This window comes from Sphingobium sp. B2D3A (assembly GCF_025961795.1).
Classification (GTDB): Bacteria; Pseudomonadota; Alphaproteobacteria; order Sphingomonadales; family Sphingomonadaceae; genus Sphingobium.
On the sequence record NZ_JAOQOI010000001.1, the window covers coordinates 3,245,414 to 3,359,313 of the forward strand.

Here is a 113,900-nt window from a genome sequence, read left to right on the forward strand (position 1 = left end):
GCCGGAATTGCAGGTCCAACCCTGGTACCAGCTGTCATTGGCGTCCTTCACCGCGCCGATGTAGTTCACCGCCGTGAAGAAGGAGCCGAGGGTCGTCACGTCGAAGGCGCTGACGCCATTCTCGGTGGTGCCGTTGACGAACACGCTCACCAGCGACGGGGTATAGGCTGCGCTATTGTTTGTGCCGGCCTGGAAGATGGCCTGCACGTCAGCCGCCGTCACGCTGTTCTTCCCGAAGAAGGCACCGCTGGACGGGCACTGCATCTGCACCGAGCGGAAAACGGGCGCGCCGGCTTCGTCGGTTGCGGCATCGACCGTGGCAGAAGCCGTCGCGGCCTGGCTGATGCCGAGGCAGGGGAAGTTCGGGCTGATGACGATGCTGTTGACCAGCGTGTAGTCGGCCGCACCACGGATGTAGACTAGCGCGCCGTTGCTGTTGGCCGTCGAACGACCGATGAACGTGGCGTTGGACACCTTGGTGTTCTGGCGCGGCGTGTTGGTGGTGAAGGCATTGTCGCTGTCCGCCTCGATGAACGAGTCGCCGGCGCCGCCGCCAGCGCGGTGGATGCCGAGGACGAACTGGATGTTCGCCTTCACGCCCGTGTCAGTGTCGAGGATGTCGTCCTCAGCGCCCGTCGACACGAAGTGCTTCATATTCACCACGCCACCGAAAGCTTCGACCGCATCGTCCGAGCTGTTGTGGCTCTGGATGTGATCGAGGGTCGTGGCCGAGCCGACACCGCCCAGCGTGAGCGACTGGAGCTCCGAGTTCGCGCCCAGCACATAACCAGAGTAGCGGATCTGGACGTAACGCATCGTACCGCTGTTATCCGCCACGATCTGACCGCCGAAATAGGCCGGGTCAGCCGCGCCCTCGGTCTGACGATAGCAATCATTGGAGCCCGGGGTCGCGCCGCCGATGGCGCAATCGGTGGTCGGCGCACGGCCGAGCAGCACAACGCCGCCCCACTGACCCGACTTGGAGTCGTCATTCAGACCAAGCACATTGTCGCGGCTGGTGAAAATGATCGGCTTTGCGACGGTGCCGACAGCGTTGATCTTGTTGCCGCGATTGACCGCCAGCCAGGACACACCGGTGCCGCCATAGACGATCACGCCAGGCTCGATCGTCAGCGTGACAGCGGGGATCGTGCAGCCAGAGGGGACCAGCGCATCCGAAGGACCGCGATCGCAACCGACATCGACTCGACCGGGGAGTTGATACAGCAGGCCGGAGACCTTGGGCAAAGTCACGTTCGCGCGAATTTGTGCCGGAAGGCTGCAGACGCGCCAGGTGCCGGTGGAGCCCGTGATCGTGCCTGCGTCGGTCAGTCCCTGCGGGTCCGCAATCGTGGGGCACCCGGCAGCCGGCGTTACGCTCGTAGTCGGCGTAGGTGTCGGCGTCGGCGACGGGGTGGGTGTCGGGTTGACGATGACATTGCCGCCCGTACCCGGCGACGCGATATCCTGCGCACCGCAACCGGCGAGCAGCGGCAGGGCCACGCCTGCCAGCATGAAGTTGATAGTCCGATTGATCAGTTTCATCGTCGTCTCCGCTGCCGGATGTTCCGGATTTCGATTGCAGGACGGCCAACGGGAGTAGCGACTCTGTGAAGTCCCCCTTGCGCCCTCGGCGCGGCAGCTAGGCGATGAGTGTGACAGCGGGATGCAATCCCCGCGTCATCCGCGTGACGGATTCATGTCAGTTTTATTGCAGGCGCTTGGGGCAGCGGCCGACCACATGGACAAGGCCGCGAACATCCGCCCAGCTTTCGGAAGCGAGAAGATGTACGGCATTGGAGCTGCCGGTGGCGGGCTCGCCGTACCCCTCAATAGAAAAAGGTGCGCAAGACCTGCGTCCGCGCACCTTCTCGTGATGATGTCCGGCCGGGAGCCGGATCGGCTTCAGTGCTGATCGAGGCGCGCCAGCAGAGTGCGGGCGACGGCGTGGCTCGAATAGCTGGCGCCATCGGCCAGATCGAGCTGCTCGGCGGGCAGCGACTGAACGCGCATCAGCGCCTCGCGCGCCTCGGCCTTGCGCTGCGTACGCGCATAGACCGTCGCGATATTGATGAGCCGCGCGGGATCGGCAGCATCGGTCATGCTGGCCGGTTGCAACAGCCGCTCGGCTTCATCCAGATTTCCGGCAGAAATGGCGGTGGCGGCGTAGCTGCCCGTGGCGCCGCCGGTCTGGGCGATCGCGCCTGTGCAGCCCAGTGCCGCGAGCGCGGCGCCTCCTGCAACCAAAATCTTGAAATTCATGACAATTCCTCTCGTATCTTTTGAAATCTGACCGAGAGTATTTCAGTTTTATGACTCGCTATCAATATTCGAACAAAAATTTTTAAATTCACAAAATCATAAGGATAGTCATCATATTTGGTATGTACGTACGAGAGGAGCATTTTGTCATAATTCTGTAATATTCATGATTCTGTGCTTCGCAGCATCGCTCGGGGCCCACAATCTCCAGAGCCGCGCGAAGCAGCGCCCCACAGAAGTCGGGTCTTCAAAAGCTGTGCGAGAAGGGCTGAGGTGGGGAGCTTCTGTTGCCCGGCGCTCCCCGTGCCGCTGGAATCCGATTCTGTTGCCCGGTTCGGTCCAACCGCGTTCTGTTAGGGTAATGTCAGGCCGTGAGGCCCTCAATTACGCTGCAAGAGCAAGTGCTTCGTTATCGTTGGCACTTATGGGTTTTGAGCCTTGAACGGGTTACTCAGCCCGGGCAAAAACAGCGTTTTTCAACACACGTCGATCCTAGTTCGGCCCCGTCAGGAACAGTTCTTCCTGAAAGGAAGAGCCACTTCTGGTGGAGCCGCCGGGTACCGCCCCCGGGTCCGCTGCGCCTATTACACGCCGCAGTTTATCGCCATAGCCGGACAAGCCGGCAGATCCTCATATAGGGATCAATTCGCGGTTGAGAAGCCCGCAGACGCAAACAGCCCGGCATAATCCCTGTGGACTATGCCGGGCCGGTCGAACCAAACGCTCAGCGAGCGTTCAGATCAATTGGCAATTCACTTGGCCGCGTCGATCGCGTCAGCCTTCTCGTCGCCCATGTTCCGCACGGCATCCGCACGATTTTCAAGACGATCCACGGCGTTTTCCGCGCGGTCTTCAGCAGCGCCGTTCATGTGGTCGCTCGCCTGCTCAAGCTGGTCAGCCTGGTTGTCAATCGCGTCCGCCCGGTTGTCATAGGCATCTTCGACGTTCTGCGCTTCCTTGGAATCGCATGCGGCCAGCGTCAGGGCTACGCCTGCAGCGGCAAGGATCATCATGGGTTTCACGCGTCTGTCTCCTGTTAGGTCCCGCCATCTGTCACGAGACTGCAAACAAAACCCCCGCAGCGACAAAGGTTCCCGGCTCGGCAACCTTTCGTTCACCCCAATGCGACGGACCGATCAGGGCTTCGCCTTCAGAACGTCGCGGATTTCCTTGAGAAGATCGACCTCGGAGGGGCCAGCAGGCGCTGCGACTTCCTCTGCTTTTTTCTTAACGAAGAAGCGGTTGGCCTGCCGCACGATCAGGAAAATGACGAACGCCAAGATGAAGAACTTGATCACCGCCGTGATGAACGAGCCATAAGCGAACACCGGCACCGCCGCGGCCTTCATGGCCTCCAGCGTGGGCTCCGTCCCGGCGGGGACGGCGGCCAGCGGAACGAAGTAGTTGGAGAAGTCCAGGCCGCCGAGCAGCGCGCCAATGACCGGCATGATGAGATCGTCCGTCACCGAACTGACGATGGCGCCGAAGGCCGCGCCGATGATGACGCCCACGGCGAGATCGAGGACATTGCCCCGTGCGATGAAGGCTTTGAATTCGGTCAGCATCGTGTTTCTCCCCTGCCGTCTGCGGGCTGCTGATGATGATGGATTTGGATGATGCGGGGCAGCTAAGCCCGTTGCGGGCGGGCAATCAACACCCTATTTAGCGTATCACTCAAGCGATACACCGCCTTATGAGGGGACAGACCGCCATGGCCACGCTTTCATCGCCATTCAAAGCACTGCGCATGTTTCTGCTGCTTGCCTTGCCGCTGGCGCTGGCGGCCTGCGGCATCAATTCGGTGCCCACCGCCGAGGAAAATGCCAAGGCCAAATGGGCTGACGTGCAGGCGGCTTATCAGCGCCGGGCCGATCTTATTCCCAATCTCGTCGCCGTCGCGCGCAATTCCGCGCAGATCGAGCGGGAGACGCTGGAAGGCGTGATCAGTGCCCGCGCCTCCGCGACGCAGGTGCAGGTCACTGCGGATCAGCTGAGCGACCCGGCCAAGGTCCAGGCGTTTCAGGCCGCGCAGAACAATGTGAGCGGCGCCCTCTCCCGCCTGCTCGTCACCGTCGAGCGCTATCCCGACCTCAAGAGCCAGGAGCGCTTTGCAGACCTGATGACCCAGCTCGAGGGCACGGAAAACCGCATCAACATCTCAATCCGCGACTATAATCTCGCGGTGCAGGACTATAACACGCGCATCCGCACCTTCCCGGAGATGATCGGCGCCAAGCTGATCCATGGCGCCAAGCCGCTGACGCCCTTCGAGGCCAAGGCCGGTGCTGACACCACGCCGGATGTCGGCGCGATGTTCAACGGCAATTGACCCGGTCCCACCGCCCTGTCGCGCCGGCCATCGTGCCGGCGCTGATGCGCTTTATGCTGCTTCTGGTCGCGCTGCTCATGCTGCGGCCGGATGCGGCGCTTGCCCAGAGCTTTCCCGCGCTGACCGGGCGAGTGGTGGACGGCGCCGACATTCTCGACCCCGCCACAGAGGCAGCCCTTACCCAGCAATCCGAAACGCTGGAAAAGACCACCGGCCGCCAGTTGGTCGTGGCGACCGTGCCTGACCTCAATGGATATGAGATCAGCGATTACGGCTATCGGCTTGGCCGCGCGTGGGGCATCGGCGAGAAGGACACCAACAGCGGGGTACTGCTGCTGGTCGCGCCGAACGAGCGCCGGCTGACCATTCAGGTCGGCTATGGTCTGGAGCCGATCCTGACGGACGCACTGTCTGGCCGCATCATCCGCGATGTCATCACGCCCCGCTTCCGCGATGGGGATTTTCCGGGCGGCATCAGCGCGGGCGTCGCCGAGATCGTGCGCATTCTCGAACTGCCGCCTGAAGAACAGCGCAAGCTCGCCTCGGCCGCGGCCGAGCAGGACAAGCGCCAGGCGGGCAAGGGCTTCGGGCCGGCGATCTTCCTCGCGATCTTCATTCTCTTCTTCGTCGTGCTGCCCATTTTCGGGCGGTTGAGCGGCGGCCGGCGCTATCGCGGCGGCATCCACCCCATCATCATCTGGGGAGCAGAAGCGGCCATTCGCAGCGCGCTCAACAGTCGCGACAATGATGGCGGCGGCTGGGGTGGCGGCGGTGGTTGGGGCGGCGGTGGCGGCTTTTCCGGCGGTGGTGGCAGCTTCGGCGGCGGCGGCGCGAGCGGAGGCTGGTGATGGGCAGGCGAATTTCCATGAGCGAAGCCGATCATCGCATCGTTACCGATGCCGTGGCGAAGGCCGAACTGAAGACCGACGCGGAAATCGTGGCCATCGTCGCGCGCCGATCGGATGCCTATCATGATGTCGGGCTGCACTGGTCCTTGCTGTTCATGCTGCTGGTGCCGCTGATCGCTGCCGCCTTCCCCGCAGCCTATGAGCGTGCCTTGATCGGCCTGACCGGCGGCTGGCATCATGAGTTGCCGCGACACCTGCTCTACCTGCTGATGTTCGGGCAGATGTGCCTGCATTTCCTCATCATGCGCTATCTGCTGGCTATCCCGGCGCTGCGGATGCTGGTGACGCCCGGCGCGACCAAATCGCGGCGCGTGCGGCGGCGCGCTCTGCTGCTGTTCCGTACTTCGGCCGAGGCGCGAACCCGCCGCCTCACCGGCATGTTGCTCTACCTCTCGCTGGATGAGCATCGCGCGGAAATCGTCGCCGACGAAGCCATCGCCTCGCGCGTGTCGCCGGAAGTCTGGGGCGAAGCAATGGCCGCGATGATCGACGAAGTGCGCGCCGGGCGCATCGCGCAAGGCATGGCGCTCGCCATCGAGAAGGCCGGCCTGATCCTTGCCGAGCACTGCCCCAAGAGCGCTGACAATCCCAATGAGTTGCCGGATCGGCTGATCGAACTGTGAGCGACGCCACCCCTGAAGACGAGTTCCGCTTCCCCGAGGAAACCATGTGGGAGGGCAGGTTCATCACCGCCAAGCGGCGCGGCCGCTGGGAATATGTGTCGCGCGCACGCGGCATCCGGGCCGCCGTCATCATTGCCATCGATGAAGGCACGGACGGGCGCCATATTCTGCTGGTGGACCAGTTTCGCGTTCCCCTCGGGCGGCGCTGCATCGAACTGCCCGCCGGGCTGGTGGGCGACGAATCGGCTGATGAAGAGCCCGGCCTCGCGGCCGCGCGCGAGCTGGAGGAAGAAACCGGCTATCGCGCAGGCCGCGTGGAGGATCTGGGCGAATATTGGAGCTCGCCGGGCATGGTCTCCGAAAGCTTCACCCTGTTCCGCGCCTTCGACCTTGAGAAAGTGGGCACAGGCGGCGGCGTGCCCGGCGAGGACATTCGCGTCCACCGCGTCCCGCTCGCTGGCTTCGCCGACTGGATCACAGCTCGCCGCGAGGAAGGCTATGCAGTGGACGTAAAGCTGCTCACGCTGCTCGGCGGCGCGTTTCTTATGGCGGGAGAGTGATAGCGATGGGCGATCGGAAGATGGCGCCGGGCGGGGACAATCCAGAGGCCCGCAACATTGCGCTGCTGATCGATGCAGACAATTCTCGCCCTGACGACCTCGATGCCGTGCTGACCATCCTAGGCGACCTTGGAACGGTCAATGTTCGCCGCGCCTATGGAAACTGGTCCAAGCCCGCGCTCAAAGGCTGGGCGGGGCTCGTGCTTCAGCAGGCCATCGAGCCGCAACAGCAATTCGATCTCACCAAGGGCAAGAATGCCACGGACATGAAGATGACGATCGACGCCATGGACCTGCTCTATGGCGGTCGCGTCGATGGCTTCGGCATCATGTCCAGCGACAGCGATTTCATGCCCATCGCTGTCCGAATCCGCCAGAACGGATTGCCGGTTTATGGCTTTGGCAACGCCAAGGCTCCCGTCGGCTTTCAGAGGGCCTGCACCCGGTTTATCGACCTCGGCGCGCTCGCCGCCAGTGAAGCCGACGAAGTGCCGGTCGAGGCCAAGCCACCCATTGACGAGGAACTGGTAAAGCTGCTCGGAGATGCGTGGAAAGCATCCAAGCGCGATGAGCGCGGCTTTGCCCGCCTTTCCGAGCTTGGGCAGCGGGCTGCCAATCGGTCGTCCTTCGATGCGCGCAGCTACGGCTTTTCCCGCCTTTCCGAGCTGATCGCCTCCTTGCCCAATTTCGTCACCGAGCAGCGCGAGGATGGCGCTGTTTTCGTGCGGCGCGTGCGCTGAATTTCCAACAGGCCAGAAGCTCGCTACACCCCGCCGCCATGTCACGAGTCGCCATCAAGATTTGCGGGGTCAAGACCGCCGAGGCTATCGATGCGGCCGTGCGTGGCGGCGCGAGCCATGTCGGCCTTAATTATTTCCCGCCCAGTCCGCGTTATCTCGCGCCCGATCGGGTGAGCCTCATCGCCGCGCGGGTGCCGGCCCATGTGAAGCGGGTGGGTGTTCTCGTCGATCCGAGCGATGATCTGATCGATACACTGGTCGCTGCCGGCGGCATGGAGATCGCCCAGTTGCATGGCCGCGAGACGCCGGAACGGGCTGCGGCCATCCGCCAGCGCACCGGGCTGCAGGTCTGGAAAGTCATCTCCGTGAAGACCGCCGCCGATCTCGCCACTGGTGCGGCTTATGCGGGCGCGGCCGATTTCCTGCTCTACGATGCCAAGACGCCGGACGGTGCGGCTCTGCCCGGCGGCATGGGCCTGCGTTTTGATTGGCGCCTCCTCGCCGGCCATCGCCCGCCGCTGCGCTGGGGCCTCTCTGGCGGCCTGGATGCGGAGAATGTCGCCGATGCCATTCGCCTGACTGGCGCGCCGCTGGTGGATGTCTCTTCCGGCATCGAGAGCGCGCCGGGCGTCAAGGATGTGGCCAAGATCGCCAACTTTTGCCGTGCGGCGCAGGCTAGCTGATTGGGGCGCCCTGGCGGTTCGCGGACGCTGTGCGGGATCGAATGCACGTGATTGCGGTTGAGCTTTCATGCCGATGACGACCAACCCCGAATGGCTTCACCTTGCGCTCTACGCGGGCGGTGCGGCGCTGATCCTCATTCTGATCTTCAAAATCCCCTATGTGGGACGGGCTCTGCGCGCCCTGTTTTCGTTCGCCTTGCTGGCGTTTGCCTTGTTCGTGCTGTTTCAGCAGGCGCCATTCGACCCGTCCCTGTCCCGCTTCAGCAGCCTGCTGGGCGTCGACTCTCAGCAAGTCGTGGGCGACGAGGTGCGCATCCGGATGTCGCCCGACGGCCATTTCTGGGCGACGGCGCACATCAATGGCGTCGACCGGCGGATGCTCATCGATAGCGGCGCCACCGTCACAGCGCTGTCCACGGGGACGGCAGACCTGGCAGGCGTGCCCCGGGGAGCCAGCCTGCTGCCGGTCGTGCTCCAGACAGCGAACGGGACGGTGCAGGCGGAAACCGGCACCGTCGAGCGCCTCGCGATCGGCCCGCTGACGGCCCAAAACCTCAAGGTCGTGATCTCGCCCGCGCTGGGCGACATGGACGTGCTGGGGATGAACTTTCTCTCCCAACTGGCCTCCTGGCGCGTGGAGGAGCGAACCCTGATCCTCGTGCCCGCCCCGCCGACCTGATGGATCAGGACCGAGGGCAAAGCGGGCGCCGCTCGCCAGACTGCCCCAAAGGCCAGCCGCCGAATGCGTCAATGCGGTGGACAAGGCCGCGACCTTCTGCAAAGCGTTGGGAATGATGACACTGCCTGCCATAGCCAGATGCATCGGGACACGATGGCGCTGATCGCTCGACCCTTTCGACGCGACCCGACCCCAGTGACCAAGAGAGACGCACAGTGACTGCTGCAACCACCCTCCCCGATTCCCGCCCCAATTCCTTGCGCGCCCTGCCCGACGAGCGCGGCCATTTCGGCCAGTTCGGCGGCCGTTATGTGGCCGAGACGCTGATGCCGCTTATCCTTGACCTGGAGCGCGAGTATCGCGCCGCCAAGGAAGACCCGGCTTTCGAAGCCGAGTTCAATGGCCTGATGACGCATTATGTCGGCCGCCCCTCGCCGCTCTACTTCGCGGAACGGCTGACCGCTTATTATCGCGAGCGCGCCAAGCCCGGTTTCGGCGCCAAGATCTATTTCAAGCGCGAAGAGCTCAATCACACTGGCGCGCACAAGATCAACAATTGCATCGGCCAGATCCTGCTCGCCATCCGCATGGGCAAGACGCGGATCATTGCCGAGACCGGCGCCGGCCAGCATGGCGTGGCGACGGCGACCGTTTGTGCCCGCTTTGGCCTGCCGTGCACCATCTTCATGGGCGCTAAGGACATCGAGCGGCAGCAGCCCAACGTCTTCCGCATGAAGCTGCTCGGCGCCGAAGTGCGCCCCGTCACCAGCGGATCGCAAAGCCTCAAGGATGCGATGAACGAAGCGCTGCGTGACTGGGTCGCGACGGTCGAGAACACCTTTTACATTATCGGCACTGCCGCAGGTCCGCATCCCTATCCCGAGCTGGTGCGCGACTTCCAGAGCGTGATCGGCAAGGAAACCCGCGAGCAGATGCTGGCTGCCGAAGGGCGCCTGCCCGACCTGCTGATCGCGGCCGTCGGTGGCGGTTCCAATGCAATCGGGATGTTCCACCCGTTCCTGGACGATCCCGATGTGGCGATGGTCGGCACCGAGGCAGCGGGCCACGGCATCGATACGGACAAGCACGCCGCCAGTCTCACCGGCGGCAAGCCCGGTATCCTCCATGGCAACAAGACCTATCTGCTGCAGGACGAGGACGGCCAGATCACCGAGGCGCACTCGATTTCGGCGGGCCTCGATTATCCCGGCATCGGCCCCGAGCATAGCTGGCTGCACGAGAGCGGCCGCGTGCGCTATGTGCCGGTGACCGATGTGCAGGCTTTGGATGCGTTCCAGCTCTGCTCACAGCAGGAAGGCATCATCCCCGCCCTCGAAAGCGCTCACGCCCTCGCCGCGCTGGAGGCGGAGGCTACGGCGATGCCGCAGGACAAGCTGATCGTCGTCAACGTCTCCGGCCGCGGCGACAAGGACATCTTCACCGTCGCCCAGGCGCTGGGAGCGAAGATATGAACCGCCTCACCTCCACCTTCGCCCGCACCCGCTCAGAAGGGCGCGCCGCACTCGTCACCTTCGTCACCGGCGGCGATCCGACGCCTGCTGACACGGCCTCTGTGCTCGATGCATTGGTCGCGGGCGGCGCGGATGTGATCGAGCTGGGGATGCCGTTCACTGATCCCATGGCGGACGGGCAGGCCATTCAGTCCGCCAATCTGCGCGCGCTGGGGGCGGGGATCAGCACGGCGAAGATCTTCGAGATCGCCGCCGCCTTCCGCGCCCGCCATCCGGAGACGCCGCTGGTGCTGATGGGCTATGCCAACCCGATGACCGTACGCGGCGCCGACTGGTTCGCCGCCGAATGTGCCAAGGCGGGTGTCGATGGCGTGATTTGCGTCGACATTCCGCCCGAGGAAGATGCCGAGCTTGGCCCGGCGCTGCGCGGCGCTGGCGTCTCGCTGATCCGCCTTGCGACGCCGACCACGGACGCCGCGCGTCTGCCGGCTGTGCTGGAGGGGGCCTCGGGCTTCCTTTATTACGTGTCCGTCGCCGGGATCACGGGTCTTCAACAGGCCGCGCAGACCAGCATCGAATCCGCTGTGGCCAAACTCAAGGCCGCAACCGATCTGCCCGTCGCCGTTGGCTTCGGCGTGCGCACGCCCGAGCAGGCCGCCGCCATCGGCGCGGTGGCTGAAGGGGTCGTCGTCGGCTCGGCCATCGTCGAGCTGGTCGGCAAGCATGGCGCCCAGGCTGCTGGCCCGGTCCGCGACTTCGTGGCGACCCTGCGCGCCGCGCTCAATCAGAAGGAGAAAGCCGCATGAGCTGGCTGAACCGCGTTCGCAATGCCCTGCCCTTCATCGCCAAGAAGGCCGAGACACCGGACAATCTCTGGCACAAATGCACGAGCTGCGGCCAGATGATCTTCCAGAAGGAATGGGACGAGAATCTCTCGGTGTGCCCGCGTTGCGACCATCATGGCCGGATCGGCCCGCACACCCGCTTCGCGCACATCTTCGATGAGGGCACGATTCACATCCTGCCCGCACCGGTGGTCAAGGAAGACCCGCTCAAGTTCCGCGATTCCAAGCGCTACACTGATCGCCTGAAGGCCGCCCGCGCGCAGACCGGCGACCAGGATGCGCTGATCAATGCCTCCGGCCGGATCGAGGGCCAGCCGGCTGTTGTCGGCGTGCAGAACTTCGCCTTCATGGGCGGCTCGATGGGCACGGCGGTCGGCGCCGCCTTCGTCGCCGGCGTGCAGGAAGCCGTGCGCCAGTCCTGCCCTTATGTGATCTTCACCGCCGCTGGTGGCGCGCGGATGCAGGAGGGCATCCTCTCGCTGATGCAGATGCCCCGTGCCACCGTCGCCGTGCAGCAACTGCGCGCGGCAGGCCTGCCCTACATCGTGGTGCTGACCGACCCGACCACCGGGGGCGTCACCGCCAGCTATGCGATGCTGGGTGACGTGCAGATTGCCGAGCCCAATGCTCTGATCGCCTTTGCCGGTGCCCGCGTGATCGAGAACACCATTCGCGAGAAGCTGCCCGAGGGCTTCCAGCGCGCCGAATATCTGCTCGCGCACGGCATGATTGACATGGTGACGCATCGCAAGGAAATGAAGGCGACGCTGGCCAAGACGATCGGCTATCTGACGACGAAGCAAGCGGCATAAAACCACCGATTTCTGTCCCGTCCGCGCCTGTCTGAGGACTCGCCGACCTGCGTAGCAGGCGAGTCTCCGGGCAAGCAGGCCGGAGGGCACCTGATCCAGAGGCCTTGCGATGGCTGACCACGCCGTTTCCGATCATCCTGCCGTGCAGGCGCAACTCGATCGCCTGATGGCGCTTTCTCCCGGCCGCGACGTGCTGGGGCTGGAGCGCATCAGCGAACTCGTCCGCCGGCTGGGCAACCCGCATCTGGAGATGCCGCCGGTCTTCCATGTCGCCGGCACCAACGGCAAGGGATCGACCTGCGCCTATTTGCGCGCGGCGCTGGAAGCCGACGGCAAGAGCGTCCATGTCTTCACTTCTCCCCATCTGGTGCGGTTCAACGAGCGCATTCGCCTTGCCGGCACGTTGATCGACGATGACACGCTGGCCCGCGCGCTGGCGCAGGTTCTCGACATCGGCGGCGATCTCAATGCCAGCTTCTTCGAGATCACCACCGCCGCAGCTTTCATGCTGTTCGCCACCGTGCCGGCGGATGCCTGCGTGATCGAGGTGGGCCTGGGCGGACGGCTGGACGCAACGAACGTCATTCAGGCGCCGGTCGCCTGCGGCATCGCCTCGCTGGCGATCGACCATGAGAGCTTCCTCCTCGCGCCGGACCATGACGTGCCGGAAGACCCGCTGAGCCGCATCGCCTTTGAGAAGGCCGGCATTGCCAAGGCCGGGGCGCCATTGGTCACCCAGCATTATCGCCCGGCGATGAACGCCACGATCGCGCGCGTGGCCGACAAGGCCGGTGCCGCGCATCTGCCGCGCGGGCGGAGCTGGGACATCGCCGAATATCAGGGCCAGTTGCACTATCGCGACGAAGCCGGGCGGATCGAATTGCCGATGCCCCGCCTCCACGGCGCCCACCAGATTTCCAATATGGGCCTCGCCATTGCGATGCTCCGTCACCAGCAGGCGGTGCCCCTGCCCGAGGCCGCGCTGCGCGCCGCACCGCTCTGGGCGCACTGGCCCGCGCGCATGCAGCGTCTGGAAGGCGGTCCGCTCAACGCGATGCTGCCCGGGCGGACGTTGATGCTCGATGGCGGGCATAACCCCGATGCCGGCAAGGCGCTGGCCGATGCGCTGACGGAAAGCCATCTGGCCGATGAGGGCATCGACCTGATCATCGGCATGCTCTCGAACAAGGACGTCGCCGGCTTCCTCAAGCCGCTCCGTCCCTTGATCCGCTCGATCCGCTCGCTGCCGGTGCCCGGCCATGAGCATCACGGGCCGGAGGTCTTCGCGCAAGTTGCCCGTGCATGGGAGGTGCCGCACCGCAGCTTCACCACGATCCAGGAGGCGCTGACGGATGTCGCCGCCGGGCCGCGACGCACGGTCCTGATGGCGGGTACGCTCTATCTGGCCGGGCAGGTGCTGGTCGCCAACAACCAGCCGCCGGTCTGAGGCGCGTCGCTAATCGTCCTGCGTGCTGGGCTGTCGCACGGACTCCACCACGAAGCCTTTCGTCCACATGATCCAGAGCAGGATCATGCCGGGGATCGCAGCCACGACGGTGAACGCCCAGAAACCGACCCAGCCCAGCCCCTCGGCGAGATAGCCCGAAGGCGTCGATAGCCATGTTCGGCCGACTGCGGCGAAGGATGACAGCAGGGCAAATTGGGTGGCGGTATAGGCGAGGCTCGACAGGCCGGAGAGATAGGTCACAAACACCGTCAGGCCGATGCCGCTGGTGAAATTCTCCGTTCCCACCGCCAGCGCGAGCATCGGCGTCGAATGTCCGGCTACGGCGAGCGCGCAGAACAGCAGGTTGGAGAGCATCATCATCGCACCGGAGACGAACAAAGCACGCCCCATGCCCAGCCGGGCGATGAACGGTGCGCCCAGCGCCGACCCGGCAATCAGCGCGGCAAAGCCGACGAACTTGTTGACGGTGACATATTCGGTGTCGGTAAAGCCCAGCTCGACGATCATCGGCGCCAGCATCACCTGCCCCATGGCATCGCCGATCTTGTAGATCAGCACGAAGCCCAGGACGAGGAAGGCGCCGTGACGGGAGAGAAACTCGCGGAATGGATTGACGATGGTCTCCTTGAGCCAGTCGCCCATTGCCAGCCCCTCGCGCACCGCGCGGTGCTCCACATAGCGCCCCGGCCCCGCCAGCAGCGCGCCAATCGCTGCCGGGAGCACGCAAAAGGCAGTGATGCCATAGGCGACGGCCCAACCCAGCCCGGCGCCTTCAGTGGAGGCGAGGAAGATCGTCCCAGCGCCGGCCAGCAGATTACCGGTGCGATAGCCGAACTGGTTCATCGCCGTACCGTGCGGCAGTTCCTGCTCGCTCAGGATTTCGATGCGGTAGGCATCGATCACGATATCCTGCGTGGCGGAGAGGAAGGCGACGGCTATGGCCCAGAGCGCAAAGCGCGCCAGATCGGTTGCCGGATCGCTGGCGCCCAGTTGCCAGATCGCGCCAAACAGCAGCGCCTGGATGAAGAACAGCCATGCACGCCGCTGCCCGAACAGGCGGGTGAGCACAGGCAGTGGCACCTTGTCGACCAGCGGCGCCCACAGGAATTTGAGCGTGTAGGGCGTCGTCAGGCCAATGGCGAAGCCGATCGTGGACTTGTCGATGCCAACCTTGGAGAGCCAGAAGGTCATTGTCGCCAGCAGCAGCGTCAGCGGAAAGCCGCTCGATATGCCGAGCAGGAACGCGACGAACGGCATGGGCCGCAAATAAGGACGGAAGCTTGGAACGAAGAAGCCGCTCGCCACGACTGCACCGACAATCACGGCGAATATGAGGGTCTGCGACATGCACACTCCGACTGCTTGGGCCTGAACCCGCAGTCTTAGAGCGCTATGCCGGAATTCAAAGCATCGTTTTTACCCGCGCGCCTCAGCGCAGCCCTCAGTTGCGCTTGAAGAGTTTCAGCCCCGCCGGCAGCCGGCCGGGCGAGCGCCCGCCAATCACCCTCTCGCACACGCCAATGGCACGGATGAGGTCGCGCGGCAGAAATGGCTTGGAGAGGCACCCGAGCGCAATGTCCTGATCGCGCGCTTCCTCAGGGCAGGTGGCCGTCGCGAACAGCACGGCAATGCCGAGTTCGCGGGCATGGCGGGCCAGCTCGACGCCCGAGCGAACACCGGCAAGCCGCACGTCGGTGACAACCAGATCGACCGCGCCCTGTTCGAGGATGATCGCCGTCGCTTCCCGGAAGCGATCGACTGTCGCGACCACCTCATAGCCGGCCGTCTGGAGGGTGTGTTCTTCATCGAACGCGAGCAGCGGCTCATCCTCGACAATCAGGATGCGGCGTATTCGCTGCGTCTCCTTCGAGAAAAACATTGCCGCCTCATTCCCGTTGCGCCAAACCGCAGACCGAAAACGGATCGATCCCGGCGCACAAAAACGCTAGGTCGCGCGGCTGCGATTCGCCAGTGCAGCGATGACACAGCCGCCCCAAAAACGGACACAGATTTTGTCGAACACTCGTGGACCTTCCGGACCTCGCCGTCCCCAGCGCCCTGTAGCCGGTGCTACCGATCGTCGAGCCCAGCCGCCCAGAGCGCGCCGGGGCGCAGGCCGCGTCGCGCCGCAGGTGCGCCAGGCCGCCGATGATGGCACCGCGCGAGAGGGCGAGCGCATCGCCAAGCTGATGGCCCGCGCGGGCGTCGCCTCCCGCCGGGATGTCGAGCGGATGATCGCCGAAGGGCGCGTGGCGCTGAACGGCACGCTGGTGGAAACGCCCGCGACGCTGCTCAAGTCGCTGCGCGGCGTGACGGTGGATGGTGTGGCGGTGAAGGAGCCCGCACCGGCCCGCATGTTCCTGTTCCACAAGCCGGCCGGCCTGCTCACCACCGCCAAAGACCCCGCCGGGCGTCCGACCATTTATGATCGCCTGCCCGCCGACCTGCCGCGCGTGATGCCGGTCGGCCGGCTCGATCTCAACACGGAAGGCCTGCTGCTGCTCACCACCGATGGCGAGCTGAAGCGGCAGCTGGAACTGCCTTCCACCGGTGTCGAGCGCACCTATCGCGCGCGCGCGTTCGGGGAGATCAGCCAGGCGCAACTTGAAGAGCTGATCGAGGGCGTCGAGATCGAGGGGATGCGCTATGGTCGCATCGACGCCAATCTGGAGCGGCGGACCGGGCGCAATCAGTGGATCGAAATGACGCTGACCGAAGGCAAGAACCGCGAAGTACGACGCGTACTCGAACATCTTGGCCTTAAGGTCAGCCGGCTGATCCGGACCCGCTACGGCCCCTTCGTGCTGGGCGATTCCGCGCCGGGTGAAGTGGCCGAGGTGCGCCAAGTCGATCTCATCAAGTTCCGCAAGACGCTCAAATGAGGATCATCTCAGGACAATGGCGGGGCCGCCCGCTGGTGGCGCCAGTCGGCGAGGAAACGCGCCCGACAGCGGATCGCACACGCGAGACGCTGTTTTCGATGCTCACCAGCCGTTTGGGCTCATTCGAAGGGCTTGCCGTGGGCGATTTCTTTGCCGGCTCCGGCGCGCTTGGCTTTGAGGCGCTCTCTCGCGGGGCAGCGACATGCCTCTTCGTCGAGCGCGACCGGGCTGCGATCGCCGCCCTGCGTAAAAATGCCGAAAAGCTGGGACTCGCGCGGCCCGACATCCGCCAGAACGATGTTCTTGCGCTTGGCGCCACGTCGGCGCCGCTGGATGTGATTTTCATGGACCCGCCTTATGGCACCGGCGCGGGTGCCGTCGCTCTGGACAAGCTTGCTCGGCTCGGCTGGGTCGGCCCCAGCACCTGGGTGAGCATTGAGACGGAAAAGCGGGAAGAGATCGCGGTCAAAGGCTTCGATTGCGATGCCGAACGCGTGGTCGGCAAGGCCAAATTGGTCCTGCTGAGGCCGGCAACCTAGACGGACGCCGACCTCAGCAGAAGCTCGGTTAGTTACTGCCCGCCGGGGTTCTTGCACCCGTCCTTCACGGTGCGCGAGCAGACCGGATATTCTGCCGGGGGCTGCGGAGCGGTCTGCTCCACGGGCCGCTGCGGCATCATCTCAACCTGGCCACCACCCGGGGGCGGAGGCGGCGGTGGCGTCATCGTGCCGCCGGGTGCAGGGGGCGGCGGCGGCGGGTTCATGCCATCACCGGGCATGGGGTTACCAGTCGGCGGGGGCATGGTGTCCGTCCCGCCCGGCATCGGCCCGGGTGTGTCGCCCGGCATCGGCGCGGTCGCGGACGGCGGGCCGGCTGGCGCTCCACCCGGAGGCGGCATGTCTTGTGCGTGGGCAGCGAAGGCCAGTGCCGAAGCGGCACCGCAGGCGAGAATGGTTGAGAAGCGCATGATCGCATCCTCCTATGAGTGATCGTTCTTGTGGGATGGAAATCCCGCAGCGGGACAGCCGTTCCGGTCGAACCATCCGCCGCAGACCGCCGGGGGCGTAATCGGGATGAAGCGGTCTGAACGCACGCCAAGGCCCTTGCCCCAGCCCCACCCGTTCCCTAGTTGTTCGCCTGTGACCGATCCTTTGCCAGCCCCCTCTCCTGCCGACCCGCCTTATATCCAGGGCCTCAATGCGCCGCAGCGCGAGGCTGTGCTGACCACGGAAGGGCCGGTTCTGGTTCTGGCGGGCGCGGGCACGGGCAAGACGGCAGCGCTGACAGCGCGCCTCGCGCATCTGGTGGCGACCCGCCGCGCATGGCCATCAGAGATCCTGTGCGTCACCTTCACCAACAAGGCCGCCCGCGAGATGCGCGAGCGCGTGGGGCGGATGATCGGCGAGGCGGTCGAGGGCATGCCCTGGCTCGGCACCTTCCACTCCGTCTGCGCCAAGATGCTGCGCCGCCATGCCGAACTGGTCGGGCTGCAGAGCAACTTCACCATTCTCGATACCGACGACCAGTTGCGCCTGATGAAGCAGATCATCGTCGCCGAGGGGATCGATGAGAAGCGCTTCACCGCCCGCGCGCTGGCCGGGCTGATCGACAAGTGGAAGAACAAGGGCCTCACCCCCGGCGAAATCGACGCGGGCGAGAGCGAGGCCTTCGCCAATGGCAAGGGCGCGGCGATCTATGCGCTGTATCAGGCCCGCCTGCGCGCGCTCAACGCGTGCGATTTCGGCGATCTGCTGCTGCACATGCTGACGATCTTCAAGACCGATCGTGAGGTGCTGGAGCAATATCAGCAGCGCTTCCGCTACATCATGGTGGACGAGTATCAGGACACCAATACCAGCCAGTATCTCTGGCTGCGGCTGCTCGCCCAGCAGCGCAAGAACATATGCTGCGTGGGCGACGACGACCAGAGCATCTATAGCTGGCGCGGCGCGGAAGTGGCGAACATCCTGCGCTTCGAGCGCGATTTTCCTGGCGCCGCGATCATCCGGCTGGAGCAGAATTATCGCTCGACGCCGCATATCCTGGCCGCGGCCTCCGGCGTCATCGCGCAGAATGGCGGGCGGCTCGGCAAAACCTTGTGGACGCAGGAGGCCGATGGCGAGAAGCTGCGCGTCATCGGCGTGTGGGACGGGCCGGAAGAGGCCCGCCGTGTCGGCGAGGAGATCGAGTCGCTGGAGCGGCAGGGCGTCGGCGCCGAGAAGATCGCCATTCTCGTGCGCGCCTCCTTCCAGACCCGCGAGTTCGAAGACCGCTTCATCCAGATCGGCCTGCCCTATCGCATCGTCGGCGGCTTCCGCTTCTATGAGCGGGCCGAAATCCGCGATGCGCTGGCTTATCTGCGCCTCGTCAACCAGCCGGCGGATGATCTTGCCTTTGAGCGGATCGTCAACGTGCCCAAGCGCGGCCTTGGCGACAAGGCGGTCGAGAAGGTTCACCGCCTCGCCCGTGCCTTGGCCGAGCCGCTCACCAGCGCCGCCGCCCGCATTCTCGACACGGACGAGCTGACCCCGCAGGCGCGGCGCTCGCTGGGGCGGTTCATCGGCGATCTCGCCCGCTGGCGCGATCTCGCCAATGCGATGAACCACGCCGATCTCGCGCGCCAGATTCTCGACGAGAGCGGTTACACCGCTGCGCTGCAGGCCGAGCGTACGACGGAGGCCAGCGGGCGGCTGGAGAACCTGCAGGAACTCACCCGCGCCATGGAGGAATATGAGACGCTCGGGGCCTTCCTCGAGCATGTCAGCCTGGTCATGGACAATGAGGCGCAGGCCGATGAAGCCAAGGTCACGCTGATGACCATCCACGCCGCCAAGGGGCTGGAGTTCGACACCGTGTTCCTGGCGGGCTGGGAGGATGGCCTATTCCCCTCGCAACGCGCGCTCGATGAAGGCGGCCTTGCCAGCCTGGAGGAAGAGCGCCGGCTGGCTTATGTGGCGATCACCCGCGCGCGCCAGCGCTGCCTGATCCTGCACGCCGCCAACCGACGGGTCTATGGCCAATGGACCAGTTCCATCCCCTCCCGCTTCATTGGCGAATTGCCCAAGGAGACGGTGGAGGAGGAAAACACCATGTCCGGCGGCGCCAGCCTATGGCGCGCCAACTGGTCCGAGCGGGACGACCCCTTTGCCAATGTCGCTCGGGGCTCGGGGCGCGGACCGGGCTGGCAACGGGCGCAAAGTCAGTTCTCGCGTGAGCCGACGCGCCTCGTCGAGGCACGGCAGAGCGCGGTGAGCCTCGGAAACAAGGGCCGCAGCGACGTCAGCCTCGGCACCCGCGTCTTCCACCAGAAGTTCGGCTATGGGACGGTGACGGGCATCGAGGGCAACAAGCTGGAGATCGATTTCGAGCAGGCCGGCGCCAAGCGGGTTCTGGACAGCTTCATCAGCCTCGCCTGAGGTGCGGTACCTCAGGCGGCGCAATTGTGTTCATGACGCCGCAGGTGCGCCAGGAAAAATGACAAGCCGCTTTATTTCCTGATGACTCATTAACCCTGTTTTCTTAGGGCGGAGCTGCGACCCGAAGGGCGCTGGCAGCCCCAGTGCTCAAACTCGGCCCGGCGGAGCGTGGGTTCCTGCCGGGCCTTTTTCGTTCCGCCTAAGCGAAGGCGCGCGGCAATCGAAAATCTTTGCCCTGCGCGCGTTTTGGTCCGTTGCGCCGTCGCCAGCCTTGCGCCAAGGAACATGCATGGTCAGCCCATCTTCTCGCGAGCCTGACGGCACCGCCGGGCGCAAGCCACCGACCCATCCCTTTCAGATCGGCGCCTTCCGCGCCTATCTGATGGTCCGCCTGTCGACGATCCTCGCATCGAACGGCATGGCGCTCATCATCGCGTGGGAAGCCTACAACATCGCGCGCCAGACCATGTCGCCCGGGCAGTCCGCGGCGCAGCTGGGGCTCATCGGCCTCATCCAATTCGTCATGGTCTTTGTGCTGACCCCCTTTGCGGGACTTGTCGCGGACAATTATTCGCGGACCCGCATCGCCATGGGCACGCTCTCGCTGCTGCTCTTCTCGGCAGGGATTTTGGCACTTTCCAGCTACGAAGGATGGATCAGCCTGCCGTTGATCTTCGCCCTCGCCGCGCTGATCGGCTTTGCCCGCGCTTTCCAAGGGCCAGCGCTCGGCTCTTTGGGCCCGAACATCGTCCCCAAGGACCTGCTGCCCCGCGCCATCGCGTTCAGCAGCATGTTCTGGCAGGCCGGCAGCATCGTCGGGCCGGCCGTCGCCGGCTACGCCTATGCCTTCAAGCCCTATTTTGCCTATATGTTCAGCAGCGCGCTGTTCGGCATGGCGGTCATCGGCATGATCTTCGTCGGCAAAGTCCCGCAAGCGGCCCGCCAGCGCGACCGTCATCCGATCGGCCAGATCATCGACGGCCTCACCTACGTGCGCACCAACCGGCTGGTGTTCGGCGCCATCACGCTGGATCTGTTTGCAGTGCTGCTCGCCGGCACCACAGCGCTTCTGCCGGTCTATGCGCGCGACGTGCTCGATATCGGCTCGCAGGGCTTGGGGCATCTTGCCGCAGCGCCGGGCATCGGCGCGGGGCTGACGGCGCTGTTCTTCTCGTTCCGGCCGCTGCGCCACAATGTCGGGCTGAAGATGATGCTCTCGGTCGGCATCTTCGGGTTGGCGACGATCGTCTTCGGGCTCACCGCCTTCATGCCGCAGCAGACCGCGATCATCGTCGCCCTGTTCGCCATGGCGACGTGGGGCAGTGCGGACATGTTCTCGGTGTTCGTGCGCCAGTCGCTGATCCAGCTCCACACGCCCGATGACATGCGCGGGCGCGTGACCAGCGTTTCAATGATGACGATTTCCGCCTCGAATGAGCTGGGCGATGCCGAGTCGGGCTTTCTCGCCGCGCTCATCGGGCCGATCGCCGCTGTGATTGCCGGCGGCGTGGGTGCAATCGCCATTACCTTGTGGTGGTCGCGCCTTTTCCCTGAATTGCGGAACGCCCGGACGTTCGATCCGCCCGACGTTCATTTCCGGCCTTCCCACGCGGGCGCTGCTCCCGCAAAAGAAGGATAGAGTCCGCCCCTTGCAAATCTCTATCAATTAAGTTTTAATTGATCGATCGCCTTATGGAGGATTGCCCATGAAAGTCTCGTCCATTCTCGAAACGATCGGCGGCACGCCGCACATCCGCTTCAACCGCCTGTTTGGCGATGCGAATGTCTGGATCAAGTCCGAGCGCTCGAACCCCGGCGGATCGATCAAGGACCGCATCGCGCTGGCCATGATCGAGGCTGCGGAAAAGGACGGCAGCCTCAAGCCCGGCGGCGTCATCGTCGAGCCAACCTCAGGCAACACCGGCATTGGTCTTGCCATGGTCGCCGCCGTGAAGGGCTATAAGCTCGTCCTCGTCATGCCCGAGAGCATGAGCCTTGAGCGCCGCCGCCTGATGCTGGCCTATGGTGCCAGCTTCGACCTGACCCCGCGTGAAAAGGGCATGAAGGGCGCCATCGAGCGCGCGCTGGAAATCGTGGCCGCCACACCCGGTGCGTGGATGCCGCAGCAATTCGAGAATCCGGCCAATATCGATGTCCACGTCCGCACGACGGCGCAGGAAATCTTCAACGACTTCGCCGATGAGCCGCTGGATGCACTAATCACTGGTGTCGGCACCGGCGGCCACATCACCGGCTGCGCGCAGGTACTCAAGGCGATGTGGCCGGGCCTCAAGGTCTTTGCCGTGGAGCCGACGCTCTCCCCGGTCATCAGCGGCGGCGCGCCCGGCCCGCACCCCATCCAGGGCATCGGCGCCGGTTTCATCCCGGCCAATCTGCACACCGATCTGCTGGACGGCGTGATCCAGGTCGATCCCGCCAATGCCAAGGATTATGCCCGCCGCGCTGCCAGCGAGGAAGGCGTGCTGGTCGGCATCTCCTCCGGCGCCACGCTGGCCGCCATCGCTCAGAAGCTGCCGGAACTGCCCGCCGGCGCCAAGGTGCTGGGCTTCAATTACGACACTGGTGAGCGCTATCTTTCTGTGCCGGACTTCCTGCCCGAAGCCGGCTGATCCGGGTCGACCATCCTGTGCCGGCGAGCCGTTAAGACTTGCCGGCCGGATTTTCCCGTTATGGCACGGCGGTCCCTGCGACCGGGCGGCTGGCCGTGCCGCTCTTGCCTAACGCTGCCTAAAGGCACACATACCGCCCCTCTCTGGCCGCGCATGGCGGCTTTGGCGGAAGGACGTATGGCAAGCAACGGTCTGATTGCGCGAAAATCGGCATTCCCGGCGCTCTCTTCGCGCCAGGGCCGACTCGTGCTGGCCGGCCTTCTAGGGCTGATCCTCACCAGCGCTCTGGCGCTGCTCGCCATCGGCAATCGCTCCAGCGTTACCGCCCTGCCCGGCAGCGAGACCGTGAGCACAGCCCTGCCCAAGGCACCGGATAACAGCCCCGTGCCCGTCGTCGAGCCGCTGGTGCTCGACGCCTCCCACCCCGATCAGGCGCGACAGCTGAACGCGCAGATCCCCTTCTCGACCGCGCCCAATCCTGCCCCCCGCCCCTTCACGTTCAAGGGCGATGCGGTGGCACTGGGCCGCGCAACCGACTGCCTTGCCGCCGCAATGATCTATGAGGCCGGCGACGACGCCAAGGGCCAGCGCGCCGTGGGACAGGTCGTGCTCAACCGCCTGCGCCACCCCGCCTTCCCCAAGACGGTGTGCGGCGTGGTGTTTCAGGGGCAGGAGCGGGCCACCGGCTGCCAGTTCACCTTCACTTGCGATGGCGCCATGGCGCGCCGCCCGTCCACGGCAGCCTGGGATCGCGCCCGGGGCAATGCCGCGCGGATGCTCGCAGGCGATGTCTATGCGCCCGTGGGCTACAGCACCCATTATCACACCGACTGGGTGATGCCCTATTGGAGCAAGTCGCTCGACAAGGTCGCGGCGGTCGATACGCACCTGTTCTTCCGCTGGGAGGGCTGGTGGGGCACGCCGCCGGCCTTTGCGCGGAGCCTCAGCATCGCTGCCGAGCCTGCCATCGCCAAGCTCGCCGCCTTGTCGCCCCTTCACGCCGATGATAGCGCGTTGGCCGGCACCCTGCCCGGTTCGCTGATCGACGATGCCACCGCTCCCGCGGCGCTTGGTGCTGCGGATATCGGCAAGCGCATCGGCCCCGGTCGGCTGGCTGCCATCGAACCCGGCGGCACAGGGTTTGTGATGACACTCGATCCGGGCGGCGACCCGGCCCGCTATGCCGACGCCGCCGCGCGCCTGTGCGCCGGGCGCGCGCAGTGTCGCCTGCTGGCCTGGACGAGCGATAAGGCGACGCCGCGCAGCTTCCCGGTCGCGGAAACCAGCCTCGCCTCCATGTCATTTTCCTATATCCGCATGAAGGACAGCGGCATCGAGCGCACGCTCTACAATTGCGACGAGTTCCGCGACGTGCCGCGCGTCAACTGCATGGTCCGCCGCACGCCGAGCGCACCCGCGCCCAAGCTGCTGGCCGACGAACGCGGGGAAGCCTCGCAGATCAAGCTGCCTGCCGGCGCACGTCCGGTCGCCGACATGCAGCGTGGCGAGCTGGTGCCGCTCAAGCCCGGCGATGCCGCGCTATTCAAGGCACCGCTGCGGGCTGATGCGCCGGCATCTGCAAAGCCCTGAACCTCAGCCATCGACGTGAAAACGGCTCCCTCTCCGGAGAGAGGAAGCCGCTTCTTGGTCCCGCAGGATAAGCCCGATCAGGCTGCCGTCAGGAACGCCTCGGGCGGCAGTTCCATCAGCACCTCGGCGCCGCCCTCGATCTTGCGACGCAGCGCGCCGGCTTCCGGCATGATGCGCTCGGCGAAGTAGCGGGCCGTCACCAGCTTGGCCTTCATGTAATCGGGGTTGCCCGTACCCGCATTGAGCTGCGCCTGCGCGGCCATCGCCATGCGCAGCCACATCATGCCCGTCGCGACGATGCCGGTGATGTGCATATAGGCATAAGCCGCAGCCCCGGCATTGTTCGGGTTCTGCATGGCGTTCTGCATCAGCCACATCGTCGCGGCCTGCAGTTGCTGATTGGCCTTCTCCAGCGCCTCAGCAATAGCAGCCGTCTCCGGCACGGCCTTGCCGGCGGCGACATCCTCGGCGACCATCTTGAACAGCGCCTGCACCGCGCGACCGCCATTGGCGGGCAGCTTACGGCCGACCAGATCCATGGCCTGAACGCCATTGGTGCCCTCATAGATCATGGTGATGCGCGCATCGCGCACCGCCTGCTCCACGCCCCATTCGCGGATGTAGCCATGGCCGCCAAACACCTGCTGTGCCAGCACCGCGACATCGAAGCCCTTGTCCGTGCCATAGCCCTTGATGACCGGAGTGAGCAGCGAGATGATGTCGTCCGCCGCCTGACGCTCTTCCTCGGTCGGCGCATATTTGATGAGATCGACCTGCAGGGCGCCCCACAAGACGAGCGCGCGCAGGCCTTCGGTGAGCGCCTTGCACTCCATCAGCATCCGGCGAACATCGGGGTGCACGAACAGCGTATCGGCGGGCTTGTCAGGCTCGGCAGCGCCGGTCAGCGCGCGGCCCTGCCGCCGGTCCATCGCATAATGGACTGCCTGCTGATAGGCCAGTTCACCTTGCGCAAGGCCCTGAAGGCCCACGCCCAGTCGCGCCTGGTTCATCATGATGAACATCGCGGCGAGGCCCTTATTCTCCTCGCCGATCATCCAGCCGGTCGCATCGTCATAGTTCATGACGCAGGTCGCGTTGCCGTGAATGCCCATCTTGTGCTCGATGGAGCCGCAGGTGACGGCGTTGTGCGCGCCCAGCGAGCCATCGTCATTGACCATCATCTTGGGGACGAGGAAGAGCGAGATGCCCTTGCTGCCTGCGGGCGCACCCGGCGTCTTGGCCAGCACGAGGTGGATGATGTTCTCGGCCATGCTGTGCTCGCCGGCCGAGATGAAGATCTTGGTGCCGGTGATCTTGTAGCTGCCATCATCCTGCGGCTGCGCGCGCGTCTTGATGAGGCCGAGGTCGGTGCCGCAGTGCGGCTCGGTCAGGTTCATAGTGCCGCACCACTGGCCGGAGACCATGTTGGGCACATATTTCTGCTTTAGCGTATCGTCGCCCTTGGCGAGGATCGCGCTGACCGCGGCGCCGGTCAGGCCGTGATACATGTTGAAGCCGTGGTTCGACGCCGTGAAATATTCCTCGGCGGCGATCGCCAGCACGATAGGCAGACCCTGCCCGCCATATTCCTCCGGCGCATGCAGCGTGGTCCAGCCACCCGCGACGAACTGGTCGAAGGCTTCCTGAAAGCCCGGCGGCGTCGTCACCGTGCCATCGTCATTGCGCTTGCAGCCAATCTGGTCGCCTACGGCATTGAGCGGGCTAAGCACCTCGCTGGCAAACTTGCCGCCCTCTTCGAGAATGGCCTGAACGATATCGCTGGTCGCCGAAGCAAAGCCGGGATTGTTCGTCAGACGCTCCAGCCCGACGATCTCGTTGAGGATGAACATGGTGTCGGCGACGGGCGCCTTGTAGCTGGGCATGGGCCTCTCCGTGGTAGAAAGTCTTAGTTGAGTTCGCCTGACAGGCGCTGATTTTCCTCGACGAGCGCGACGAAATTCTTCAGCTCTTCAATGGCTTCGTCGATATCCTGCCGCTGCCGCTGGAGCAATCCGATCCGCTCCTCGCATTTGGCGACGGTAAATTCGCGCTGGGTGCGCCGACCGTCGCCGGCATCGTACAGGTCGATCATGTCGCGGATTTCGGCCAGGCTGAATCCCACCCGCTTGCCGCGCAAGATCCAGGCGAGCCGCGCGCGATCGCGATGGCTGTAGACCCGCGTCAGGCCCTGCCGGCGCGGCGAGATGAGTTCCTCATCCTCGTAGAAGCGCAGAGCGCGCGGGGTAACTTCGAATTCGTCGCACAGGTCGGAGATCGAAAACTCTTCCCGCCCGTCCCGTTCCGGCTGGGGAATGCCGGCAATCATCTGGAGCTTCGTCATTGCATCCATCCTTCCATGAAGGTCAGACGCGCAGTTTACGTTTACGTCAACGGAAAATCAACCCCTCCGCGCCGTTGCTCCGGCGAGACCGAGCGACAGGTCCGTTACCGCTCAATGGGCGTGCGGCTCGCGATCGATCCATTCAAGCCCGTCATCCGTGACGCGGCGATAGAAGCAACTGACACGGCCGGTGTGGCAGGCCGGCCCCACGGGTTTGACCAGCAGCCAGATCGCGTCCTGATCGCAATCCATCCGCATGTCGACGATGTGGAGTTCGTTGCCGGACTCCTCGCCCTTGCGCCAGAGCTTGTCCCGGCTGCGCGACCAGAAATGGGCAACGCGCGTTTCGATCGTCGCGGCCAGGGCCTGCGCGTTCATATGCGCCAGCATCAGCAATTCGCCGGTATCGACATTGCTCGCCACGGCTGTGATCAATCCGTCGCGGTCATAGCGAGGACTGAGCCGCAGCCCTTCCTCCCGATCATCGTCTGCTTTTGCCATGCTGCGCCTATAGGCGGCGCGCGACGGGCTGTCAGCCCCGCGCACGCAGCGCGGCGGCCAGTCATCCAAATCTCGGAAAAGAAAATGGGGCGATCGACGGGATCCGAACCCGCGACCTCTGGTACCACAAACCAGCGCTCTAACCAACTGAGCTACGATCGCCACAGCGTCCATCGACGCTATCGAGAGGCGGCCCATAATGCCCCGGGAGGACCGCCGTCAAGCACAGAGCGCGCCCCTTTCGGGATTAGCACGCTTTTCCCGGCAGACCGGGCATCGTCAGCCTTCCCCCGGCTGAAAATCAAAAAGGCCAGGCAGAGCCCGGCCTTTGCCGACATGGGACGTCGCGTTCCCTGTCGGCGATCCAATCAAGCGGTGCCCCGGCCGGAAAGCGCGGGGCAACGATCGATCGAGTTGATTAGTTGACGGCGTCCTTGAGACCCTTGCCGGCCTTGAACTTCGGCTGGCTGGAAGCCTTGATCGCCATGGTTTCGCCGGTGCGCGGGTTGCGACCGGTCGAGGCCTTGCGCTGCGAAACGGAGAACGTGCCGAAGCCAACGAGGCGAACTTCATCGCCCTTCTTGAGAGCGGCGGTGATCGCGTCGAACACTGCCTCAACAGCCTTGTTCGCATCGGCCTTGGTGAGGCCGCTCTGATCCGCGACCGAACTGATGAGATCCTGCTTGTTCATGCCTTGGGAACCCCCTTCTTGAGAAAACTTGTGGTGGGAATCATGCGACGAAGGCGCGCATAAAGGCTTGCTTCGTCGCAAGTGTCAAAGAGATTTGCGCCTCAAACCCGTTAAAAACCCTGATTTACGCTGTTTTTCACGATGATCGGTCCGGTCCGGACGACGGACCGGCCCATTTATGACGATCCTTAACCGCCCTTAACTTCAAATCGGGCTGTTTTGGGCATCGGCGTCATGACGATCATCGCGAGACTCAGTGCCGCATCCGCTGCTCATGCTCGGCTGCCGAGCCGATCGGAGGCTGGGCGGCGAGATCATCTTCCTCGGACCAGTCGATCGGTGTCAACGCCCCGGTGAGCGCCCGGGCAAGCACCTCGTCCACATGGCTCACCGGCACGATTTCAAGGCCTTCCTTGATGTTCGCCGGAATCTCCACCAGGTCCTTCTCATTCTCCTGCGGAATGAGCACGGTCTTGATTCCGCCGCGCAGCGCCGCGAGCAGCTTTTCCTTCAGCCCGCCAATGGGCAGAACTCGGCCGCGCAGCGTCACTTCGCCGGTCATCGCGACATCCTTGTGGACGGGGATGCCGGTCAGCGTCGAGACGATGGACGTCACCATGCCGATACCAGCGCTCGGCCCATCCTTGGGTACCGCGCCTTCGGGAAGGTGGATGTGAATATCCTTGCGGTTGAAGATGCTCGGCTTGATCCCATAAGCCGGGGCGCGCGCCTTCACATAGGAGAAGGCCGCCTGCACCGACTCGGTCATCACGTCACCGAGCTTGCCAGTCGTCTTGATCTGGCCCTTGCCGGGGACCGTCACCGATTCGATGGTGAGCAGCTCGCCGCCCACTTCCGTCCAGGCAAGGCCGGTGACGGCACCGATCTGGTGCTCTTCCTCGGAAATGCCGTGACGGAACTTCCGTACGCCCGCATAATCGCCGAGATTCTCCGGCGTGATGGTGACGCTGGTTTCCTTACCCTCAAGAATCCGGCGGAGCGCCTTGCGCGCCAGCCGCGCAATCTCCCGCTCCAGCGTCCGCACGCCCGCTTCCCGCGTATAATAGCGAATGAGGTCGCGCAGCGCGGCCTCCTCGATGGCGAATTCGCCTTCTTTCAGCCCATGGGCCTCAATCTGCTTTTCGATCAGATGCCGCTGCGCGATCTCCAGCTTTTCATCCTCGGTGTAGCCCTCCAGCCGGATGATCTCCATGCGGTCGAGCAGCGCCTGCGGAAGATTGAGGCTGTTGGCAGTCGTGACGAACATCACGTCCGACAGATCGAGGTCGATCTCCAGATAATGGTCCTGGAACTTGCTGTTCTGCTCCGGGTCCAGCACCTCGAGCAGCGCGGAAGCCGGATCACCGCGGAAATCCTGGCCGAGCTTGTCGATCTCGTCGAGCAGCACCAGCGGGTTCATCGCCCCGGCCTTTTTGAGGTTGGACGCGATCTTGCCCGGCATGGAGCCGATATAGGTGCGGCGATGGCCCCGAATCTCGGCCTCGTCCCGCACGCCGCCGAGCGACTGGCGCACGAACTCACGGCCCGTCGCCTTGGCGATGGAACGACCGAGCGAGGTCTTGCCGACACCCGGCGGGCCGACGAGGCACAGGATCGGGCCTTTCAGCTTGTCGGAGCGCGCCTGCACGGCGAGATACTCGATGATCCGGTCCTTGACCTTGTCGAGCGCGAAGTGATCGGCATCCAGCACGTCCTGCGCCTTCACCAGATCCTTCTTGAGCTTGCTCTTCTTGCCCCAGGGCACGCCGAGCAGCGCATCGAGATAATTGCGGACCACCGTCGCTTCGGCCGACATGGGCTGCATGGAGCGCAGCTTCTTCAGCTCGGCTTCAGCCTTGCTGCGCGCTTCCTTGCTCAGGCGGGTCTTCTTGATCTTCTCGGTCAGTTCGGAAAGCTCATCGCCCTCCTCACCTTCGCCGCCGCCCAGCTCGCGCTGGATCGCCTTGAGCTGCTCGTTGAGATAATATTCGCGCTGGGTCTTCTCCATCTGGCGCTTCACGCGGCCACGGATTTTCTTCTCGACCTGCAACACGCCGAGTTCGCCTTCCATGAAGGCAAACACCATTTCCAGGCGCTTGAGCGGATCGCCCTCGACCAGCAGGGACTGCTTGTCGGCAACCTTCACGGCAAGGTTGGCCGCGATGAAATCGGACAGGCGGCCAGCCTCCGTGATCTCGCGCAATTGCGCGGCAGCTTCGGCCGGCAACTTCTTGTTGAGCTTGGCGTAATTCTCGAACTGGTCGGTGACCGAGCGCATCATCGCCTCGACCTCGGCGCCGCCCACGACGATATCGTCCAGCGGCGCCACGGTGGCGACGATATGATCCTCAGCATCCGTCAACGCGGTCAGGGAGGCGCGCTGCTTGCCTTCCACCAGAACGCGGACATTGCCATCGGGCAGCTTGAGCATCTGCACGATGCTGGCAATGACGCCCATGTCGTAAAGCGCTTCCCGGTCCGGATCGTCCTCGCTCGGGTCTAGCTGCGCGACGAGGAAGATGTCCTTGTCGCCCGCCATCGCCTTCTCAAGCGCCGTCACGCTCTTGTCGCGTCCCACGAACAGGGGCACGATCATCTGCGGGAAAACGACGATATCCCGCAGCGGCAAGAGAGGCAGATCAAGATCCATTGTCACTCCAATCCAGCCAGGGGGCCTTACCCCTGAGCCTGCGAACCGCCTTCGTGCAGAAGGGGCCGCTTCACAACCCGGTCGCTTTTCCCGCGCATCGCGAAAAACGATCAATGCATCATATCGTTCAGCCGCGCGCGCATTTCAACGGCGCGAAAAGCTACTGACTGCCGAACTGGTTAAGCGCGGGTAAAAACTATCGCCTTTTTACGCCGATCAGAAGGGCATCTTGAAGCCCGGCGGCAGAGGCAGACCAGCCGTCATCTTGCTCATCTGCTCGTTGGCCGCTTCATCCGCCTTGGCGCGCGCATCGTTGAAGGCGGCGACAATCAGGTCTTCCAGCATCGTTTTGTCGGCCGGCACGATCAGGCTCTCATCGACCGAAAGGCCGAGGATACGGCCCTTGGCGCTCGCCCGCACCTTGACCAGTCCGCCGCCGGAAGCACCCTCGACCTCGATGTTATCGAGTTCAGCCTGCGCCTTCTGCATTTCCTCCTGCACCCGGCTGGCCATGCCGAGAATGTCGTTGAGGTCCTTCATCAGCCTTCACTCCTATATTGCTCATCATCCGGGTCCACGAGCCGTGCTCCGGGGAATGCGTCCAGCGCGGCAGCCACGATAGGCGCAGCGCTGATCTGGGCAAGCCGCGCTTCTTTGGCGGCCTGTTCCTGCTCGCGCAGGCTTGGCTGGCCGTGGGCGTCCGTCGAGCGGACATCCCAGACCTCGCCCGTCACCTCACGCAACGCCGCCGCTACTTGCCGGGGGAAATCGGCATCGAGCGGCTGGAGGATGCGGAAGGCCAGCTCCGGCGGAGCATAATGCGCAAGGCTCACATAATCATGCAGTTCCGCGCTGAGCCGGGCATGGCGTGCCTTGAGCGCCTCGACCATCGCAGCAAAATCCTTCGGCAGCGCTGGCGTTGCCGCTTCCGGCTCAGACGCGGCTGGCGGCGCGGGCGGCGGCGGAGCGCTTGGGACCGCCTGGGCCGCTTCGCTCAACGTCCCACTGGGCGCAGGGGCCGGCATCGTCGGGCTCGCCTGCCCGCCACCGGCACCTTCGCGGATGAGCCGCGCCAGTTCGGCCGGGTCCGGCATGGCCGAGGCGTGGATCAGCCGCAGCAGCGCCATTTCGCAGGCCGCGTGGGGCCGCGCTGCAGCAGCAACCTCGGCATGGCCCTTGAGCAGCAATTGCCACAAGCGATGGAGCACCGGGAAAGACAATTGCTCAGCCCAGCCGGCAATCGCGCCGCGCTCGGCCTCCGGCATGCGGTCGAGCCCGGCGCCGCGCCCGGCCTTGGCAGTCGTCGCCGCATGGATGAGATCGAGCAAGGCATTCACCGTGGCGAGCGGCTCGACGCCGAGCGCTTCCTGCTCGCCCAATGTCGCCAGCACCGCCGGTGCATCGCCATCGAGAATCTGGTCGAACAGCCGCCGCGTCGCGCCGCGATCCGACAGGCCGAGCATTTCGCGAACCTGATCGGCCTGCACGAAGGGCCGGCCATCCTCGCCGACCCCGGCATGCGCAATCGCCTGATCGAGGATCGACTGGCCATCGCGCGCCGAGCCTTCCGCCGCGGTGGCGATGAGGCGCAGGGCATCGTCCTCGGCGACGACGCCTTCCTTGCCGCAAATCATGCGGAAATTATCGACCAGCAGCTCCACCGGGATGCGCCGCAGGTCGAAGCGCTGGCAGCGGGAGAGCACCGTGATCGGCACCTTGTTCACCTCGGTGGTGGCGAACAGGAACTTCACATGCTCAGGCGGCTCTTCAAGAGTCTTGAGCAAGGCATTGAAGGCATTGCGCGAGAGCATATGCACTTCGTCGATAATGTAGATCTTGAACCGCGCCGAGACGGCCGCATAGCGCACCGCCTCGATGATCTCGCGCACATCGTCGACACCGGTATGGCTGGCCGCATCCATCTCGATTACATCGATATGGCGCCCCTCGGCAATCGCCTTGCAAGGTTCGCAGACGCCGCACGGATCGATCGTCGGCCCGCCCTGCCCGTCCGGCCCGATGCAATTGAGCGCCTTGGCGATCAGCCGCGCGGTGGAGGTCTTGCCCACCCCGCGCACGCCGGTCATCAGGAAGGCGTGGGGCAGACGCTCGCGCTTGATCGCGTTAGCGAGCGTGCGCACCATCGCCTCCTGACCGATCAGCTCGGCAAAGGTCTGCGGGCGATAGGCGCGGGCCAGCACGCGATAGGCGGGCGCGTCAGGCGAAGTGATGGGCGCCACAGCCGCTTGCGGCCGGGGCGGTTCGCCAAGGTCGAAGCCCGGATCGTCTGAGGAATCGGTCATTGCGTTCGTTCTAGCTGCACTTGCGCCGGAAGTTAATGCGCCATCGGGGCGCGGACGGGTCGCCGCAGGAAGGGCAGTGCGATGCCGATGAAGATCAGGCCCATGCCGGCAAGATGATAGCCGTGCAGCGGCTCGTTCAGCAGCAGCGCCGCCAGCAGCGCGCCGAACACGGGCTGCAGGTTGATCACCTGCCCGGCATCACCCGCCCCGATCTGCTCTACCGCCAAATTGAACAGGAAGTAGGCGACCAGCGAGGGCAGCAGGATGACATAGGCCACGCCCGCCGCAACACCGGGCGTCATGATCACCCGCGCATGCGTCAGCTCATAAGCGGATAGCGGCGCCATGCACAGCACGCCGATAAAGGCGGTGATCGCCAGAAAGCTGAGGCCATGAATCTTCGGCCGCAGGCGCAGAAACACCGTGTAGAGCGACCACAGCGTCACAGCACAAAGCACCAGCAGATCGCCCCGGTTGAACACCATCGCGAACAGGGCCGAAGGATTGCCTTGCAGGATGATCGTGAACACGCCAGCAGCCGCCATGATCACGCCCGCCACCTGCACGGCGCGGGGCCGGTTGCGGAAGAACAGGAAATCGAACAGCAGCACCAGCGCCGGAATGGCCGCCTGAATGAGCAGGCTGTTCGCTGCCGTCGTATATTGCAGGCCGGAATACATGAAGGCGTTGAAGCAGCCGACGCCGATCACGCCGAGGAACAGGATGATCTTCCAATTGGCTTTGGCCACAGGCCAGTCCTGCCGCAAATAGCGCCACGCCACCGGCAGCGCGATCAGGGTCGCGCCGCTCCAGCGCCAGAAGGCCAGCGTGAAAGGCGGCATTTCCGTGTGGATCGCCCGCGCCACCACGGAGTTGCCGGACCAAAGTAGCATCACCAGCACCAGCATGAGATAGACGATGGTTCGGGATCTGCCGGCCATGAACTCAGTCCTTTCGCGCGCGCCGCTCAGCCACGAAAGCGCGGCCTGCCTATGACGCCATGCCCATGACGCCCTATCCTGCCCCCGGCAAGTCCGCGCGCGTGCCCGCAAGCAGAAGGACGCTGCAGAACAAGGACGTTGTGATGGGAGGTAGGTGGAAGCCGGAACGACCCGCAGCGAATTCGTTGTGGCTGCTTCCGTCAGGACCTGACCAGGTTGGCGAAGACTACGTCCGCCCGACTTCCGCGGCGCATATGGCGGCGTGAGGCGGGAAATGCAAGCGGATGGAGACGTCATTCTGCCTTGCAGCTATTCAAATGGCCGTGCTGCATGGCCTCCTGCACTAATCGATCGAAGCCACCCCACCCGTCATTCCCGCGAACGCGGGAATCCAGGGGCGTAACGCAGTTCGGTTGGGGCTTAGATTCCCGCGTTCGCGGGAATGACGGGAACTGGAGGTCACGGGCTGGAGCTTGCAGTCCTCAAGCCCCCTGCATGTTCCGACTCTCGGCGGGAATGTGCACGGTCAGCGTCTCCAGCGCGTCCACTCAGCACGATTTGGCAGGAGAGCCGGCTGGTCCGGGTGGTGGAGGCCGCCAGATCGAGCATGTCCTCCTCATCCTCGCTGGCGCGGGGGAGCTTGCCGAAGTCCTCGGCGTCCACAATCACATGGCAGGTGGAGCACGCCATCTGCCCCTCGCAGGTGCCTTCCAGCGGCTGGCCGGCGGCCTGTGCCACGTCGAGCAAAATGTCGCCCGCGCTGGCCTCCACTTCCTGCACATGTTCGCCATTGGCGCTGATGAAGCGGACTAAGGTCATGCGGGCACTCCCTGTGCGTCGGCGGCCTGATTGAGCAGACTCGCGGCTTCTTCCAGACGGCCAGCTGGTGTAGCGCCCCATGCCGATCCGCACCGAACTGCGCGCCTCTGCATCGCTCAGACCCATGGCCTTGAGCACATGGCTCGGCCGGCCGACCCGCTCGCGCAAGCAGACCCGAGCGAGACGGCGACGGTCCGTACATCCGAGATCAGCCGCGCCGCGTCCAGCCCAGGCCGGCGGAGATTGAGATTGCCATGATAGCGCGCCTCCCCGGTGCCATTGAGGTGCCAATCCGCAAAACAGCTCCAGCGCGCGCGTCCAGAGCGCTTCGACATGGGCGAGGTCGGCATAGCGGCGCTGCGCCGCCAGTTGCGCGGCCACACCGAAGCCCGCGCACAGCATGGGGCGAGAGCGTCCCCGGCCCTTACCCCCTGCTCCTGCCCGCCACCATGCATGAGCGGCGGCAGGTCGAGGCCTTCGCGCAGCCACAGCGCGCCCACGCCCTTCGGGCCGTGGATCTTGTGAGCGCTGATCGCGATCAGGTCCGCCTGAGGGGTCGCACGTCGGCCAAAACCCTGCACGGCGTCGCACAATGTCGGCACGCCAGCCGCGCGCGCGATCACGAACAGCCGGTCGAGTGGCTGCACCACGCCGATCTCGTTGTTCACCTGCATTACCGCAAGCAGGGCGGCTCGCTCGTCGATCGCCGCCTCGGCAATCTCCAGATCGACCAGCCCGTCGGCATTCACCGGCACGATCACCGGTTCGAAACCCTCGCGACGCAAAGCCATCACCGTATCGAGCACGGCGGCATGTTCGGTCGCCACCGTCACCACCCGTCGCCGGCTCTGCGGAGCAGCCCGCGCGGCGCCGATAATGGCCATGTTCAGCGCCTCGGTCGCGCCGCTGGTGAAGATCAGGCGGCCATCCGCGCGGCCCAGCGCATCGAGGATGCGACCCCGCGCCAGTTCGACATCCGCCGCCGCGATGCGACCGATGCGATGCGCGCTGTTCGGATTGCCATAATGATCCATCGCGGCCACCATGGCATCCGCACCTCCGGCGCCAGCGGCGTGGTGGCCTGGTAATCGAGGTAGATCATCGTCTTGCGTTCCCGTGCGCGATGGCCTGCACTCAGTGAGAAAATCGTCAATGTCGGCCGCGCCACGTGTCATGCCCCATAGTGACACGGATCACCTCGGCGGCCTCAGCCTGCGGCCAACCCATGGCCGCCAACACATGGCTGGTGCGCAAGCTGCCCGACGAGCAGGCACTGCCCGCCGACACCGCCATCCCGGCCATGTCGAAGCGGATGAGCTGCGCTTGCGCGGACACGCCGGGCATTCGGTAGCTGGCGATAGTCGGCAAGCGCGGGGAGGCGTCCCGCCACGATCTCACCGCCGGCTGCGAGAATAGCCGCGTCCACCCGCTCGCGCCAACCGGCGACGTCAGCCAACCAGTCCGCGCGGAGCTTCCAGCGCCGCCGCAAAGCCTAGCGCCAGCGCATGGCCTCGGTGCCGGCGCGATAGCCTTGCTCCTGCCCGCCGCTTGGGCCTGAGCAGCCGTCAGATCGCGCACGATAAGCGCACAATGCCGATCGGTCCGCCCAGCTTGTGCGCGCTCAGGACGATCAGGTCCGCGCCTTGCGGCAGCGCCATCTTCCGGCCGATTGGCTGCAATCGGCCAGCAGCAGGCCGTTTTGCGCGTGGATGCGCTCGGCGAACGCCTCCAGCGGCTGGATCCACGCCGGTCTCGCTATTGACCTGCTGGATCGCGATCAGCGTACCCGGCGCAATGGCATCGGGCAGGCACACGATCCCGTCATGATCGACCGGCAGCCGGCGATCCTCCGGGATGTGGGCAGCACAGCATCATGTTCGCTCGCCCCCTGCCAGCAAGGGAGACGCCTTTGCGCGCGTCAACGCGATGGCCAGCGCCTCGCTCGCGCCAGCGGTGAACAACACATGCCCATCCCAATCGAGCGCCTGCGCCACGCGGCGGCGGGCATCCTCCAGCAAGGCGCGCGCCTGACGGCCGACGGCATGCGGCGATGAGGGATTGGCCCAGGCATCGAACCCTGCCAGCATCGCCGCGCGAGCCTGTGGCAGCAGCGGCGTGGTCGCGGCATGATCGAGATAGATGCGTCGGCTCATCGCCCTTCCCTACAGGCCCGTCGCGCCACGGCAATGGATTTGCCCTCTGGTGCAATCAGCCATGTTGCGGCGCAGCACAGACCTGATATGCGAAGACATGGATCCCGCTTTCGACATCATCCTCATCCTCATGGGCGTGGCGTTTCTCGCCGCGACCATCGACGCCATGGCGGGTGGCGGCGGCCTCGTCACCATTCCCGCGCTGCTGGCGGCGGGCATCCCGCCCGTGACCGCTCTGGCGACCAACAAGCTCCAGAGCAGCTTTGGCACTTGTGGCGCCGTCATCGCCTTCGCCCGGCGCGGACATATTGATTTCCGCCGCTTCGCCTTACCGGCGCTGGCGTCATTTATCGGCTCTGCGGGCGGCGCGTTTCTGGTGACGCGGATCGATTCCGGCTTTCTCTCCGCGCTGCTGCCCATGCTGCTGGTCGCGATGGTGCTCTATTTCCTCTTCTCGCCCCGGATGAGCGATGAGGACAGGCACAGCCGCTTCGGCCCGCTCGCGCTCATCGTCACAGCGGCGATCATCGGCGGCTATGACGGCTTTTTCGGGCCCGGCACCGGCTCCTTCTTCACCACCGCGCTGGTCGGCCTGTTCGGCTTGGGCCTCATCCGCGCCGTAGCCCATACCAAGCTGCTCAATTTCGCCAGCAATTTCTCCAGCGTGATCGTCTTCATCATCGGCGGGCATGTCCTCTGGATCACCGGCCTTGCCATGGCGGTTGGCAGCATCGCAGGCGGGCAATTCGGCGCCTATCTCGCGATCCGCTTCGGCGCCGGAATCGCGCGGCCTCTGCTGATCGTCATGTCCCTCGCGCTCACCACTAAGCTGCTGCTGGACCCAGCGAACCCCCTCACCGCCGCTGCTCTGGGCTGGTTCGGGGGCTGAAGCGGGCGCCCTCCACCAGAAACATTGCGAAAATCGCGCTTCCGCCTATATAAGCGCCCGTCCCGCGTCGTCGGCCAGTCTCGGTCGCCCGCTCCCATTTCAAGTCTCAGGTGCCATGCCCGACGTCATTTTTCCCGGTCCCGAAGGCCGTCTCGAAGGCCGTTTCAGCCCTCCGCCCCGCCCGCGTGCGCCTGTTGCGCTGATCCTGCACCCGCACCCGCAGGGCGGCGGCACGATGAACGATCGCATCACGCAGGCGCTCTACAAGACCTTCGTGAAGCGCGGTTTTGCGACGCTGCGGTTCAATTTCCGGGGTGTCGGTCGCTCGCAGGGCGTGTTCGACAATGGCATCGGCGAGCTCTCCGATGCCGCCGCCGCACTCGACTGGATCCAGAGCTTCCACCAGGAAGCGCAGACGACATGGATCGCCGGTTTCTCGTTTGGCGCGTGGATCTCCATGCAGCTGCTGATGCGCCGCCCAGAAGTGCGCGGCTTTATCTCGGTGGCCCCGCCGGCCAACATGTACGACTTCTCGTTCCTCGCGCCCTGCCCCGCCTCCGGCATCATCGTGCAGGGTGTTAACGATGAGGTCGTCTCGGCCGCCTCCGTGCAGAAGCTGGTCGACAAGCTGCGCACGCAGAAGGGCATCACCATCCATCATGACGAGATCCGCAACGCCAATCACTTCTTCGAGCATGAGCTCGACCAGCTGATGATGCGGTCGACAATTATCTCGACATGCGCCTCGCCCCGGATTCGCCGATCCGCTGATGCTGATCCTCGCCGGGACCGTTCGCTTGCCGCCGGAGAACCTGCCGGCGGCGCGTCCGGTTATTGCGCGGATGGTCGCAGCCAGCCGCGCGGAGCCGGGTTGCATCGCCTACAGCTTCGCCGAGGATCTCGCGGAACCCGGTCTTCTGCGCATCTTCGAGGTGTTTCGCGACCGCGAGGCCCAGCAGGCCCATGCCGCGAGCCAGCACATGAAGGACTGGCGCGCCACATGGGATAACCTCGGCATCGGCGACAAGCAGATCACCCATTATGAGGTTTCGGCCACCGCGGAGGGCTGACCCCTCCGGTGCGCTCACACTGTTGCGGGCGGAGTCCGGCGGCGGCGCTTCAGCACGATCAACATGCCGGCGCTCCCGATCGTCAGCATCCCGACAATCGCCACCGGATCCGGCACATGCCGGAACACGATCCAGCCCAGCACTGTCGCCCACAGCACCTGCAGATACGTGATCGGCGCCAGCGTCGAAGCCGGGCATGGCGAAAGGCCGCCGTGAACAGATAATGCCCCACCCCGCCCCACAGGCCCAGCGACGCCAGTAGCGCGCCTTCCAGCAGCGTCGGCATCCGCCCCGCCCAGTAGAAGGGCGCCACCGCGCCGAAGACGAGGCTGCCCACGGCAGCACTGTAGAAGAGCAAAGCGAAGGTCTTCTCGGTCGCCGCGAGCGTGCGGGACATGAGCTGATAGGTGCCATTGAGAATGGCGGCGCCCAGAGCGAGCATGACGCCCACCACATCCAGCCCGCCACCCGGCCGCGCGATCAGCACGACGCCGGTGAGCCCGAGCAGCACGGCGCACCAGATTTCCAATATGGGCCTCGCCATTGCGATGCTCCGTCACCGCAGGCGGTGCCCCTGCCCGAGGCCGCGCTGCGCGCCGCACCGCTCTGGGCGCACTGGCCCGCGCGCATGCAGCGTCTGGAAGGCGGTCCGCTCAACGCGATGCTGCCCGGGCGGACGTTGATGCTCGATGGCGGGCATAACCCCGATGCCGGCAAGGCGCTGGCCGATGCGCTGACGGAAAGCCATCTGGCCGATGAGGGCATCGACCTGATCATCGGCATGCTCTCGAACAAGGACGTCGCCGGCTTCCTCAAGCCGCTCCGTCCCTTGATCCGCTCGATCCGCTCGCTGCCGGTGCCCGGCCATGAGCATCACGGGCCGGAGGTCTTCGCGCAAGTTGCCCGTGCATGGGAGGTGCCGCACCGCAGCTTCACCACGATCCAGGAGGCGCTGACGGATGTCGCCGGGGCCGCGACGCACGGTCCTGATGGCGGGTACGCTCTATCTGGCCGGGCAGGTGCTGGTCGCCAACAACCAGCCGCCGGTCTGAGGCGCGTCGCTAATCGTCCTGCGTGCTGGGCTGTCGCACGGACTCCACCACGAAGCCTTTCGTCCACATGATCCAGAGCAGGATCATGCCGGGGATCGCAGCCACGACGGTGAACGCCCAGAAACCGACCCAGCCCAGCCCCTCGGCGAGATAGCCCGAAGGCGTCGATAGCCATGTTCGGCCGACTGCGGCGAAGGATGACAGCAGGGCAAATTGGGTGGCGGTATAGGCGAGGCTCGACAGGCCGGAGAGATAGGTCACAAACACCGTCAGGCCGATGCCGCTGGTGAAATTCTCCGTTCCCACCGCCAGCGCGAGCATCGGCGTCGAATGTCCGGCTACGGCGAGCGCGCAGAACAGCAGGTTGGAGAGCATCATCATCGCACCGGAGACGAACAAAGCACGCCCCATGCCCAGCCGGGCGATGAACGGTGCGCCCAGCGCCGACCCGGCAATCAGCGCGGCAAAGCCGACGAACTTGTTGACGGTGACATATTCGGTGTCGGTAAAGCCCAGCTCGACGATCATCGGCGCCAGCATCACCTGCCCCATGGCATCGCCGATCTTGTAGATCAGCACGAAGCCCAGGACGAGGAAGGCGCCGTGACGGGAGAGAAACTCGCGGAATGGATTGACGATGGTCTCCTTGAGCCAGTCGCCCATTGCCAGCCCCTCGCGCACCGCGCGGTGCTCCACATAGCGCCCCGGCCCCGCCAGCAGCGCGCCAATCGCTGCCGGGAGCACGCAAAAGGCAGTGATGCCATAGGCGACGGCCCAACCCAGCCCGGCGCCTTCAGTGGAGGCGAGGAAGATCGTCCCAGCGCCGGCCAGCAGATTACCGGTGCGATAGCCGAACTGGTTCATCGCCGTACCGTGCGGCAGTTCCTGCTCGCTCAGGATTTCGATGCGGTAGGCATCGATCACGATATCCTGCGTGGCGGAGAGGAAGGCGACGGCTATGGCCCAGAGCGCAAAGCGCGCCAGATCGGTTGCCGGATCGCTGGCGCCCAGTTGCCAGATCGCGCCAAACAGCAGCGCCTGGATGAAGAACAGCCATGCACGCCGCTGCCCGAACAGGCGGGTGAGCACAGGCAGTGGCACCTTGTCGACCAGCGGCGCCCACAGGAATTTGAGCGTGTAGGGCGTCGTCAGGCCAATGGCGAAGCCGATCGTGGACTTGTCGATGCCAACCTTGGAGAGCCAGAAGGTCATTGTCGCCAGCAGCAGCGTCAGCGGAAAGCCGCTCGATATGCCGAGCAGGAACGCGACGAACGGCATGGGCCGCAAATAAGGACGGAAGCTTGGAACGAAGAAGCCGCTCGCCACGACTGCACCGACAATCACGGCGAATATGAGGGTCTGCGACATGCACACTCCGACTGCTTGGGCCTGAACCCGCAGTCTTAGAGCGCTATGCCGGAATTCAAAGCATCGTTTTTACCCGCGCGCCTCAGCGCAGCCCTCAGTTGCGCTTGAAGAGTTTCAGCCCCGCCGGCAGCCGGCCGGGCGAGCGCCCGCCAATCACCCTCTCGCACACGCCAATGGCACGGATGAGGTCGCGCGGCAGAAATGGCTTGGAGAGGCACCCGAGCGCAATGTCCTGATCGCGCGCTTCCTCAGGGCAGGTGGCCGTCGCGAACAGCACGGCAATGCCGAGTTCGCGGGCATGGCGGGCCAGCTCGACGCCCGAGCGAACACCGGCAAGCCGCACGTCGGTGACAACCAGATCGACCGCGCCCTGTTCGAGGATGATCGCCGTCGCTTCCCGGAAGCGATCGACTGTCGCGACCACCTCATAGCCGGCCGTCTGGAGGGTGTGTTCTTCATCGAACGCGAGCAGCGGCTCATCCTCGACAATCAGGATGCGGCGTATTCGCTGCGTCTCCTTCGAGAAAAACATTGCCGCCTCATTCCCGTTGCGCCAAACCGCAGACCGAAAACGGATCGATCCCGGCGCACAAAAACGCTAGGTCGCGCGGCTGCGATTCGCCAGTGCAGCGATGACACAGCCGCCCCAAAAACGGACACAGATTTTGTCGAACACTCGTGGACCTTCCGGACCTCGCCGTCCCCAGCGCCCTGTAGCCGGTGCTACCGATCGTCGAGCCCAGCCGCCCAGAGCGCGCCGGGGCGCAGGCCGCGTCGCGCCGCAGGTGCGCCAGGCCGCCGATGATGGCACCGCGCGAGAGGGCGAGCGCATCGCCAAGCTGATGGCCCGCGCGGGCGTCGCCTCCCGCCGGGATGTCGAGCGGATGATCGCCGAAGGGCGCGTGGCGCTGAACGGCACGCTGGTGGAAACGCCCGCGACGCTGCTCAAGTCGCTGCGCGGCGTGACGGTGGATGGTGTGGCGGTGAAGGAGCCCGCACCGGCCCGCATGTTCCTGTTCCACAAGCCGGCCGGCCTGCTCACCACCGCCAAAGACCCCGCCGGGCGTCCGACCATTTATGATCGCCTGCCCGCCGACCTGCCGCGCGTGATGCCGGTCGGCCGGCTCGATCTCAACACGGAAGGCCTGCTGCTGCTCACCACCGATGGCGAGCTGAAGCGGCAGCTGGAACTGCCTTCCACCGGTGTCGAGCGCACCTATCGCGCGCGCGCGTTCGGGGAGATCAGCCAGGCGCAACTTGAAGAGCTGATCGAGGGCGTCGAGATCGAGGGGATGCGCTATGGTCGCATCGACGCCAATCTGGAGCGGCGGACCGGGCGCAATCAGTGGATCGAAATGACGCTGACCGAAGGCAAGAACCGCGAAGTACGACGCGTACTCGAACATCTTGGCCTTAAGGTCAGCCGGCTGATCCGGACCCGCTACGGCCCCTTCGTGCTGGGCGATTCCGCGCCGGGTGAAGTGGCCGAGGTGCGCCAAGTCGATCTCATCAAGTTCCGCAAGACGCTCAAATGAGGATCATCTCAGGACAATGGCGGGGCCGCCCGCTGGTGGCGCCAGTCGGCGAGGAAACGCGCCCGACAGCGGATCGCACACGCGAGACGCTGTTTTCGATGCTCACCAGCCGTTTGGGCTCATTCGAAGGGCTTGCCGTGGGCGATTTCTTTGCCGGCTCCGGCGCGCTTGGCTTTGAGGCGCTCTCTCGCGGGGCAGCGACATGCCTCTTCGTCGAGCGCGACCGGGCTGCGATCGCCGCCCTGCGTAAAAATGCCGAAAAGCTGGGACTCGCGCGGCCCGACATCCGCCAGAACGATGTTCTTGCGCTTGGCGCCACGTCGGCGCCGCTGGATGTGATTTTCATGGACCCGCCTTATGGCACCGGCGCGGGTGCCGTCGCTCTGGACAAGCTTGCTCGGCTCGGCTGGGTCGGCCCCAGCACCTGGGTGAGCATTGAGACGGAAAAGCGGGAAGAGATCGCGGTCAAAGGCTTCGATTGCGATGCCGAACGCGTGGTCGGCAAGGCCAAATTGGTCCTGCTGAGGCCGGCAACCTAGACGGACGCCGACCTCAGCAGAAGCTCGGTTAGTTACTGCCCGCCGGGGTTCTTGCACCCGTCCTTCACGGTGCGCGAGCAGACCGGATATTCTGCCGGGGGCTGCGGAGCGGTCTGCTCCACGGGCCGCTGCGGCATCATCTCAACCTGGCCACCACCCGGGGGCGGAGGCGGCGGTGGCGTCATCGTGCCGCCGGGTGCAGGGGGCGGCGGCGGCGGGTTCATGCCATCACCGGGCATGGGGTTACCAGTCGGCGGGGGCATGGTGTCCGTCCCGCCCGGCATCGGCCCGGGTGTGTCGCCCGGCATCGGCGCGGTCGCGGACGGCGGGCCGGCTGGCGCTCCACCCGGAGGCGGCATGTCTTGTGCGTGGGCAGCGAAGGCCAGTGCCGAAGCGGCACCGCAGGCGAGAATGGTTGAGAAGCGCATGATCGCATCCTCCTATGAGTGATCGTTCTTGTGGGATGGAAATCCCGCAGCGGGACAGCCGTTCCGGTCGAACCATCCGCCGCAGACCGCCGGGGGCGTAATCGGGATGAAGCGGTCTGAACGCACGCCAAGGCCCTTGCCCCAGCCCCACCCGTTCCCTAGTTGTTCGCCTGTGACCGATCCTTTGCCAGCCCCCTCTCCTGCCGACCCGCCTTATATCCAGGGCCTCAATGCGCCGCAGCGCGAGGCTGTGCTGACCACGGAAGGGCCGGTTCTGGTTCTGGCGGGCGCGGGCACGGGCAAGACGGCAGCGCTGACAGCGCGCCTCGCGCATCTGGTGGCGACCCGCCGCGCATGGCCATCAGAGATCCTGTGCGTCACCTTCACCAACAAGGCCGCCCGCGAGATGCGCGAGCGCGTGGGGCGGATGATCGGCGAGGCGGTCGAGGGCATGCCCTGGCTCGGCACCTTCCACTCCGTCTGCGCCAAGATGCTGCGCCGCCATGCCGAACTGGTCGGGCTGCAGAGCAACTTCACCATTCTCGATACCGACGACCAGTTGCGCCTGATGAAGCAGATCATCGTCGCCGAGGGGATCGATGAGAAGCGCTTCACCGCCCGCGCGCTGGCCGGGCTGATCGACAAGTGGAAGAACAAGGGCCTCACCCCCGGCGAAATCGACGCGGGCGAGAGCGAGGCCTTCGCCAATGGCAAGGGCGCGGCGATCTATGCGCTGTATCAGGCCCGCCTGCGCGCGCTCAACGCGTGCGATTTCGGCGATCTGCTGCTGCACATGCTGACGATCTTCAAGACCGATCGTGAGGTGCTGGAGCAATATCAGCAGCGCTTCCGCTACATCATGGTGGACGAGTATCAGGACACCAATACCAGCCAGTATCTCTGGCTGCGGCTGCTCGCCCAGCAGCGCAAGAACATATGCTGCGTGGGCGACGACGACCAGAGCATCTATAGCTGGCGCGGCGCGGAAGTGGCGAACATCCTGCGCTTCGAGCGCGATTTTCCTGGCGCCGCGATCATCCGGCTGGAGCAGAATTATCGCTCGACGCCGCATATCCTGGCCGCGGCCTCCGGCGTCATCGCGCAGAATGGCGGGCGGCTCGGCAAAACCTTGTGGACGCAGGAGGCCGATGGCGAGAAGCTGCGCGTCATCGGCGTGTGGGACGGGCCGGAAGAGGCCCGCCGTGTCGGCGAGGAGATCGAGTCGCTGGAGCGGCAGGGCGTCGGCGCCGAGAAGATCGCCATTCTCGTGCGCGCCTCCTTCCAGACCCGCGAGTTCGAAGACCGCTTCATCCAGATCGGCCTGCCCTATCGCATCGTCGGCGGCTTCCGCTTCTATGAGCGGGCCGAAATCCGCGATGCGCTGGCTTATCTTGCGCCTCGTCAACAGCCGGCGGATGATCTTGCCTTTGAGCGGATCGTCAACGTGCCCAAGCGCGGCCTTGCGACAAGGCGGTCGAGGAAGGTTCACCGCCTCGCCGTGCCTTGGCCGAGCCGCTCACCAGCGCCGCCGCCCGCATTCTCGACACGGACGAGCTGACCCCCGCAGGCGCGGCGCTCGCTGGGGCGGTTCATCGGCGATCTCGCCCGCTGGCGCGATCTCGCCAATGCGATGACCACGCCGATCTCGCGCGCCAGATTCTCGACGAGAGCGGTTACACCGCTGCGCTGCAGGCCGAGCGTACGACGGAGGCCAGCGGGCGGCTGGAGAACCTGCAGGAACTCACCCGCGCCATGGAGGAATATGAGACGCTCGGGGCCTTCCTCGAGCATGTCAGCCTGGTCATGGACAATGAGGCGCAGGCCGATGAAGCCAAGGTCACGCTGATGACCATCCACGCCGCCAAGGGGCTGGAGTTCGACACCGTGTTCCTGGCGGGCTGGGAGGATGGCCTATTCCCCTCGCAACGCGCGCTCGATGAAGGCGGCCTTGCCAGCCTGGAGGAAGAGCGCCGGCTGGCTTATGTGGCGATCACCCGCGCGCGCCAGCGCTGCCTGATCCTGCACGCCGCCAACCGACGGGTCTATGGCCAATGGACCAGTTCCATCCCCTCCCGCTTCATTGGCGAATTGCCCAAGGAGACGGTGGAGGAGGAAACACCATGTCCGGCGGCGCCAGCCTATGGCGCGCCAACTGGTCCGAGCGGGACGACCCCTTTGCCAATGTCGCTCGGGGCTCGGGGCGCGGACCGGGCTGGCAACGGGCGCAAAGTCAGTTCTCGCGTGAGCCGACGCGCCTCGTCGAGGCACGGCAGAGCGCGGTGAGCCTCGGAAACAAGGGCCGCAGCGACGTCAGCCTCGGCACCCGCGTCTTCCACCAGAAGTTCGGCTATGGGACGGTGACGGGCATCGAGGGCAACAAGCTGGAGATCGATTTCGAGCAGGCCGGCGCCAAGCGGGTTCTGGACAGCTTCATCAGCCTCGCCTGAGGTGCGGTACCTCAGGCGGCGCAATTGTGTTCATGACGCCGCAGGTGCGCCAGGAAAAATGACAAGCCGCTTTATTTCCTGATGACTCATTACCCTGTTTTCTTAGGGCGGAGCTGCGACCCGAAGGGCGCTGGCAGCCCCAGTGCTCAAACTCGGCCCGGCGGAGCGTGGGTTCCTGCCGGGCCTTTTTCGTTCCGCCTAAGCGAAGGCGCGCGGCAATCGAAAATCTTTGCCCTGCGCGCGTTTTGGTCCGTTGCGCCGTCGCCAGCCTTGCGCCAAGGAACATGCATGGTCAGCCCATCTTCTCGCGAGCCTGACGGCACCGCCGGGCGCAAGCCACCGACCCATCCCTTTCAGATCGGCGCCTTCCGCGCCTATCTGATGGTCCGCCTGTCGACGATCCTCGCATCGAACGGCATGGCGCTCATCATCGCGTGGGAAGCCTACAACATCGCGCGCCAGACCATGTCGCCCGGCAGTCCGCGGCGCAGCTGGGGCTCATCGGCCTCATCCAATTCGTCATGGTCTTTGTGCTGACCCCCTTTGCGGGACTTGTCGCGGACAATTATTCGCGGACCCGCATCGCCATGGGCACGCTCTCGCTGCTGCTCTTCTCGGCAGGGATTTTGGCACTTTCCAGCTACGAAGGATGGATCAGCCTGCCGTTGATCTTCGCCCTCGCCGCGCTGATCGGCTTTGCCCGCGCTTTCCAAGGGCCAGCGCTCGGCTCTTTGGGCCCGAACATCGTCCCCAAGGACCTGCTGCCCCGCGCCATCGCGTTCAGCAGCATGTTCTGGCAGGCCGGCAGCATCGTCGGGCCGGCCGTCGCCGGCTACGCCTATGCCTTCAAGCCCTATTTTGCCTATATGTTCAGCAGCGCGCTGTTCGGCATGGGCGGTCATCGGCATGATCTTCGTCGGCAAAGTCCCGCAAGCGGCCCGCCAGCGCGACCGTCATCCGATCGGCCAGATCATCGACGGCCTCACCTACGTGCGCACCAACCGGCTGGTGTTCGGCGCCATCACGCTGGATCTGTTTGCAGTGCTGCTCGCCGGCACCACAGCGCTTCTGCCGGTCTATGCGCGCGACGTGCTCGATATCGGCTCGCAGGGCTTGGGGCATCTTGCCGCAGCGCCGGGCATCGGCGCGGGGCTGACGGCGCTGTTCTTCTCGTTCCGGCCGCTGCGCCACAATGTCGGGCTGAAGATGATGCTCTCGGTCGGCATCTTCGGGTTGGCGACGATCGTCTTCGGGCTCACCGCCTTCATGCCGCAGCAGACCGCGATCATCGTCGCCCTGTTCGCCATGGCGACGTGGGGCAGTGCGGACATGTTCTCGGTGTTCGTGCGCCAGTCGCTGATCCAGCTCCACACGCCCGATGACATGCGCGGGCGCGTGACCAGCGTTTCAATGATGACGATTTCCGCCTCGAATGAGCTGGGCGATGCCGAGTCGGGCTTTCTCGCCGCGCTCATCGGGCCGATCGCCGCTGTGATTGCCGGCGGCGTGGGTGCAATCGCCATTACCTTGTGGTGGTCGCGCCTTTTCCCTGAATTGCGGAACGCCCGGACGTTCGATCCGCCCGACGTTCATTTCCGGCCTTCCCACGCGGGCGCTGCTCCCGCAAAAGAAGGATAGAGTCCGCCCCTTGCAAATCTCTATCAATTAAGTTTTAATTGATCGATCGCCTTATGGAGGATTGCCCATGAAAGTCTCGTCCATTCTCGAAACGATCGGCGGCACGCCGCACATCCGCTTCAACCGCCTGTTTGGCGATGCGAATGTCTGGATCAAGTCCGAGCGCTCGAACCCCGGCGGATCGATCAAGGACCGCATCGCGCTGGCCATGATCGAGGCTGCGGAAAAGGACGGCAGCCTCAAGCCCGGCGGCGTCATCGTCGAGCCAACCTCAGGCAACACCGGCATTGGTCTTGCCATGGTCGCCGCCGTGAAGGGCTATAAGCTCGTCCTCGTCATGCCCGAGAGCATGAGCCTTGAGCGCCGCCGCCTGATGCTGGCCTATGGTGCCAGCTTCGACCTGACCCCGCGTGAAAAGGGCATGAAGGGCGCCATCGAGCGCGCGCTGGAAATCGTGGCCGCCACACCCGGTGCGTGGATGCCGCAGCAATTCGAGAATCCGGCCAATATCGATGTCCACGTCCGCACGACGGCGCAGGAAATCTTCAACGACTTCGCCGATGAGCCGCTGGATGCACTAATCACTGGTGTCGGCACCGGCGGCCACATCACCGGCTGCGCGCAGGTACTCAAGGCGATGTGGCCGGGCCTCAAGGTCTTTGCCGTGGAGCCGACGCTCTCCCCGGTCATCAGCGGCGGCGCGCCCGGCCCGCACCCCATCCAGGGCATCGGCGCCGGTTTCATCCCGGCCAATCTGCACACCGATCTGCTGGACGGCGTGATCCAGGTCGATCCCGCCAATGCCAAGGATTATGCCCGCCGCGCTGCCAGCGAGGAAGGCGTGCTGGTCGGCATCTCCTCCGGCGCCACGCTGGCCGCCATCGCTCAGAAGCTGCCGGAACTGCCCGCCGGCGCCAAGGTGCTGGGCTTCAATTACGACACTGGTGAGCGCTATCTTTCTGTGCCGGACTTCCTGCCCGAAGCCGGCTGATCCGGGTCGACCATCCTGTGCCGGCGAGCCGTTAAGACTTGCCGGCCGGATTTTCCCGTTATGGCACGGCGGTCCCTGCGACCGGGCGGCTGGCCGTGCCGCTCTTGCCTAACGCTGCCTAAAGGCACACATACCGCCCCTCTCTGGCCGCGCATGGCGGCTTTGGCGGAAGGACGTATGGCAAGCAACGGTCTGATTGCGCGAAAATCGGCATTCCCGGCGCTCTCTTCGCGCCAGGGCCGACTCGTGCTGGCCGGCCTTCTAGGGCTGATCCTCACCAGCGCTCTGGCGCTGCTCGCCATCGGCAATCGCTCCAGCGTTACCGCCCTGCCCGGCAGCGAGACCGTGAGCACAGCCCTGCCCAAGGCACCGGATAACAGCCCCGTGCCCGTCGTCGAGCCGCTGGTGCTCGACGCCTCCCACCCCGATCAGGCGCGACAGCTGAACGCGCAGATCCCCTTCTCGACCGCGCCCAATCCTGCCCCCCGCCCCTTCACGTTCAAGGGCGATGCGGTGGCACTGGGCCGCGCAACCGACTGCCTTGCCGCCGCAATGATCTATGAGGCCGGCGACGACGCCAAGGGCCAGCGCGCCGTGGGACAGGTCGTGCTCAACCGCCTGCGCCACCCCGCCTTCCCCAAGACGGTGTGCGGCGTGGTGTTTCAGGGGCAGGAGCGGGCCACCGGCTGCCAGTTCACCTTCACTTGCGATGGCGCCATGGCGCGCCGCCCGTCCACGGCAGCCTGGATCGCGCCCGGGGCAATGCCGCGCGGATGCTCGCAGGCGATGTCTATGCGCCCGTGGGCTACAGCACCCATTATCACACCGACTGGGTGATGCCCTATTGGAGCAAGTCGCTCGACAAGGTCGCGGCGGTCGATACGCACCTGTTCTTCCGCTGGGAGGGCTGGTGGGGCACGCCGCCGGCCTTTGCGCGGAGCCTCAGCATCGCTGCCGAGCCTGCCATCGCCAAGCTCGCCGCCTTGTCGCCCCTTCACGCCGATGATAGCGCGTTGGCCGGCACCCTGCCCGGTTCGCTGATCGACGATGCCACCGCTCCCGCGGCGCTTGGTGCTGCGGATATCGGCAAGCGCATCGGCCCCGGTCGGCTGGCTGCCATCGAACCCGGCGGCACAGGGTTTGTGATGACACTCGATCCGGGCGGCGACCCGGCCCGCTATGCCGACGCCGCCGCGCGCCTGTGCGCCGGGCGCGCGCAGTGTCGCCTGCTGGCCTGGACGAGCGATAAGGCGACGCCGCGCAGCTTCCCGGTCGCGGAAACCAGCCTCGCCTCCATGTCATTTTCCTATATCCGCATGAAGGACAGCGGCATCGAGCGCACGCTCTACAATTGCGACGAGTTCCGCGACGTGCCGCGCGTCAACTGCATGGTCCGCCGCACGCCGAGCGCACCCGCGCCCAAGCTGCTGGCCGACGAACGCGGGGAAGCCTCGCAGATCAAGCTGCCTGCCGGCGCACGTCCGGTCGCCGACATGCAGCGTGGCGAGCTGGTGCCGCTCAAGCCCGGCGATGCCGCGCTATTCAAGGCACCGCTGCGGGCTGATGCGCCGGCATCTGCAAAGCCCTGAACCTCAGCCATCGACGTGAAAACGGCTCCCTCTCCGGAGAGAGGAAGCCGCTTCTTGGTCCCGCAGGATAAGCCCGATCAGGCTGCCGTCAGGAACGCCTCGGGCGGCAGTTCCATCAGCACCTCGGCGCCGCCCTCGATCTTGCGACGCAGCGCGCCGGCTTCCGGCATGATGCGCTCGGCGAAGTAGCGGGCCGTCACCAGCTTGGCCTTCATGTAATCGGGGTTGCCCGTACCCGCATTGAGCTGCGCCTGCGCGGCCATCGCCATGCGCAGCCACATCATGCCCGTCGCGACGATGCCGGTGATGTGCATATAGGCATAAGCCGCAGCCCCGGCATTGTTCGGGTTCTGCATGGCGTTCTGCATCAGCCACATCGTCGCGGCCTGCAGTTGCTGATTGGCCTTCTCCAGCGCCTCAGCAATAGCAGCCGTCTCCGGCACGGCCTTGCCGGCGGCGACATCCTCGGCGACCATCTTGAACAGCGCCTGCACCGCGCGACCGCCATTGGCGGGCAGCTTACGGCCGACCAGATCCATGGCCTGAACGCCATTGGTGCCCTCATAGATCATGGTGATGCGCGCATCGCGCACCGCCTGCTCCACGCCCCATTCGCGGATGTAGCCATGGCCGCCAAACACCTGCTGTGCCAGCACCGCGACATCGAAGCCCTTGTCCGTGCCATAGCCCTTGATGACCGGAGTGAGCAGCGAGATGATGTCGTCCGCCGCCTGACGCTCTTCCTCGGTCGGCGCATATTTGATGAGATCGACCTGCAGGGCGCCCCACAAGACGAGCGCGCGCAGGCCTTCGGTGAGCGCCTTGCACTCCATCAGCATCCGGCGAACATCGGGGTGCACGAACAGCGTATCGGCGGGCTTGTCAGGCTCGGCAGCGCCGGTCAGCGCGCGGCCCTGCCGCCGGTCCATCGCATAATGGACTGCCTGCTGATAGGCCAGTTCACCTTGCGCAAGGCCCTGAAGGCCCACGCCCAGTCGCGCCTGGTTCATCATGATGAACATCGCGGCGAGGCCCTTATTCTCCTCGCCGATCATCCAGCCGGTCGCATCGTCATAGTTCATGACGCAGGTCGCGTTGCCGTGAATGCCCATCTTGTGCTCGATGGAGCCGCAGGTGACGGCGTTGTGCGCGCCCAGCGAGCCATCGTCATTGACCATCATCTTGGGGACGAGGAAGAGCGAGATGCCCTTGCTGCCTGCGGGCGCACCCGGCGTCTTGGCCAGCACGAGGTGGATGATGTTCTCGGCCATGCTGTGCTCGCCGGCCGAGATGAAGATCTTGGTGCCGGTGATCTTGTAGCTGCCATCATCCTGCGGCTGCGCGCGCGTCTTGATGAGGCCGAGGTCGGTGCCGCAGTGCGGCTCGGTCAGGTTCATAGTGCCGCACCACTGGCCGGAGACCATGTTGGGCACATATTTCTGCTTTAGCGTATCGTCGCCCTTGGCGAGGATCGCGCTGACCGCGGCGCCGGTCAGGCCGTGATACATGTTGAAGCCGTGGTTCGACGCCGTGAAATATTCCTCGGCGGCGATCGCCAGCACGATAGGCAGACCCTGCCCGCCATATTCCTCCGGCGCATGCAGCGTGGTCCAGCCACCCGCGACGAACTGGTCGAAGGCTTCCTGAAAGCCCGGCGGCGTCGTCACCGTGCCATCGTCATTGCGCTTGCAGCCAATCTGGTCGCCTACGGCATTGAGCGGGCTAAGCACCTCGCTGGCAAACTTGCCGCCCTCTTCGAGAATGGCCTGAACGATATCGCTGGTCGCCGAAGCAAAGCCGGGATTGTTCGTCAGACGCTCCAGCCCGACGATCTCGTTGAGGATGAACATGGTGTCGGCGACGGGCGCCTTGTAGCTGGGCATGGGCCTCTCCGTGGTAGAAAGTCTTAGTTGAGTTCGCCTGACAGGCGCTGATTTTCCTCGACGAGCGCGACGAAATTCTTCAGCTCTTCAATGGCTTCGTCGATATCCTGCCGCTGCCGCTGGAGCAATCCGATCCGCTCCTCGCATTTGGCGACGGTAAATTCGCGCTGGGTGCGCCGACCGTCGCCGGCATCGTACAGGTCGATCATGTCGCGGATTTCGGCCAGGCTGAATCCCACCCGCTTGCCGCGCAAGATCCAGGCGAGCCGCGCGCGATCGCGATGGCTGTAGACCCGCGTCAGGCCCTGCCGGCGCGGCGAGATGAGTTCCTCATCCTCGTAGAAGCGCAGAGCGCGCGGGGTAACTTCGAATTCGTCGCACAGGTCGGAGATCGAAAACTCTTCCCGCCCGTCCCGTTCCGGCTGGGGAATGCCGGCAATCATCTGGAGCTTCGTCATTGCATCCATCCTTCCATGAAGGTCAGACGCGCAGTTTACGTTTACGTCAACGGAAAATCAACCCCTCCGCGCCGTTGCTCCGGCGAGACCGAGCGACAGGTCCGTTACCGCTCAATGGGCGTGCGGCTCGCGATCGATCCATTCAAGCCCGTCATCCGTGACGCGGCGATAGAAGCAACTGACACGGCCGGTGTGGCAGGCCGGCCCCACGGGTTTGACCAGCAGCCAGATCGCGTCCTGATCGCAATCCATCCGCATGTCGACGATGTGGAGTTCGTTGCCGGACTCCTCGCCCTTGCGCCAGAGCTTGTCCCGGCTGCGCGACCAGAAATGGGCAACGCGCGTTTCGATCGTCGCGGCCAGGGCCTGCGCGTTCATATGCGCCAGCATCAGCAATTCGCCGGTATCGACATTGCTCGCCACGGCTGTGATCAATCCGTCGCGGTCATAGCGAGGACTGAGCCGCAGCCCTTCCTCCCGATCATCGTCTGCTTTTGCCATGCTGCGCCTATAGGCGGCGCGCGACGGGCTGTCAGCCCCGCGCACGCAGCGCGGCGGCCAGTCATCCAAATCTCGGAAAAGAAAATGGGGCGATCGACGGGATCCGAACCCGCGACCTCTGGTACCACAAACCAGCGCTCTAACCAACTGAGCTACGATCGCCACAGCGTCCATCGACGCTATCGAGAGGCGGCCCATAATGCCCCGGGAGGACCGCCGTCAAGCACAGAGCGCGCCCCTTTCGGGATTAGCACGCTTTTCCCGGCAGACCGGGCATCGTCAGCCTTCCCCCGGCTGAAAATCAAAAAGGCCAGGCAGAGCCCGGCCTTTGCCGACATGGGACGTCGCGTTCCCTGTCGGCGATCCAATCAAGCGGTGCCCCGGCCGGAAAGCGCGGGGCAACGATCGATCGAGTTGATTAGTTGACGGCGTCCTTGAGACCCTTGCCGGCCTTGAACTTCGGCTGGCTGGAAGCCTTGATCGCCATGGTTTCGCCGGTGCGCGGGTTGCGACCGGTCGAGGCCTTGCGCTGCGAAACGGAGAACGTGCCGAAGCCAACGAGGCGAACTTCATCGCCCTTCTTGAGAGCGGCGGTGATCGCGTCGAACACTGCCTCAACAGCCTTGTTCGCATCGGCCTTGGTGAGGCCGCTCTGATCCGCGACCGAACTGATGAGATCCTGCTTGTTCATGCCTTGGGAACCCCCTTCTTGAGAAAACTTGTGGTGGGAATCATGCGACGAAGGCGCGCATAAAGGCTTGCTTCGTCGCAAGTGTCAAAGAGATTTGCGCCTCAAACCCGTTAAAAACCCTGATTTACGCTGTTTTTCACGATGATCGGTCCGGTCCGGACGACGGACCGGCCCATTTATGACGATCCTTAACCGCCCTTAACTTCAAATCGGGCTGTTTTGGGCATCGGCGTCATGACGATCATCGCGAGACTCAGTGCCGCATCCGCTGCTCATGCTCGGCTGCCGAGCCGATCGGAGGCTGGGCGGCGAGATCATCTTCCTCGGACCAGTCGATCGGTGTCAACGCCCCGGTGAGCGCCCGGGCAAGCACCTCGTCCACATGGCTCACCGGCACGATTTCAAGGCCTTCCTTGATGTTCGCCGGAATCTCCACCAGGTCCTTCTCATTCTCCTGCGGAATGAGCACGGTCTTGATTCCGCCGCGCAGCGCCGCGAGCAGCTTTTCCTTCAGCCCGCCAATGGGCAGAACTCGGCCGCGCAGCGTCACTTCGCCGGTCATCGCGACATCCTTGTGGACGGGGATGCCGGTCAGCGTCGAGACGATGGACGTCACCATGCCGATACCAGCGCTCGGCCCATCCTTGGGTACCGCGCCTTCGGGAAGGTGGATGTGAATATCCTTGCGGTTGAAGATGCTCGGCTTGATCCCATAAGCCGGGGCGCGCGCCTTCACATAGGAGAAGGCCGCCTGCACCGACTCGGTCATCACGTCACCGAGCTTGCCAGTCGTCTTGATCTGGCCCTTGCCGGGGACCGTCACCGATTCGATGGTGAGCAGCTCGCCGCCCACTTCCGTCCAGGCAAGGCCGGTGACGGCACCGATCTGGTGCTCTTCCTCGGAAATGCCGTGACGGAACTTCCGTACGCCCGCATAATCGCCGAGATTCTCCGGCGTGATGGTGACGCTGGTTTCCTTACCCTCAAGAATCCGGCGGAGCGCCTTGCGCGCCAGCCGCGCAATCTCCCGCTCCAGCGTCCGCACGCCCGCTTCCCGCGTATAATAGCGAATGAGGTCGCGCAGCGCGGCCTCCTCGATGGCGAATTCGCCTTCTTTCAGCCCATGGGCCTCAATCTGCTTTTCGATCAGATGCCGCTGCGCGATCTCCAGCTTTTCATCCTCGGTGTAGCCCTCCAGCCGGATGATCTCCATGCGGTCGAGCAGCGCCTGCGGAAGATTGAGGCTGTTGGCAGTCGTGACGAACATCACGTCCGACAGATCGAGGTCGATCTCCAGATAATGGTCCTGGAACTTGCTGTTCTGCTCCGGGTCCAGCACCTCGAGCAGCGCGGAAGCCGGATCACCGCGGAAATCCTGGCCGAGCTTGTCGATCTCGTCGAGCAGCACCAGCGGGTTCATCGCCCCGGCCTTTTTGAGGTTGGACGCGATCTTGCCCGGCATGGAGCCGATATAGGTGCGGCGATGGCCCCGAATCTCGGCCTCGTCCCGCACGCCGCCGAGCGACTGGCGCACGAACTCACGGCCCGTCGCCTTGGCGATGGAACGACCGAGCGAGGTCTTGCCGACACCCGGCGGGCCGACGAGGCACAGGATCGGGCCTTTCAGCTTGTCGGAGCGCGCCTGCACGGCGAGATACTCGATGATCCGGTCCTTGACCTTGTCGAGCGCGAAGTGATCGGCATCCAGCACGTCCTGCGCCTTCACCAGATCCTTCTTGAGCTTGCTCTTCTTGCCCCAGGGCACGCCGAGCAGCGCATCGAGATAATTGCGGACCACCGTCGCTTCGGCCGACATGGGCTGCATGGAGCGCAGCTTCTTCAGCTCGGCTTCAGCCTTGCTGCGCGCTTCCTTGCTCAGGCGGGTCTTCTTGATCTTCTCGGTCAGTTCGGAAAGCTCATCGCCCTCCTCACCTTCGCCGCCGCCCAGCTCGCGCTGGATCGCCTTGAGCTGCTCGTTGAGATAATATTCGCGCTGGGTCTTCTCCATCTGGCGCTTCACGCGGCCACGGATTTTCTTCTCGACCTGCAACACGCCGAGTTCGCCTTCCATGAAGGCAAACACCATTTCCAGGCGCTTGAGCGGATCGCCCTCGACCAGCAGGGACTGCTTGTCGGCAACCTTCACGGCAAGGTTGGCCGCGATGAAATCGGACAGGCGGCCAGCCTCCGTGATCTCGCGCAATTGCGCGGCAGCTTCGGCCGGCAACTTCTTGTTGAGCTTGGCGTAATTCTCGAACTGGTCGGTGACCGAGCGCATCATCGCCTCGACCTCGGCGCCGCCCACGACGATATCGTCCAGCGGCGCCACGGTGGCGACGATATGATCCTCAGCATCCGTCAACGCGGTCAGGGAGGCGCGCTGCTTGCCTTCCACCAGAACGCGGACATTGCCATCGGGCAGCTTGAGCATCTGCACGATGCTGGCAATGACGCCCATGTCGTAAAGCGCTTCCCGGTCCGGATCGTCCTCGCTCGGGTCTAGCTGCGCGACGAGGAAGATGTCCTTGTCGCCCGCCATCGCCTTCTCAAGCGCCGTCACGCTCTTGTCGCGTCCCACGAACAGGGGCACGATCATCTGCGGGAAAACGACGATATCCCGCAGCGGCAAGAGAGGCAGATCAAGATCCATTGTCACTCCAATCCAGCCAGGGGGCCTTACCCCTGAGCCTGCGAACCGCCTTCGTGCAGAAGGGGCCGCTTCACAACCCGGTCGCTTTTCCCGCGCATCGCGAAAAACGATCAATGCATCATATCGTTCAGCCGCGCGCGCATTTCAACGGCGCGAAAAGCTACTGACTGCCGAACTGGTTAAGCGCGGGTAAAAACTATCGCCTTTTTACGCCGATCAGAAGGGCATCTTGAAGCCCGGCGGCAGAGGCAGACCAGCCGTCATCTTGCTCATCTGCTCGTTGGCCGCTTCATCCGCCTTGGCGCGCGCATCGTTGAAGGCGGCGACAATCAGGTCTTCCAGCATCGTTTTGTCGGCCGGCACGATCAGGCTCTCATCGACCGAAAGGCCGAGGATACGGCCCTTGGCGCTCGCCCGCACCTTGACCAGTCCGCCGCCGGAAGCACCCTCGACCTCGATGTTATCGAGTTCAGCCTGCGCCTTCTGCATTTCCTCCTGCACCCGGCTGGCCATGCCGAGAATGTCGTTGAGGTCCTTCATCAGCCTTCACTCCTATATTGCTCATCATCCGGGTCCACGAGCCGTGCTCCGGGGAATGCGTCCAGCGCGGCAGCCACGATAGGCGCAGCGCTGATCTGGGCAAGCCGCGCTTCTTTGGCGGCCTGTTCCTGCTCGCGCAGGCTTGGCTGGCCGTGGGCGTCCGTCGAGCGGACATCCCAGACCTCGCCCGTCACCTCACGCAACGCCGCCGCTACTTGCCGGGGGAAATCGGCATCGAGCGGCTGGAGGATGCGGAAGGCCAGCTCCGGCGGAGCATAATGCGCAAGGCTCACATAATCATGCAGTTCCGCGCTGAGCCGGGCATGGCGTGCCTTGAGCGCCTCGACCATCGCAGCAAAATCCTTCGGCAGCGCTGGCGTTGCCGCTTCCGGCTCAGACGCGGCTGGCGGCGCGGGCGGCGGCGGAGCGCTTGGGACCGCCTGGGCCGCTTCGCTCAACGTCCCACTGGGCGCAGGGGCCGGCATCGTCGGGCTCGCCTGCCCGCCACCGGCACCTTCGCGGATGAGCCGCGCCAGTTCGGCCGGGTCCGGCATGGCCGAGGCGTGGATCAGCCGCAGCAGCGCCATTTCGCAGGCCGCGTGGGGCCGCGCTGCAGCAGCAACCTCGGCATGGCCCTTGAGCAGCAATTGCCACAAGCGATGGAGCACCGGGAAAGACAATTGCTCAGCCCAGCCGGCAATCGCGCCGCGCTCGGCCTCCGGCATGCGGTCGAGCCCGGCGCCGCGCCCGGCCTTGGCAGTCGTCGCCGCATGGATGAGATCGAGCAAGGCATTCACCGTGGCGAGCGGCTCGACGCCGAGCGCTTCCTGCTCGCCCAATGTCGCCAGCACCGCCGGTGCATCGCCATCGAGAATCTGGTCGAACAGCCGCCGCGTCGCGCCGCGATCCGACAGGCCGAGCATTTCGCGAACCTGATCGGCCTGCACGAAGGGCCGGCCATCCTCGCCGACCCCGGCATGCGCAATCGCCTGATCGAGGATCGACTGGCCATCGCGCGCCGAGCCTTCCGCCGCGGTGGCGATGAGGCGCAGGGCATCGTCCTCGGCGACGACGCCTTCCTTGCCGCAAATCATGCGGAAATTATCGACCAGCAGCTCCACCGGGATGCGCCGCAGGTCGAAGCGCTGGCAGCGGGAGAGCACCGTGATCGGCACCTTGTTCACCTCGGTGGTGGCGAACAGGAACTTCACATGCTCAGGCGGCTCTTCAAGAGTCTTGAGCAAGGCATTGAAGGCATTGCGCGAGAGCATATGCACTTCGTCGATAATGTAGATCTTGAACCGCGCCGAGACGGCCGCATAGCGCACCGCCTCGATGATCTCGCGCACATCGTCGACACCGGTATGGCTGGCCGCATCCATCTCGATTACATCGATATGGCGCCCCTCGGCAATCGCCTTGCAAGGTTCGCAGACGCCGCACGGATCGATCGTCGGCCCGCCCTGCCCGTCCGGCCCGATGCAATTGAGCGCCTTGGCGATCAGCCGCGCGGTGGAGGTCTTGCCCACCCCGCGCACGCCGGTCATCAGGAAGGCGTGGGGCAGACGCTCGCGCTTGATCGCGTTAGCGAGCGTGCGCACCATCGCCTCCTGACCGATCAGCTCGGCAAAGGTCTGCGGGCGATAGGCGCGGGCCAGCACGCGATAGGCGGGCGCGTCAGGCGAAGTGATGGGCGCCACAGCCGCTTGCGGCCGGGGCGGTTCGCCAAGGTCGAAGCCCGGATCGTCTGAGGAATCGGTCATTGCGTTCGTTCTAGCTGCACTTGCGCCGGAAGTTAATGCGCCATCGGGGCGCGGACGGGTCGCCGCAGGAAGGGCAGTGCGATGCCGATGAAGATCAGGCCCATGCCGGCAAGATGATAGCCGTGCAGCGGCTCGTTCAGCAGCAGCGCCGCCAGCAGCGCGCCGAACACGGGCTGCAGGTTGATCACCTGCCCGGCATCACCCGCCCCGATCTGCTCTACCGCCAAATTGAACAGGAAGTAGGCGACCAGCGAGGGCAGCAGGATGACATAGGCCACGCCCGCCGCAACACCGGGCGTCATGATCACCCGCGCATGCGTCAGCTCATAAGCGGATAGCGGCGCCATGCACAGCACGCCGATAAAGGCGGTGATCGCCAGAAAGCTGAGGCCATGAATCTTCGGCCGCAGGCGCAGAAACACCGTGTAGAGCGACCACAGCGTCACAGCACAAAGCACCAGCAGATCGCCCCGGTTGAACACCATCGCGAACAGGGCCGAAGGATTGCCTTGCAGGATGATCGTGAACACGCCAGCAGCCGCCATGATCACGCCCGCCACCTGCACGGCGCGGGGCCGGTTGCGGAAGAACAGGAAATCGAACAGCAGCACCAGCGCCGGAATGGCCGCCTGAATGAGCAGGCTGTTCGCTGCCGTCGTATATTGCAGGCCGGAATACATGAAGGCGTTGAAGCAGCCGACGCCGATCACGCCGAGGAACAGGATGATCTTCCAATTGGCTTTGGCCACAGGCCAGTCCTGCCGCAAATAGCGCCACGCCACCGGCAGCGCGATCAGGGTCGCGCCGCTCCAGCGCCAGAAGGCCAGCGTGAAAGGCGGCATTTCCGTGTGGATCGCCCGCGCCACCACGGAGTTGCCGGACCAAAGTAGCATCACCAGCACCAGCATGAGATAGACGATGGTTCGGGATCTGCCGGCCATGAACTCAGTCCTTTCGCGCGCGCCGCTCAGCCACGAAAGCGCGGCCTGCCTATGACGCCATGCCCATGACGCCCTATCCTGCCCCCGGCAAGTCCGCGCGCGTGCCCGCAAGCAGAAGGACGCTGCAGAACAAGGACGTTGTGATGGGAGGTAGGTGGAAGCCGGAACGACCCGCAGCGAATTCGTTGTGGCTGCTTCCGTCAGGACCTGACCAGGTTGGCGAAGACTACGTCCGCCCGACTTCCGCGGCGCATATGGCGGCGTGAGGCGGGAAATGCAAGCGGATGGAGACGTCATTCTGCCTTGCAGCTATTCAAATGGCCGTGCTGCATGGCCTCCTGCACTAATCGATCGAAGCCACCCCACCCCGTCATTCCCGCGAACGCGGGAATCCAGGGGCGTAACGCAGTTCGGTTGGGGCTTAGATTCCCGCGTTCGCGGGAATGACGGGAACTGGAGGTCACGGGCTGGAGCTTGCAGTCCTCAAGCCCCCTGCATGTTCCGACTCTCGGCGGGAATGTGCACGGTCAGCGTCTCCAGCGCGTCACTCAGCACGATTTGGCAGGAGAGCCGGCTGGTCCGGGTGGTGGAGGCCGCCAGATCGAGCATGTCCTCCTCATCCTCGCTGGCGCGGGGGAGCTTGCCGAAGTCCTCGGCGTCCACAATCACATGGCAGGTGGAGCACGCCATCTGCCCCTCGCAGGTGCCTTCCAGCGGCTGGCCGGCGGCCTGTGCCACGTCGAGCAAAATGTCGCCCGCGCTGGCCTCCACTTCCTGCACATGTTCGCCATTGGCGCTGATGAAGCGGACTAAGGTCATGCGGGCACTCCCTGTGCGTCGGCGGCCTGATTGAGCAGACTCGCGGCTTCTTCCAGATCGGCCATGCTGGTGTAGCGCCCCATGCCGATCCGCACCGAACTGCGCGCCTCTGCATCGCTCAGACCCATGGCCTTGAGCACATGGCTCGGCCGGCCGGACCCGCTCGCGCAAGCAGACCCGAGCGAGACGGCGACGGTCCGTACATCCGAGATCAGCCGCGCCGCGTCCAGCCCAGGCCGGCGGAGATTGAGATTGCCATGATAGCGCGCCTCCCCGGTGCCATTGAGGTGCCAATCCGCAAACAGCTCCAGCGCGCGCGTCCAGAGCGCTTCGACATGGGCGAGGTCGGCATAGCGGCGCTGCGCCGCCAGTTGCGCGGCCACACCGAAGCCCGCGCACAGCATGGGCGAGAGCGTCCCCGGCCTTACCCCCTGCTCCTGCCCGCCACCATGCATGAGCGGCGGCAGGTCGAGGCCTTCGCGCAGCCACAGCGCGCCCACGCCCTTCGGGCCGTGGATCTTGTGAGCGCTGATCGCGATCAGGTCCGCCTGAGGGGTCGCAAGTCGGCCAAAACCCTGCACGGCGTCGCACAATGTCGGCACGCCAGCCGCGCGCGCGATCACGAACAGCCGGTCGAGTGGCTGCACCACGCCGATCTCGTTGTTCACCTGCATTACCGCAAGCAGGGCGGCTCGCTCGTCGATCGCCGCCTCGGCAATCTCCAGATCGACCAGCCCGTCGGCATTCACCGGCACGATCACCGGTTCGAAACCCTCGCGACGCAAAGCCATCACCGTATCGAGCACGGCGGCATGTTCGGTCGCCACCGTCACCACCCGTCGCCGGCTCTGCGGAGCAGCCCGCGCGGCGCCGATAATGGCCATGTTCAGCGCCTCGGTCGCGCCGCTGGTGAAGATCAGGCGGCCATCCGCGCGGCCCAGCGCATCGAGGATGCGACCCCGCGCCAGTTCGACATCCGCCGCCGCGATGCGACCGATGCGATGCGCGCTGTTCGGATTGCCATAATGATCCATCGCGGCCACCATGGCATCCGCAACCTCCGGCGCCAGCGGCGTGGTGGCCTGGTAATCGAGGTAGATCATCGTCTTGCGTTCCCGTGCGCGATGGCCTGCCACTCAGTGAGAAAATCGTCAATGTCGGCCGCGCACGTGTCATGCCCCATAGTGACACGGATCACCTCGGCGGCCTCAGCCTGCGGCCAACCCATGGCCGCCAACACATGGCTGGTGCGCAAGCTGCCCGACGAGCAGGCACTGCCCGCCGACACCGCCATCCCGGCCATGTCGAAGCGGATGAGCTGCGCTTGCGCGGACACGCCGGGCATTCGGTAGCTGGCGATAGTCGGCAAGCGCGGGGAGGCGTCCGCCACGATCTCACCGCCGGCTGCGAGAATAGCCGCGTCCACCCGCTCGCGCCAACCGGCGACGTCAGCCAACCAGTCGCGCGGAGCTTCCAGCGCCGCCGCAAAGCCTAGCGCCAGCGGCATGGCCTCGGTGCCGGCGCGATAGCCTTGCTCCTGCCCGCCGCTTGGGCTGAGCAGCGTCAGATCGCGCACGATAAGCGCACCAATGCCGATCGGTCCGCCCAGCTTGTGCGCGCTCAGGACGATCAGGTCCGCGCCTTGCGGCAGCGCCATCTTCCCGGCCGATTGGCTGCAATCGGCCAGCAGCAGGCCGTTTTGCGCGTGGATGCGCTCGGCGAACGCCTCCAGCGGCTGGATCACGCCGGTCTCGCTATTGACCTGCTGGATCGCGATCAGCGTACCCGGCGCAATGGCATCGGGCAGGCACACGATCCCGTCATGATCGACCGGCAGCCGGCGATCCTCCGGGATGTGGCGCAGCACAGCATCATGTTCGCTCGCCCCTGCCAGCAAGGGAGACGCCTTTGCGCGCGTCAACGCGATGGCCAGCGCCTCGCTCGCGCCAGCGGTGAACAACACATGCCCATCCCAATCGAGCGCCTGCGCCACGCGGCGGCGGGCATCCTCCAGCAAGGCGCGCGCCTGACGGCCGACGGCATGCGGCGATGAGGGATTGGCCCAGGCATCGAACCCTGCCAGCATCGCCGCGCGAGCCTGTGGCAGCAGCGGCGTGGTCGCGGCATGATCGAGATAGATGCGTCGGCTCATCGCCCTTCCCTACAGGCCCGTCGCGCCACGGCAAATGGATTTGCCCTCTGGTGCAATCAGCCATGTTGCGGCGCAGCACAGACCTGATATGCGAAGACATGGATCCCGCTTTCGACATCATCCTCATCCTCATGGGCGTGGCGTTTCTCGCCGCGACCATCGACGCCATGGCGGGTGGCGGCGGCCTCGTCACCATTCCCGCGCTGCTGGCGGCGGGCATCCCGCCCGTGACCGCTCTGGCGACCAACAAGCTCCAGAGCAGCTTTGGCACTTGTGGCGCCGTCATCGCCTTCGCCCGGCGCGGACATATTGATTTCCGCCGCTTCGCCTTACCGGCGCTGGCGTCATTTATCGGCTCTGCGGGCGGCGCGTTTCTGGTGACGCGGATCGATTCCGGCTTTCTCTCCGCGCTGCTGCCCATGCTGCTGGTCGCGATGGTGCTCTATTTCCTCTTCTCGCCCCGGATGAGCGATGAGGACAGGCACAGCCGCTTCGGCCCGCTCGCGCTCATCGTCACAGCGGCGATCATCGGCGGCTATGACGGCTTTTTCGGGCCCGGCACCGGCTCCTTCTTCACCACCGCGCTGGTCGGCCTGTTCGGCTTGGGCCTCATCCGCGCCGTAGCCCATACCAAGCTGCTCAATTTCGCCAGCAATTTCTCCAGCGTGATCGTCTTCATCATCGGCGGGCATGTCCTCTGGATCACCGGCCTTGCCATGGCGGTTGGCAGCATCGCAGGCGGGCAATTCGGCGCCTATCTCGCGATCCGCTTCGGCGCCGGAATCGCGCGGCCTCTGCTGATCGTCATGTCCCTCGCGCTCACCACTAAGCTGCTGCTGGACCCAGCGAACCCCCTCACCGCCGCTGCTCTGGGCTGGTTCGGGGGCTGAAGCGGGCGCCCTCCACCAGAAACATTGCGAAAATCGCGCTTCCGCCTATATAAGCGCCCGTCCCGCGTCGTCGGCCAGTCTCGGTCGCCCGCTCCCATTTCAAGTCTCAGGTGCCATGCCCGACGTCATTTTTCCCGGTCCCGAAGGCCGTCTCGAAGGCCGTTTCAGCCCTCCGCCCCGCCCGCGTGCGCCTGTTGCGCTGATCCTGCACCCGCACCCGCAGGGCGGCGGCACGATGAACGATCGCATCACGCAGGCGCTCTACAAGACCTTCGTGAAGCGCGGTTTTGCGACGCTGCGGTTCAATTTCCGGGGTGTCGGTCGCTCGCAGGGCGTGTTCGACAATGGCATCGGCGAGCTCTCCGATGCCGCCGCCGCACTCGACTGGATCCAGAGCTTCCACCAGGAAGCGCAGACGACATGGATCGCCGGTTTCTCGTTTGGCGCGTGGATCTCCATGCAGCTGCTGATGCGCCGCCCAGAAGTGCGCGGCTTTATCTCGGTGGCCCCGCCGGCCAACATGTACGACTTCTCGTTCCTCGCGCCCTGCCCCGCCTCCGGCATCATCGTGCAGGGTGTTAACGATGAGGTCGTCTCGGCCGCCTCCGTGCAGAAGCTGGTCGACAAGCTGCGCACGCAGAAGGGCATCACCATCCATCATGACGAGATCCGCAACGCCAATCACTTCTTCGAGCATGAGCTCGACCAGCTGATGATGAGCGTCGACAATTATCTCGACATGCGCCTCGCCCCGGATTCGCCGATCCGCTGATGCTGATCCTCGCCGGGACCGTTCGCTTGCCGCCGGAGAACCTGCCGGCGGCGCGTCCGGTTATTGCGCGGATGGTCGCAGCCAGCCGCGCGGAGCCGGGTTGCATCGCCTACAGCTTCGCCGAGGATCTCGCGGAACCCGGTCTTCTGCGCATCTTCGAGGTGTTTCGCGACCGCGAGGCCCAGCAGGCCCATGCCGCGAGCCAGCACATGAAGGACTGGCGCGCCACATGGGATAACCTCGGCATCGGCGACAAGCAGATCACCCATTATGAGGTTTCGGCCACCGCGGAGGGCTGACCCCTCCGGTGCGCTCACACTGTTGCGGGCGGAGTCCGGCGGCGGCGCTTCAGCACGATCAACATGCCGGCGCTCCCGATCGTCAGCATCCCGACAATCGCCACCGGATCCGGCACATGCCGGAACACGATCCAGCCCAGCACTGTCGCCCACAGCACCTGCAGATACGTGATCGGCGCCAGCGTCGAAGCCGGGGCATGGCGAAAGGCCGCCGTGAACAGATAATGCCCCACCCCGCCCCACAGGCCCAGCGACGCCAGTAGCGCGCCTTCCAGCAGCGTCGGCATCCGCCCCGCCCAGTAGAAGGGCGCCACCGCGCCGAAGACGAGGCTGCCCACGGCAGCACTGTAGAAGAGCAAAGCGAAGGTCTTCTCGGTCGCCGCGAGCGTGCGGGACATGAGCTGATAGGTGCCATTGAGAATGGCGGCGCCCAGAGCGAGCATGACGCCCACCACATCCAGCCCGCCACCCGGCCGCGCGATCAGCACGACGCCGGTGAGCCCGAGCAGCACGGCGCCCCAGCCCCGCAGCCCGACCTCCTCGCCGAGCAGCAGCCCTCCACCCAGCGCGACCAGCGTCGGCGCGAGGAACATGATCGCCGTCGCTTCGCCGACCGGCATGCGGGTGAGCGCCAGCGCCATCAGCACGGAGGCGCAGGCGAGGCAGCAGCCACGCAACCAGACGAGCGCGGTGCGCGTCGTGCGCACCATCTCCCGCCCGCCGCGCGGCGCCATGACGACGAGCATCAACAAGAGGTTGCCGATGAAACGCGCCGCCACGATCACCGGCGCCTCGAAATGCGCGGTGAGCACTTTCGTGGTCGTATCCAGCGCCGCGAACAGCAGCAGAGCGGCGGCGCAGAGCAGAATTCCACGAATCGGTTGAGTGCTGGTCATCTGAATGCTCGTCGGCGACAACGTCCCCGCCGACCATGGCTGGGCACGTCGAAAATCTTGATCGGGGCGATCTGGTCAAAGACAGCCGAACGCCACGCAACCCTTGCCGGGCTCAACCCTGCAGGGCCTCGACCTGCTCGGCCAACTCCAGCCAGCGCTCCTCGGCCGCATCCTTTTGCGCGCGCGCCTTTTCGATCGTCGCGCTCAACTCGGCGAAGCGCTTGGGATTCTTGGCATAGAGATCGGGGTCGGCGAGCGCGGCTTCATCGCGGGCAATCGCCGCCTCGAGCGCCTCGATCTGACCCGGCAACAGATCATAATCCCGCTGGTCCTTGTAGCTGAGCTTCGCCGCCTTGGGGGGCGGAGGCGCAGCCGGCGTATCCGCCTTCGCAACTGATCGCTTGCCGGCCGCATTGGGCTTTTGGCGCTTGGCTTCCCAGTCCGCATAGCCGCCGGCGATCACATCGATCCGGCCTGAACCATCCAGTCCCAGCGTCACCGTCACCGTGCGGTCGAGGAAGTCGCGATCATGACTGACGATCAGCACCGTGCCGTCATAATCGGCGATCACTTCCTGCAGCAGGTCGAGCGTTTCCAGGTCGAGGTCGTTGGTCGGCTCGTCCAGCACCAGCAGGTTGGATTCGCGCGCGAACTCCCGTGCCAGCAGCAGGCGCGAGCGCTCGCCGCCCGAAAGCGTGCCGATCTTCGCCTCGGCCAGCGAGGGATCGAACAGAAAATCCTTGAGATAGCCGTGGACATGCTTGCGCACGCCGCGCACGTCGATCCAGTCGCCGCCCTCGGCCAGCACATCGCGCACCCTTTTGTCCGGCTGCATCAGCGAGCGTTGCTGGTCGATGACGATGCCGTCCAGCGTCTTGGCCAGCGTGATCGTGCCGCTGTCCGGTTGCAGATCGCCGGTCAGCAGGCGCAGCAAGGTGGTCTTGCCCGCGCCATTACCGCCGACAATGCCAATGCGGTCGCCGCGCTGGATGCGGATCGAGAAATCCTTGATGACCGCGCGGTCGCCAAACTGCTTGGTGACGTGCTCGGCGGTGATCACGCTCTTGGTTTTGGTGTCATTGGCGGTAACCTCCAGCTTGGCGCCGCCCTGCGGGCCGATCATCGCCGCGCGCTGGGCACGCATCTCCCAGAGCTTAGCCAGCCGCCCCTGATTGCGCTTGCGCCGCGCCGTGACGCCGCGCTCAAGCCAGTGCGCCTCAATCTTCAGCTTGGCGTCGAGCTTCTCGGCCGCCCGCGCCTCGTCGGCATAGGCCTTTTCCATCCAGGCCTCGAACCCGCCGAAGCCGATCTCCTGCCGCCGCAGACTGCCCCGGTCGAGCCAGAGCGTCGACCGGGTGAGGCGCGTGAGGAATGTCCGGTCATGGCTGATGACGATGAATGCGCCATTGAAGCGCGACAGCCAATCCTCCAGCCAAGTGATCGCGGCGATATCGAGATGGTTGGTAGGCTCGTCCAGCAACAGGATATCGGGCTCGCTCGCCAGTGCCCGGCAAATCGCTGCCCGCCGCCGCTCGCCGCCCGATGCGGTCGATGCCGCGCGGGAGAGGTCGATGCCGAGTTGGTCGGCAATCGCTTCCACCTCATGCGCCGCCGGCGCCTTGGCGCCAGACGTGGCGAAATCATGCAGCGTTGCGAAGGCGGAGACATCCGGATCTTGCTCCAGCATCACCACATGGCGCCCGGGCACGACCGAGCGCTTGCCTTCGTCCGGCTCCACCGTGCCGGCGATCAGCTTGAGCAGCGTGGTCTTCCCGGCCCCGTTGCGACCGATCAGCGCAAGGCGATCACGCTCGCCGACATGAATGTCCAGACCACGGAACAGCCAGCCGGCGCCCTGGATGAGACCGAGATTCTCGAAGGAAAGAAGTGGCGGGGCCATGGCAAGGCGCTAAAACAGATGCAAGCGGCGGGAGCAAGGGCTGAGGCGCCAGATGAACGGGAAGAAACTCGATGGGTCAGGATGCGTTCAGAAGCTTCAGCCCATTTCTATGGCCATCACACAAAAGGGAAAATGTTCCATGCGTCGTTTGCCAATTCTGCTCGCTGCAACTGCCGCTCTCATGACGCCGGCGATCGTCTCGGCCCAGCCGCAACCGCCGGCACCCCAGGCTGCCAAGGGCCCGCAACTGAGCCTCAGCGTCAGTGAATCGGTGAACAGCGCGCCGGATATGGCGACCATCAACACCGGCGTGCAGACCCGCGCGATGTCAGCGAAGGATGCGATGGCGCAGAATGCCACCCAGATGGACAAGCTGATCGCTGCGCTTGTGAAGGCTGGCATCGCCCGCAAGGACATCCAGACCAGCGGCATCAACCTCAACCCGCAATATGATTATAGCGACCGCACAGATGGCAAAGGTCCGCGCTTCATCGGCTATGAAGCCAGCAACCAGCTCACTGTCGCGGTCCGCAAGCTGGATAGCGCAGGCGATCTGATCGACTCGCTGGTCGCCGCCGGGGCGACCAACATCAACGGCCCGAGCTTTGGCATTGCCGAGCCGGACAAGCTGCTCGATCAGGCCCGCACCAAGGCGCTGAAAACCGCGCAGGCCCGCGCAAACCTGTATGCGCAGGCGACCGGCTTCCGCACCGCGCGCCTGGTGAGCATCTCCGAAGGTGGCGGTTTCGCGCCGCCGCCGATGCCGATGATGGCTATGCGCGACTCTGCTGCAGCGGCACCGCAGACCAAGATCGAGCCCGGTGAGATCGCCACCTCGATTTCCCTCAACGTCCAGTATATGCTGGAACCCTGAACGGGGGACAGATGGGACATTCAGCGCTTGTTCAATGCTTGATGGCTAACACGGCATCATGAAACATCTTTCATCCTCTCTTCTGCTCGGCGGGCTGATGGCACTGGCGGCCACCAGCCTCCCGGTTTCGGCGCAGAGCTTTGCGCGGGGCGATGACCAGCGGGCGGCGCGGCGCGCCATGCTCGATGGTGAGGTGATGCCGTTTTCGATCATCAAGCGTCGTGTCGAGCGCGAGATCAGCGACGCCCAATATGTCGGCGTCGCTCCATCCGTTCGCGAAGGCGTGTACCGGATGCAGTTCCTCCAGCAGGATGGCAAGGTCATCTGGGTTGATGTGGACGGCAAGACCGGCAATATCATCGGACGGACGCGCTGATCCGGCCGGATCGCCTGCGCACGCTCCCTCAATCGGAAAGGAAAAGCCATGCGTCTGCTGATCGTCGAAGATGAGCCGACCTTGGGCAAACAGCTCAAGTCCACGCTCGAAGGCGTCGGCTATGCCGTCGACCTGGCGACCGATGGCGAGGACGGTCATTTCCTGGGGTCGACGGAGAGCTACGACGCGATCATCCTCGACCTGGGCCTGCCGGAAATCGACGGCCTGACTGTGCTCGACCGCTGGCGCAAGGAAGGCTCGGCGGTGCCGGTGCTCGTGCTGACAGCGCGGGACAGCTGGTCCGACAAGGTTGCGGGGCTCGATGCCGGTGCGGACGACTATCTCGCCAAGCCGTTCCAGAGCGAGGAACTGATCGCCCGCCTGCGCGCGCTCATTCGCCGCTCGTCCGGCAATGCCTCGTCCGAGCTCATCGCCGGCAGCGTGCGGCTGGATACCCGCTCGGGCAAGGTCACGCTGAACGGCGAGCCGGTGAAGCTGACCGCGCAGGAATATAAGCTGCTCTCCTATCTGATGCACCACAAGGGCAAGGTGGTGAGCCGCACCGAACTGATCGAGCATATCTACGATCAGGATTTCGACCGGGATTCCAACACCATCGAAGTGTTCGTCACGCGCATCCGCAAGAAGCTGGGTGCCGATGTGATCTCCACCATTCGCGGTCTGGGCTACAGCCTGGAGGACCCCGCTGGCTGAACCGGCGCCGCACGATGCGGAGACGGCGCCCCCGCCAGCCTCCAGCCGCAGTACCGGATCGCTCAGTCGCCGCATTCTCGGCATCTCGGCCATCTGGATCGGCCTGCTGTTGCTCGGCGGCGCGCTGGCGCTCGACCGGGTGCTGGTGAGCACCGTCACGCGCACCTTCGATGACGGCTTGTCCTATGTGCTGACCGCCATGATCTCCTCGGCGGAGATCGGCCCGGAAGGCGAAGTACTGTTCAACCGCCCGCTGGCCGACCAGCGGTTTCTGGAGCCGGCAAGCGGGCTCTATTACCAGATCAGCGGTCAGGGCCATGAAGACTGGCGCTCCCGCTCGCTCTGGGACCGCGCGATCCGCGTCACGCCGGGCATGACCACCAATCCCGGCGAAGGGATGGACAGCAACCAGTTCCCCGATGAGCCGCTGCGCCTGATGGCCCGCACCGTGATCCTGCCGGGCAGCAACACGCGGTGGATTTTCATTGTCGCGCAGGCCCGCGAGGGGCTGGACGCGCAGATCCACGCGCTGCGGGCCACGCTGTTCAACAGCTTCGTCATTCTGGGCGTCGGGCTGATCATATTGGCCGGCTTGCAGGTGTTCTTCGGCCTGCGGCCGCTGCGCCATATCCGCCGCGAAATCGCGCGCATGCGGGATGGCGAGAAAAGCCGCGTGACCGTGCCGCTCCCGCGGGAAGTCCAGCCGCTGGTTGAGGAATTGAACGCGCTGCTCGCTCATAACGAACAGCAGGCGGAGGAAGCACGCCGCCACGCCGGCAACCTCGCTCATGCGCTCAAGACGCCGCTGACGGTCGTGATGAACGCCGCGACCGCCCAGTCGCCCGAACTCGCCACCACGGTGGTGCGGGAAACCGGAACGATGCGCCGCCAGATCGACCACCATCTCGCCCGTGCCCGTGCCCTCGGCCGGCGCGGCGCGGCACAAAGCCGCACGCTGGTGTGGCCGAGCCTCGAAGCGGTGGAGCGCGCCGTGGAACGCCTCTACCCGGATGTCCGCATCGACCGCGACGGCGCGCAGACGGCCGTCGTCCGCGTCGAGCGGCAGGATCTGGACGAGCTGCTTGGCAATCTGGTCGAGAATGCCGCCAAATATGGCGGTGGCAGCGTGTTCGTCACCGTGGTGCAGAGTACGCCCTGGGTCGACATTCTCGTGGAGGACGACGGCATGGGCATTCCCGAGGCCGCGCGCGAACGCATCTTCGATCGCGGCGTGCGGCTGGATAGCGGCAAGCCCGGCACCGGCCTTGGCCTCGCCATCGTGCGCGATGTCGCGGAAATCTACGGTGGCTCCGTCACGCTGGACGAGAGCGAGGACCTCGGCGGCCTGATGGTACGCCTGCGCCTGCCAGCCGGATAAGGCCTCACACGCCGAAGGATTGCAAAATCGGGCACGGCCCTTCTTCGGAACGGGCACAGGTCCGCGCCATCTGGCGCAGCGAGGCGCGCGCCGCTTCGAGTTGCGCGATCTTTTCATCGAGCTGGACCAGCCGCTCTTCCGCCAAGGCGCGGGCGCGGGCGCGATCCTGCCCCGCATCGAGCGACAAAAGCGTGCGGATTTCTTCCAGCGTAAAGCCGGCCTGCTGCGCCGCTCGAATGAAGCGCAGCCGCCGGACATCCTCCTCACCATAGCGCCTTATGCCCCCGGACAGGTCGTTGCCGGCCTGTTTCTCAGGCGTGGGGAGCAAGTCCTTGCGCTGATAGAAGCGGACCGTCTCGACCCCCACACCGCCGGCTTTCGCCAAACCCGAAATGCTCATCGCCGCCATGCTTGACTCCGTACCATGGTACAGACCCTATATGGGGTGCATGGACTTCTCAGCAAGGATGAGCGTCAATGCCTGAACCCCGCGCCACGAGCAGCCCTAAGGCCGTTCTCTACCGGATGGTGATGCCCGGCCACATCTGCCCCTATGGCCTTAAGGCGCTGCACCTGCTGCGCAGCAAAGGCTATGCGGTCGAGGATCGCTGGATCGAGACCCGCGCGCAGCAGGAAGCATTCAAGGCCGAGCACTATGTCACCACCACGCCGCAGGTGTTCATCGACGGTCAGCGGATCGGTGGCCATGATGACTTGCGCCGCTTCCTGGGCCTGAGCGTCAAAGATCCGAACGCGACGAGCTATACCCCTGTTCTGGTCGTCTTCGCTGTAGCGGCGCTGATCGCGCTGACGATCGATCTGTTGACGGCCGCGCCGCTGCTCAGCCTGCTCACCCTCGAGCGTTTCATCTCCGTGACGATGATCCTGCTGGCGATGCTCAAGCTGCAGGATGTGGATCGGTTCGCGACCATGTTCCTGGGCTATGATCTGCTGGCCCGCAAATGGGTGCCCTATGCCTCAATCTATCCGTTCGCCCAATTGGGCGCCGGCGTCCTGATGCTCGCGGGGGCCCTGCCCTGGCTCTCGGTGCCAGTCGCCGCGTTCATCGGCGGCATCGGCGCGGTGTCGATCTACAAGGCCGTCTATGTGGAGAAACGCAGCCTCAAATGTGCCTGCGTCGGCGGCGGGACCAATGTACCGCTCGGCTTCGTCTCGTTGACCGAAGACCTGTTCATGGTCGCCATGGCCCTGTGGATGGGCCTCAATGCCTGGGTTCTTCCCGGCGCGCCGATGTAAAGGCGCGGGTGCCGGGCGCCGCTTATGAGCGCCCGGCCCGAAACGTCTCTTACTTGCCGCGCTTCTTGCGGTGGCTTTCCAGATCGAGAACGTCGTTCTCAAGGCCCTCGGGCAGCAGGCCAAGGCGGCGCGCGACTTCCTGATAGGCCTCCACCTCGCCGCCCAGATCGCGGCGGAAACGGTCCTTGTCCAGCTTCTCGTTGGTGGCCATGTCCCACAGACGGCAGCCGTCGGGGCTGATCTCGTCGGCGAGAATGATGCGCGAGAAATCGCCATCCCAGATGCGGCCGAACTCCAGCTTGAAGTCGACGAGGCGGATGCCGATGCCGGCGAACAAGCCGCTCATGAAGTCGTTCACGCGGATCGCCATGTCGGCAATGTCGTGCATCTCTTCCTGGCTCGCCCAGCCGAAGCAGGCGATATGCTCTTCGGTGATCAGCGGATCGCCGAGCGCATCATCCTTGTAATAATATTCGATGAGCGTGCGGGGGAGCTGCGTGCCCTCCTCGATGCCCAGCCGGGTGGAGAGCGAACCAGCGGCGACATTGCGCACCACGACCTCGATCGGCACGATCTCCACCTGACGAATGAGCTGCTCGCGCATGTTCAGCCGCTTGATGAAGTGGGTGGGCACGCCGATGTTCGCGAGCAGCGTGAAGACATGCTCGGAAATCCGGTTGTTCAGCACGCCCTTGCCGGAGATCGTCCCCTTCTTCTGCGCATTGAAGGCGGTCGCATCGTCCTTGAAATACTGGATCAGCGTGCCGGGCTCGGGACCTTCATAAAGGATCTTCGCCTTGCCCTCATAAATCTGGCGACGACGGGACATGTGCGGGTGCCTACTCATCAGTTGTAAAAATCAAGGCCCCGGCGGCGCGAATCAGCGAGGATCAGCGGACACCGGGGCTCTTCCCCAGCGCATAGCGCAAGGCACATGGCAGTGCAATTTTCAGACGAACCGAGCCACGTTGGCCTGCTCGGTGCTTGCCGCCCCAGTCGTAAGAACATATAAAGAACAAATGAAACAGGAGACGATCACGGACCGCTTGGCGATCCTTGCCGACGCCGCGAAATATGATGCCTCCTGCGCATCGTCCGGCACGGTTAAGCGCAACAGTCGCGACGGCAAGGGGATCGGCTCGACCGAAGGCATGGGCATCTGCCATGCCTATGCGCCGGACGGGCGCTGCATCTCGCTGCTCAAGATCCTGCTCACCAATCATTGCATTTTCGACTGCCATTATTGCGTCAACCGCAAGAGCTCGAATGTGCGTCGTGCGCGGTTCACGGCACAGGAAGTCGTCGAGCTGACGCTCAACTTCTACCGGCGCAATTATATTGAGGGCCTGTTCCTCTCCTCGGGCATCATCAAATCCGCCGACCATACGATGGAGCAGCTGATTGAGGTAGCCCGTGCCTTGCGGGAGGATCATGGCTTCAAGGGCTATATCCACCTCAAGACCATTCCCGAGGCCGATCGCGCGCTGGTCGAGCAAGCGGGCCTGTGGGCGGACCGCGTCTCGATCAATGTCGAACTGCCGACCGAGCGCGGCCTGACCGATCTGGCGCCCGACAAGAATGGCGGGCAGATCGAAGGCGCGATGGCGCGGCTCGGTTCGGCCATGGTGGAGGCGAAGGATGCGCGCAAACGCTTCAAGCATGCGCCGATGTTCGCGCCCGCCGGCCAATCTACCCAGATGATCGTCGGCGCGGATGGCGCCAGCGACACGCAGATCATCGGCCGGGCCAGCGAATTGTACGACCGCCATCGCCTGCGCCGCGTCTATTATTCCGCCTTCAGCCCGATCCCCGATGCCAGCGCCGTCCTGCCGCTCAAGCGACCGCCCCTGATGCGCGAGCATCGGCTTTATCAGTCCGACTGGCTGATCCGCTTCTACGGATTTTCGACAAGCGAGGTGCAGACCGCGACGGACGATGACGGGATGCTGGCGCTCGACATCGACCCCAAGCTGGCCTGGGCCTTGCGGCACCGGCAGGATTTTCCGGTCGACATCAATCTGGCCTCGCGCGAAAAGCTCCTGCGCGTGCCGGGACTGGGCACGCGGGCGGTGGCTGCCATCCTCCAAGCCCGCCGCCATCATCGTCTCCGGCTGGATGATCTCGCCCGGCTCACTCGCACGGTCACCAAATTGCGGCCGTTCATTGTCACGGCCGACTGGCGCCCGACTGGCTTGATCGACACGGCAAACCTGCGTGCCCGGCTGGCCCCGCCACCTCGCCAGATGGAACTGTTCAGGTGAGGTCGGCCTCGCTCCGAGATCAGCCGGCGCTGTTCAATGCCGAACTGGATGACGCCCATGATTTCGACACATGGCGCGATCTGGCCCGCGCCCTGGTCTTGCAGGGCGTCGGTCCGGAGCATATCCGCTGGGCAGCGGCATCGGACGGCGCGCGGGATTTGTTCGCGTCCAAAGACACGCCTGAGCCTGCTCCATCACCCCGCCCGGTCACGGCCAACAAGCGCTTCATCGAGTTGGCCCGCAAGGTGATCCTGCACAGCTCGGATACACGGTTGGCGCTGCTCTATCGCCTGTTGTGGCGCCTGCAAAGCGACCCGCACCTGCTTGAAAAGACGAGCGATGCCGATGTGCACGCCCTCACGCAGTTGGAGCGGCAGGTGCGCCGCGACATTCACAAGATGAGGGCGTTCGTGCGGTTCCGGCTGGCCCAGGATCCCGATGGAACGGACCGCTACGTGGCCTGGTTCGAGCCGGATCATGCCATCGTGCGCGCCAACGCCCCGTTTTTCCTCAATCGGTTCGCGAGCCAGCGCTGGTCCATCCTGACGCCCGATCTCAGCTTGCACTGGGATGGCGCTCAGCTTGCGGAGGGACCGGGCGCCGACGCCCGGGACGCCCCAAGCGAGGATGAGATCGAAGGGCTTTGGCAGCGTTATTACGCCTCCATCTTCAACCCCGCGCGGCTCAAGGTGGCGATGATGGTGAAGGAAATGCCTCGACGCTACTGGAAGAACCTGCCGGAAGCCGCGTTGATCCCCGCGCTGATTGCCGGCGCGCAGGCCCGCGAGGCTCAGATGGTCGATCAAGGCGCCGATCCCTTCCAGCGCCCGCCCCCGACGTCCCTCAGTGAGATTGCCGAGGGCATCTCGACCTGTACCGCCTGCCCGATCGGCTGCAACGGCACACGCGCTGTCGCCGGCGAAGGCCCCGGCAACGCGCGGCTGATGATCGTGGGCGAGCAGCCCGGCGATTTTGAAGAGCAGCAGGGCCGGCCTTTTGTCGGGCCGGCAGGGCAGTTGCTCGACGGGCATCTGGAGACGGCGGGGTTCGATCGTGCCGAAATCCGGCTCACCAACGCCGTCAAACATTTCAAATTCGAGCAACGCGGCAAGCGTCGTCTCCACCAGAACCCGACCGCTGGGGAGATCGACCATTGCCGCTGGTGGCTCGATGCCGAAAGACGGATCGTTCAGCCAACGATCGTGCTGGCCTTGGGCGCGAGCGCAGGACGCGCCCTGCTGGGCCGAACACCCAGCATCGCCAAGGAGCGCGGCCAACCCTATCAGCTCGCGGACGGCAGCCAGCTCTGGCTGAGCGCCCATCCGAGCTATCTGCTGCGCGTGAGCGGAGAGGCGCAAGCGCGGGAACAAAATTTGTTCGCGCGCGATCTGGCGGCGGTCCGCGTGGCGCTGCAAGGTTGAGAGCGCAAGAGACGCGCTGATGCCCCGCACGGGCCTGCCGAGATCGCTCGGAAGAGGAAAAGTGAGCCGCAGGCCGTCGAACTAACCACCACGCGATCATATCGAACGTGAGTACTGGCCAAATCGGGCACGACGGGAGCAGAGAAGCGCACAGCATCGGCACAGGCGCCCAATTGTAATAATGGAGAGGGTTTACGCATCATCGGTGCCAGGTTCAGGGCACCCCTCGCGACTTCCGGCGGCGCGCAAATCATCCTCACGCGTGAAGAGCTCATTTCAAAAACACCGGTTACGTCGTGGCGGCGGAGTGATAAGAGACGGATGATGCGCAAGCTTCTCCCTTTGCTCGCCTGTTTGATGCTGGTGCTCTCCGGCTTCGCTGGCATAGCGCACGCCGCGGAAGCGGTGGGTGGGAGCGTGCTTGGCGCCGAACTTACGGTCCACGCATCGGGTGATGGCGACGAGGTGCCCGCGGACAGCGACAATGGGCTGCCGCATCATCATAATCCCTGTCACGGACATCATGTCGGGACGCCTGCAACGATCATCGGGGCACAGGCGAGCATGGTGACGAACGATCCCGAGCGGCGCCATTTGCGCGCGCCGCTGCCGGATGCCCGCGGCGGCGTCTTGCCACGGCCGCCCCAAGCCTGACGGTTTCGCCGGCCGGCGCATGCCGGCCTGACGATCAGCTGTCAGGAAGAATCACTCATGAAGAAATTGCTCGCGGCGATGCTCGCCGCAGCGTCCTGTGCCTCGACGGCGCAGGCGCAACAGGGGCTCGTATCGGCCAATGCTGCGGCGTCGATCCTCACGCTTGAACAGGCCATCGCCGCAGCGGGCGGCGCTGCACCGTCAACCGACGCTGCCAAAGCCGCCATCGAAGCCGCGCGCGCCAACCGCATGGTTGCAGGCCTGCGTCCCAACCCCGTGGCGCAAGCCCAGGTCGAGAATGTCGTCGGCACCGGACTGTATAGGGGGCTCCAGAGCGCGGAGACGACGATGGGCGTGACATTGCCCATCGAAGTCGGCGGCAAGCGCAGTGCGCGTGTGGCTGTCGCCACAGCGCAACTTTCGCGTGCGGAACTGGAAGCAGCGGTCGTCGCGGCCGATGTCCACCTTCAGGTCACGTCGCTCTATGTCGAGGCGATCGCGGCGGAAAGACGGCTCGCAACCGCCCGAGACCAGCTCAGTATCGCGAACGATGCCCTGCAAGCGGCACGGGTGCGCGTGCAAGCCGGCCGTGCTTCACCGCTTGAAGAGCAGCGTGCGGATCTCGCCAGGATCAACGCGGGGGTGAGCCTGGAACGCGCGGCCCGGCTTGCGGATGTCGCGCGGCTGAACCTCGCACGACGGCTTGGCCGTTCGATTGATGGTGCGCTGGATATCGAGCTGCTCGACCAAATTCCGACAGCATCCTATGGCCCGACAATCGCGCCGTCCGCTTCCGGTACACTCACGCTTGCGGCAGCCGACGCCGATCTTGCCGTCGCCGATGCCGGCATCCGTCTGGCGCGCGCCAATCGTGTGCCCGACCTCAATATCGGTCCGGCGCTCCGGCGTCTGGAAGCGACCAACGACACCGCCGCGGCTTTCGCCATCTCGATTGCGATCCCGCTGTTCAACAACGGGCGGGCGGCGGTGGCGCAGGCTAGTGCCGAGCGCACAAGGGCTGAGGCGCGGCGGCGCATGACGGCACTCGATGTCGATCAGGCGATTGCCGAAGCGCAAGCTGAAGCAGCCAATGCCGAAACGACCGCACGCGCGGCCGCCGGCCCGGCGCTTGCGGCCGCGCAGGAGGCGGCCCGTATCGCACGGATCGGCTATCGCGAGGGCAAGTTCAGCCAGCTCGACTTGCTCGACGCCGAGCGCACGCTCGCGGACACCCGCGTCGCTGCGATCGATGCCCTCGCCAATTATCACAATGCCCGTGCGCGGCTGGAGCGGCTGACCGCTCCCGCGCCTCAAGGGGGAAACCGGTCATGAAGAAAATCAAGCTTGCGGGCGCAATGTCGCTCGCGCTCATATTGGCTGCCTGCGGTGACGGCGCTTCGACGAACGAGACCGCGCCCGAGCAACCCAAGGAAACCGGCCATGCGGATGAAGGCGTCATCACGCTCTCGGCCGAACAGATCGCGGCGGCAGGCGTGCAGGTTGCCGGTCCGCTGATCGGCGGCGCCGGCACGATCGAACTGCCCGCGACGATCGATGGCGATCCGCAGGCGACACAGGTCGTCTCAGCGGCGATCGCAGGTCGTGTCGTCGCGCTTAACCGCAATCTCGGCGAAAGCGTTTCCCGCGGGCAGACGCTTGCGGTGATCGAGAGCCGCGAGGCGGCGCAGCTCAAGGGGGCGGTCGAGGCGGCCCGGGCACGGCTCGCCCTCGCCAACTCCAATCTCGCGCGCGAGCAACGGCTGTTCTCTCAGCGCGTTTCACCTGAGCAGGATCTGATCGCGGCGCGAACCGCGGCAACCGAAGCGCGGATCGCACTCACTCAGGCGCAAAGCCAGGTTTCGGCAGCTGGTGGCGGTGGGGGCGAGCTCAATCGCCTCGGCATCGTTGCTCCCCTCTCAGGCCAGGTGATCGCGCGATCGGTCGTGCTCGGTCAAACGGTTGCGGCTGACGCCGAGCTGTTCCGGGTCGCCAATCTGTCGAAGGTGTCGCTAACGCTCAGCCTCAAGCCCGAGGATGCGGGCCGCGTCCGACCTAGGGCGCCCGTGACGGTCACCGCAGCAGGACGCTCGGCGATCGGGAAGATCAGCTTCGTGTCGCCAGCGCTCGATCCACAGACAAAACTGGTGCCGGCGATCGCATCGCTCGACAATGGCGGCGACGTCTGGCGCGTTGGCGAGGCGGTTACCGCGTCGGTGCAACTGGCTGGCGGAGGAGAGGGTCCCGTCTCTGTGCGCGTGCCCTTGACGGCCGTGCAAACGGTCGAGGGGAAAACGGTCGTGTTCGTGCGGACGGCCACAGGCTTCAGGGTCACGCCGGTCCAGCTTGGCGATCCCGCCGGCGACACCGTGCTGATCCGCTCCGGGCTTTCAGGCCGTGAGCGGATCGCCACCACCGGAAGTTTCACGCTCAAGGCCGAGCTCGGCAAGAGCGAAGCAAGCCATGAGGACTGAACCATGATCGCCCGCATCGTCACATGGGCGGTGGAGCAGCGATGGCTTGTCCTCGCTCTCACCGCCGTTGCCGCCGTTATCGGCGCCTATTCCTTGTCCCGCCTGCCGATCGACGCCGTGCCGGACATCACCAACAATCAGGTGCAGATCAACGTTCGTGCGCCCGCGCTCTCGCCTGAACTGGTCGAGAAGCAGGTGTCGTTTCCGATCGAAACGGCGCTCGCCGGTATTCCCGGTCTTGAGTACACCCGTTCGCTGAGCCGCAATGGCTTTGCTCAGGTCACGGCCGTGTTCACCGACGCGACCGACATCTATTTCGCGCGTCAACAGGTCGGCGAACGCCTTGAAAGCGTGAAAGAGAGCCTGCCCGGCGGCGTCAGCCCTGAAATGGGGCCGATCGCGACGGGGCTTGGCGAGGTTTATATGTGGACCGTTCGGCTCGACCATCGGGCGGACGACAAGCATCGGCCCGGCGAGCCTGGCCAGCAGCCAGACGGCAGCTACATCACGCCCGAAGGGCAACGGCTGACGAGCGAGGCCGATAAGGCCACCTATCTGCGCACCACGCAGGACTGGATCGTCACGCCGCTCCTCAAGAATGTGCCCGGCGTCGCCGGGATCGATTCGATCGGCGGCTACGCCAAACAATATCTCGTCGTGCCCGATGTTCAGAAACTGGCATCGATAGGTCTGACCCTGACCGACCTCGGCACTGCGCTTGAGCGCAACAACTCCAGCGTCGGGGGCGGGTTCGTCAATCGCGGTGGCGAAGGTCTCGCGGTCATATCGGACGCGCTGATCCGCAACGAAGCGGAACTGGCGCGAACAGTCATCGCGACCCGTGAGGGCGTACCGATCACGCTTGACCAGGTCGCCACGGTGCAGACCGGACAGGCGGTTCGGATGGGATCAGCCTCGGAGAATGGCACCGAAGTGGTGGTTGGCACGGCGATCATGCGGATCGGTGAAAACAGCCGCACCGTGGCGACCGCGGTTGCCGACAGACTGCAGGAGATCAACGCATCCCTGCCCCCCGACGTCGTCATTCAGCCGGTGCTGGATCGGACGGTCCTCGTGAACTCAACGATCAAGACGGTCGCAAAGAATCTCAGCGAAGGCGCGCTTCTGGTCATCGTCGTCCTGTTCCTGTTGCTCGGCAACTTCCGGGCGGCCCTGATCGCAGCGCTGGTCATCCCGATCACGATGGTGCTGACCGGTTTCGGAATGCTGCGCGTCGGCGTCTCAGCCAATCTGATGAGCCTTGGCGCGCTCGACTTCGGCCTTATCGTCGATGGCGCCGTCATCATCGTTGAGAATGCGCTCAGGCGTATTGCCGAACAACAGCATCATGAGGGGCGCCTGCTCACAGTGCAGGAGCGGCTCGGCAATGTTGCGAGCGCCGCGCGCGAAATGATCCGTCCCTCTGTCTACGGCCAGGCGATCATCATTCTGGTCTATGTGCCGCTGCTGACGCTCACCGGGGTGGAAGGCAAGACCTTCGTGCCGATGGCGCTCACGGTCATCATCGCGCTCGCCTTCGCCTTCATCCTGTCGTTGACCTTCGTGCCGGCGATGATCGCGATCTGGCTTTCGAAGAAGGTTGAGGAAAAGGATGGCCGGATCATCTCCTGGTTGAAGGCGCGGTACGAACCGGGCCTCCATCGGGCGATGAAGACGCCTTCGTTCACCATCGGCGCGGCGGTTGGAAGCCTTGCGATCGCGGCGGCGGCATTCCTCTCGCTGGGGCAGGTGTTCCTGCCGCAGCTCGATGAAGGCGACATCCTGATCCAGGCCCTGCGGATCCCGGCGACCTCGGTCCAGCAGAGCCAGGCGATGCAGGCGCCGCTCGAGCAGATGATGTCGCGTCAAAAGGAGGTGAAGTTCGTCTTCTCCAAGACAGGCACGGCGGAACTGGCATCCGACCCGATGCCGCCCAATGCCACGGACATGTTCGTGATCCTCAAGCCGCGAGACGAGTGGCCCGATCCCCGCCTGACCAAGGCGGCACTGGTCGAACGTCTAGAAGGCGAGTTGGGGAAGATCCCCGGAAACGCTTATGAGATCACTCAGCCGATCCAGATGCGCTTCAATGAGCTGATTGCGGGCGTCCGCGGCGATGTCGCGGTCAAGGTTTTTGGTGACGATTTCGCATCGATGAACCGGGTGGCCGAGCAAATCGCTTCGGTTCTGCGGAGGACGGAAGGCGCGACCGACGTGAAGGTCGAGCAGACAACGGGCCTGCCGATGCTCGACATCCGCGTCAATCGCGATGCGATGGCGCGGCTCGGCGTGACGGCGCAGGACGTGCAGGACACCATCACCGCCACAATCGGCGGGCGGACGTCAGGCATGATCTTCGAGGGTGATCGGCGCTTCCCGGTGGTCATCCGCCTTTCCGAGGCCCAACGTGCCGACCTCGGCGCTCTGGCCCAAATCCAGGTGCCGGTCGCTGGGGGCGCCTATGTTCCGCTGTCGAGCGTCGCGACGATTGCGGTGGTCGACGGGCCAAACCAGATCAGCCGCGAGAACGGCAAACGCCGCGTCGTTGTCCAGGCCAACGTCCGGGGCCGCGATGTGGGCAGTGTCGTTGCAGACGCTCAGGCTGCGATTGCGAACGAGGTGCGCTTGCCTGCGGGCAGTTATCTCGAATGGGGCGGGCAGTTCGAGAATCTCGCGTCGGCAAGCGAACGGCTAAAACTTGTCGTGCCGGGCTGCTTCGTCATCATCCTGTTGCTGCTCTACGGTGCGCTCGGCAATGTTCGGGACGCGGCGATCGTGTTCACCGGCGCGCCCTTCGCGCTTGTCGGCGGCGTGTTGCTGCTGTTCCTGCGCGGGATGGACTTCTCGATCTCGGCGGCGGTGGGGTTCATCGCCCTGTCGGGAATCGCGGTGTTGAACGGGCTGGTGATGGTGAGCTCCATTCAGGATCTGATCGGCAAGGGCATGAGCCGCGCCGAGGCAGCACGAACAGGCGCGATCCAACGCCTGCGGCCGGTCGCCATGACTGCGCTGGTCGCAAGCCTGGGCTTTGTGCCCATGGCCTTTGCCAGCGGCTCCGGAGCCGAGGTCCAGAAGCCGCTGGCGACCGTGGTGATCGGCGGCCTGATATCCGCAACGCTGCTGACGCTGTTCGTTCTTCCGACACTCTATGCCCGCTTTGGACAACGCGCTGTCCGGCGGCGCGGTCATCCGATGACCTCGGACACGCGTCCCCCGCTTTTGTCAAAGCCAGTTAGTCAGACGCGCGAATGATGCGCATTTGAGGTGGTCCGAATGGTCATGTGACGCGCCGCAAGGAAGAAATGCCAGGCGGGCCACACCATCGCTGCGAGGCATCCCATGATCACCCATTGCGTGGCCTGGGATGTCGCGGAGCGGCATGCGCTGGCCAGTTCCGGGGTGCTCCCGGCGGCGGCCGCGCCGCCGGGGCACGTGCTCGAAAAACTACCTTGCCCAATGGCACCGAAGAGATGAGCCGCCAGCAGATCGATCCCCATGCCCGCGAGCAGCGCACCGAAACCCATCGCGATCAGACTGAGACAGAAGCTCGCGATGACCGATTGTCATCTGCCATATATCGTTGGGGCGCTGCGGCGATCCGCACATGAGATGGGTATTGGACGGCAAAGTCTTGTGTGGCGCCTCGCGGATGCGTAGCAGGCAGCGGTTGATCGCAGGCCGGTGCGGCTCAGGGGCGCGGTGGGGACGTTCGCCAGAGGCGCTATGCCCGGACCGTCTTCGACGGAGCGACGATGGCGGGGGTCGTAATACGGATCAACGTAAGCTTTACTCCTTGCCCCGCCCATAATTCTCGATCGCCTGGCTAACCCGCTGGAGGACGGAGAGACAGGTCTCCAGCTCCGAGCGGGAGACGTCGCTGAGCAGTGCGTCCCTTATGTCGCTGACCTCCTGCGAGATCGCCTCAATGATCGGATGCGCCGCTGGCGTAAGGTGCAGGTTCTTGACGCGGCGATCCGTGCTGCTCTCACGCCGCTCAAGCAGCCCCTGACGGACGAGCTCGTCCACGATGGCCACCAAAGTGGCGCTGGTGACGGACATATGTTCCGCCAGTTCGGTCTGGGTAATCCCCGGCTGCAGTCGCGCCCAGGCGAGCACCCGCCAGCGGGGCTGTGTCTGGCCCGCGAAGCGCAGATGTTCATCCAGCAGATTGCGCCACGCGCGGCCGGTGCCGACCAGCCACCACGACATCTGCACCCGCAAATCGGCATCCGAACCGGGTTCCTGACCACGGGCGGGCGGCGGTCCTGGCACGAACCGCGCCTTCGCATCCTTTGCGGAAAAGGGCGCGATTTTCGGCGAATCCTTTGCGTCTTTCGACCTTCCCATCATCGCCCTCCTGCCTTGTTGGTCTTGATGCTTCAACACCCATTGCCTTCACTTTAAAAGATAGGATATGAATTACTAGGCGCCCTAAACATTAGGGCGGTAAATTCATGTCCATGCGTGCTCTATGCCGTGCCACACAGGCGCGGTCGAGCGAACGATATGGGCAGAGACTGGGGAGAGGATTGCAATGCTGGCGCTTCGTCAACGAGTTCGGGTTTTGAGAAATTCTGCGGCCATTCTGGCGATGGCTGCGATCGGCGTGGCCTCTGCCGCGCACGCGCAGAATCAGGGCGGTGCAGCACCGCAGGCCGAGGATCAGGCCGCATCCGGTTCGCAGGAGATCGTCGTAACGGGCTCGCGCATCACGCGTGGTGGTTTCACCGCGCCGACTCCCGTCACCGCGATCGGTCGCGACCGACTCGAGACGACTGCCGCGACGAATATTGGCGACGTGCTGAGCCAGTTGCCCAGCTTTCGGGCCACCTCCAGCCCTTCCGCCACACAGACGACGCCCGGCAATGCCGTCGGCTCCCGCGTGCTGGAACTGCGCAGCCTTGGCAGCGAGCGCACCCTGGTGCTGGTCAATGGCCGTCGGTTCGTGCCGACGACAGCGCGCGGGACGGTCGACACCAACTATATTCCCGGCATCCTCATCGATCGCGTCGACGTCGTGACCGGCGGTGCATCGGCGGCCTATGGTTCGGACGCGGTTGCGGGCGTCGTGAACTTCATCCTCAACAACAAGCTCGATGGCCTTCGCGCCGAGGCCCAGTCGGGCATCTCGCAGCGCGGCGACGACCGCACGATCTTCCTCTCGGCGGCCGGCGGCACATCCTTCGCCGGTGGCCGGGGCCACGTCGTGTTCGGCGGGGAGTATGAAGACAATGATGGCCTGGCGGACTGCTATCAGGCCCGCTCGCTGTGCGCGCAGGAGTGGACGCTCGTCGGCCGCCCGGCTGGCGCGGCCGGTGCGGGCGCCCCGGCGCTGAGCATTCTCAACAACGTCCACACCGCCACCATAGCCCCGGGCGGCCTTATCCTCAGCAATGGCCCCCTCAAGGGCCTGCAGTTCCTGCCGGATGGGACGACAGCGCCCTATGAGGTCGGCAGGCTCGCGGGTTCGCTGTTCCAGCAGGGCGGCAGTGGGAAGGGCCAGAACGCCTTCCTCGCCGGCTTGCTTCTCAAGGTGCCGGTCGAGCGCTTCAGCACCTATGGCCATGCCGAATATAAATTCAGCGACGCGCTCAAGGCCACGCTGGAAGCATCCTATGGCGAAGTCCGCGCGTTCTCGGTGAGCGCGCAGCTGCGCGACAGCACAGGCTCGCTGATCGGTCCGGTCCGCCGCGACAATCCATATCTCCCCCGGTCGGTCACGGACGTCATGGATGCCAACGGCATCACCCAGTTCAACATGGGCCGCGCCGGGCTCGACCTCGGCAATGCCCGCGGCGCGACCAAGAGCACTGCCTTCCGCATCATCGGTGGCCTCTCCGGCGCCATCACCGATCGCTGGACGTGGAACGCCTACTATCAATATGGCCGCAGCACCTATCATCAGGAAGCGACCAACAACCTCATCCGCTCGCGCCTGCTGCTCGCGGCCGATGTCACCACCGGTCCCGGCGGCACGCCCATCTGTCGCTCGACGCTCACCAACCCGACCAATGGCTGCCAGCCGCTCAACCTGATCGGCGCGGGCCGCTTCAGTCAGGAGGCGCTGGCCTATGTCACCGGCACATCGATGCTCGACCTGAAGATCACCCAGCAGGTTGCCGCGCTCGACGTGCAGGGCGATCTCATCGACTTGTGGGCCGGCCCGCTGTCGCTGGCGGCCGGCGCCGAATATCGCCGCGACGAGGTGAAGGGCTCGACCGACCCGCTTTCGCCCACCGGCGCCTTCTACGTCTCCAACTTCGCTGCTTCCAACGGCAAGGTCGAGGTCAAGGAAGCATTCGTTGAGGCGGTGCTGCCGTTGCTCAAGGATAGTGCGCTGGGCAAAAGCCTGGAGCTGAACGGCGCCGCGCGCCGCACCGACTACAGCACGAGCGGCGCGGTCACCACCTGGAAGCTCGGCGGCGTCTATGAGCCGGTCGATTTCCTGCGCCTGCGTGGCACGCTCTCGCGCGATATCCGGGCGCCCAATGTGAACGAACTGTTCGGCTCGGTCACGCGCAGCTTCTCGTCCTTCACCGATCCGGTGACGAGCAAGCAGGGCCTGATCGAAATCGTCTCGGGCTCGAACAATACGCTGCGCCCGGAGAAGGCCGATACCTTCACGGCCGGCGTGGTGCTGAGCAACCTGTCGTTTCTGCGCGGCTTCAACCTCTCGGTCGATTATTACAATATCCGCGTGAACGACGCGATCGCGCAGATCGGCTCATCGACCATCGCGACGCGCTGTCTGGTGAACAACGCAACCGAGTTCTGCCCGCTGATCACGCGGAACGGGGCAGGCGAAGTCACCCTGATCAACGACCGTCTGCAGAATGTGAATGGCTTCAAGACCCGGGGCCTGGACATCGAGGCGAGCTATCGCACCCGCATCGGTGCCGCCGCATCGCTCGACCTGCGGCTGCTGGCGACCAAGACGTTCGATCTCATGATCATCGACAGCGCCGGTTCGGTCGACCGTGCCGGCCAGACCGGCTTCCGCGCCAGCAACACCCCCGGCGTGCCGGACTATGTGCTGGACGGTATGGCGACCCTCAAGGCCGGGCCATTCAGCGTGAGTGCGCATGGCCGCTACATTCCCGAGGGCAAGTTCCTCGTCGAGTTCGTCGGTCCCGAGGATGCAGGCTACAGTGTCGGTCTCGCGAACAGCATCAGCACCAATCGCGTGGCCGCCCGCTTCTATGCGGACCTCACGCTGGGCTGGAATGTGAAGGCCGGCCGCAGCGATTTCGAATATTTCATCGCGATCCGTAACCTGTTCGACAAGGATCCGCCGATTGCACCCAGCGCGGTGGGCATCACCAATCAGGTGCTGTTCGATCAGGTCGGACGCGCGTTCCGCGTCGGGGTGCGTCTCAAGCGATGAGCGAGTCGGTCGGCACGCAAGCCACGGGTCAGACGCAGCCGGCATCGGCTGGCGCGTCTGGAGCCGGCGACGATTGGCCGTCGCCGGCCCGCGCCTGGTACACGATCTGGCTGATCGCCTTCGTGACCATGCTCTCCAATGTCGACCGGAACATCATCAATCTGCTGGTCCAGCCGATCAAGCGCGACCTGGCGCTGAGCGATACCCAGATCAGCCTCATCATCGGCTTCGCCTTTTCGTCGGCCTATATGGTCGTCGGCTTGCCGATGGCTCGCGTCGCGGATCAGCGCAGCCGCAAGATGATCCTGACGGCCGGCCTGACGGTGTGGAGCCTGGCCACTGCGCTCTGTGGCATGGCCAGGAGCTTCGGCGGGCTGTTTTTCGCACGCGGCGTCGTCGGGGGCGCGGAGTCCGTCGCCGGCCCCTCGTCCATGTCGATGATCTCGGACATGGTGCCGCGGTCGAAGCTGCCGCGTGCCTTCGCGGTCTATCAGCTCGGCATCAGCGCCGGTCAGGCCACGGCGTTGTTGGCCGGTGGCCTGCTGGTGGCGTTCTTTGCCGGAATGGGGCCGGTCCATATCCCGGTTCTGGGCGAGATGCGCGAGTGGCAGCTCGTCTTCCTCGTCTGCGCCCTGCCGGGGCTGGCAACCGCCTTGCTCTTTCTCTTCACCGTGCGGGAGCCGGTGCGCCGCAATCGCCGCGGCAAGGGCAGCGTACCACTGCGCGAGGTGGGGGCGTATCTCCTGTCAAACCGCATATTGTTTCTGCCCCTGTTCCTCAGCATCGGCATCGGCGCGATCGAGACGACGGGCCTCATGACGTGGCGCGCGGCCTTTTATGAGCGCACCTATGGCTGGGGACCGGCGCAGATCGGGCCACTGCTGGCGCTGTCGCTCCTCATCTCTACGCCGATTGCGTTGACGCTGGGCACCTGGTTCGCGGAATATATGGGCAAGCGCGGCAATCCCGATGCGATGGCGCGGGTCTGCTTCTATTCGCAAGCCCTGTCCGCTCCTTTCGCGATCGCCACCTCGCTCATGCCCAGCCCCTGGCTCGCCTTCTTCTGCGGCATGATCTCCTCGATCATCGGCCTCGCCAGCGCCCCTGCGCAGAATGCGGCGATCCAGATGGTGACGCCAAGCGAGATGCGCGCCCAGATCAGCGCTGTGTATCTCTTCACCATCAGTGTCATCGGCAATGGCCTCGGGCCGCTGCTCATTGCGCTAGTGACCGATTTCCTGCTGAAGGACGAGAGCATGCTGCGCTATTCGATGGCGTTCTTCGCCGCCGTAATGGCCCCCGGCGGGGCGGCGCTCATGTATCTGGCGATCAAACCTTATGCTCAGGCTGTAAGGAGTTCTGGTTTCGGGGAGCCGTCACGCTGAGGAGAGCCCTGAGGACTGGTTTCTATGAGGCTGAACGAACGGCAGCTTTCCATTGCTTCCACGTCGAAAGCTGTCGTTCCGGCCAGTCCTTCTGACGCTCGCGACGTCCGCTTTGGCGGCGCCTCTAATCGCAGTATTCGCTTTCCGACCAGCTTCTAACCAACCAGAGGTTCAAGTTCTTCCCCACGCCGAGAGTGTGCGTCTTGCCGACGGTTGCCGATCAAGCAGGCCGGAGCGGATAAGCGCTGCTTCGAAGGGCTCAGCAAGATTGCTCAGTGCTCGACTTGTCTCGTCCGCACCATGTTTGGAAGACGCAGCCCGTCGAGCATCGTCCGGGGACTGCTTTTATGCCTCTATGGATCAGCCCAAGCATTCCCAAGGCAGGTCAACCCGGGGCGCGAACCTCAGCGCTATTCCTCTGCGCCATCCTCGACCGCGCTTGAAGCGCTTGCGGCAGCGCGTGCATCGGCGAGCGCCTTCCTCGCCTTGCCAGCCAAGGAAGCCTTCGGGTCCAGCTTTAGGGATCGTTCCAGCAAGGCAATCGCTCGCGCATGATTGGGATCCCGACCTTGCGTCCCCTCCAGCTCAGCTTTCCCAAGCATGAAGCAGCTTTCCGCCTCCCCGAGCCCGCACGCCTTGTCGAACATATCGAGCGCGCCGCTACGGTCTTTACGGACTCCCTGGCCCCGGTGGATCATCATCGCGAGATTGCCGCAGGCGCTCGCGTCGTCAGCCTGACACGTCTTCTCGAACAATTCTGCGGCTCGCGCGTAGTCACGCGGCACGCCGAGCCCGTCCCGGTAGAGGACGCCGAGATTATAGCATGATTTGTCATCGCCCGCGTCGCAGCCTTGCCGGAACAGGCGCGCGGCTTCTGCATGATTCCGGCGCAGTCCCTTGCCCAGCGAATAGGCAGCGCCGAGGTTCATGCATCCGTCGGACGATCCCTTGTCGCAGGCTTCCCGGAAGAGAGCAGCGGCGCGGACGTCGTCCTTCGCAACGCCATCCCCGCGAATATAAGCGAGGCCGAGGTTCGAGCATCCGGTGGCATCGCCGCTCCGGCAGGCATAGGCATAATAAGCAGCGGCTCGGTCCATCGACAGAGCCACGCCCTGCCCCTGCCCATAAGCGAAGCCGGCCATGGTGCAGCTTGCCATGTCACCAAGATTGCATGCCTTGCCGGCAAAATAGGTCGCCCGCACCAGATCGCGGGCGACACCCCGGCCTTCACGGTAACGCTCGCCCAGTTCGGCGCAGCTGTCCGCATCCTCTCCGTCGCAGCGCGTGACAAGGTCCGGCACGGAGGTCGGCGCGTCCTCTTGTGACGGCTCCATTTCCGGTGGCGCTTGCGTTACTGTCGCGGCTTCCTGCGCCTGCGCAGGAGGCACCGCGGAGGCGATTGCCAGCGCGAGGACAACCATGGGCCCCAAGGTCGGCGTCACCCGCCTTGTCCCTCGGCCCCGTCCCGGACGAGCTGTGCGCGAAAGCGGAGCGATTGCGGCGTAGACTCAAGCACGTCGATCATGAAGTCGCCGATATGAACTGTCTTTTGCGCTCGCGGAAAGCGCATGGGCTGGCCGGAACCGGCATGAGCGAGGTCGTCAATGCTGTAGCCACGCTTCTCGAACACCAACTCGCCGTTCTGTACCCCCAGATAGGCAATGTCGTAAATCTGACCGACCACATCCGTGTCATAATCACTGACGATGGGGATCTGCACACCCTTCGCATAATCCCGTGGCGGAACGACGGCATGTCCCGCCAGCGCGATCTGCGGCGTGCCGAAGGTTTCAACGCCGGGCGCCATCGAGCGAATGACCGGCACCTTGGGATCAAGGCGCATGCGTTCGTGGATTGCCGCCGGGCTTTCCAACGCCTGGGTGTCAGCGATCAGGGCCTCGGCAAAAGCGACTTCGTCGATCTGCAGCGGGAAGCCGTCGCTCTGCGCGCGATCCGCGGCGCAGACGAACTGCAATTGCGCATCGCCGATTGTGTCGGGCAGCACGGCTTCGGTCGGAAAGCGCACCGCGGTCTCGTCGAGCCGTTGATCCTCAGCGTCATAGCGCATGGCCATATCCCAGCTTTCGGTGCGCTTCTTGCAGTCGGTCACCATATAGGCGCGGATGAGGGCCGCTGGATCATTGGGATCGCGGATCACCTGGCTGGCCTGATACCGGACGATATTGCCCTCACGCTCGATGGAGCCCACATCGACGAACAGAACCCGGTCCCCGCCCTGCGCAACGAACCACCATTGCGAGGAGCGCGCCTGGGCGGCCATCGGCGCCAGCGCGAGCAGGCCGCATAGCAACGTAGCAATTTTGCCGTTCAACAGCTGTCCTTTCCTCATGGTCATTTGCCGGGCGATTCCGCCTCTGGCGCGCCTAGCGGCTCAATGGATTTCCCATCCCTGGTACAGGTGAACCGCGACGCACGCAGTGGCGGTTGCACGCTCACCGCATCTGCCCGCCAGATTTGTCCCTGATCCGGGCTGGACGTCATCACACTGCGGTCGATACGCATGCCCGCCTCCGGCGCCAGCTCCTCTTCGAAAAACCGAACGCACTTCTGAACGGCGGTATCCGTGATCCCAGCAATCGCGACCTCATCTTCGCCGATGCCGACGGGCAGCATGCCGGCGACAGCATCTGCCCTCACCACATCTTGCGATGGGGCTGCGGCAGCGAGGAGAACTGTTATCGTCAGCATAGGATAGACCTTTACAGGAGGAACAGGCTCTATGGGCTCTGGCGCCCAAACGCTTCGCGGCAAAGGCTGAAGCATCATCGTCCGCGGTGCGCAAGTGGGATGGCAAATGGCTAAGTACGTTGCTTCGTGCCGCGGGCTATCCTCGCGATACGCTGCGGCTGCGTGACGCCGATGCGGCTCAGCGCGAAACAGTCGAGCGCATTCTCGCTCCTTTCCTGCCGTCGGAACAGCTTGCGGAAGAAGTCGGGAACCTCCTTACGCTCGCCGAGGTGCGCGAGATTGCAGTTCCTCCCGCGCATCGCGCGCTGGCCGATGCACATGCGGAGAGGGCGCGCTGGTGCACGGTGCGCGATGCAGCCCTCGCGCGCGCTGCCGAACTGAGCGACCATACCTGATAGCCCGCGTAAGGCCGGCCATCATCCGGTCACGCCCGACGGACGTTACTTCGTGGTGCGCGGCCGGTTGTGGCGCATGTCAGACCCGGCGCTGTCCGAAGAGAGACGCGCTCGTCTCGTCAAAACGTTGATGGCCGCACGCCGGGCGGTCGGTACCGCCAGACGCGCTCATTACAAATCAGCCGAGAATTGCGCGCACGGCGAAGTTGACGAAGCTAAGCGAACCCTCGGCGAGCGCGGTCCCATGTGGTGGACTGATGGCGCGCCCGATCTCAATCGCCGCATGGTCCGTACGACGGTCTACGCTGAATGGTTCGCCAGTCTTTCAAACTGAGCCATTTCGACGATAAGCAACCGCTCTCCCCGCCCGGGGGTTATCCTGACATGGCTCGCTCGAAATCAACTCATATTACCACTGGCCACAGCAAGGCTCCGCTTGCGCCCATGGAAGCGGTTTTGGTCGAGGAACTGCCCGAGTCACCCGGCTGGCAGTATGAACCCAAATGGGATGGCTTTCGCGCGATCGCTGCGCGCGAGGGCGACAATATCGAGATCTGGTCCAAATCGGGCAAGCCGCTCGGCCGCTACTTTCCGGAAATGATTGCCCATATTCGCAACCTTCCTGAGAAGCACCTGCTCCTTGACGGTGAACTGGTGATCCCGATCGGCGATCATCTCTCCTTCGATGCGCTTCAGGCCCGCCTCCATCCCGCTGCCTCGCGCATCGCCAAGCTCTCGAGGGAGACACCCGCGCAGCTTATCCTGTTCGACGCGCTGGCAATCGGCAGCAGCAACCTTCGCGACAAGCCACTGACGGAACGACGGGGCGCGCTTGAGGCGCTATACAGCTCGATAGCCAATTCATCACTGATCCTGTCGCCAGCCTCAAAATCTCTGGAGCAAGCCAAAACCTGGCTAGCCGAAACGGGCGGAGCCCTTGATGGCGTGATCGCCAAGGCGCTCGACGAGCCCTATCGACCGGGGGAACGCGCGATGCGGAAGGTGAAGCAATTGCGGACGGCCGATTGCGTGGTTGGCGGATATCGCAAGACTGCCAAGGGCGATGTCGCCTCACTGCTCCTTGGGCTCTATACTCAGACTGGTCATCTCGATCTTGTCGGATTTAGCTCGGGTTTCCTCGCCACCGAGCGCAAGGCCCTGATCAAAACACTCAAGCCGCATGAAGGCGGGCCGGGGTTTACCGGAAAGGCGCCCGGCGGACCCAGTCGCTGGAATCCCGACAAGAGCGGTGATTATATTGCGCTCGATCATGGGCTGATCGCCGAGGTCATCTATGACCAGATCACCGCAGGCCGGTTCCGCCACGGCACCCGCTTCCACCGATGGCGCCCTGACAAAGCGCCCGCGCAATGCACGTTCGATCAGTTGGTGCGAGAGTTGAAGCCTGCCGAACTCATTCAACTCGTCGAAAAGAGCGAAGAAATCGGGAAGAAACTTCCGCCCGAAGACCTGACCTAAGAGAAGGGGACGACGCGGATCGACGCACTGAAAGCAGAGCTGTCTCGCGACTGACCTTCTTATGCCCGATCTGCGCGCCCGTTTCGCCAGCCACGGGATCACGACGGCGATCAGGCACCGCCGCCATTCGCGCTTTGGCGGCATCGTCGGGTCCTTCCCGGCAGATGTCCCAGCTCAACCCTTTCGGGTACGCGCCGACGACCTGAAAATCTTCGCTGGACGCAACGCAGCGGTGGCCGGTGCCGACGGGCAACATCACCGCATCGCCCACCACGACTTCGACCTGCCGGCCATCGGGTCCGCCGAGTTCGAGCATCGCCCTTCCGGCAAACACGCCGAGCGCTTCATGCGTGGTCGAATGATAATGATGATAGTCGAACACACCGTCACGCCAGTCGGGCTACCAGCCATCCTCCGCGAACAGCGCTTCGAACCGTTCGGCCAAATCCGAGTTACCGCCCTGCAATACGCCGCGATAGACGATTACGGGCAACCGCCCATTGTTCGGTACCCAGCCGTTTTTGCCCAGGAGGAAGCTTTCAGTCTCCATCATGACACAGCTTTCGGGGTTCTTTTGCGTTGGGGCTTATCGGCAAGCTCGATCCAAACTGGCGCATGGTCGCTCGTTTTTTCCCAGCTACGCACATGCGCGTCAACCTGAGCATCGACCAGTCGGCTGAAGAGGGTCGGGCTGAGCAGCAGATGGTCTATTCTAAGGCCTGCATTTCGGCCGTAGGCGTTCCGGAAATAATCCCAGAAGGTGTAGATGACTTCGCCAGGATGAAGCGTGCGAAGCGCATCTGTCCAACCTTGGTCCAGCAACCGGAAATAGGCCGCCTTCACCTCAGGCGCGAACAAGGCGTCGTCGAGCCAGCGCTCGGGCTTATAGACGTCAAGTTCGGTGGGTATGACATTGAAGTCACCAGCAAGCATTACTGGCAGCCCGGTTTCGAGTAACCCGGCAGCGTGATCGATCAGCCGCTCGAACCAGCGCAGCTTATAGTCGAATTTGGGGCCAGGTCGGGGATTGCCATTCGGGAGATAAAGCCCACCAATCAGGATACCGTTGACCGCCGCCTCGAGGTACCGGCTTTGGCTCGGGTCCGGGTCGTCGGGAAGCCCTCGCCGGGTCTCGTGAATTTCTCCGACGCGGCTCAGCATCGCGACGCCGTTCCAGGATTTCTGGCCGTGCCAGATGACATCATAACCAAGATCGCGGATGGCGCCTTCGGGAAAGCGCTCCTGCGGCGCCTTCAACTCCTGGAGCACGACGACATCGGGTTCAACTTCTTCCAGCCAACGGAGGAGGACAGGCAGCCGGCCGTTGACGCCGTTCACATTGGAGGTCGCGATCTTCACCGCCGAGCACTCGCACGTCCAGCAGCATCCCGTCGGCGCCCGCCCAAGACCCTGAAGAACCCTGGACCGACGCGCTTCATCTGCGCCACATCATGAATCCTGCCAATGGCATATCCACGAAATCCTTTGGCATGAGAGTCGTTCCAGCTTGGTCTAAGGAAGATCCCGGCGGACGCGCGCACGTCGCTCACCCGCGGAAATGCTCGTTGAGCCGAGTGCAACCGTCGCTAAGGGCGCGTTCACTTGCGGGGACACAAATCTGCCAGTCGATGGACCAGGGCAGTCTCAACATTGACAAGCTAGGGACCGATGCAGCGAAGGCGGCGCATCGTTGAACAACGTCGGGGAGTTCCGATCAGGATAATCAACATAAATCAGACTAAAATTGCTCGCGACCCTGCGACCAGGGGCGAATGTGCGCGTTTCAGGCTTCCTATCGTTCAGCGCAGGAGCAGACCCTGGAAGACTTTGCAGGCCGGATTGCGGCCGCGGCCACTGTGATCGCCGCTATGATGACCGCTGCCAATATCGGGCCGCGAATTGCGGTCGATCTTGTTGGGGAACACGCGAAATGAGCGGCGGGCATGGAGTGGGTGTACGGGCCCTGACACTATGGAAAGCGCTGCAAGCCGAGGACGTTCTCTATCTCGCCGATGATGAACAGGAAGCGGAGGCGCTGGCCGCCGCCCTCGGCAAGCTAGCGCCCGAGAACGTGGTCATCTTCTTACCATCAAGTGACACACTGCCCGGCGACAGTGCTCCTGCTTCACCTGCGAACATTGGGCAGCGTGTTGCCGCGCTGCGCATGCTCAGGCGCTCCATGAAGGCGGGCGGCGTCAAGCCCATCGCTGTGGTAATGAGCGGCGAAGCGGCGGCAAGGCTTTATCCGGATCCATCCGCCTTTAACGCTGCGCCGCCTACGCTGAGGGAGGGCGACAAGATCGATCCTGCGGGGTTTGCGCAGGACATGAACGCGATTGGCTATGTCAGTGACGACCGCGTAGACGAACCGGGCGAAATCGCGGTGCGGGGTGAAGTCATTGATATCTATCCGGCGGATGCCGGTGCGCCCGCTCGCATCGAGATTTCTGATGGGCAGATCGCCAGCATCCGGCATTACGACCCGGCGACCCAGCTTAGCACTGGAGATTGCGAAGCGCTGGAGATCGGCCGCGCGCTGGAGCCAACGGATGGTCGGCGTTGCAGCATTCTCGCTCATCTTCGGCCGGGGCGCCTGTTTCAAAGTGGAAAAGCCGACCAGCGCCGTCGTCGATTTGCTCGACTGGCAGCTGAGACAGGGGCCGAACAGCCGGCCGACGCCGTGGCGGAAGGTGAGTGGAGGGCGGGCGAAGAAAGCTGGAAGACAAGTGAGATTACCGATGCTCAAATCGAAGCCCTCCCCCGTTTCGCTGAGCAACGCGCACCACTCAACGCGATGGTCCGGTTTGTGAAGCCGCGGCTTGATTCCGGCGACCGATTACTGCTCGTTGGAAGCGAGCGGGATGTCCGATTCCTGCGGTCTCGCATCGCGCACAAATTGGGTCTCGAATTGCAGGACGTGGCCGATCTCGGTTCCGTTCTCGCGTCTCCGAAGTCGAGTGGTGGCGCTCTAATTGCGCCGATCGACGCGGGCGCGGTCGGAGACGGATTGATCATGCTGGCGGCCGCCGATCTCTTGGGCAGCCGGGCGTTGCTGAACGAGGCCCCGGAGACGGCATCGTCAGAAATTGCGCGCGCAGGCGGCGATATTCGCGTGGGCGATGTGGTCGTCCATGAAGACCATGGCGTCGCGCGAGTGCTCGGGCTCAATGCCGCGCCAGCCGAAGGCGGATCGGAAGCGATCATTTTGGAATATGCCGGCGGTACCCGCCGACTGGTGCCTGCCGGAGAGGCGGGGCGTATCTGGCGCTATGGCGCCGATGCGGACGCAGTAAAGCTCGACAAGCTTGACGGCACGAGCTGGACGAAGCGGCGTAGCGAGATAGACGAGGCGACGGCGGCCAACGCAAAGGCGCTTTTGAAGCTGGCGCAACAGCGCATGAATACAAAAGCCCCTTTACTGGAGCCGGAGGCGGCCGCCTATGAGCGCTTCGTTGCGACCTTCGCGTTCAATGAGACGGCTGATCAGGCACGGGCCATCGCAGCCGTGCGCGATGACCTTGCCAGCGGTCGTCCAATGGACCGACTGATCATTGGCGATGTAGGCTATGGAAAGACCGAAGTTGCCCTCCGGGCTGCGGCATTGGCTGCCCTTGCCGGGCATCAAGTCGTGGTCGCAGCGCCGACTACCGTGCTTGTGCGCCAGCACCTGGAAACGTTCGAGCGCCGCTTCGCAGGGCTGGGAGTCAAAGTCGCTAGCCTATCCCGCCTTTCGAGTGCGGCAGAGAAAAAGGTCGTCAAGGCGGGCTTGGCGGACGGATCGATCGACATCGTCATCGGAACCAGCGCGGTAATGGCGAAGGACGTGCGCTATGCGAAGCTGGGTCTCGTTGTCATAGATGAGGAGCAGCGTTTTGGTGCAGCTGACAAGGCGAAGCTGCGCGGCCGGGCCGACGTCCATTTGCTCGCGATGAGCGCAACCCCGATCCCGCGAACACTCCACCGGGCGATGATCGGACTTCAGCAGATTTCCGTCATCGCAACGCCGCCAGCGCGCCGCCAGCCGATCCGCACCAGCCTTGCCGAGCCGAACGACACGCAGATCAGAACGGCGTTGCTACGCGAGTGCTCGCGGGGCGGGCAAAGCTTCGTCGTCGTGCCACGGATCGAGGATCTCGCGCCCCTCTCGGAGCGATTGCGGCGCATCACGCCCGATCTTGTGCTGATCGAGGCGCATGGCAAGCTACCGGCGGCGGAGATTGACGCGGCTATGGTCCGTTTCGCCAATGGCGAGGGCGATATACTCCTCGCAACGAATATTATCGAGGCGGGTCTGGACGTGCCGCGCGCCAATACCATGCTCGTTTGGCACGCCGACCGTTTCGGCCTCGCCCAGCTTCATCAACTGCGCGGACGGGTCGGCCGGGGCAATAGGCGGGGACAGGTCATGCTGTTCACCGAGGGTGGGACGATTGCCGAGCAGACGATGAAGCGCCTGCGAACGCTTACGACTTACGACCGACTTGGCGCGGGATTCGAGATAAGTGCAGCAGACCTTGATCAGCGCGGCGCCGGCGATCTGTTAAGCGATGCTCAGGCGGGGCATATGAAGCTCATGGGCGTCGACCTTTACCAGCATTTATTCGAGGCGGCGTTGAGGGCCGCGCGCGGCGAGGATGACGGGCTTTGGCTCGCGGAGGTGAATGTTGGAACGGCCGGCGCGTTGCCCGAGGACTGGATTCCCGACGTCGACATTCGTCTGGGTCTCTATGTGCGGATCGCCAGGGCGAGCGACGAAGGAGAACTCGAAGCCTTACAAGAAGAGCTGATCGATCGGTTCGGCTCGCTCCCGGATGCTGCTGAGCGACTTCTTGCGGTCGCGCGGATCAAGCTGCTCGCTCGATTGGCCCAGATAGAGAGGGTCGACGCAGGACCTGCAGCAATTGCGCTGACCCCGGGCGGACGGCGCAGGAAGGTCCCGACCGGGCTGGTCCATAAAGACGGACGCTGGTTGCTCAAGGAGCGGATCGCTGAGGAAGAGCAACTGGAGCGGCTGGCAGGCGTGCTGCACGCCATCGCGCGATAATCGCATTGGTTGTGTCGTTGCGTTTCTTACACCCTCTGCGACGCGCTTTATAAGACCAGAGGGACGCTTGCCAACTTTTCATCTTTTGGGCTCCCTTGACTAATCCTGGCGCGGCGAGCGGGCTCCCCCGGGGCCACTACCGCCTCGCCAGCTGAGCCAGCCAGACCGGCCCGGAACTTATGCCAATCGACCTGAGCGAATGGCGGCTTTCGGAACACGAGCAACGTAGACCGCACGACCGCAAGCAAGGCGAAGGCACATGCTGCTTTCCAACGACAGGCTTGCTGGTGACGAGTAGTTAACGATCACCTACGTCCTACAGTGTGGAAACAACCTGCTGGACGTCGCTGCCATAGCCGTGCTGATGACGGGCCTGTGATTATATGTGAGGCGGAACGGCGCCAGCGGACTGAGGGATGGACGACATGATTATGAGCCGACTGATTTCGACGTCCTGCCTCACCTTCATCTGCGCAAGCAGCGCGGCGCTGGTGCATGCGCAACCTGCAGGGGCTGGACAAGCAGAAGTGCGATCCGCACCGGCCCAAGCGGCTGGCGCGATCCTGCCAACGCCGGAACAGCGCTTTGAAGGCAAGATCGGCCGTACGCTCGCGCAATCCGATCCGCCGAAATATGCGCCCTTGCCCAAGCCGCCGGCAGGGGCGCCGAACGTTCTGGTCATCATCACCGACGATGTGGGGTTCGGCGCCACCACACCGTTCGGCGGCCCGGTGCCGACACCGACCTTCGAGGCGCTCGCCCATGATGGGCTGCGCTACAACCGCTTCCACACGACCGCGCTTTGCGCACCGACCCGCGCCTCGCTGCTGACCGGCCGCAATCCGCATCGCGTCGGCTTTGGCGCCATTACCGAAATGGGCACGGGCTATCCCGGTTACACGACGATCCTGCCCAAGAGCGCAGCGACGGTCGGCGAGGTGCTGCGCCAGCATGGCTACGGCACGGCGTGGTTCGGCAAGAACCACAATACCCCGGAATGGGAACAGAGTGCCGCCGGTCCGTTCGACCGCTGGCCCAACGGGCTGGGCTTCGATTATTTCTATGGCTTCATGGGCGGCGCGACCAGCCTGTGGAACCCCTCCTTGTTCGAGAACCAGCTTCCGCTCGCCCGCGGAAATTTCCCGCCGGGCTATCATCTTGAGCGCGACATGGCCGATCACGCGATCGAATGGATCCGCATGCAGGGGATTTCGGCACCGGGTCGGCCCTTCTTCATGCTCTATGCACCGGGCACCTCGCACAGCCCCCATCATGCCCCGGCCGACTGGATCGCGCGGTTCAAGGGCCAGTTCGATCAGGGCTGGGACAAGATGCGCGAGCAAATTCTGGCGCGGCAGATCGCGGCCGGCGTCGTCCCGGCCGGGACCAAGCTGACGCCGCGCCCCGCCTCCATTCCCGCCTGGGACACGCTCGGCCCGGACGAGCGGCGGCTCTACGCCCGGATGATGGAGACCTACGCGGGCGCCCTCTCTTATGCGGATCACCAGATCGGCCGGGTCATCGAGACGCTGCGGGCGTCCGGCCAGCTTGAAAACACGCTCGTCATCTACATTCAGGGCGACAATGGCGGGAGCGGCGAAGGCGGCCTGAACGGATCGACCAACGACATCGCCGCGATCAACGGGATGCGCCCTGATCTCACGACAATGCTGGGCCAGATCGACAAGCTGGGCGGCCCGGAACTCTATAATAATTACCCCGTCGGCTGGGCCTGGGCGATGAACGCGCCGTTCCAGTGGACCAAGCAGGTTGCCTCCCATCTCGGTGGCACGCGCAATGGCCTGGTGGTGTCCTGGCCTGCGCGGATCAAGGCGCATGGCGAAGTGCGCACGCAGTTCCACCATGTCGCGGACATCGTCCCGACCATCTATGAGGCGGTGGGCATCACGCCGCCCGAGCAGGTGGATGGTGTGACGCAGATGCCGCTCGATGGCATCAGCATGGCCTATAGTTTCGGGCAGGCCGATGCGCCAGGCCGCCGCCACGAGCAGATTTTCGAACTGCAAGGCAATGCCGGCCTGTACCGCGACGGCTGGTTCCTCAGCAGCACCCCGACCCGCGCACCGTGGGATTTCGCCGGGCCCGGCGGCCTGCCCACCGACAATGGCTGGGAGCTCTATAATCTCTCCGAGGACTTCTCCCAGTCGCGCAATCTGGCGGCGAAGGAGCCGGAGCGGCTGAAATCGATGATCGACCAGTTCTGGGCGGACGCCAAGAGCGGGGACATTCTGCCGCTCGACAACCGCTCCTTCGCGCGCTGGTCGAGCCGCAATCGCCCCACGCTGCTGGCCGGGGAGACACGCTTCACCTACCAGCCCACGTCACGGCCGATCACCGGCCCCGGCTTCCCTGATCTGGCCGGCCGCTCGTGGCGGGCAGAGGCGGATATCGCCCTTGCGAAAGGCATACGCGCCGAGGGCACGCTGGTCATGAACGGCAGCCGTTATGGCGGCTGGAGCCTCTACATGACAGGCGGGCGACCGACCTTCCTCTACAAGGCCTCGGATTCACCCGGCGACATTCTGCGCCTGCAGGGCCCTGCCCTTCCCGCCGGCAAACACCGCATCTCAGTTGCGGTGACCGACAATGGGCAGGGCAAGCCCGGCGATGCCGTGCTGCACGTGGATGGCGTCGCTGTAGGCCAAGGTCAGATCAAGCGGACCATTCCCGCCATCATTCGCGGCGGCGGCGCTATCGGGCGCAGCTTCGACACGCTGGACGGCAGCTTCACGGCCCCCTTCGCCTTTAACGGGCAATTGGACAATGTGACGATCGAGGTGGTGCCGGAATAGATTGGATATTTGCAAAACGCTTGGGGTGTCGCGCGTCGCTCGTAGGACAAGGGCCAACAGCGCATGCAACACGTCAGCCGATACGTTCCATTAAAATGGTGCCGCAACATCGATCCCGAGTTCCAGCAAACGTCTAATAAAAGAGGGCAGGTTTCAGCGATCATTCGAGCGGTGAATGTCGGCTATGCCGGGGCTTCCACGCGCCTGATCAAGCACGGGCCAATGATAGGTTCGGGGAGAGCGAAGATATACGGTGGGCGCGATTGAAGGGTGACCTAGTGCCGGAGTTGTGGACGCGCAAATAGAAGCCCCCGTCGGAATAGATCTCCGCTCCGCAAGTCTCTCCAACGGGTTGACGTTGAATTTGTGTGGAGTGCGCATAAGCCGCCGGTATTGCAATGAATTAAGCCATAAAGTCGGCCGTGTTGCACACGATCTGCCGCAAACGGATAGGGAGCGATCACTGAGATGCAGGAACTGGCGGAGAGGGTGTACGCCAAAATTCTATGTTATTTAAAGACTATTTCCTGGCTTGCTTTCATGGTCATAAAAATCGTCATAAATTGGCATAGTGCGTTGGCACTAGAGCGTTACGCCGCCTTCGGTTGAGCGCTTCGTTGCGACCTTCGCGTTTAATGAGACGGCATCAGGCACGGGCCATCGCAGCCGTGCGCGATGATCTTGCCAGCGGTCGTCCAATGGACCGACTGATCATTGGCGATGTAGGCGATGGAAAGACCGAAGTTGCTCTCCGGACTGTGGCATTGGCTGCCCTGCCGGGCATCAAGTCGTGGTCGCAGCTCCGACTACCGTGCTTGTGCGCCAGCACCTCGAATCGTTCGAGCGTCGCTTCGCAAGGCTGCGCGTCAAAGTCGCTGGCCTATCCCGACAGAACGAGCCGCTGCCTCAGGAAATTCTTTCGGCGGGTTGCGCGTCCGGCTTTGAAGCGCTCGCAGTGCAAATCTGCTTCAGCAACCCCCATCCGATCCCGCTTTCGTAAAATTCAAACCGGATCGACATTCTTATTTGCGGTTGACTCGCATTAGCATTGCAAATACGCGCCCCCCATCAAAACCGCGGGGGCATCATGAAAACCAACTGGCTGCTATCGACTTCACTGCTCGTCACGCTTGCGAACCCCTCGCCCGCCCGTGCTGAAGCTGTCGCACCTGCTGATGAGCCCGTAGAAATCATTGTCACCGGGGAGAAGACTTCGCGTAGCCTGCAGGAAACGACGGCCTCCGTCGGCGTCGTGACAGCCTCGCGCCTTGCCGATGAAAATGTCCTCACGATCCAGGAAATCTACCAGCGCACGGCGAATGTCTCCGAGACTTACGGTGCATCAGGTTTCTCGATCCGGGGCATCGACCAGCGCGGCGTATCGGGCGGCGGCGACGCAGCCACGGCGACCGTATTTGTCGATGGCGCACCGGTTCAGCAGGATATTCTGTCCAATGGTCCGACGGACATGTGGGACGTCGCCCAGGTCGAAATCTTCCGCGGTCCCCAATCGACGATTCAGGGTCTGAATGCGCTAGCCGGGGCGGTGCACATTCGTACCCAGGACCCCACCTTCAATTGGAGCGCCAAAGGTCGGGCGCTGGTCTCTTCATTTGACACCACCCAGTTCGCCGTTGCGGGTGGCGGACCGTTGATTACGGACGAGCTGGCCTTCCGGGTCTCTGCCGAAAAGCGGGACTCTGATGGTTACATCTACAATCCGACTCGCCGGGCGCCTGAAAACCCGCTGGACTCGATCTCGCTGCGCGGCAAGCTCCTGTGGACGCCTTCAGCCTTGCCCGGCTTCGAGGCGCGGCTCAACTATCATCACTTCGAAACACAGGGTGGCTATCTGTTCGTCTACGTCGACCGGTCGAATGGCGATTATTTCGAGACGCGGACCAACCCCTCGGACTATCCCAACAGCAGCGATGTCAATAACGACCAGATAACGCTGGATCTGCGCCACGATCTTGGCAGCGGCCTCTCGCTCAGCACGCTCGGCACCTGGACGGACACGAACTTCATCCGGAAATATGATGGCGATTCCTCGGCGGCCAGCACAGCCTATAGCGACATCGCAGGCGGGGCGGAGACCTTCACCCAGGAACTGCGCCTCAATTATGAAAGCGGTCGACTAAGCGGGCTTGTCGGCCTGTTCTATTACAATCGCGACCAGTATCGGCAATCGCATCAGGTCACGCTCGTGCCAACGCCTGCCAGTACGATCGTCAATGCACTCACGCCCAGCCTTGGTGCAGCAACGGCGCAGCAGGTGGCGGGAATCTACACCGCCGCGTTGCCAAATATTCCGGTCGACTACACGTCGGACTTTCCAACTCAGGTCGAAACCATGGCGCTGTTTGCGGATGCCCGCTACCGCGTGACCGATCGGCTTTCGCTGATCGGCGGCTTCCGTTACGATCATGAGCGAAACAAGATCGGCGGCGAGGCCGTGGCGAGCTTCGTCGGCACTTTGCCGAACGCGGCGCTCTACCCGGCACCTCTGGATGGCGCGATCACCGCTCTGAATGGCTTCGTGCTCGGGCTGGTGAATGACGCCAATGGCTCGGCTCCCGTGGGAACGCGAAAGTTCAATGCATTTCTGCCCAAGGCCGGGGTTGAGATGGCATGGACTCCCGACCTCTCGACGGCGTTCGTGGCTCAGCGCGGCTATCGCTCAGGCGGCAGCAGCTTCAACACGGCGCGATCGCAGCTCTTTGCTTACGATCCGGAGTTTACCTGGAACTATGAGCTCTCTTTGCGTTCGTCCTGGCTCGACGGCCGGCTAACCGCCAACGCAAACGCCTTCTACATCGATTGGACCGAGCAGCAGACCACCGCCAATTTCGGCAACGGCACCTACGACACGCATACCGTCAATGCCGGCAAGTCGCACGTCTACGGGTTTGAGGTCGAGGTGGCGCATCGCGTCTCATCCGCCTTCGACTGGTATGCGAGCATCGGCCACACGCGCACGAAGTTCGATGAGTTTGTGACGGACGTCGGGTCGATCACCGACCTCTCGGGCCTCGAATTCCCCTATGCGCCCAAATGGACTCTTTCGGGCGGCGCCAATGTGCGGTTCGCCGATGGCTTCAATGCCAATGTCAACGCCAGCTACCGCAGCGCTGTCATGACGGATGTGTCGACCCCACAGGCGGAGAGCCGGGTCGGTGCCCGCACGCTCGTCAATGCGCGGATCGGCTATACCGCCGATCACTGGAGCCTGTCGCTCTTCGCCAACAACGTCTTCAACGAGAAATACGATCAGTACGTCAACGACTACACCGGTTTTGCCGTTATCGGCGCGCCGCGCAGCGTGGGTGTGGTGCTGGAAGCCGGGTTTTGAGTGACGTGGCATTTCCGGTCGTAATTGTCGCGATCATCGCCGGCAGCCTGGCTGGCTCATGGTCGCTGCGGCGCGCATGGCAGCTTAAAGCGGGCAAGGCGCTGTGGCGCCGGGCAGGCCTGGCATTGCTGGGCGCGACCCTGCTCTGGCCGGCGTGGACGCTGGGCGAGGCGCGGGGACCCTTTGTGGCCGTTACGCTCCTGTCTGTCACGGCGCTTGGCGTCATTGCCTCTGGATACACGCGGCGCCCGGCTCGCGCGCAACGCGCTAACCGGGAGGGGCTCGCACCCGAGCCCGCAGAACGGGCACCCAGCGCCTGGCGCACCACGTTGCGCTGGTCGCTCGCCGGCCCCATCGGCATGATCGCTGCAATGGGACTGGGGATCAGCTATGCCGTTTGGGCACCCGGCGAAATCCAGACGCGATTGCTGATCGGCGGTCTGATCGTGCCGCTGGCCTGGGGGGCAGCAATGGCATGGACCCTCGCCGATAGCCGCATTCTACGCGCCACCGCTGTGTTGGTGGGAACGTCCATTATCGGCTTCGGCGCGGCCATGCTGAAGGGACTGACATGACGACTCGCCAGACAAAGAAGATTGGCGCGGGCTTCCCCTCGCCGGATCTGGTGCGCGCAGTCCTCAAGGGCCACAGCGGTCTCGGCCTGGCTTTCGCTGCGCTGCTCTATTTGATTTGCCTGACCGGCACGATCGCCGTGTTCGCCAACGAGTTCTATCGTTGGGAGAACCCGCAGGTCGAGCGCATGGAAACCATCTCCGCGGATGCCGTTCAGGCAGCCTATCGCGCTGCGATGGATCGCGCCAAGGGGCCCGTCGAACACGTCTACGTTCTGATGCCCAGCAAGGATCGGCCCTGGCCGACCGTGCGGATCGACACCGAGGATGGCACGCGCACAACCTGGATCGTCGACAGCACGGGACGCATCACCGGAGCGTTGCGCGAAAGCTGGACCCATTTTCTCACCCGGCTGCACATCAATCTGCACCTGCCGCAACGCTGGGGCATCTTCATCGTGGGGCTGAGCGGCGTCGCACTGCTCTCTTCCCTGATCTCCGGATTGCTCGCTCATCCCCGCATCTTTCGCGATGCCTTTCATCTGCGGCTCGGCGGCTCGCGGCGGCTGCAGGAGGCCGATCTGCACAACCGCATCGGCGTCTGGGCTCTTCCCTTTCACGTCACGGTTTCGTTGACTGGCGCACTTTTGGGCCTGAGCACCGTCATCATCGGCGCGATTGGGCTTGCGGTGTTTCAAGGCGACACTGCCAAGGTCTACGCCATCTTTACGCCGCCCCATCCGGCCGAAGATACGCGCTCTGCCCCGCCCGTCGACTTGCGGCCACTGTTCGCGAAAGTCGCTGAACGAGCACCGGGTGCCCCGATCAGCTATTTAGTTGTCGAACATCCGACCGAGCAGGGCGCGGCCGCCATGTTCGAGGTCGAGAGTGGCACGTCCCGCATCGCCAGCAACGATGTGTACGCCTTCGACCGCGCAGGAACGCTCTATTACCAGCAGCGGGCCGCGCAGAATAATATCGGCCAGCAGATTCTGGGATCGCTCGGCCCGCTCCATTTTGGATGGTTTGGCGGCGGCATCGTCAAGATTGCCTATGGGCTGCTGGGTCTTGGCCTCACTTATCTTGCAGCGGGCGGGGTCCATATCTGGCTGGCCCGGCGGCGTGACAAGGGCAGGCCCGCCCCAGGCTGGGAACGTGTCTGGGCCGCAATCGTCTGGGGACAACCTCTGGCGCTGACATGCGCCGCCATCGCCGCGCTATTCACAGTAGTAGGAGCCGTGCCGATATGGACGTGGGGGACGATCAGCCTCGCGGCGCTGGCGGCAGCGGCTGTGGCCACGCCGGCGAGCTTGTCAGGGGTCGGACGCAATGGAACGGGCGCTCTGTTGATCGCCCTTGCAATCGGGCACGCAATTTTGTTCGGCGCCAATGACATGATGGCCCTGATCGTTGATGGTTCGCTCGCCCTCATGGGTGCAAGCTTGTTAGGCGTTTCGTCGTACTCGCGGACACGCCTGCAGGTGAAAAGCGCGTGAACGATTGGCAGGTTTGGATGGCGGACTATGAAGGGCTGAATCCCCGATCGGCTAGCGTAATCCGTCGCTTCAACCCTCTCATACCCTCATCATTCTCGGACGGTCCCTCGCGGCTTCGTTAATAGCGGCCACATCAGGTAGCGCTCGGCGCCCTCGCTTCACCGTCTCAACCAATTTATAAATGTCGCTAAGGCCGATGTGCAGTAGATCTTACTCCGGTCTGCAGACGGTCTGCGGCATATTCAGGTCCGCAGCCTGTGATTGGCCGGTTCACGCGAGTTCGAACGAGCGCGCGAACTGATCATGCTGGCCCTCACTCCTAACGAAAGGCCGATCAATGCAGGTGACCCGCGCCAAAGTGACCGACGTCGACGATCCCGAAGGCCTTGGCCGAGTGCGGCTGATGCTGCCGCCGCCAAGATCGCAGTCCGGTTGGACGGACGTGGCATCACCGGCTGCGGGCACCGGCCCACGGCTTGGTGCTGCACCTGCGGTCGGCGACACTGCTTTGGTCGCGGCAGTTGACCGTCGTGGGCGCGATCTGGTGGTCATGGGCTTTTTATGGACTGCCGCCGAGCGTCCAGCCGGGAGCGCAAGCCTCCGCACACGCGATGGCCTCAGTGTCACCCTCGACAGCGCCGGCGATCGGCTTTTGCTGTCCTATGCCAGCGGCACCCAGCTGGTGATCGGCGGCGGCGCTACTATCACCATCACGGCCGACCGGGTGACGATCGATGCCGCTATTCTCGAGGCGTCAGGCACGGTGAAGTGCGACGCGCTGATCGCCAACAACGTTGTCGCCAGCAGCTATTCGCCTGGCTCTGGGAATATCATGTAGACTGGTCACGTGAGGCAGCTGCTGTCAGGCTAACGTGTCAGCCACGCGGGTCGTTATCTGACCATGATGAGGTCGCATGGTGTCAGTCTCCTAGCGACAGTCTTGCATGACTTCCGCAAAGATGATCATCGAATGTGATCCTAAACGTCCTTGCTCGCATCGTATCGGGTACGGGCGTTCTGGATGTTATCCTGATTGCTGTTCGCCCACATGGTGAGCGCCATGACGGGTGCGAGAAGTGACCCTCCAATATCGGTCAACTCATACTCCACGCGCGGCGGGATCGTGGGAAACATCGTCCGTTTGATCAGCCCGTCGCGTTCCAGTCCACGCAGGGTAATGGTCAGCATCCGCTGCGAGATGCCACCGATCCGGCGGCGCAGTTCGTTGAAGCGGACCGGCCCGTCTTTAAGCGTCGCGATGATGTATAGGCTCCATTTATCCCCGACGCGGTCGAGGATTTCCCGGACCATCCCGCAATCTTCCCCCTGAGTAGGGGTAGGAAAATCGATGTCACCTAGTGTCATTGCAGTGCCTTCTTGCGAGGAGCGATATGGTCACTTTATTAGTGTCGGTAACAAATAGTTACTACCATGTCTTCGCTGGAGTGACCATGACCAACATTCTCCTCGTTACGTCGAGTCCTCGTGGTGCCGAAAGCCTGTCCACCCGTTTCGCGACCGAAATCGCACAAGGCCTCAGGACTCGCCCGGGCGGTATTTTTGTAACGCGCGACCTTTTGGGCAATCCCCCGCCACATATCGGCCCGGCCTATATCCACGGCCGGGTCGCGGCAGCCGAGGCGCGAACGCCCGAGCAGGTCGAGGCCGTAGGTATCGCCCAGGAACTGGTGGATGAAGTGGAGGCGGCTGACGTCATCGTGATGGGTTCGGGGATGATCAATTTCGGCTTGCCATCGTCGCTCAAGGCCTGGTTCGATCACATCACCTGGCCGGGCGTGACTTTTGGCTATAGCGGAGATGGTGCGCGGGGGTTGCTCACCGGCAAGAAGGTCTATCTCGTCACCGCCGCAGGTGGCGTCTTCTCGGAGGGCGAATGGGCCGCGTTCGATTTCCAGACCGGTTATCTGCGCCATCTTCTGGCTTTCATCGGCCTTACCGACGTCGAGATCATCCGCGTCGAAGGCACTGTCTTCGGGCCTGAAGCGGCCAAGGCCGCCATCGCTACCAGCGAAGAGCAGGTCCGCGCGCTCCTGGACAAGGCGGCCTGATCTTAACGGCGTCCGTCCGCTACGCCGATCCTAGGAATGATCTCATGCTACAAATCGATTTATTTACCGAGATCAGCTGTCCGTGGTGCTTCGTCGGGCATCACCGTCTCGACAAGGTTCTGGCGGAGCGCTTCCCCGAACTGGACGTGGATATCCGTCAGCACCCGGTTCTCCTGCTTCCTGATGCACCGCCCGAGGGCCTTTACATTCCCGATCTCCTGCGCTGGCGCTACGGCGCGACGGATCCCAAGGCGGCATTCGTCCGGCCCGAGGCGGAAGCGCGTGCATCCGGTTTCGATCTCGACCTGAGCCACCAGCTCTGGGCATATCGAACGCAGCCGGCGCACGGGCTCATCCTTGCGGCGCGCGAACGCGGGACGCAGCATCGGCTCGCGGTTGCGATCACCGACGCCTATTTTCTGAAAGCCAAAAACACCTCGGACGCCGATGTCCTAGCCGATATCGCCATGGCCCATGGGTTCGAGCGCCAGGAAGCCCACGCGATCGCGCTTGATCCCGAGCAGCACCGGCGCGTCGAGCAGGAGGCGGCTCAATCGGCAGTGGCCGGGGTCCGGTCCGTTCCACACTTTGTGTTCGGCGGGCGCATCGCCATCAATGGCGGACGAAGCGAAGACGAGCTGGCATCGGCCATCCGTCAGGCGGCGGGCATGACGTAGCCGAAGTCGGTCCCGCCTGAACAAGCCCATTCTTGAGCGCAAGGGACACAAGGTTGGCTGGCCGTCTCACGCGCGTCGATTCCTAACGAGAGCCAGCGACCGGCAACGTCTTCCCAATTACGCGGTGAGCGGCAGCATTCTGAAATGGCTCATCCTGGAAGGTCAGGCCCCTGCAAGAAACACCCTATATTGCTTGACCGCGCCGTTAGTTTGTCGGCCTGGATTGGGTTGAGCTCATCATGTCCATGGCGCGGTCGTCGCACCGCTACCAACGGCGGCAGAAGCGCTAAGGATGGCAAGGGTGGAAGGGACGGCATAGTTCCCAAACGAGGGCGCCGACCTGACCCAGGTCGCCGTCAGGGAAATGTCGAGGTTATCGAATAACGGGAACGCTCTGCCAAAGCGGCACGTTCTCGCGAAAACGTTCCAATTGGTGCATCCTCTCATGGGGCATCAAATTCAATGGCATGGTTAACGTAAACTTTAAGATCCCTTGATGTTCGCCCTTCACCAGCGTGGCTGACACCATCTGCAAGGGATTTCGGGCATTTTCTTAAAAATCTAAAATGCGTAGCTCCTAGGGCGGCCGCGCTTTTGCTCGCTTCTACATCAGCCACTGCCATGGCAGTCGACGAGGCAGCTATTGTCAACCAATACACCGTTCGTCACACCGTGCGCTAACGACCGCTTAGTCCCAAACCTTGCCGATGAACTGCGTAAATGTTAAGTGGTTTCATCATAAACATTTGATATTTAACATAATTACTATTGTCATATTTGTGCATTGTAAGGCCAAGTTTCAATGGTCATCAGGCGATGGTCGGCTATGCCTACCTTCGGAAGAATCTGGCCGCAAGCGATCCCGGCCTCGCTCTAAGTTACGCGCAACCATCCCGCGGGTGCCCCTGCGGCCACTGACGGCATGGTCTGCTGCACACAACTCACGCAATTGGCGGCTTCTCATGAGTACGAAGCAGATTCCACTACGCCGAACTGCAAAAACGGAAGATTAGGCGGCGCGGCACGGCGCAATCGGGATATGGCCGGGCGTCGTTAGATTAGGTTGGTGACATTCAAAGGAGATGTGAATGTCCCTCAATTCGCTCATCGAGTCAGATCGGGCGCACTGGATACACCCTGTCGCTCCATGGCGTGACCATGAGGAGCGCGGCGTAACTGTCCTGCGCTCTGGCAAAGGCGCCTATCTGACCGATATCGAAGGCCATGAACTGCTCGACGGGTTCGCCGGGCTCTGGTGCGTCAATGTCGGCTATGGTCAGGAGAGCATCGTTGCCGCCGCGACCGAGCAGATGAGGCGCCTGCCCTACGCGACGGGCTATTTCCACTTTGGCAGCGAGCCGGCCATCCTGCTTGCCCAAAAGCTCGCCGAACGGGCGCCGGGCGATCTTGATCACGTCTATTTCACGCTGGGCGGTTCGGACGCGGTGGACGGGGTTATTCGCTTCATCCGCTATTATTACAATGCAACCGGCCGGCCATCGAAGAAGCACATGATCGCGCTGGACCGCGGCTATCATGGCTCCTCAACCACCGGCTCAGGCCTGACCGGCCTGCCCTCCTTCCATCTCAACTTCGACGTGCCGGGGCCGACCCAGCATCATATCGCGCCACCCTATGCGTATCGGTCGGATGCGGTGAACGATGCCGAGTTGATCGCGCTGTGCGTGGCGGAGCTGCGGGCGAAGGTCGAGGCCCTGGGCGCGGAGAATGTCGCTGCCTTCTTCGCCGAACCGGTGATCGGTTCGGGCGGTGTCATCGTACCGCCCCGGGGCTGGCTCGCCGCCATGCAGGCGACCTGCCGCGATCTCGACATCCTGTTCATTGTCGACGAAGTGATCACCGGATTCGGCCGCACCGGGCCTCTGTTCGCCTGCGAACATGAGGGGGTTGAGCCGGACTTCATGACGGTCGCCAAGGGCCTGACGGCCGGCTACGTGCCCATGGGGGCGCTGTTCATGTCCGATCGCATCTATCAAGCCATCGCCGACAACACGCCCTCGGGCGTCCCGATCGGCCATGGCCAGACCTATTCCGGCCACCCGGTCAGCGCTGCGGTCGGCCTCGAAGTTCTGCGGCTGTACGAGGAAGGCGGCTTGCTCGCCAATGGCCAGAAGGCCGGCGCTCATTTTGGCACACGGCTTCAGGAACTGCGCGACCATCCGCTGGTGGGCGACGTGCGTTCGCTCGGCCTGCTGGCCGGCGTCGAGCTCGTCACCAACAAGGTGACAAAGGCGCGCCCCGCCAAGAAGCTCGCCCTGCCCGATCGCATGGCGCGGATCGGCTATAAGAACGGGTTGATTTTCCGGGCATTTGGCGATGGCATCATCGGGTTCGCGCCGCCAATCTGCATCACGGTTGACGAGGTCGACCTGCTGGTTGACCGCTTCCGCCAGACCCTGGACGAACTGCTTACCATCAAGGAGATCCGCGATGCGGTTGACTGATTTCAAGGCCCTTTCCTTCGATTGCTATGGGACCTTGATCGACTGGGAATCGGGCATGGTCGAGGCGCTGAGCGGCCTCGTCGCGCGCGCCGGCGTGCAGCTCTCGCGCAACGAGATCCTACAGGCGCACGCGCGCCACGAGTCCGAGCAGCAGGCCCAGACGCCGGGCAAGCTCTACCGCGATCTTCTGCCGATCGTGTACAAGCGCCTCGCCGAGCAGTGGGGCGTGCCGGTGACGGTCGAGGAGTGCGAGGAATATGGTCGGTCGGTGCGCGATTGGCCCGCTTTCGTGGATTCCCCTGGCGCGCTTCAATATCTCAAGAAATATTACAAGCTGATCATCCTCTCGAACGTGGACAATCGCACCTTCAGCTACAGCAATGCCCGCCTCGAAGTTGATTTCGACGCCATTTATACGGCCGAGGATGTCGGTGCTTACAAGCCGTCGGACGCAAACTTCTACTATATGAAGGCGCATCTGGCCGATCTGGGGCTGGAGGCCGGCGATGTGCTCCACACCGCGGAAAGCCTGTTCCACGATCACCTCCCCGCCAATCGACATGGCCTGGCGAGCTGCTGGATCTACCGTCGCCACGCGCAGGAAGGTTTCGGGGCGACCATGACCCCGGAAAAGGCCCCCGACGTCGATTTCCGCTTCAATTCGATGGCCGACTTGGTGAAAGCTCACCAGGAAGAAATCCGCAACGGATAAAACCCGCCCGAGGGAGGTCGCTCACGCCGATGATCAACGCGCCGAAGTTGGATCGTATCGACATCAACATCCTGGCCGAGCTGCAACGCAGCGGACGGATCACGAACGCCCAGCTCGCCGACAAGGTGGGCCTGTCACCAAGCCCTTGCCTCTCGCGGGTCAAGCGGCTGGAAACGGCGGGCTACATCTCCGGCTACAGCGCGATCATCAACCTCTCGAAGGTCGGCGGCAGCCAGATCGTTTTTACCTCCGTCACGCTGGGCGATCATCGGCGCGCGGACTTCGCCAAGTTCGAGCAGAAGATCGCCCAGTTCGAGGAACTGGTCGAGTGCCACCTCGTGAGCGGTGGCTTCGACTATATGCTGAAATTCGTCGTGCGTGGCATCGCGGAATATCAGGAGATGATGGAGGAGATATTGGAGAGCAATATCGGCGTCTCCAAATATTTCTCCTACATCGTGATCAAGTCCGCTGTCGTGCGCGGCCAGCCGCCGGTCAAGCTGCACGTTCCTTCAATGCGCTGACAGAGACAGCAAAGCTTGATCGCCTCTCTTCCGAAGAGAGGGGTTTTCACGCCAACCGCTCTGCTACGGCCCTGCCGCATGTGGCGGTGTCCGCCTTCCCGCCCAGGTCGCGGGTTCGCAATTCATCCTGTGCCAGCACGTCCTCGATGGCACGCAGGACTGCGTCGGCAGCCGCCTGCTCGCCAAAATGCTCCAGCATCAGCGCGCCGCACCAGATCTGGCCGATGGGATTGGCGATCCCCTGCCCCGCAATGTCCGGCGCGGAGCCATGGACCGGCTCGAACAGCGAGGGCACCGAGCGGTCGGGATTGATGTTGCCGCACGGCGCGATGCCGATTGTCCCCGTGCAGGCCGGGCCGAGGTCCGAGAGGATATCGCCGAACAGGTTGGAGGCGACCACCACGTCGAACCGATCCGGGTTCATCACGAACTGCGCGGCCAGGATGTCGATGTGATATTTGTCCGTTCGCACCTCGGGATAGGCCTGCGCCATCTCCTCGACGCGACCGTCCCACCATGGCATGGTGATGGCGATGCCATTGGATTTAGTGGCCGAGGTCAGATGCCGCTTAGGCCGCTTGCGCGCCAGATCGAAAGCATAGCGCAGGATGCGGTCGGTGCCGAAGCGGGTCATCACCGTCTCCTGCATCACGACTTCCCGGTCCGTGCCGGGGAAGGAGATGCCGCCGATCGCGCTATATTCGCCTTCGGTATTTTCGCGCACGATCATCATGTCGATGTCGCCCGGCGCGCGGCCCGCCAGCGGGCAAGGCACGCCGGGCATCAGCCGCACTGGGCGCAGATTGACATATTGGTCATATTCCCGGCGGAACTGGATGAGCGAGCCCCAGAGCGAGACATGGTCGGGCACCGTGTCCGGCCAACCGACCGCACCGAAGAAAATCGCGTCGACATCGCCGATCTGCGCCTTCCAGTCCTCTGGCATCATCGCGCCGTGCTGGGCATAATAATCGCAACAGGCGAAATCATGCCATTGCTGCTCGATGGTGAAGCCATGGGCTTTGGCGGCGGCTTCCAGCACCCGGATGCCCTCGGGCACGACTTCCTTGCCGATTCCGTCCCCGGGAATCACCGCGATCTTGTAATGGCGCGTCATGTGCGTGCGCTGCTCCTGTCGGTCTGGTTCAAGCCGCCGGTTTCAAGCCGGCCCAATGGAACGTCTTGATCTCGAGATATTCCTCAATGCCTTCCGCGCCGCCCTCGCGGCCGAGGCCGGATTGCTTGGTCCCGCCGAAGGGCGCCATCTCCATCGCCAGCGTGCCGGTGTTGAGGCCCACCATACCGAAATCGAGCGCCTCGCCCACGCGCCAGGCGCGGTGGAGATCATTGGTGTAGAAATAGGCCGCGAGACCATAAGGCGTGGCATTGGCGAAGGCGATCGCTTCCTTCTCATCCTCAAAGCGGAAGATAGGCGCGACGGGCCCGAACGTTTCCTCGCTTGCGAGCAGCATCGTCTCGGTTGCACCGGTGAGGACCACCGGTTGCGTATAGCCTTCGGGAGCTTCGGCCGACGCCGCAATGCTGGCGCCATGGGAAAGCGCGTCCGCCACGTGCGCGGCGACCTTCGCCTTGGCTGCCGCGTTGATGAGCGGGCCGATCGTAGTGCCTTCTGCCGTGCCGGAGCCGACCCGCAACGCCGCCACGGCCTGCCCGAGCCGCGCGACGAAGGCATCGTGAATGCCCGATTGCACGAGCAGGCGATTGGCGCAGACGCAGGTCTGGCCGGCATTGCGAAACTTGCTCGCCATCGCACCTTCGACGGCCAGATCGAGATCGGCATCGTCAAAAACGATGAACGGCGCATTGCCGCCCAGCTCGAGGCTCAGCTTCCTCACTGTGTCGGCGCATTGCCGCATCAGCAGCGATCCCACCCGGGTCGAACCGGTGAACGACAATTTACGCACGACCGGGCTACCGGTCAGTGCTGCGCCAATGCTCTCGGGCAGGCCGGTCACGACGTTGAGTACCCCGGCCGGCAGCCCCGCCTCCTGCGCGAGCGCCGCGATTGCCAGAGCCGTGAACGGCGTCAACTCGGAGGGCTTCACGATCATCGTGCAGCCTGCGGCCAGCGCCGGGGCGACCTTGCGGGTGATCATCGCGGCGGGGAAGTTCCACGGCGTGATCGCGGTGCAGACCCCTATCGGCTCCTTGCGCACCAGGATGCGGCGGTCGCGCGTGGGGGCTGGCACATCGTGGCCCGAAACGCGGCGGCCTTCCTCCGCGAACCATTTGATGAAGGTGGCGGCATAGCGGATTTCCCCCGCCGCCTCGGGCAGCGGCTTGCCTTGCTCGGCGGTCATGATGCGCGCCAGATCGTGGACATTCTCCAGCACCAGCGCATGCCAGCGCTCTAGGATCGCGCAACGCTCGCCGGCCGTGCACGCGCGCCAGTCCGGCA

99 protein-coding genes, 2 tRNA genes, 3 other RNA genes and 6 pseudogenes (2 of these 110 running past the window's edge) are annotated in these 113,900 nt (G+C 64.2%); 57 read left to right on the forward strand and 53 right to left on the reverse strand.

The genetic code is table 11. The annotated features are described in order from the left end of the window. The 5 genes from M2337_RS15070 to mscL all read right to left on the reverse strand — a co-directional run. Window positions 1–1,545: the 5' portion of a hypothetical protein gene (locus tag M2337_RS15070; RefSeq protein ID WP_264570916.1), read on the reverse strand. It extends 63 nt beyond the left edge of the window; the window shows 1,545 of its 1,608 coding nt (coding positions 1–1,545); the start codon lies at window positions 1,543–1,545; its stop codon lies beyond the left edge, outside the window. Between the two features lie 360 nt (window positions 1,546–1,905). Continuing rightward, window positions 1,906–2,262, reverse strand: coding sequence for a tetratricopeptide repeat protein (locus M2337_RS15075; protein ID WP_264570917.1), 357 nt, complete (start codon window positions 2,260–2,262; stop codon window positions 1,906–1,908). Window positions 2,263–2,534: 272 nt separating this feature from the next. Beyond that, window positions 2,535–2,925, reverse strand: a transfer-messenger RNA (tmRNA) gene (ssrA, locus tag M2337_RS15080). An 89-nt stretch (window positions 2,926–3,014) separates the two neighbouring features. Next, complete coding sequence (locus tag M2337_RS15085) at window positions 3,015–3,275, reverse strand: hypothetical protein (protein WP_264572283.1); 261 nt, start codon at window positions 3,273–3,275, stop codon at window positions 3,015–3,017. 123 nt (window positions 3,276–3,398) lie between these two features. Next, complete coding sequence (mscL, locus tag M2337_RS15090; RefSeq protein WP_181560246.1) at window positions 3,399–3,827, reverse strand: large conductance mechanosensitive channel protein MscL; 429 nt, start codon at window positions 3,825–3,827, stop codon at window positions 3,399–3,401. A 146-nt stretch (window positions 3,828–3,973) separates the two neighbouring features. Here mscL and M2337_RS15095 point away from each other — a divergent pair, with 146 nt between their 5' ends. From M2337_RS15095 to M2337_RS15145, 11 genes are all read left to right on the forward strand, one after another. Next, window positions 3,974–4,591 (forward strand): LemA family protein, encoded by a 618-nt coding sequence (locus M2337_RS15095; protein ID WP_181560247.1) that lies wholly within the window; start codon window positions 3,974–3,976, stop codon window positions 4,589–4,591. A gap of 41 nt (window positions 4,592–4,632) precedes the next feature. Continuing rightward, entirely contained in the window at window positions 4,633–5,439 is an 807-nt protein-coding gene (locus M2337_RS15100) for a TPM domain-containing protein (protein WP_264572284.1), read from the forward strand. Window positions 5,440–5,456: 17 nt separating this feature from the next. Then, window positions 5,457–6,122: a TPM domain-containing protein gene (locus tag M2337_RS15105; RefSeq protein WP_264570918.1), complete on the forward strand. Its 666-nt coding sequence runs from the start codon at window positions 5,457–5,459 to the stop codon at window positions 6,120–6,122. A 44-nt stretch (window positions 6,123–6,166) separates the two neighbouring features. Further along, window positions 6,167–6,682, forward strand: coding sequence for an NUDIX hydrolase (locus tag M2337_RS15110; protein WP_264572285.1), 516 nt, complete (start codon window positions 6,167–6,169; stop codon window positions 6,680–6,682). A 5-nt stretch (window positions 6,683–6,687) separates the two neighbouring features. Beyond that, on the forward strand, window positions 6,688–7,422 hold the full coding sequence (locus M2337_RS15115; protein ID WP_264570919.1) for an NYN domain-containing protein: 735 nt from the start codon (window positions 6,688–6,690) through the stop codon (window positions 7,420–7,422). A gap of 38 nt (window positions 7,423–7,460) precedes the next feature. After that, on the forward strand, window positions 7,461–8,105 hold the full coding sequence (locus tag M2337_RS15120; protein WP_264570920.1) for a phosphoribosylanthranilate isomerase: 645 nt from the start codon (window positions 7,461–7,463) through the stop codon (window positions 8,103–8,105). 67 nt (window positions 8,106–8,172) lie between these two features. Continuing rightward, window positions 8,173–8,784 (forward strand): TIGR02281 family clan AA aspartic protease, encoded by a 612-nt coding sequence (locus M2337_RS15125; RefSeq protein WP_264570921.1) that lies wholly within the window; start codon window positions 8,173–8,175, stop codon window positions 8,782–8,784. 215 nt (window positions 8,785–8,999) lie between these two features. Continuing rightward, a complete protein-coding gene (trpB, locus tag M2337_RS15130; RefSeq protein WP_264570922.1) occupies window positions 9,000–10,256 on the forward strand; it encodes a tryptophan synthase subunit beta in 1,257 nt (418 codons plus the stop codon). Continuing rightward, window positions 10,253–11,062: a tryptophan synthase subunit alpha gene (gene trpA / locus M2337_RS15135; RefSeq protein ID WP_264570923.1), complete on the forward strand. Its 810-nt coding sequence runs from the start codon at window positions 10,253–10,255 to the stop codon at window positions 11,060–11,062. Before trpB ends, trpA begins: the two co-directional genes overlap by 4 nt. Beyond that, on the forward strand, window positions 11,059–11,913 hold the full coding sequence (accD, locus tag M2337_RS15140; protein WP_264570924.1) for an acetyl-CoA carboxylase, carboxyltransferase subunit beta: 855 nt from the start codon (window positions 11,059–11,061) through the stop codon (window positions 11,911–11,913). The genes trpA and accD overlap by 4 nt, the downstream gene beginning before the upstream one ends. A 109-nt stretch (window positions 11,914–12,022) precedes the next feature. After that, window positions 12,023–13,360: a bifunctional folylpolyglutamate synthase/dihydrofolate synthase gene (locus M2337_RS15145; RefSeq protein ID WP_264570925.1), complete on the forward strand. Its 1,338-nt coding sequence runs from the start codon at window positions 12,023–12,025 to the stop codon at window positions 13,358–13,360. A 9-nt stretch (window positions 13,361–13,369) separates the two neighbouring features. On the opposite strand, the gene M2337_RS15150 is transcribed toward M2337_RS15145, so the two are convergent. Both M2337_RS15150 and M2337_RS15155 read right to left on the reverse strand, forming a co-directional pair. Then, the gene (locus tag M2337_RS15150; protein ID WP_264570926.1) at window positions 13,370–14,728 is read right to left on the reverse strand and encodes an AmpG family muropeptide MFS transporter; all 1,359 of its coding nucleotides are present in this window, start codon (window positions 14,726–14,728) and stop codon (window positions 13,370–13,372) included. 94 nt (window positions 14,729–14,822) lie between these two features. Next, window positions 14,823–15,260, reverse strand: coding sequence for a response regulator (locus M2337_RS15155; protein WP_181560256.1), 438 nt, complete (start codon window positions 15,258–15,260; stop codon window positions 14,823–14,825). Window positions 15,261–15,360: 100 nt separating this feature from the next. Between M2337_RS15155 and M2337_RS15160 the strand changes: the two genes are divergently transcribed. Next, window positions 15,361–16,263 carry a pseudouridine synthase gene (locus M2337_RS15160; RefSeq protein WP_264570927.1) on the forward strand — a complete coding sequence of 301 codons (903 nt, stop codon included), beginning with the start codon at window positions 15,361–15,363 and terminating at the stop codon, window positions 16,261–16,263. Next, window positions 16,260–16,802 carry a 16S rRNA (guanine(966)-N(2))-methyltransferase RsmD gene (rsmD, locus tag M2337_RS15165; protein WP_264570928.1) on the forward strand — a complete coding sequence of 181 codons (543 nt, stop codon included), beginning with the start codon at window positions 16,260–16,262 and terminating at the stop codon, window positions 16,800–16,802. The genes M2337_RS15160 and rsmD (M2337_RS15165) overlap by 4 nt, the downstream gene beginning before the upstream one ends. A gap of 32 nt (window positions 16,803–16,834) precedes the next feature. On the opposite strand, the gene M2337_RS15170 is transcribed toward rsmD (M2337_RS15165), so the two are convergent. After that, window positions 16,835–17,230, reverse strand: coding sequence for a hypothetical protein (locus M2337_RS15170; protein ID WP_264570929.1), 396 nt, complete (start codon window positions 17,228–17,230; stop codon window positions 16,835–16,837). A 106-nt stretch (window positions 17,231–17,336) separates the two neighbouring features. Here M2337_RS15170 and M2337_RS15175 point away from each other — a divergent pair, with 106 nt between their 5' ends. From M2337_RS15175 to M2337_RS15190, 4 genes are all read left to right on the forward strand, one after another. Continuing rightward, complete coding sequence (locus M2337_RS15175; RefSeq protein ID WP_264570930.1) at window positions 17,337–19,679, forward strand: ATP-dependent helicase; 2,343 nt, start codon at window positions 17,337–17,339, stop codon at window positions 19,677–19,679. 289 nt (window positions 19,680–19,968) lie between these two features. After that, a complete protein-coding gene (locus M2337_RS15180) occupies window positions 19,969–21,318 on the forward strand; it encodes an MFS transporter (RefSeq protein ID WP_264570931.1) in 1,350 nt (449 codons plus the stop codon). A 67-nt stretch (window positions 21,319–21,385) separates the two neighbouring features. Beyond that, window positions 21,386–22,309 (forward strand): cysteine synthase A, encoded by a 924-nt coding sequence (cysK, locus tag M2337_RS15185; protein ID WP_264570932.1) that lies wholly within the window; start codon window positions 21,386–21,388, stop codon window positions 22,307–22,309. A 177-nt stretch (window positions 22,310–22,486) separates the two neighbouring features. Continuing rightward, window positions 22,487–23,899, forward strand: a complete 1,413-nt coding sequence (locus M2337_RS15190) for a cell wall hydrolase (RefSeq protein ID WP_264570933.1) — start codon at window positions 22,487–22,489, stop codon at window positions 23,897–23,899. Window positions 23,900–23,976: 77 nt separating this feature from the next. Here M2337_RS15190 and M2337_RS15195 read toward each other — a convergent pair whose 3' ends face one another. The 13 genes and pseudogenes from M2337_RS15195 to M2337_RS17325 all read right to left on the reverse strand — a co-directional run. Further along, window positions 23,977–25,782, reverse strand: coding sequence for an acyl-CoA dehydrogenase C-terminal domain-containing protein (locus M2337_RS15195; protein ID WP_264570934.1), 1,806 nt, complete (start codon window positions 25,780–25,782; stop codon window positions 23,977–23,979). 23 nt (window positions 25,783–25,805) lie between these two features. Continuing rightward, on the reverse strand, window positions 25,806–26,240 hold the full coding sequence (locus M2337_RS15200; RefSeq protein ID WP_181560264.1) for a MerR family transcriptional regulator: 435 nt from the start codon (window positions 26,238–26,240) through the stop codon (window positions 25,806–25,808). A 111-nt stretch (window positions 26,241–26,351) separates the two neighbouring features. Next, on the reverse strand, window positions 26,352–26,741 hold the full coding sequence (gene hisI / locus M2337_RS15205) for a phosphoribosyl-AMP cyclohydrolase (RefSeq protein ID WP_264570935.1): 390 nt from the start codon (window positions 26,739–26,741) through the stop codon (window positions 26,352–26,354). 85 nt (window positions 26,742–26,826) lie between these two features. Then, window positions 26,827–26,903: transfer RNA gene (locus M2337_RS15210), tRNA-His, on the reverse strand. Window positions 26,904–27,159: 256 nt separating this feature from the next. After that, a complete protein-coding gene (locus M2337_RS15215) occupies window positions 27,160–27,432 on the reverse strand; it encodes an HU family DNA-binding protein (protein ID WP_181560266.1) in 273 nt (90 codons plus the stop codon). A gap of 253 nt (window positions 27,433–27,685) precedes the next feature. Beyond that, complete coding sequence (gene lon, locus M2337_RS15220) at window positions 27,686–30,082, reverse strand: endopeptidase La (RefSeq protein ID WP_264570936.1); 2,397 nt, start codon at window positions 30,080–30,082, stop codon at window positions 27,686–27,688. A 216-nt stretch (window positions 30,083–30,298) separates the two neighbouring features. Continuing rightward, on the reverse strand, window positions 30,299–30,622 hold the full coding sequence (locus tag M2337_RS15225) for a YbaB/EbfC family nucleoid-associated protein (RefSeq protein WP_264570937.1): 324 nt from the start codon (window positions 30,620–30,622) through the stop codon (window positions 30,299–30,301). After that, on the reverse strand, window positions 30,622–32,385 hold the full coding sequence (locus tag M2337_RS15230) for a DNA polymerase III subunit gamma/tau (RefSeq protein WP_264570938.1): 1,764 nt from the start codon (window positions 32,383–32,385) through the stop codon (window positions 30,622–30,624). Before M2337_RS15230 ends, M2337_RS15225 begins: the two co-directional genes overlap by 1 nt. A gap of 32 nt (window positions 32,386–32,417) precedes the next feature. Continuing rightward, on the reverse strand, window positions 32,418–33,326 hold the full coding sequence (locus M2337_RS15235; protein ID WP_264570939.1) for a DMT family transporter: 909 nt from the start codon (window positions 33,324–33,326) through the stop codon (window positions 32,418–32,420). A 150-nt stretch (window positions 33,327–33,476) separates the two neighbouring features. Further along, window positions 33,477–33,574, reverse strand: an RNA gene (ffs, locus tag M2337_RS15240) — signal recognition particle sRNA small type. Between the two features lie 234 nt (window positions 33,575–33,808). Then, a pseudogene (locus M2337_RS15245) lies at window positions 33,809–34,145 on the reverse strand (2Fe-2S iron-sulfur cluster-binding protein). Beyond that, window positions 34,142–35,247, reverse strand: a pseudogene (locus M2337_RS15250) (cysteine desulfurase family protein). The pseudogenes M2337_RS15245 and M2337_RS15250 overlap by 4 nt, the downstream one beginning before the upstream one ends. A 37-nt stretch (window positions 35,248–35,284) precedes the next feature. Beyond that, window positions 35,285–36,298, reverse strand: a pseudogene (locus M2337_RS17325) (cysteine desulfurase family protein); the annotation flags it as partial. A gap of 97 nt (window positions 36,299–36,395) precedes the next feature. Between M2337_RS17325 and M2337_RS15270 the strand changes: the two are divergent. The 3 genes and pseudogenes from M2337_RS15270 (at window position 36,396) to M2337_RS15280 (ending at window position 38,257) form a co-directional block, all read left to right on the forward strand. Continuing rightward, window positions 36,396–37,187 (forward strand): TSUP family transporter, encoded by a 792-nt coding sequence (locus tag M2337_RS15270; RefSeq protein ID WP_264570943.1) that lies wholly within the window; start codon window positions 36,396–36,398, stop codon window positions 37,185–37,187. Window positions 37,188–37,302: 115 nt separating this feature from the next. Further along, a pseudogene (locus M2337_RS15275) lies at window positions 37,303–37,958 on the forward strand (alpha/beta hydrolase). Next, window positions 37,958–38,257: a putative quinol monooxygenase gene (locus tag M2337_RS15280; protein ID WP_264570944.1), complete on the forward strand. Its 300-nt coding sequence runs from the start codon at window positions 37,958–37,960 to the stop codon at window positions 38,255–38,257. Before M2337_RS15275 ends, M2337_RS15280 begins: the two are co-directional and overlap by 1 nt. An 82-nt stretch (window positions 38,258–38,339) precedes the next feature. On the opposite strand, the gene M2337_RS15285 is transcribed toward M2337_RS15280, so the two are convergent. Next, the gene (locus M2337_RS15285) at window positions 38,340–38,801 is read right to left on the reverse strand and encodes a hypothetical protein (RefSeq protein WP_264588608.1); all 462 of its coding nucleotides are present in this window, start codon (window positions 38,799–38,801) and stop codon (window positions 38,340–38,342) included. A gap of 24 nt (window positions 38,802–38,825) precedes the next feature. Here M2337_RS15285 and M2337_RS15290 point away from each other — a divergent pair, with 24 nt between their 5' ends. Beyond that, window positions 38,826–39,380, forward strand: coding sequence for a hypothetical protein (locus M2337_RS15290; RefSeq protein WP_264588609.1), 555 nt, complete (start codon window positions 38,826–38,828; stop codon window positions 39,378–39,380). Here M2337_RS15290 and M2337_RS15295 read toward each other — a convergent pair. Both M2337_RS15295 and M2337_RS15300 read right to left on the reverse strand, forming a co-directional pair. Further along, window positions 39,319–40,677, reverse strand: a complete 1,359-nt coding sequence (locus M2337_RS15295; RefSeq protein ID WP_264570926.1) for an AmpG family muropeptide MFS transporter — start codon at window positions 40,675–40,677, stop codon at window positions 39,319–39,321. The two genes, M2337_RS15290 and M2337_RS15295, sit on opposite strands and share 62 nt — an antisense overlap. A gap of 94 nt (window positions 40,678–40,771) precedes the next feature. Further along, complete coding sequence (locus tag M2337_RS15300) at window positions 40,772–41,209, reverse strand: response regulator (protein ID WP_181560256.1); 438 nt, start codon at window positions 41,207–41,209, stop codon at window positions 40,772–40,774. 100 nt (window positions 41,210–41,309) lie between these two features. Here M2337_RS15300 and M2337_RS15305 point away from each other — a divergent pair, with 100 nt between their 5' ends. Both M2337_RS15305 and rsmD (M2337_RS15310) read left to right on the forward strand, forming a co-directional pair. Next, on the forward strand, window positions 41,310–42,212 hold the full coding sequence (locus tag M2337_RS15305; protein ID WP_264570927.1) for a pseudouridine synthase: 903 nt from the start codon (window positions 41,310–41,312) through the stop codon (window positions 42,210–42,212). Further along, window positions 42,209–42,751: a 16S rRNA (guanine(966)-N(2))-methyltransferase RsmD gene (rsmD, locus tag M2337_RS15310; protein ID WP_264570928.1), complete on the forward strand. Its 543-nt coding sequence runs from the start codon at window positions 42,209–42,211 to the stop codon at window positions 42,749–42,751. The genes M2337_RS15305 and rsmD (M2337_RS15310) overlap by 4 nt, the downstream gene beginning before the upstream one ends. 32 nt (window positions 42,752–42,783) lie before the next feature. Here the strand turns inward: rsmD (M2337_RS15310) and M2337_RS15315 are convergent, their stop codons facing one another. Further along, window positions 42,784–43,179: a hypothetical protein gene (locus M2337_RS15315; RefSeq protein WP_264570929.1), complete on the reverse strand. Its 396-nt coding sequence runs from the start codon at window positions 43,177–43,179 to the stop codon at window positions 42,784–42,786. Window positions 43,180–43,285: 106 nt separating this feature from the next. On the opposite strand from M2337_RS15315, the pseudogene M2337_RS15320 reads away from it, so the two are divergent. The 5 genes and pseudogenes from M2337_RS15320 (at window position 43,286) to M2337_RS15345 (ending at window position 49,844) form a co-directional block, all read left to right on the forward strand. Next, window positions 43,286–45,626, forward strand: a pseudogene (locus tag M2337_RS15320) (ATP-dependent helicase). Window positions 45,627–45,914: 288 nt separating this feature from the next. Further along, a pseudogene (locus M2337_RS15330) lies at window positions 45,915–47,264 on the forward strand (MFS transporter). A 67-nt stretch (window positions 47,265–47,331) separates the two neighbouring features. Beyond that, window positions 47,332–48,255 (forward strand): cysteine synthase A, encoded by a 924-nt coding sequence (cysK, locus tag M2337_RS15335; RefSeq protein WP_264570932.1) that lies wholly within the window; start codon window positions 47,332–47,334, stop codon window positions 48,253–48,255. A 177-nt stretch (window positions 48,256–48,432) separates the two neighbouring features. Continuing rightward, a complete protein-coding gene (locus tag M2337_RS15340; protein WP_264588611.1) occupies window positions 48,433–49,092 on the forward strand; it encodes a cell wall hydrolase in 660 nt (219 codons plus the stop codon). Then, entirely contained in the window at window positions 49,029–49,844 is an 816-nt protein-coding gene (locus M2337_RS15345; RefSeq protein ID WP_264588612.1) for a hypothetical protein, read from the forward strand. Before M2337_RS15340 ends, M2337_RS15345 begins: the two co-directional genes overlap by 64 nt. Before the next feature lie 77 nt (window positions 49,845–49,921). On the opposite strand, the gene M2337_RS15350 is transcribed toward M2337_RS15345, so the two are convergent. The 13 genes from M2337_RS15350 to M2337_RS15410 all read right to left on the reverse strand — a co-directional run bounded on the left by M2337_RS15350 (window position 49,922) and on the right by M2337_RS15410 (window position 62,242). Further along, window positions 49,922–51,727: an acyl-CoA dehydrogenase C-terminal domain-containing protein gene (locus tag M2337_RS15350; protein ID WP_264570934.1), complete on the reverse strand. Its 1,806-nt coding sequence runs from the start codon at window positions 51,725–51,727 to the stop codon at window positions 49,922–49,924. Between the two features lie 23 nt (window positions 51,728–51,750). Next, on the reverse strand, window positions 51,751–52,185 hold the full coding sequence (locus M2337_RS15355; RefSeq protein WP_181560264.1) for a MerR family transcriptional regulator: 435 nt from the start codon (window positions 52,183–52,185) through the stop codon (window positions 51,751–51,753). A 111-nt stretch (window positions 52,186–52,296) separates the two neighbouring features. Next, entirely contained in the window at window positions 52,297–52,686 is a 390-nt protein-coding gene (gene hisI / locus M2337_RS15360; RefSeq protein WP_264570935.1) for a phosphoribosyl-AMP cyclohydrolase, read from the reverse strand. Window positions 52,687–52,771: 85 nt separating this feature from the next. Continuing rightward, window positions 52,772–52,848 (reverse strand) — tRNA-His (locus tag M2337_RS15365). Between the two features lie 256 nt (window positions 52,849–53,104). After that, a complete protein-coding gene (locus tag M2337_RS15370) occupies window positions 53,105–53,377 on the reverse strand; it encodes an HU family DNA-binding protein (protein ID WP_181560266.1) in 273 nt (90 codons plus the stop codon). A gap of 253 nt (window positions 53,378–53,630) precedes the next feature. Next, window positions 53,631–56,027, reverse strand: coding sequence for an endopeptidase La (gene lon / locus M2337_RS15375; protein WP_264570936.1), 2,397 nt, complete (start codon window positions 56,025–56,027; stop codon window positions 53,631–53,633). A 216-nt stretch (window positions 56,028–56,243) separates the two neighbouring features. Continuing rightward, window positions 56,244–56,567 carry a YbaB/EbfC family nucleoid-associated protein gene (locus M2337_RS15380; RefSeq protein WP_264570937.1) on the reverse strand — a complete coding sequence of 108 codons (324 nt, stop codon included), beginning with the start codon at window positions 56,565–56,567 and terminating at the stop codon, window positions 56,244–56,246. Next, a complete protein-coding gene (locus M2337_RS15385; RefSeq protein ID WP_264570938.1) occupies window positions 56,567–58,330 on the reverse strand; it encodes a DNA polymerase III subunit gamma/tau in 1,764 nt (587 codons plus the stop codon). Before M2337_RS15385 ends, M2337_RS15380 begins: the two co-directional genes overlap by 1 nt. Window positions 58,331–58,362: 32 nt before the next feature. Continuing rightward, on the reverse strand, window positions 58,363–59,271 hold the full coding sequence (locus M2337_RS15390) for a DMT family transporter (RefSeq protein ID WP_264570939.1): 909 nt from the start codon (window positions 59,269–59,271) through the stop codon (window positions 58,363–58,365). Between the two features lie 150 nt (window positions 59,272–59,421). Then, window positions 59,422–59,519, reverse strand: an RNA gene (gene ffs / locus M2337_RS15395) — signal recognition particle sRNA small type. Window positions 59,520–59,754: 235 nt separating this feature from the next. Further along, on the reverse strand, window positions 59,755–60,090 hold the full coding sequence (locus tag M2337_RS15400; RefSeq protein ID WP_264570940.1) for a 2Fe-2S iron-sulfur cluster-binding protein: 336 nt from the start codon (window positions 60,088–60,090) through the stop codon (window positions 59,755–59,757). Further along, window positions 60,087–61,193, reverse strand: a complete 1,107-nt coding sequence (locus M2337_RS15405) for a cysteine desulfurase family protein (protein ID WP_264570941.1) — start codon at window positions 61,191–61,193, stop codon at window positions 60,087–60,089. Before M2337_RS15405 ends, M2337_RS15400 begins: the two co-directional genes overlap by 4 nt. Further along, on the reverse strand, window positions 61,190–62,242 hold the full coding sequence (locus M2337_RS15410) for a cysteine desulfurase family protein (protein ID WP_264570942.1): 1,053 nt from the start codon (window positions 62,240–62,242) through the stop codon (window positions 61,190–61,192). The genes M2337_RS15405 and M2337_RS15410 overlap by 4 nt, the downstream gene beginning before the upstream one ends. Window positions 62,243–62,340: 98 nt before the next feature. Here M2337_RS15410 and M2337_RS15415 point away from each other — a divergent pair, with 98 nt between their 5' ends. The 3 genes from M2337_RS15415 (at window position 62,341) to M2337_RS15425 (ending at window position 64,203) form a co-directional block, all read left to right on the forward strand. Beyond that, window positions 62,341–63,132 carry a TSUP family transporter gene (locus M2337_RS15415; protein ID WP_264570943.1) on the forward strand — a complete coding sequence of 264 codons (792 nt, stop codon included), beginning with the start codon at window positions 62,341–62,343 and terminating at the stop codon, window positions 63,130–63,132. A gap of 115 nt (window positions 63,133–63,247) precedes the next feature. Then, window positions 63,248–63,904, forward strand: a complete 657-nt coding sequence (locus tag M2337_RS15420) for an alpha/beta hydrolase (RefSeq protein WP_181560275.1) — start codon at window positions 63,248–63,250, stop codon at window positions 63,902–63,904. Beyond that, entirely contained in the window at window positions 63,904–64,203 is a 300-nt protein-coding gene (locus M2337_RS15425) for a putative quinol monooxygenase (RefSeq protein ID WP_264570944.1), read from the forward strand. The genes M2337_RS15420 and M2337_RS15425 overlap by 1 nt, the downstream gene beginning before the upstream one ends. A gap of 14 nt (window positions 64,204–64,217) precedes the next feature. Here the strand turns inward: M2337_RS15425 and M2337_RS15430 are convergent, their stop codons facing one another. Both M2337_RS15430 and M2337_RS15435 read right to left on the reverse strand, forming a co-directional pair. Then, complete coding sequence (locus tag M2337_RS15430) at window positions 64,218–65,099, reverse strand: DMT family transporter (RefSeq protein WP_264570945.1); 882 nt, start codon at window positions 65,097–65,099, stop codon at window positions 64,218–64,220. A 112-nt stretch (window positions 65,100–65,211) separates the two neighbouring features. Then, window positions 65,212–66,999: an ABC-F family ATP-binding cassette domain-containing protein gene (locus tag M2337_RS15435; protein WP_264570946.1), complete on the reverse strand. Its 1,788-nt coding sequence runs from the start codon at window positions 66,997–66,999 to the stop codon at window positions 65,212–65,214. 139 nt (window positions 67,000–67,138) lie between these two features. Between M2337_RS15435 and M2337_RS15440 the strand changes: the two genes are divergently transcribed. The 4 genes from M2337_RS15440 (at window position 67,139) to M2337_RS15455 (ending at window position 70,341) form a co-directional block, all read left to right on the forward strand. Further along, on the forward strand, window positions 67,139–67,873 hold the full coding sequence (locus M2337_RS15440) for an SIMPL domain-containing protein (protein ID WP_264570947.1): 735 nt from the start codon (window positions 67,139–67,141) through the stop codon (window positions 67,871–67,873). A gap of 58 nt (window positions 67,874–67,931) precedes the next feature. After that, window positions 67,932–68,249, forward strand: a complete 318-nt coding sequence (locus M2337_RS15445; protein ID WP_181560280.1) for a hypothetical protein — start codon at window positions 67,932–67,934, stop codon at window positions 68,247–68,249. A 48-nt stretch (window positions 68,250–68,297) separates the two neighbouring features. Beyond that, window positions 68,298–68,963: a response regulator transcription factor gene (locus tag M2337_RS15450; RefSeq protein ID WP_181560281.1), complete on the forward strand. Its 666-nt coding sequence runs from the start codon at window positions 68,298–68,300 to the stop codon at window positions 68,961–68,963. Between the two features lie 73 nt (window positions 68,964–69,036). Then, window positions 69,037–70,341 (forward strand): sensor histidine kinase, encoded by a 1,305-nt coding sequence (locus M2337_RS15455; RefSeq protein WP_264572286.1) that lies wholly within the window; start codon window positions 69,037–69,039, stop codon window positions 70,339–70,341. Between the two features lie 4 nt (window positions 70,342–70,345). Here the strand turns inward: M2337_RS15455 and M2337_RS15460 are convergent, their stop codons facing one another. Beyond that, window positions 70,346–70,750: a MerR family transcriptional regulator gene (locus tag M2337_RS15460; protein WP_264570948.1), complete on the reverse strand. Its 405-nt coding sequence runs from the start codon at window positions 70,748–70,750 to the stop codon at window positions 70,346–70,348. A gap of 68 nt (window positions 70,751–70,818) precedes the next feature. Here M2337_RS15460 and M2337_RS15465 point away from each other — a divergent pair, with 68 nt between their 5' ends. After that, window positions 70,819–71,598, forward strand: a complete 780-nt coding sequence (locus M2337_RS15465; protein WP_264570949.1) for a glutaredoxin — start codon at window positions 70,819–70,821, stop codon at window positions 71,596–71,598. Between the two features lie 49 nt (window positions 71,599–71,647). Here the strand turns inward: M2337_RS15465 and purC are convergent, their stop codons facing one another. Further along, entirely contained in the window at window positions 71,648–72,427 is a 780-nt protein-coding gene (gene purC / locus M2337_RS15470) for a phosphoribosylaminoimidazolesuccinocarboxamide synthase (protein ID WP_181560284.1), read from the reverse strand. Between the two features lie 190 nt (window positions 72,428–72,617). Between purC and M2337_RS15475 the strand changes: the two genes are divergently transcribed. The 6 genes from M2337_RS15475 (at window position 72,618) to M2337_RS15500 (ending at window position 81,657) form a co-directional block, all read left to right on the forward strand. Beyond that, entirely contained in the window at window positions 72,618–73,859 is a 1,242-nt protein-coding gene (locus tag M2337_RS15475) for a putative DNA modification/repair radical SAM protein (protein ID WP_264570950.1), read from the forward strand. Continuing rightward, window positions 73,856–75,280 (forward strand): UdgX family uracil-DNA binding protein, encoded by a 1,425-nt coding sequence (locus tag M2337_RS15480; protein ID WP_413716206.1) that lies wholly within the window; start codon window positions 73,856–73,858, stop codon window positions 75,278–75,280. The genes M2337_RS15475 and M2337_RS15480 overlap by 4 nt, the downstream gene beginning before the upstream one ends. Window positions 75,281–75,604: 324 nt before the next feature. Beyond that, window positions 75,605–75,934, forward strand: a complete 330-nt coding sequence (locus M2337_RS15485) for a hypothetical protein (RefSeq protein ID WP_264570951.1) — start codon at window positions 75,605–75,607, stop codon at window positions 75,932–75,934. 57 nt (window positions 75,935–75,991) lie between these two features. Further along, window positions 75,992–77,266: a TolC family protein gene (locus tag M2337_RS15490; protein WP_264570952.1), complete on the forward strand. Its 1,275-nt coding sequence runs from the start codon at window positions 75,992–75,994 to the stop codon at window positions 77,264–77,266. Continuing rightward, the gene (locus M2337_RS15495) at window positions 77,263–78,405 is read left to right on the forward strand and encodes an efflux RND transporter periplasmic adaptor subunit (RefSeq protein WP_264570953.1); all 1,143 of its coding nucleotides are present in this window, start codon (window positions 77,263–77,265) and stop codon (window positions 78,403–78,405) included. Before M2337_RS15490 ends, M2337_RS15495 begins: the two co-directional genes overlap by 4 nt. 3 nt (window positions 78,406–78,408) lie before the next feature. After that, window positions 78,409–81,657, forward strand: coding sequence for an efflux RND transporter permease subunit (locus tag M2337_RS15500; protein ID WP_264570954.1), 3,249 nt, complete (start codon window positions 78,409–78,411; stop codon window positions 81,655–81,657). Here the strand turns inward: M2337_RS15500 and M2337_RS15505 are convergent. Then, window positions 81,642–81,929, reverse strand: coding sequence for a hypothetical protein (locus tag M2337_RS15505; protein WP_264570955.1), 288 nt, complete (start codon window positions 81,927–81,929; stop codon window positions 81,642–81,644). The two genes, M2337_RS15500 and M2337_RS15505, sit on opposite strands and share 16 nt — an antisense overlap. Window positions 81,930–82,191: 262 nt before the next feature. Then, complete coding sequence (locus M2337_RS15510; protein WP_181560290.1) at window positions 82,192–82,677, reverse strand: MarR family winged helix-turn-helix transcriptional regulator; 486 nt, start codon at window positions 82,675–82,677, stop codon at window positions 82,192–82,194. Between the two features lie 292 nt (window positions 82,678–82,969). Between M2337_RS15510 and M2337_RS15515 the strand changes: the two genes are divergently transcribed. After that, a complete protein-coding gene (locus tag M2337_RS15515) occupies window positions 82,970–85,789 on the forward strand; it encodes a TonB-dependent receptor plug domain-containing protein (RefSeq protein WP_264570956.1) in 2,820 nt (939 codons plus the stop codon). Further along, a complete protein-coding gene (locus M2337_RS15520) occupies window positions 85,786–87,174 on the forward strand; it encodes an MFS transporter (protein ID WP_264570957.1) in 1,389 nt (462 codons plus the stop codon). The genes M2337_RS15515 and M2337_RS15520 overlap by 4 nt, the downstream gene beginning before the upstream one ends. Before the next feature lie 410 nt (window positions 87,175–87,584). On the opposite strand, the gene M2337_RS15525 is transcribed toward M2337_RS15520, so the two are convergent. From M2337_RS15525 to M2337_RS15535, 3 genes are read right to left on the reverse strand one after another with little or no spacing between them, the layout of a single operon-like run. Continuing rightward, window positions 87,585–88,595, reverse strand: a complete 1,011-nt coding sequence (locus tag M2337_RS15525) for a tetratricopeptide repeat protein (protein ID WP_264588613.1) — start codon at window positions 88,593–88,595, stop codon at window positions 87,585–87,587. A 17-nt stretch (window positions 88,596–88,612) separates the two neighbouring features. Next, window positions 88,613–89,506 carry a hypothetical protein gene (locus M2337_RS15530; RefSeq protein WP_264570959.1) on the reverse strand — a complete coding sequence of 298 codons (894 nt, stop codon included), beginning with the start codon at window positions 89,504–89,506 and terminating at the stop codon, window positions 88,613–88,615. Window positions 89,507–89,526: 20 nt separating this feature from the next. Further along, window positions 89,527–89,883: a hypothetical protein gene (locus M2337_RS15535; protein WP_264570960.1), complete on the reverse strand. Its 357-nt coding sequence runs from the start codon at window positions 89,881–89,883 to the stop codon at window positions 89,527–89,529. An 86-nt stretch (window positions 89,884–89,969) separates the two neighbouring features. On the opposite strand from M2337_RS15535, the gene M2337_RS15540 reads away from it, so the two are divergent. Both M2337_RS15540 and M2337_RS15550 read left to right on the forward strand, forming a co-directional pair. Continuing rightward, window positions 89,970–90,278 (forward strand): hypothetical protein, encoded by a 309-nt coding sequence (locus tag M2337_RS15540; RefSeq protein ID WP_264570961.1) that lies wholly within the window; start codon window positions 89,970–89,972, stop codon window positions 90,276–90,278. 309 nt (window positions 90,279–90,587) lie between these two features. Beyond that, window positions 90,588–91,757, forward strand: a complete 1,170-nt coding sequence (locus tag M2337_RS15550) for an ATP-dependent DNA ligase (protein WP_264570962.1) — start codon at window positions 90,588–90,590, stop codon at window positions 91,755–91,757. Here the strand turns inward: M2337_RS15550 and M2337_RS15555 are convergent. Genes M2337_RS15555 through xth form a run of 3 tightly spaced genes read right to left on the reverse strand, consistent with a single transcriptional unit; the run spans window position 91,693 to window position 93,116 of the window. Next, the gene (locus M2337_RS15555) at window positions 91,693–92,139 is read right to left on the reverse strand and encodes a hypothetical protein (RefSeq protein WP_264570963.1); all 447 of its coding nucleotides are present in this window, start codon (window positions 92,137–92,139) and stop codon (window positions 91,693–91,695) included. The two genes, M2337_RS15550 and M2337_RS15555, sit on opposite strands and share 65 nt — an antisense overlap. A gap of 18 nt (window positions 92,140–92,157) precedes the next feature. After that, window positions 92,158–92,310: a hypothetical protein gene (locus M2337_RS15560; RefSeq protein WP_264570964.1), complete on the reverse strand. Its 153-nt coding sequence runs from the start codon at window positions 92,308–92,310 to the stop codon at window positions 92,158–92,160. After that, window positions 92,307–93,116, reverse strand: coding sequence for an exodeoxyribonuclease III (gene xth / locus M2337_RS15565; RefSeq protein WP_264570965.1), 810 nt, complete (start codon window positions 93,114–93,116; stop codon window positions 92,307–92,309). The genes M2337_RS15560 and xth overlap by 4 nt, the downstream gene beginning before the upstream one ends. A gap of 571 nt (window positions 93,117–93,687) precedes the next feature. On the opposite strand from xth, the gene M2337_RS15570 reads away from it, so the two are divergent. The 6 genes from M2337_RS15570 to M2337_RS15600 all read left to right on the forward strand — a co-directional run bounded on the left by M2337_RS15570 (window position 93,688) and on the right by M2337_RS15600 (window position 105,872). After that, window positions 93,688–96,801, forward strand: a complete 3,114-nt coding sequence (locus M2337_RS15570) for a TRCF domain-containing protein (protein ID WP_264570966.1) — start codon at window positions 93,688–93,690, stop codon at window positions 96,799–96,801. A gap of 431 nt (window positions 96,802–97,232) precedes the next feature. Further along, window positions 97,233–99,614 carry an arylsulfatase gene (locus M2337_RS15575; protein WP_264570967.1) on the forward strand — a complete coding sequence of 794 codons (2,382 nt, stop codon included), beginning with the start codon at window positions 97,233–97,235 and terminating at the stop codon, window positions 99,612–99,614. A 1,087-nt stretch (window positions 99,615–100,701) separates the two neighbouring features. Further along, on the forward strand, window positions 100,702–102,966 hold the full coding sequence (locus M2337_RS15585; protein ID WP_264570968.1) for a TonB-dependent receptor: 2,265 nt from the start codon (window positions 100,702–100,704) through the stop codon (window positions 102,964–102,966). 5 nt (window positions 102,967–102,971) lie between these two features. Beyond that, window positions 102,972–103,541: a hypothetical protein gene (locus tag M2337_RS15590; protein ID WP_264572289.1), complete on the forward strand. Its 570-nt coding sequence runs from the start codon at window positions 102,972–102,974 to the stop codon at window positions 103,539–103,541. Continuing rightward, window positions 103,538–105,034, forward strand: coding sequence for a PepSY-associated TM helix domain-containing protein (locus M2337_RS15595; RefSeq protein ID WP_264570969.1), 1,497 nt, complete (start codon window positions 103,538–103,540; stop codon window positions 105,032–105,034). The genes M2337_RS15590 and M2337_RS15595 overlap by 4 nt, the downstream gene beginning before the upstream one ends. A gap of 337 nt (window positions 105,035–105,371) precedes the next feature. After that, window positions 105,372–105,872, forward strand: coding sequence for a phage baseplate assembly protein V (locus tag M2337_RS15600; protein ID WP_264570970.1), 501 nt, complete (start codon window positions 105,372–105,374; stop codon window positions 105,870–105,872). A gap of 140 nt (window positions 105,873–106,012) precedes the next feature. Here the strand turns inward: M2337_RS15600 and M2337_RS15605 are convergent, their stop codons facing one another. Next, on the reverse strand, window positions 106,013–106,345 hold the full coding sequence (locus M2337_RS15605; protein WP_264570971.1) for a winged helix-turn-helix transcriptional regulator: 333 nt from the start codon (window positions 106,343–106,345) through the stop codon (window positions 106,013–106,015). 140 nt (window positions 106,346–106,485) lie between these two features. Here M2337_RS15605 and M2337_RS15610 point away from each other — a divergent pair, with 140 nt between their 5' ends. From M2337_RS15610 to M2337_RS15630, 5 genes are all read left to right on the forward strand, one after another. Beyond that, the gene (locus M2337_RS15610; protein WP_264570972.1) at window positions 106,486–107,103 is read left to right on the forward strand and encodes an FMN-dependent NADH-azoreductase; all 618 of its coding nucleotides are present in this window, start codon (window positions 106,486–106,488) and stop codon (window positions 107,101–107,103) included. A gap of 44 nt (window positions 107,104–107,147) precedes the next feature. Then, entirely contained in the window at window positions 107,148–107,780 is a 633-nt protein-coding gene (locus M2337_RS15615) for a DsbA family oxidoreductase (RefSeq protein WP_264570973.1), read from the forward strand. 1,088 nt (window positions 107,781–108,868) lie between these two features. Then, on the forward strand, window positions 108,869–110,245 hold the full coding sequence (locus M2337_RS15620; RefSeq protein ID WP_264570974.1) for an aminotransferase class III-fold pyridoxal phosphate-dependent enzyme: 1,377 nt from the start codon (window positions 108,869–108,871) through the stop codon (window positions 110,243–110,245). Further along, window positions 110,232–110,957, forward strand: a complete 726-nt coding sequence (locus tag M2337_RS15625) for a haloacid dehalogenase type II (RefSeq protein WP_264570975.1) — start codon at window positions 110,232–110,234, stop codon at window positions 110,955–110,957. Before M2337_RS15620 ends, M2337_RS15625 begins: the two co-directional genes overlap by 14 nt. Before the next feature lie 29 nt (window positions 110,958–110,986). Next, window positions 110,987–111,481, forward strand: a complete 495-nt coding sequence (locus tag M2337_RS15630) for an Lrp/AsnC family transcriptional regulator (protein WP_264570976.1) — start codon at window positions 110,987–110,989, stop codon at window positions 111,479–111,481. A gap of 46 nt (window positions 111,482–111,527) precedes the next feature. On the opposite strand, the gene M2337_RS15635 is transcribed toward M2337_RS15630, so the two are convergent. Together M2337_RS15635 and M2337_RS15640 are read right to left on the reverse strand one after the other, a co-directional pair. Continuing rightward, complete coding sequence (locus M2337_RS15635; protein WP_264570977.1) at window positions 111,528–112,598, reverse strand: tartrate dehydrogenase; 1,071 nt, start codon at window positions 112,596–112,598, stop codon at window positions 111,528–111,530. 28 nt (window positions 112,599–112,626) lie between these two features. Then, window positions 112,627–113,900: the 3' portion of an NAD-dependent succinate-semialdehyde dehydrogenase gene (locus tag M2337_RS15640; protein ID WP_264570978.1), read on the reverse strand. 211 nt of this gene lie beyond the right edge of the window; the window shows 1,274 of its 1,485 coding nt (coding positions 212–1,485); its start codon lies beyond the right edge, outside the window; its stop codon occupies window positions 112,627–112,629.

Excerpts from the sequence above, each read along its gene's own strand:
- M2337_RS15450 (WP_181560281.1), top strand. The coding sequence starts at position 68,298 with ATGCGTCTGCTGATCGTCGAAGATGAGCCGACCTTGGGCAAACAGCTC.
- M2337_RS15125 (WP_264570921.1), top strand. The coding sequence starts at position 8,173 with ATGCCGATGACGACCAACCCCGAATGGCTTCACCTTGCGCTCTACGCG.
- M2337_RS15405 (WP_264570941.1), bottom strand. The coding sequence starts at position 61,193 with ATGATCTACCTCGATTACCAGGCCACCACGCCGCTGGCGCCGGAGGTT.
- M2337_RS15490 (WP_264570952.1), top strand. The coding sequence starts at position 75,992 with ATGAAGAAATTGCTCGCGGCGATGCTCGCCGCAGCGTCCTGTGCCTCG.
- M2337_RS15370 (WP_181560266.1), bottom strand. The coding sequence starts at position 53,377 with ATGAACAAGCAGGATCTCATCAGTTCGGTCGCGGATCAGAGCGGCCTC.
- M2337_RS15575 (WP_264570967.1), top strand. The coding sequence starts at position 97,233 with ATGAGCCGACTGATTTCGACGTCCTGCCTCACCTTCATCTGCGCAAGC.
- M2337_RS15120 (WP_264570920.1), top strand. The coding sequence starts at position 7,461 with ATGTCACGAGTCGCCATCAAGATTTGCGGGGTCAAGACCGCCGAGGCT.
- hisI (WP_264570935.1), bottom strand. The coding sequence starts at position 52,686 with ATGGCAAAAGCAGACGATGATCGGGAGGAAGGGCTGCGGCTCAGTCCT.
- rsmD (WP_264570928.1), top strand. The coding sequence starts at position 42,209 with ATGAGGATCATCTCAGGACAATGGCGGGGCCGCCCGCTGGTGGCGCCA.
- M2337_RS15215 (WP_181560266.1), bottom strand. The coding sequence starts at position 27,432 with ATGAACAAGCAGGATCTCATCAGTTCGGTCGCGGATCAGAGCGGCCTC.
- M2337_RS15085 (WP_264572283.1), bottom strand. The coding sequence starts at position 3,275 with ATGATGATCCTTGCCGCTGCAGGCGTAGCCCTGACGCTGGCCGCATGC.
- lon (WP_264570936.1), bottom strand. The coding sequence starts at position 56,027 with ATGGATCTTGATCTGCCTCTCTTGCCGCTGCGGGATATCGTCGTTTTC.
- M2337_RS15305 (WP_264570927.1), top strand. The coding sequence starts at position 41,310 with ATGACACAGCCGCCCCAAAAACGGACACAGATTTTGTCGAACACTCGT.
- M2337_RS15610 (WP_264570972.1), top strand. The coding sequence starts at position 106,486 with ATGACCAACATTCTCCTCGTTACGTCGAGTCCTCGTGGTGCCGAAAGC.
- trpA (WP_264570923.1), top strand. The coding sequence starts at position 10,253 with ATGAACCGCCTCACCTCCACCTTCGCCCGCACCCGCTCAGAAGGGCGC.
- M2337_RS15340 (WP_264588611.1), top strand. The coding sequence starts at position 48,433 with ATGGCAAGCAACGGTCTGATTGCGCGAAAATCGGCATTCCCGGCGCTC.
- M2337_RS15385 (WP_264570938.1), bottom strand. The coding sequence starts at position 58,330 with ATGACCGATTCCTCAGACGATCCGGGCTTCGACCTTGGCGAACCGCCC.
- mscL (WP_181560246.1), bottom strand. The coding sequence starts at position 3,827 with ATGCTGACCGAATTCAAAGCCTTCATCGCACGGGGCAATGTCCTCGAT.
- M2337_RS15620 (WP_264570974.1), top strand. The coding sequence starts at position 108,869 with ATGTCCCTCAATTCGCTCATCGAGTCAGATCGGGCGCACTGGATACAC.
- M2337_RS15630 (WP_264570976.1), top strand. The coding sequence starts at position 110,987 with ATGATCAACGCGCCGAAGTTGGATCGTATCGACATCAACATCCTGGCC.
- M2337_RS15435 (WP_264570946.1), bottom strand. The coding sequence starts at position 66,999 with ATGGCCCCGCCACTTCTTTCCTTCGAGAATCTCGGTCTCATCCAGGGC.
- M2337_RS15295 (WP_264570926.1), bottom strand. The coding sequence starts at position 40,677 with ATGTCGCAGACCCTCATATTCGCCGTGATTGTCGGTGCAGTCGTGGCG.
- M2337_RS15175 (WP_264570930.1), top strand. The coding sequence starts at position 17,337 with ATGAAGCGGTCTGAACGCACGCCAAGGCCCTTGCCCCAGCCCCACCCG.
- M2337_RS15495 (WP_264570953.1), top strand. The coding sequence starts at position 77,263 with ATGAAGAAAATCAAGCTTGCGGGCGCAATGTCGCTCGCGCTCATATTG.
- M2337_RS15415 (WP_264570943.1), top strand. The coding sequence starts at position 62,341 with ATGGATCCCGCTTTCGACATCATCCTCATCCTCATGGGCGTGGCGTTT.
- M2337_RS15200 (WP_181560264.1), bottom strand. The coding sequence starts at position 26,240 with ATGACGAAGCTCCAGATGATTGCCGGCATTCCCCAGCCGGAACGGGAC.
- cysK (WP_264570932.1), top strand. The coding sequence starts at position 21,386 with ATGAAAGTCTCGTCCATTCTCGAAACGATCGGCGGCACGCCGCACATC.
- M2337_RS15595 (WP_264570969.1), top strand. The coding sequence starts at position 103,538 with ATGACGACTCGCCAGACAAAGAAGATTGGCGCGGGCTTCCCCTCGCCG.
- M2337_RS15155 (WP_181560256.1), bottom strand. The coding sequence starts at position 15,260 with ATGTTTTTCTCGAAGGAGACGCAGCGAATACGCCGCATCCTGATTGTC.
- M2337_RS15605 (WP_264570971.1), bottom strand. The coding sequence starts at position 106,345 with ATGGTCCGGGAAATCCTCGACCGCGTCGGGGATAAATGGAGCCTATAC.
- M2337_RS15110 (WP_264572285.1), top strand. The coding sequence starts at position 6,167 with ATGTGGGAGGGCAGGTTCATCACCGCCAAGCGGCGCGGCCGCTGGGAA.
- M2337_RS15270 (WP_264570943.1), top strand. The coding sequence starts at position 36,396 with ATGGATCCCGCTTTCGACATCATCCTCATCCTCATGGGCGTGGCGTTT.
- M2337_RS15500 (WP_264570954.1), top strand. The coding sequence starts at position 78,409 with ATGATCGCCCGCATCGTCACATGGGCGGTGGAGCAGCGATGGCTTGTC.
- M2337_RS15465 (WP_264570949.1), top strand. The coding sequence starts at position 70,819 with ATGCCTGAACCCCGCGCCACGAGCAGCCCTAAGGCCGTTCTCTACCGG.
- M2337_RS15230 (WP_264570938.1), bottom strand. The coding sequence starts at position 32,385 with ATGACCGATTCCTCAGACGATCCGGGCTTCGACCTTGGCGAACCGCCC.
- M2337_RS15355 (WP_181560264.1), bottom strand. The coding sequence starts at position 52,185 with ATGACGAAGCTCCAGATGATTGCCGGCATTCCCCAGCCGGAACGGGAC.
- M2337_RS15520 (WP_264570957.1), top strand. The coding sequence starts at position 85,786 with ATGAGCGAGTCGGTCGGCACGCAAGCCACGGGTCAGACGCAGCCGGCA.
- hisI (WP_264570935.1), bottom strand. The coding sequence starts at position 26,741 with ATGGCAAAAGCAGACGATGATCGGGAGGAAGGGCTGCGGCTCAGTCCT.
- M2337_RS15280 (WP_264570944.1), top strand. The coding sequence starts at position 37,958 with ATGCTGATCCTCGCCGGGACCGTTCGCTTGCCGCCGGAGAACCTGCCG.
- M2337_RS15550 (WP_264570962.1), top strand. The coding sequence starts at position 90,588 with ATGGTTCGCCAGTCTTTCAAACTGAGCCATTTCGACGATAAGCAACCG.
- M2337_RS15380 (WP_264570937.1), bottom strand. The coding sequence starts at position 56,567 with ATGAAGGACCTCAACGACATTCTCGGCATGGCCAGCCGGGTGCAGGAG.
- M2337_RS15475 (WP_264570950.1), top strand. The coding sequence starts at position 72,618 with ATGAAACAGGAGACGATCACGGACCGCTTGGCGATCCTTGCCGACGCC.
- M2337_RS15285 (WP_264588608.1), bottom strand. The coding sequence starts at position 38,801 with ATGGCGAGGCCCATATTGGAAATCTGGTGCGCCGTGCTGCTCGGGCTC.
- M2337_RS15190 (WP_264570933.1), top strand. The coding sequence starts at position 22,487 with ATGGCAAGCAACGGTCTGATTGCGCGAAAATCGGCATTCCCGGCGCTC.
- M2337_RS15400 (WP_264570940.1), bottom strand. The coding sequence starts at position 60,090 with ATGACCTTAGTCCGCTTCATCAGCGCCAATGGCGAACATGTGCAGGAA.
- M2337_RS15390 (WP_264570939.1), bottom strand. The coding sequence starts at position 59,271 with ATGGCCGGCAGATCCCGAACCATCGTCTATCTCATGCTGGTGCTGGTG.
- accD (WP_264570924.1), top strand. The coding sequence starts at position 11,059 with ATGAGCTGGCTGAACCGCGTTCGCAATGCCCTGCCCTTCATCGCCAAG.
- M2337_RS15300 (WP_181560256.1), bottom strand. The coding sequence starts at position 41,209 with ATGTTTTTCTCGAAGGAGACGCAGCGAATACGCCGCATCCTGATTGTC.
- M2337_RS15600 (WP_264570970.1), top strand. The coding sequence starts at position 105,372 with ATGCAGGTGACCCGCGCCAAAGTGACCGACGTCGACGATCCCGAAGGC.
- M2337_RS15525 (WP_264588613.1), bottom strand. The coding sequence starts at position 88,595 with ATGGTTGTCCTCGCGCTGGCAATCGCCTCCGCGGTGCCTCCTGCGCAG.
- M2337_RS15105 (WP_264570918.1), top strand. The coding sequence starts at position 5,457 with ATGAGCGAAGCCGATCATCGCATCGTTACCGATGCCGTGGCGAAGGCC.
- M2337_RS15075 (WP_264570917.1), bottom strand. The coding sequence starts at position 2,262 with ATGAATTTCAAGATTTTGGTTGCAGGAGGCGCCGCGCTCGCGGCACTG.
- purC (WP_181560284.1), bottom strand. The coding sequence starts at position 72,427 with ATGTCCCGTCGTCGCCAGATTTATGAGGGCAAGGCGAAGATCCTTTAT.
- M2337_RS15350 (WP_264570934.1), bottom strand. The coding sequence starts at position 51,727 with ATGCCCAGCTACAAGGCGCCCGTCGCCGACACCATGTTCATCCTCAAC.
- M2337_RS15345 (WP_264588612.1), top strand. The coding sequence starts at position 49,029 with ATGCTCGCAGGCGATGTCTATGCGCCCGTGGGCTACAGCACCCATTAT.
- M2337_RS15410 (WP_264570942.1), bottom strand. The coding sequence starts at position 62,242 with ATGAGCCGACGCATCTATCTCGATCATGCCGCGACCACGCCGCTGCTG.
- M2337_RS15585 (WP_264570968.1), top strand. The coding sequence starts at position 100,702 with ATGAAAACCAACTGGCTGCTATCGACTTCACTGCTCGTCACGCTTGCG.
- M2337_RS15420 (WP_181560275.1), top strand. The coding sequence starts at position 63,248 with ATGCCCGACGTCATTTTTCCCGGTCCCGAAGGCCGTCTCGAAGGCCGT.
- M2337_RS15170 (WP_264570929.1), bottom strand. The coding sequence starts at position 17,230 with ATGCGCTTCTCAACCATTCTCGCCTGCGGTGCCGCTTCGGCACTGGCC.
- M2337_RS15635 (WP_264570977.1), bottom strand. The coding sequence starts at position 112,598 with ATGACGCGCCATTACAAGATCGCGGTGATTCCCGGGGACGGAATCGGC.
- M2337_RS15315 (WP_264570929.1), bottom strand. The coding sequence starts at position 43,179 with ATGCGCTTCTCAACCATTCTCGCCTGCGGTGCCGCTTCGGCACTGGCC.
- M2337_RS15115 (WP_264570919.1), top strand. The coding sequence starts at position 6,688 with ATGGGCGATCGGAAGATGGCGCCGGGCGGGGACAATCCAGAGGCCCGC.
- M2337_RS15535 (WP_264570960.1), bottom strand. The coding sequence starts at position 89,883 with ATGCTGACGATAACAGTTCTCCTCGCTGCCGCAGCCCCATCGCAAGAT.
- cysK (WP_264570932.1), top strand. The coding sequence starts at position 47,332 with ATGAAAGTCTCGTCCATTCTCGAAACGATCGGCGGCACGCCGCACATC.
- M2337_RS15430 (WP_264570945.1), bottom strand. The coding sequence starts at position 65,099 with ATGACCAGCACTCAACCGATTCGTGGAATTCTGCTCTGCGCCGCCGCT.
- M2337_RS15150 (WP_264570926.1), bottom strand. The coding sequence starts at position 14,728 with ATGTCGCAGACCCTCATATTCGCCGTGATTGTCGGTGCAGTCGTGGCG.
- M2337_RS15235 (WP_264570939.1), bottom strand. The coding sequence starts at position 33,326 with ATGGCCGGCAGATCCCGAACCATCGTCTATCTCATGCTGGTGCTGGTG.
- M2337_RS15095 (WP_181560247.1), top strand. The coding sequence starts at position 3,974 with ATGGCCACGCTTTCATCGCCATTCAAAGCACTGCGCATGTTTCTGCTG.
- M2337_RS15425 (WP_264570944.1), top strand. The coding sequence starts at position 63,904 with ATGCTGATCCTCGCCGGGACCGTTCGCTTGCCGCCGGAGAACCTGCCG.
- rsmD (WP_264570928.1), top strand. The coding sequence starts at position 16,260 with ATGAGGATCATCTCAGGACAATGGCGGGGCCGCCCGCTGGTGGCGCCA.
- M2337_RS15195 (WP_264570934.1), bottom strand. The coding sequence starts at position 25,782 with ATGCCCAGCTACAAGGCGCCCGTCGCCGACACCATGTTCATCCTCAAC.
- M2337_RS15440 (WP_264570947.1), top strand. The coding sequence starts at position 67,139 with ATGCGTCGTTTGCCAATTCTGCTCGCTGCAACTGCCGCTCTCATGACG.
- M2337_RS15180 (WP_264570931.1), top strand. The coding sequence starts at position 19,969 with ATGGTCAGCCCATCTTCTCGCGAGCCTGACGGCACCGCCGGGCGCAAG.
- M2337_RS15145 (WP_264570925.1), top strand. The coding sequence starts at position 12,023 with ATGGCTGACCACGCCGTTTCCGATCATCCTGCCGTGCAGGCGCAACTC.
- M2337_RS15615 (WP_264570973.1), top strand. The coding sequence starts at position 107,148 with ATGCTACAAATCGATTTATTTACCGAGATCAGCTGTCCGTGGTGCTTC.
- lon (WP_264570936.1), bottom strand. The coding sequence starts at position 30,082 with ATGGATCTTGATCTGCCTCTCTTGCCGCTGCGGGATATCGTCGTTTTC.
- M2337_RS15225 (WP_264570937.1), bottom strand. The coding sequence starts at position 30,622 with ATGAAGGACCTCAACGACATTCTCGGCATGGCCAGCCGGGTGCAGGAG.
- M2337_RS15445 (WP_181560280.1), top strand. The coding sequence starts at position 67,932 with ATGAAACATCTTTCATCCTCTCTTCTGCTCGGCGGGCTGATGGCACTG.
- M2337_RS15505 (WP_264570955.1), bottom strand. The coding sequence starts at position 81,929 with ATGGGTTTCGGTGCGCTGCTCGCGGGCATGGGGATCGATCTGCTGGCG.
- M2337_RS15560 (WP_264570964.1), bottom strand. The coding sequence starts at position 92,310 with ATGATGGAGACTGAAAGCTTCCTCCTGGGCAAAAACGGCTGGGTACCG.
- M2337_RS15485 (WP_264570951.1), top strand. The coding sequence starts at position 75,605 with ATGCGCAAGCTTCTCCCTTTGCTCGCCTGTTTGATGCTGGTGCTCTCC.
- M2337_RS15570 (WP_264570966.1), top strand. The coding sequence starts at position 93,688 with ATGAGCGGCGGGCATGGAGTGGGTGTACGGGCCCTGACACTATGGAAA.
- M2337_RS15625 (WP_264570975.1), top strand. The coding sequence starts at position 110,232 with ATGCGGTTGACTGATTTCAAGGCCCTTTCCTTCGATTGCTATGGGACC.
- M2337_RS15460 (WP_264570948.1), bottom strand. The coding sequence starts at position 70,750 with ATGGCGGCGATGAGCATTTCGGGTTTGGCGAAAGCCGGCGGTGTGGGG.
- M2337_RS15160 (WP_264570927.1), top strand. The coding sequence starts at position 15,361 with ATGACACAGCCGCCCCAAAAACGGACACAGATTTTGTCGAACACTCGT.